We start from the raw sequence: 115343 nt of genomic DNA, 5'->3' as shown, positions 1-115343 counted from the left end.
GTGAGCTGGCACAGCAGGTTGAAAGCCCGGCGCTGATTATTGTCGGACGCGTGGTGGAGCTGCGCGATAAACTGAACTGGTTCTCGAATCACTAACGCATATTCCCCCTTCCCGGAGTAGTCCTTATGCGGACTACTCCCCTCTTACCGCTCCCGATAACATACCGCCCGCGAAATGGAATTTTTTCATTTATTCCCTCACGTTAGATCCAATTTTCGTTTTTTCAGACAAGGAATGCGTATGTTTAAACTGGCAAAAACCGCCGTTCTGGTAGGCATGTTATCGACTCTGACCGCCTGCACCGGTCACGTTCAAAATACCAAAAATAATTGCAGCTATGATTACCTGCTGCACCCGGCAATTTCCATTTCGAAGATCATCGGTGGCTGCGGCCCGGCCGCACAGCAGTAAGCGTTTTTCAGGCGTAAAAAAACCGGGAATGTCCCGGTTTTTTGTCTGGCTCAGCACGTTTTTTGTCGGGGAGCGCTCATGTTTACCCGACAAAACAGGGTTACGGTTTACCCACAAACCCAATCGCCTGGTACACCGCTTTAAGGGTTTCAGACGCGCGGGCACTGGCTTTTTCCGCGCCCTCTTTCATTACTTTCTGCAGGAAAGCTTCGTCGTTACGGTAGCGGTGATAACGCTCCTGCAGCTCGGTCAGCATGCCGGAAACGGCATCCGCCACTTCCCCTTTCAGGTGACCATACATCTTGCCTTCGAAGTGTTGTTCCAGCTCAGGAATGCTCTGCCCCGTCACACCGGAGAGGATATCCAGCAGGTTGGAGACGCCCGCTTTGTTCTGCACGTCGTAACGCACAACAGGTGGCTCATCGGAGTCGGTCACCGCACGCTTGAGCTTTTTAACGACCGATTTCGGGTCTTCCAGCAGGCCGATAACGTTGTTGCGGTTATCGTCAGACTTGGACATCTTCTTGGTTGGCTCCAGCAGCGACATCACGCGTGCGCCGGATTTTGGAATGAACGGCTCAGGCACTTTGAACACGTCGCCATACAGCGCGTTAAAGCGCTGGGCGATATCGCGGCTCAGTTCCAGATGCTGTTTCTGATCTTCGCCAACCGGCACCTGGTTGGTCTGGTACAGCAGAATGTCTGCTGCCATCAGTACCGGGTAATCAAACAGACCGGCGTTGATGTTTTCTGAGTAGCGCGCGGATTTATCCTTGAACTGCGTCATGCGGCTCAGTTCGCCGAAGTAGGTGTAGCAGTTCAGCGCCCAGCCCAGCTGCGCATGCTCTGGCACGTGAGACTGAACGAAAATGGTGCTCTTCTCAGGATCAATTCCGCAGGCCAGATACAGCGCCAGGGTGTCCAGGGTGGCTTTACGCAGCTTCTCAGGATCCTGACGTGCAGTAATAGCATGCAGATCCACGATGCAGTAAATGCAATGGTAATCATCCTGCATGCTGACCCACTGACGTAACGCACCCATGTAGTTACCAATGGTCAATTCACCTGACGGCTGTGCGCCACTAAAAACGATGGGCTTAGTCATTATTCAATTCCTGATTATCACTGTGCGAAAGCCCGAGTGCGGGCAACAAATCTTTGAAGTGGTCGAACACGACGTCCGGCTCACTCAGCGTGATGGCCTCACCGTAGTTGTAGCCATAGGTTAATCCCACTGAAGGACAACCCGCCGCTCTGGCAGCCAGAATATCATTGCGGGAATCACCGACAAAGAGCAGCTCCGCAGGCGTTAAGGATAATTTTCCTGCCACCAGCAGTAACGGTTCCGGATGCGGCTTTTTGTTCTGCACATCATCACCGCCAACAATGACGGAAAAATACTTTGCGATGTCCAGCGCTTCCAGCAGAGGGGCGACAAAAGGTGTCGGTTTGTTTGTCACCAGCCCCAGCGGAATGCCGTTAGCATGAAGCGCACTCAGCGTTTCTGCGACATCCGGGAACAGGAAGCTGCCCTCTTCGACCGTCTCTTCATAGAAACGATTGAACAATTTACGCAGGATACGCAGCTGTTCTTCCTGCGGGATATCCGCATGATCCACGCTCGGTTTACCCTGTGCAGAACGCTGGGACACACGCTCCTGGCGGGCCCATGTCAACGCGCGCTCCATCAGGACATCGGCGCCATTGCCAATCCACGTGATGACACGCTCTTCGCCCGCAACGGGCAGTTCAAGAGCATACAGCGCCTGGTCTACGGCGCTGGTTAAGCCCGGCGCGCTGTCGACCAGCGTGCCGTCGAGGTCAAATGCGATACCCCGGGTTGCCTGCAATTTATCCATGACTTACCTTCGCCAGTTCACGGCGCATTTCATCAATGACTTTTTTGTAATCCGGTTGGTCGAAAATCGCTGAACCTGCAACGAACATATCCGCGCCCGCTGCCGCAATTTCACCAATGTTATTCACTTTTACCCCACCGTCGACTTCCAGACGAATGTCGTAACCTGACTCATCAATACGACGGCGCACTTCACGCAGTTTATCCAGCGTATGAGGGATAAACGACTGACCGCCAAAGCCCGGGTTAACGGACATCAGCAAAATGACATCCAGCTTATCCATCACATGGTCGAGATAGCTCAGCGGCGTAGCCGGGTTGAAAACCAGACCCGCTTTACAGCCATTCTCTTTGATGAGTTGCAGCGTGCGATCCACATGTTCAGACGCTTCAGGGTGGAAGGTGATGATACTGGCTCCCGCAGCGGCAAAATCAGGCACGATACGGTCAACAGGTTTCACCATCAGATGAACGTCAATCGGCGCGGTAATACCGTAGTTACGCAGCGCTTTAAGCACCATCGGGCCAATGGTCAGATTAGGAACGTAGTGGTTATCCATAACGTCGAAATGGACGACATCCGCGCCCGCCGCGAGTGCTTTTGCAGTGTCTTCACCCAGGCGGGCAAAATCGGCCGACAGAATTGAGGGAGCAATCAAAAACTGTTTCATCCGCATCTCCTTGAAATGTGTTTACCGGCGGGCAAAACGGCTCAGGGGCGATAAAGAGCCAGGAGTTCGTCCACCTTTTTACGTGTGCCGCCGTTGCTGCTTATGCTACGCCGCACTTTGACCTGAAAATGCTTCGCGGCTTTGTACCATTCGCGCGTATCAGGGGTATCGTGATTCGAAATTAACACCGGAATTCTTTTGCTGACCAGCTTTTCCGCCATCTCCGCCAGACGGGCCTGCTCGGCCGGACTGAAGCTGTTGGTGTGATAAGCGGTGAAATTTGCCGTCGCAGACAGCGGTGCGTAAGGCGGGTCGCAATAGACCACCGAGTTTACGCCTGCCAGCTCCATGCACTCTTCATAGGAGAGGCAGTGGAATTCGGCATTCTGCGCTTTTTTAGCAAAGTGATACAACTCATCCTGTGGGAAATACGGACGCTTATAACGGCCAAACGGCACGTTAAACTCACCACGAAGATTATACCGACACAGGCCGTTATAGCCGTGTCGATTGAGATAGAGGAACAACAGCGCCCGGCGGAACGGATCCTGACTCTGATTAAACTCAGTGCGGAACTGGTAGTAAACGTCCGGATTATTGTGCTCGGGTGTAAACAGCTTCCGAGCCTCTTCCACGTACTCGTCGGTCCGCAGTTTGACGATGTTGTAGAGGCTAATGAGGTCGCTGTTGATATCCGCCAGGATATAACGAGAAAAATCGGTATTCAGGAATACCGATCCAGCGCCCACAAAGGGCTCGATAAGACACTCGCCTTTCGGCAGGTGCTTTTTAATATCATCGAGCAGGGGGTATTTCCCCCCTGCCCATTTCAGAAAAGCGCGATTTTTTTTCATGCTGACTAACTGATTACACCTTCTCCGGCTGTGGAGAAAGCTCCGACAGCATCCTGCGCTTTAAACATTACTTCAGATCAGCCTGAACCTGATGAATTGGCTTAGCCCATGGGTTTTTCGCCTGAACGTCGGCTGGCAGCGTTGCGACAGCACGTTTCGCTTCATCTTTTGAAGCATAAACGCCACTTACCAGCACGTACCACGGCTGACCATTACGGGTCGTCTGATAAACCACATAGTTTTTCAGATTTGTTTTCTTCGCCCAACCGTTGAGGTTGTCATAGTTAGACGAACTGCTCAGCTGCAGCGTGTAATTGCTGGACGGGGCTGACTTCAGCGAACCGACGTTACCTGCAGTCTTGCCTGCTGCGGCGCTGGTTGTTGCCGTGGCTGCAGGTGCAGTTGCAGTAGGTGCAGTTGCAGCTGGTGCCGAAGTGGCAGTTGGTGCCGTGGTGGTCGCCGTTGCTTTCGGTGCTGTCTGCGTAACCGGTGCTTTTGCCGGTTCGCTCACCGTGGCCGTTTCAGTACGTTTTGTCTGAGCTGGCGCTTTCACTTCAGGCGCTTTGACGACTGCCTGAGGTTTGGTTTCACGCTTAGGTTCAATCACAGCCTGCTTACGTTCAGGACGGGTCGCAGGTTGCGTCTGGCGCGGTTTGGTTTCGGTTGCAGCCGTTTGCGGCTGAGCGTTACCACCGCGGATCGGCGCAACGGTCGCAGGTTCAGTTGGCAGCGTAGAGTTAACCACGGCATTGTCCACCTGCGCCTGATTTTGCGGCTGCGTCAGGGCATTGTTCAGGTCGCCCTGAACTTCTACACGCTGCTGGCCTTCCGGCGTGGCAGGTGCCTGACCCTGTGCGGGGGTAGAAGAAACTGGCGGCAGAGAAACATCCTGCGGCTGTGTTGTATTTCCGGCAGTCTGCTCGGCGGAGGTGGTACCCGGCGCTGGCTGTGCACCATTCGCCTGATCGGTCGCATCGTTACCAGAGAGGCTGATGCTCTTCTCAGTGGATGCCGCTTGCTCACCGGAAGGGGTCGAAGGCGCTTTTAACGCAGAACCAATACCGACAATCAGCAGCACGAGCACCAGAACGCCGAGTCCCATCATGATGTACTGGCGGGAGGCGGGTTTCTGCGCAGCGGCTTTTTTACGTTTACGTGGGCGACGCTCTACAGGCTCTTCGTCCATTGAATCTTCTTCGGACTCATAACCCTCTTCTTCTTCTCGCTCATCACGCGCGTTGCGGCTACGCGAAGGGCGACGATCGTCTGCATCCAGATCAACATCGTCAAAGTTGATCTGCGGCTCGTTATCACGTTCTGAAGATTGACGAGAACGACCAGTACGACGATCGCTGGGATCGGGTTTCAGCTCGTCTTCTGGTTTGAATTCATCCATTTAACACCCCACTCAAAGGCTTATGCCAACGACTTTGCATTTCGCCTGAAGCTAAACGACCACCTGTAACAGTGGCCTGACCTTTCTAGTTGTTACGCCTGCTGACAGTCAGCAATAGCGCCAAGAACCACATCATGCGGCACTCCGCCGCGTACTTCACTCTTCCCTATTGCAAGCGGGAGTACAAGACGCATCTCACCTGCCAATACTTTTTTATCGCGCATCATGTGGGGTAAATACGCTTGTGCCGACATCTCTTTCGGCCCGGTTACCGGCAAGCCCGCACGCTCAAGCAGCGTGATGATGCGTGCCGTCTCTTCCGGTTTAAACTGCCCCAGACGTTCAGAAGTGCGGGCAGCCATTACCATTCCGGCAGCGACTGCTTCACCGTGAAGCCAGTTACCGTAACCCATTTCGGCTTCAATCGCGTGACCAAACGTATGCCCAAGATTCAGTAAAGCACGTAAGCCCGTTTCACGCTCGTCTGCAGCGACAACTTCCGCTTTCAGCTCACAACAACGACGAATGCAGTAAGCCAGTTTCGCCTCATCCAGGCGCAGCAACGCATCCATATTCTCTTCCAGCCAGTCAAAGAACTCGCCATCCAGAATAATGCCGTATTTGATCACTTCAGCCAGGCCAGAAGCCAGCTCGCGTTTCGGTAGGGTTTTCAGACAGTCGAGATCCACCACCACCGATGCCGGCTGGTAGAACGCGCCAATCATATTTTTACCGAGCGGATGGTTAACGGCCGTTTTGCCGCCGACAGAAGAGTCGACCTGAGACAGTAACGTGGTAGGGATTTGAATAAAACGCACACCACGTTGATAACTTGCAGCCGCAAAGCCCGTCAGATCGCCCACAACACCGCCGCCCAGGGCAAGCAGTGTTGTATCGCGACCATGCGGTTTTTGCAGCAATGCGGTAAAGACGGTATCCAGTACCGCCAGGCTTTTATACTGCTCGCCATCGGGCAGAATCACACTGTCGACTTTAACGCCCGCCTGTTCAAGCAGGTGGCGAACGCGGTCGAGATAAAGCGGAGCCAGCGTCTCATTGGTGACCAGCATCGCCTGATCACCCGCTTTCAGTGGTAAAAAGGAAGCTGGGTCGTTAAACAAACCAGCCGCGATGGTGATTGGGTAACTACGTTCCCCGAGAGTAACTGTAATCCTCTCCATGACGCGACATCCACCTTTAATGCTTTTACCCGCAGGCGATTGTATATAAAGCCAGAATCAGTTGCTTTCCAGCATATGAATAATCTGGTTTGCAACCACTTTAGCGCTCTGATCGTCAGTACGAATGGTCACATCAGCAATCTCTTCGTACAGCGGATTGCGTTCATCGGCCAACGCTTCCAGAACTTCGCGTGGTGGCGTTTCAACCTGCAGCAACGGGCGCTTTTTATCGCGCTGCGTACGTGCCAGCTGTTTTTCGATGGTCGTCTCGAGATAGACCACTACGCCACGGGCGGAGAGACGGTTGCGGGTTTCGCGAGATTTGACAGAGCCACCGCCTGTTGCCAGAACAATGCCCTGCTTTTCCGTGAGTTCGTTGATCACTTTTTCTTCTCGGTCACGGAAACCTTCTTCGCCTTCTACGTCGAAAACCCAGCCCACATCAGCTCCGGTTCGTTTCTCAATCTCTTGATCAGAATCGTAAAATTCCATATTGAGTTGTTGAGCTAACTGACGCCCAATAGTGCTTTTGCCGGCACCCATAGGCCCAACCAGAAAGATATTGCGTTTCTCTGCCATTTTATCGGTACTACTAAGACTATTCGTTAATGGTAATCCCCGCTTCGCAGACACCCGGCGTAGCAGGACATGAACTGAAACCTCATATGCAATAGAGCGAGAGTCAGACTAAAAATTATCTCAATACTCCGGCTTGTTTGGCAACTGATTAAATCACCGCACCAGACGCATAAGGCAATAAGACGTAAGTCCAACTCAAATCGGTACTCCTTGTATGCTAATTCATGCCCCACGTCAAACATCTGCAACAATCTGAATGCAAAATCATTGGGAGGATCGTGACTCTTCAGCGAATACCGACCAGTCGTGGTGTAATAAACACCACTAACTCCCGTCGTTCCTTGTCCTTTCCGTCATGGCGAAAAAGCTGTCCAAGCCACGGGATGTTGCCCAGCCCGGGCACGCGATCGCTTCCGGTTTTATTCTTTTGCGAAAAAATTCCGCCCAGCGCCAGCGTTTCTCCATTTTTTACTTCCACCTGGGTTTCAATTTCTTGTTTATCGATGGCGAGCGTTTCACCATCGGCCTGCTGCAGCACCTGTCCTGGCATATTTTCACTGATGTGCAGCTTCAGGCGTACGCGACCGCCGGGCAGCACCACCGGCGTCACCTCCATGCCTAACACCGCCTCTTTGAATTCCACGGAGGTCGCCCCGCTGTCACCGCTGGAGACCTGATATGGGATCTCACTGCCCTGCTTAATACTGGCCGGTTGCATATGCGAGGCCAGCAGTCGTGGGCTGGCGATGATATCGACCTGCTGCTTTTGCTCCAGCGCCGACAACTCCAGATCCAGCAGCCTGCCGTTAATCCGCCCAATGTTAAAACCCACATGGGTGGTGGCGTTTGCCACGGACAGATCGCTGCCAAGCGTTGTGAGTTGCCCGACCTTGCCCGCCTCCGTTGCGTCGGCGAGATTCCACTTCACCCCCAGCTCACGCAGGCTTTTTTCATTGATGGTCACGATATGCGCCGCCAGTTCCACCTGCTCGACAGGGATATCCATCTGCGTCGCCCAGTGCTGCAGCGTATCAAGCACCGCCTGGTTATCCCGTATCAGCAGACGGTTCGTGCGCTTGTCGACAGACAAACTCCCCTTTGGACTGAGCAGTTTTTCCGCCGCTTTTTGCAGCTCCCCGGCGTCAGCGTAAGAAAAAGGTATGCTGTGCGAGACCAGCGGCGCATCAAGCTGTCGGCGTGTCCGCTCCTGCTCTTTGCGTTCCAGCTGTTCACGCTGCCAGGCTGCGGTGTGAACATAAAAAATGCCCCCTTCTTCATGCAGAACAAGCCCGGCGCTGGTGACGACCGTCTGTAGCGCCTGTCGCCAGGGGACGCGTGTCAGATTGAGCGACAGCGTGCCGCTGACATCTGGCGACACCACCAGATTACGGTTCTCCTGTGCAACCAGCGCCTGTAGCACCTGCACCACCGGTACCTCATCCACCACCAGCGTGACCGGCTTTGGCGCGGCGGCCCACAGCGGATGACTGAACGCCATCAGCCACAGCGTTATCCTTATGTTCATTCCTTTTCGTTCCTTCTCGTTGCCACGTCCATTGTCTGGGTTCACATCCATCCCCCACATCGACGACCAGTTCCCTTTCATTGAGGGCCGTTACCCGCCAGCCCACCGGGAGATGCTGTTGCGGTGTCAGGCGATGCCAGCGCTTTTGCCCGTCCTGTAAAATGCCAGTGTCCTGAGTGCCGCCCACCATCCCGTGGTAATGCCACTGCGCCAGTTGCCCTACCGCACAAGGGTCATCCGGCGGGCGAAAAGGATCCCGCATCCCGGTCACTAACAGGGCGCAACACACCAGCAGGCAACGCGCGCTATTTCGCATGCTGCTCCTCCAGCTCCACCCGCAGGCGTAATGCCGAACCCTGTGCAGAGAGAGCAAAGGCGGCAACCTGAACATCCCGCTGCGCCAGCCGGCTGAAAACAGTCGGGATGGCCTGCCATTCAGCATCCAGCGTCAGTTCCCCTCCGTGTTGCAACGGCTTCCAGTGAACCAGTCTTGTGCCCGCCCCCTGAAACTCGAGTGGCGAAAAAGGCGTCATTACCGTGGCTTCACGGGGTGCGTGACGCCGCGGCACCTGACTGGCGGCGGGCCATAGCGAGACATTAGCCTGTGCGGCCTCGCTGACCTGCCGCTGAAGTTCAGCCACCTGCTTTGCAACCGGTCGAAGCACCATGCCCCATGTCGTACTCCCCAGAAAGAGAACGCTCAGACACCAGCACAGCACCCGCCATCGGGGGCTGCTTTCGCACCAGCGTTCGAACAAGGTTTCCACGCATTAGCCCTCGCTTCGCAGATGAAAGGTGAACATCCAGCGCCCCAGGTCATCCTGCTGTAATTCCCCCGTAGGCCCGGGGGTAAACCCCGCCATCTTTCCGAGCCCATCCCGCAGAGCAGAGAGCGCGGGGAGTGTTGCGGCATATCCGGTTAACATCAGTGAAGGGGGCTGATAGCGCAGTTCGGTCAGCCAGACCTGGGATGGCATCATCCCGGCAAAGGACTCCAGCACCGGCTGCCAGGCGCGTCGTTGAGGCGCTGGCACAGGCGTTGGCGTCTCTGTGCCTGACCTTGTACGAGACACCAGCGCCTGCTGCACGGACTGCATGCCCGCCAGTTGAATATGCAACGCACGCGTCATCACGAGAGGATTCATCCGCAGGCTGAAAACCCCCATCAGTATCAGCAGCCACGTAGCGACAAACAGTACGCCCCAGAATCGCAGGCAGCGCACACGTCGCTGCCGCCGCCACGGCAGAAAGTTCGTCATGCTCATTCCGGCACCTCACTCATGGCCAGCGCCAGCGCGACGGTATAATCAGCGCCGCACGCCGGCAGAGGAGCATGGCAACGAACCAGCGCGTCCCAGGGGTCTCGCTGGCTATCAAAAAGGGCAATGTCCTGCGGCGTGAGGGCCAGCAGTGCCGCGAGATCGGCCACGTTTTCCGCTTCCGTGGTAAAACGCCGTCCCCACTGATGGCGCATCGCCCACAGCCACTGATGCCCATCCCGCCAGGCGACACACTGCGCCGGCGCTACCGCAGGGAGAAGGTTCGCCAGCGCACTGGCATCCGGGGTGATCGTCACGAGCCGTAAACGCAACATCTTTGCCAGCGTCAGCAGGGGGTTAATCTCGTTGTTTTGTGCCGCGGTGACATGGAATGTATTGCTGAACGTATCCTGCGCATAATCAAAACAGAGCGTGTCAGCAGCCATCTCCAGTTCACGCGCGAGCGTCGCCCCCAGCCAGGAGAGCTGTTCGCTGTCGCGCAGCGCCACGCCCGGACGGGGAAGCGATCGTTGCAGCGTGCGTGCCGCCGGAAATGAGAGAAACACCCGGTGGGAGTGGGGCAACGTTTTCCGCCAGTCGCGCAGGGCGTCAACCAATTGTTCAGGCTGGCAAATTTTGCCATCCCGGATAATCCCGTCGGCCAGCGTGATAGCCCACCAGCGGCACAAACGCCAGCCCGACCGCTCCCGGGCCAGCGCCACTATCTGCACCCTATCCTGTTGAATATGAACGCCTGTTTGCCATGTTTTGAAAGCCATGCTTCACGATCTCCTTATCGCCCGTCAGGTGACGGCTATATCAATGAATCAGGCTTGCCTTTATACTACCGCGCGATTGTTTAGAAACTGCCCAAGTGAAACCAAATGGGAAATCTCCGGTGAAGTTCGTAAAGTATTTATTAATCCTTGCAGTCTGTTGCATTCTGCTGGGAGCAGGCTCGATTTATGGTTTGTACAAATATATTGAGCCGCAGCTGCCTGATGTCGCTACGCTTCGCGATGTGCGACTCCAGATCCCGATGCAGGTCTACAGCGCCGATGGCGAGTTAATGGCGCAGTACGGCGAAAAGCGTCGTATCCCGCTGACCTTAAATCAAATTCCGCCCGTGATGGTCAAAGCCTTTATCGCTACCGAGGACAGCCGTTTTTACGAGCACCACGGTGTCGATCCGGTGGGGATTTTCCGTGCTGCAAGTATTGCGCTGTTCTCCGGTCATGCCTCTCAGGGGGCAAGTACCATTACACAGCAGCTGGCGCGTAACTTCTTCCTTAGCCCAGAAAAGACCCTGACCCGTAAGATCAAAGAGGTGTTCCTTGCGATCCGTATTGAGCAGTTGTTGAGCAAAGACGAGATCCTTGAGCTGTACCTCAATAAAATCTACCTCGGCTACCGCGCCTACGGTGTTGGTGCGGCCGCGCAGGTGTACTTTGGTAAACCTGTCGAGCAACTGACGTTAAGCGAAATGGCGACCATTGCCGGTCTGCCTAAAGCGCCATCGACCTTCAACCCGCTCTACTCGCTTGAACGCGCTACGGCGCGTCGTAACGTCGTCCTGTCACGTATGCTGAGCGAAGGCTATATCAGCCAGAGCGAGTACGAACAGGCGCGCAACGATGTCATCGATGCCAACTACCATGCGCCGGAGATTGCCTTCTCTGCCCCTTATCTCACCGAAATGGTGCGTCAGGAGATGGTGAGCCGCTACGGCGATAAAGCCTACGAAGATGGCTACCGCGTTTACACCACCGTGACCCGCAACGTTCAGCAGGCGGCTCAGGAAGCGGTGCGTAACAACGTGATGGATTACGACATGCGCCACGGTTATCGCGGCCCGTCGAATGTGCTGTGGAAAGTCGGCGAAAGCGCCTGGGACAGCAAAAAAATCACCAGTACGCTGAAAGCGCTGCCCACCTATGGCCCGCTCCTTCCCGCCGTGGTGACTCAGGCCGATCCGCAGGAAGCGGTGGCAACGCTGGCGGATGGAACGTCTGTCTCCCTGCGTATGGACGGGATCCGTTGGGCTCGCCCGTACCGCTCAGACACCCTGCAAGGCCCGACACCGCGTAAAGTGACGGATGTCGTCCAGACCGGACAGCAAATCTGGGTACGCAAGGTGGGCGACAGCTGGTGGCTGGCGCAGGTGCCAGACGTTAACTCGGCCCTGGTGTCCATCAATCCGCAGAACGGTGCCGTGCTGGCCCTGGTCGGTGGGTTCGATTTCAACCAGAGCAAATTTAACCGCGCCACCCAGGCGTTGCGTCAGGTTGGCTCCAACATCAAGCCGTTCCTCTACACCGCAGCCATGGATAAGGGCCTGACCCTCGCCAGTATCCTGAACGACGTGCCTATCTCCCGCTGGGATGCCGGTGCCGGTTCTGACTGGCAGCCGAAGAACTCACCGGCGGAATATTCAGGCCCTATTCGTCTTCGTCAGGGTCTTGGGCAGTCGAAAAACGTGGTGATGGTGCGCGCAATGCGTGCGATGGGTGTCGACTATGCCGCGGAATATCTGCAACGCTTCGGTTTCCCGGCTCAGAACATCGTGCGCACCGAATCGCTGGCGTTAGGCTCTGCGTCCTTTACGCCGCTTCAGGTGGCGCGGGGGTACTCGGTGATGGCTAACGGCGGCTTCCTGATTGACCCGTACTTCATCAGTAAAATCGAGAACGACCAGGGTGGCGTGCTGTTTGAAGCGAAGCCGAAAATTGCCTGCCCTGACTGCGATATTCCGGTCATTTACGGCAATACGCCAAAATCTGAGGTGATTGAAAACAAGGACATGGAAGACGTTGCCGTGTCTCAGGAGCAGACGAACCCTGTGTTGCCGCAGCCGCAGCTGGAACAGGCTAACCAGTCGCTGGTGGCGCAGAGCGGGGCGCAGGAGTATGCACCGCATGTCATCAACACGCCGCTGTCGTTCCTGATAAAGAGCGCGCTGAACACCAACATCTTCGGCGAACCTGGCTGGCAAGGGACCGGCTGGCGGGCAGGACGTGATTTACAGCGCCATGATATCGGCGGTAAAACGGGGACAACAAACAGCTCGAAAGATGCGTGGTTCTCCGGTTACGGCCCGGGCGTGGTGACGTCAGTCTGGATCGGTTTTGACGATCATCGCCGTGATTTAGGCCGCACCACGGCTTCAGGCGCGATTAAAGATCAGATTTCTGGCTACGAAGGCGGCGCGAAGAGTGCGCAACCGGCCTGGGATGCCTATATGAAATCCGTGCTGGAAGGCGTTCCGGAGCAGCCGCTGACACCACCACCGGGCGTGGTTACCGTCAATATCGACCGCAGCACCGGGCAGCTCGCCAATGGCGGCAATAGCCGTGCAGAGTATTTCATCGAGGGCACGCAGCCGACCACACAGGCGGTGCATGAGGTGGGTACAGAAATCATTGATAACGGCGAAACGCACGAGTTGTTCTAACGGGCAACGTAAAAACGGCAACCTCAGGTTGCCGTTTTTTTTGTTCTCTCATACGTTGCGGACATCAGGCTGTTATAACCGCCCCTGCCCCTTCAGCCATTCGCGTACCAGGAACAGCGCGCTCACGTTGCGGGCCTCGTTAAAGTCAGGGTCTTCAAGCAGGTCCATCATATGGGCCAACGGCCAGCGAACCTGTGGCAGTGGCTCCGGCTCGTCCCCTTCCAGCGATTCTGGATAGAGATCCTCAGCAACCACAATGTTCATTTTGCTGGAAAAATAGGAGGGTGCCATGCTCAGTTTTTTCAGGAACGTCAGTTCGTTCGCGCCAAAACCGACCTCTTCTTTCAGCTCGCGATTGGCCGCCTCAAAGACCGTTTCACCCGGATCGATGAGCCCTTTCGAGAACCCAAGTTCGTAAGATTCGGTTCCCACGGCATACTCGCGGATTAAGATCAGATGGTCGTCGACGACAGGAACAATCATCACCGCTTCGCGCGAAGAAGGGCGCATACGTTCGTAAACGCGACGCACACCGTTGCTGAACTCCAGATCCACACTTTCGACATTAAACAGGCGCGATTTTGCGACTGTTTCAACATTCAGAATGGTGGGTTTTTGTAGTGGTTTGCTCATCGTGATGGGGTCTTAGCAGTGGGAACTGGCTTTATTGTGCGATACGCCGCACGGTTTCGGCAATGTCAATTGTTCTGTATTTACATTTATGCAACGTAACAGGAATCAATCCTCAATTCAAAACAAATGTCAAGAAGTTGAAATGTTTCCAGGAATTTGCTGATATCGCGCCATAACAGGCTTTGCTATCATCATCGGTCACTGGGATGCGCTTCAGAATGCTCAAGTTCGACTCCATACTTGCCGATAGCCAACCACAGACTCTCATTCAATGTTAAAGGTGCTACTGACTACACCTGTAAGAAGATAAGTAAGATGGGGAAAGCATGAGCACCATTTTGATTGTTCTCGCTGCTATGCTGGCCGGCGCATTGGTTGCAGGGTGGGTATACAGGCGTCGCGTAAGGCGTCGTTACCGGCTGCCCTTTTTAAACGCCTTTGCCGGTGCGACGACGCGTAAACTGACGCAAGAAGAGCGCGATGCAGTAGAAAACTATCTCGAAACACTGAACCGTTCTCAGTTAACACCTGGGCCGACGGGGGCAACTGCTGCGCCGGTGGCGCTCAAGTTAAATGCGCAAAGTGACACAGTGCTCAGTGTGACGCGCTCCATCACCCGCTATGGCATCACCACAGACGATCCCAATAAATGGCGCTATTACCTGGATTCGGTTGAAGTGCATCTGCCCCCGTCCTGGGAGCAGTACATTAATGACGAAAACAGCGTAGAGCTGATCCATACCGATTCGTTGCCGCTGGTTATCTCACTCAACGGCCATACGTTGAATGAATATCTTCAGGAAGCCCCGCGTTTTGCGCTGGAACGCGCAAGCTCAACGCAGGCCTCCATTCGTGGCGAAGAGACAGAGCAGATCGAGCTGCTGAACATTCGCCAGGAGACGCATGAAGAGTACGCCCTGAGCCGCCCTGACGGGATTCGCGAAGCGATTCTGATCGTGGCCGCGTTCCTGCTCTTTTTCATCTGCCTGCTGACGCCGGATGTGTTTGTCCCATGGCTGGCTGGCGGTGCGGTGCTGTTGCTGGCAGCCGGGCTGTGGGGGCTCTTTGCCCCGCCGGCAAAAACCTCGCTACGTGAGATCCACTGCCTGCGCGGTACTCCTAAGCGCTGGGGTCTGTTCGGTGAGAGTGACCAGGAGCACCTCAATAATATCTCGCTTGGTATTATCGATCTTATCTACCCGCGCCACTGGCAGCCGTGGATTGCCCAGGATTTAGGGCAGAAAACCGATATCGATATCTACCTTGACCGCCATGTGGTGCGCCAGGGGCGCTTTTTATCCCTGCATGATGAAGTAAAAAATTTCCCGCTTCAGCACTGGTTACGCAGTGCGGTCATTGCCGGGGGGGCAGCGCTGGTGTTTATCATGCTTCTGCTGTTTGTCCCGCTGGATATGCCCATTAAATTTACCCTGTCATGGATAAAAGGGGCGCAAACCATTGAGGCAACCAGCGTCAACCAACTGGACGAGGCTGGCGTGCGGGTCGGTGATACGCTGCGCCTGAAGGGCACCGGGATGTGTAACATTCATACGCCTGGCGCATGGAATACGCGTCAGAGCTCGCCGTTCATGCCGTTCGATTGCTCGCAAATTATCTGGAATGACGCGCCTCCGCTGCCGCTGCCTGAATCTGAGGTTGTCAATAAAGCTACGTCGCTTACCCAGACGGTCAACCGCCAGCTGCACCCAAAACCCGATGACGACTCACGCGTGAGCCCTGCCCTGCGCTCGGCCATTCAGAAATCGGGGATGGTGCTTCTGGACGACTTTGGTGACATCGTTCTGAAAACACAGGATTTGTGTTCCGCTCAGGACGAATGCGTACGTCTCAAAAACGCCCTTGTGAACCTGGGTAACAGTAAAGACTGGGATTCGCTGGTGAAACGCGCGGAAGCGGGCCGGCTGGATGGCGTTAACGTGCTGCTGCGTCCGGTCAGCGCCGAGTCGCTGGATAATCTGGTCGCCACGTCAACCGCACCCTTCGTGATGCGCGAAACCACCCGCGCGGCGCAGGCGCTGAACAGCCCGGCACCGGGCGGCTTTGTGATCGTCAGTGATGAAGGGAGCGACCTGGTCGATCAGCCATACCCGCAGGTCGCACTTTATGACTACCCGGCTCAGGAACAGTGGGGCCAGTTCCAGCGCCTGGCGCAGATGTTGATGCAGACGCCGTTTAGCGCAGAAGGGATTGTGACGAGTATCTTTACCGATGCCAACGGCACGCGCCACATCGGCCTGCACCGCATGCCGGACAGCGCAGGCCTGTGGCGCTACATCGGCACCTCGCTGCTGATGATTGCGATGCTGGTATGCATTTGCTGGAACGGTTTTATGGCGCTGCGTCGCTATCAGCGCTCTCGTACCAGGCTTGCCGACATCCAGCAGTATTACGAAAATTGCCTTAACCCTAAGCTGATCCCCTCCTCTGAGAGCCTGATCTGATAACGTCGATGCGCGACAAGATGTGCTACCCTGTCGCGCACGTTTCTTCAGGCTGGAGTTCCCCCTTATGCATCTTGATATCGCCTGGCAGGAGGTTGATACCGTTCTGCTGGATATGGACGGCACGCTGCTCGATCTCGCCTTTGATAACTATTTCTGGCAAAAGCTGGTTCCGGAAACCTATGGTGAACAGCAGGGGATCTCCCCGGCAGAAGCGAAGGAATTCATTCGCTCGCAATATAGCGCGGTGCAGCATACGCTAAACTGGTACTGTCTTGACTACTGGAGCGAGCGCCTCGGTTTGGATATTTGTGCCATGACCACCGCCCAGGGCCCGCGCGCCGTACTGCGTGAGGATACCGTGCCTTTTCTGGATGCGCTGAAAGCGAGCGGCAAGCGCCGTATCTTGCTGACCAACGCCCATCCTCACAATCTGGCCGTGAAGCTGGAGCATACGGGTCTTGCTTCGCACCTTGATTTATTACTTTCCACCCACACATTTGGTTATCCGAAAGAGGATCAGCGGTTGTGGCATGCGGTGGCGGAAGAGACCGGTTTGCAGCCGGAACGCACGCTGTTTATTGATGACAGCGAGCCTATTCTGGATTCCGCGGCCAGGTTTGGCATTCGCTATTGTCTGGGCGTTACCAATCCTGACTCTGGCCTGGCTGAAAAAAGCTATCTGCGCCATCCGGGGCTGAACGACTATCGCCAGATGATCCCCTCACTGACCGTGAAGGAGAGGCCATGAAAGAAAAACCCTCTGAAGGGGTAAGACTGGATAAATGGCTGTGGGCGGCCCGTTTTTATAAAACGCGCGCCCTTGCCCGCGACATGATCGACGGCGGTAAAGTGCATTACAACGGCCAGCGCAGCAAACCGAGCAAGCTGGTCGAACTGAATGCCACCTTAACGCTGCGTCAGGGCAACGATGAACGTACCGTGGTGATTAAAGCCATTACTGAACAACGACGGCCCGCAACCGAAGCCGTCCTGCTGTATGAAGAGACGGCTGAGAGCATTGAAAAACGCGAGAAGACCGCGCTGGCGCGCAAAATGAATGCGCTGACAATGCCCCACCCGGACCGGCGTCCGGATAAAAAAGAGCGCCGCGATCTGATGAAATTTAAACACGGTGAGACCGAGTAACCCTCACCTGCACGAGAGACTATTATGGCCCAACACGACCAATTACACCGCTATCTGTTTGAACAATTCGCCGTGCGCGGCGAGCTGGTCACCGTATCCGAAACCTGGAAACAGATTCTGGAAAACCACAACTACCCGCTGCCGGTGAAAACCCTGTTGGGCGAACTGCTGGTTGCCACCAGCCTGCTGACTGCCACCCTGAAATTTGCCGGGGATATCACCGTGCAGTTGCAGGGTGATGGCCCTATGACCCTGGCGGTCATCAACGGTAATAACCAGCAGCAGATGCGCGGCGTGGCGCGCGTACAGGGCGATGTTCCTGAAAACGCGGACCTTAAAACGCTGGTGGGTAATGGCTATCTGGTCATCACCATCTCCCCGGAGGAAGGTGAGCGCTATCAGGGCGTGGTTGGCCTCGAAGGCGATACGCTGGCGGCCTGCCTGGAAGATTACTTCATGCGTTCAGAACAGCTGCCGACGCGTCTGTTCATCCGCACCGGTGAAGTAGACGGTCAGCCTGCTGCTGGCGGTATGCTGCTGCAGGTTCTGCCTGCGCAGGACGCGCAGACCAACGACTTCGAGCACCTCGCGACCCTGACGGAAACCGTCAAAGCAGAAGAGCTGTTCACCCTGTCGGCGACCGATGTCCTGTGGCGTCTTTATCACGAAGAAGAAGTGACGGTTTACGACCCACAGTCGGTGGAATTTAAGTGCACCTGTTCACGTGAACGCTGCGCTGGTGCGCTGAAGACGCTGCCGGATGAAGAGATCGACAGCATCATGGCGGAAGACGGCGAAATCGATATGCACTGTGACTACTGCGGTACGCACTACGTGTTCAATTCGATGGATATTGCTGAGATCCGCAACAACGCCTCCCCGGCGGATCCTCAGGTCCACTAAGCAAAGCCTGCCCTCACCTTGCCCTCTCCCTTTTGCGAGAGGGCAAAGTGCAAAAAAGCCCTCTCTGGCTGAATCGTTTTTAACACTGTAACTCTTACGTAATTTTCTTACGTGTATGCGATTACATTCACATTCCTTCCGATAAAATCACCAGCCATTAACCTTTTCGGAACATTTTCCCCAACCAAAAAGCGATTCCTGCGATAATCCGCCTGCCCTGTGACTGGAGTCGCAGCGTTTTCCGTTAGTAAGGGTTTTGTCCAGATGCGTAAATCTATGAGCCCCGTCGCGGTTAACAACCTCACAAAAACCCTACAATTTCAGACAGTACATATTGGCTAAGGAGCAGTGATATGCGTGTTACTGGTTTAACCCCGCAAGATCTCAAGGCTTATGGTATTCACGACGTCCAGGAAATCGTCTACAACCCCGATTACGATACGCTGTATCAGGAAGAGCTCAATCCAGCACTGGAAGGATACGAGCGAGGTGTGTTGACTAACCTTGGTGCTATCGCCGTCGATACCGGTATCTTTACCGGTCGTTCGCCGAAAGATAAATACATCGTCCGAGACGAGACCACCCGCGACACACTGTGGTGGGCTGATAAAGGCAAAGGGAAGAACGATAACAAACCGCTCTCTCCGGAAACCTGGCAGCATCTGAAAGGGCTCGTTACCCATCAACTTTCCGGCAAGCGTCTGTTTATCGTTGATGCTTTCTGCGGCGCTAACGCCGACACCCGTCTTTCCGTGCGGTTTATCACTGAAGTGGCCTGGCAGGCGCATTTCGTGAAAAACATGTTTATTCGTCCTGACGACAAAGAGCTGCAGGATTTCACCCCTGACTTCATCGTGATGAACGGGGCGAAATGCACGAACCCACAGTGGAAAGAGCAGGGTCTTAACTCCGAGAACTTCATCGCCTTCAACCTGACCGAGCGTATTCAACTGATCGGCGGTACCTGGTACGGCGGCGAAATGAAGAAAGGGATGTTCTCGGTGATGAACTATCTGCTGCCGCTGCGCGGTATCGCCTCCATGCATTGTTCGGCAAACGTCGGTGAAAAAGGGGATGTGGCGGTGTTCTTCGGCCTGTCCGGCACCGGTAAAACCACCCTTTCTACCGATCCGAAACGTCGTCTGATTGGCGATGACGAGCACGGCTGGGATGATGACGGCGTGTTTAACTTCGAAGGGGGCTGCTACGCGAAGACCATTCGCCTGTCTGAAGAAGCGGAGCCAGATATCTTCCATGCCATCCGCCGCGATGCGCTGCTGGAAAACGTCACCGTACGTGCCGATGGAACGATCGACTTCGACGATGCTTCGAAAACCGAAAACACCCGCGTGTCTTACCCTATCTACCACATCGACAACATCGTGAAGCCGGTGTCAAAAGCGGGCCACGCGACGAAGGTGATTTTCCTGACGGCAGATGCGTTCGGCGTGTTGCCTCCGGTATCCCGCCTGACCGCCAGCCAGACGCAGTACCACTTCCTGTCTGGTTTTACCGCCAAACTGGCCGGTACCGAGCGCGGCGTGACGGAGCCAACGCCAACCTTCTCCGCCTGCTTCGGCGCAGCGTTCCTGTCGCTGCACCCGACGCAGTACGCGGAAGTGCTGGTCAAACGCATGCAGGCGTCCGGTGCGCAGGCGTACCTGGTGAATACCGGCTGGAACGGCACCGGCAAACGTATCTCCATCAAAGATACCCGCGCCATTATCGACGCCATTCTGGATGGTTCACTCGATAACGCCGAAACCTTCACGCTGCCGATGTTTGATCTGGCAATCCCGACGGCGCTGCCGGGCGTAGAGACCCGTATTCTCGACCCACGCAATACCTACGGTTCACCGGAGCAGTGGCGTGAGAAAGCAGAATCGCTGGCGAAACTGTTTATTGAGAACTTCGAGAAGTATACCGATACCCCGACAGGTGAAGCGCTGGTGAGTGCGGGTCCGAAGCTGTAACAGCTGACCCGACCTGCAAAAAAAAAGGGTGGCTTTTGCCACCCTTTTTTAACTCTCTCTCACCTGCCCGCGCGTCACCGGCACCGGTAACCATGCGCGAATGCTTAAACCGCCCCGCTCACTGGTCCCAATCTCCAGCAAGCCGTTATGGTTATCCACAATACGCTGCACAATCGCCAGGCCTAAGCCGGTTCCGCTGGTACTGCGCGCGCTATCGCCCCGCACAAACGGCTGGAACAGATGCTTACGCTGCTCTGGCTTAATGCCCGGACCGTCATCTTCGACCTGGAACCAGGCGCGGTTGAGCTCAGACCCGCTGCTGACTTTAATCCAGCCATTGCCATAACGGGCCGCGTTAACCACCATATTGGCCACCGCACGTTTAATGGAAAGCGGGTGCATCCGCACCTGAATTTCTCCGGCCTGCAGGTCGGTATCGATTTCCCGCTCGTAGCCGCTTTCCGCCGCGACCACTTCACCGAGTACCGCATTCAGATCGGCCATCTCCATCGGCATCTCCTGCCCGGTACGCAGGTAGTCAATGAACTGCTCGATGATGGCGTTACACTCTTCGATGTCCTTGTTAATGGACTCCGCAAGATAACCATCCTCTTCGCCCATCATCTCCGTCGCCAGACGGATACGCGTGAGCGGCGTGCGCAGGTCATGACTCACGCCCGCCATCAGCAGCGTACGGTCGTCTGCCAGCTGCTTCACGCCGGCCGCCATATGGTTAAAGGCCCGCGTCACGGAACGCACTTCTGAGGCGCCGTACTCACGCAGTGGCGGAGGAATAATCCCTTTACCGACCTGCAGCGCAGCGTGCTCCAGGTCGACCAACGGTCGGTTCTGTATACGAATAAACAGCCACGCGCCGCCTATCGCCAGCAGCATAATGGCAAGGGTGTAGCGGAACAGCGGTGAGAAGTCACCCTGGTGAATTTCGGTCAGCGGGACGCGCACCCAGATATTGGGTGACAGCCAGGTTTTCAGCCAGACGACCGGCGAGCTTTTGTTGACCTCAACGCGCACTTCCGTCGGGCCACCTAACTGCTGCGCCATCTGCTGGCTGAGGAACTCATAATGCTGCGCCCAGCGCAGGCCAGCGTCTTCTGCCGCTTCGTTGGAGTAAAGCGAAATACCCAGCTCACGGTAGATTTCACGGCGAAACGCCGGGGGAACAACTAACTGCGTGCCGTCCTCCAGTTGCAGTTTATCGGTCATCAGCATTCGCACTTCGTATGCCAGAACCTTATTGAACTGCTGGAGGCTCGGCAGGATCGCAAAGTTCAGCACCACCAGATAGGTTGTCACCAGGCTGACGAACAGCAGGGTGACAATCAGTAACAGCGTACGGGCAAATGAGCTTCGCGGAGAGAAGCGCATTCGCCTCATGCTTTAGCGCCGTCCGGGACAAACACGTAGCCCAGACCCCATACGGTCTGAATATAACGAGGATGCGCCGGATCTTCTTCCACCATGCGGCGCAGACGGGAGATCTGCACGTCAATGGAACGTTCCATTGCGGAGTATTCACGGCCGCGCGCCAGGTTCATCAGCTTGTCACGTGAAAGCGGCTCACGCGGGTGGCTGACCAGCGCTTTCAGCACCGCGAACTCACCGCTGGTGAGCGGCATAGGTTCATCTTCACGGAACATCTCACGGGTACCGAGATTCAGCTTGAACTTACCAAACGCAATCACCGCTTCTTCCTGCGACGGTGCGCCAGGCAGTTCGTTCGCCTGACGGCGCAGCACGGCGCGAATACGGGCCAGTAGTTCACGCGGGTTGAACGGTTTTGGAATGTAGTCGTCAGCGCCGATTTCCAGACCAACGATGCGGTCAACCTCTTCCCCTTTCGCCGTCACCATAATGATCGGCATAGGGTTGCTCTGGCTACGCAGACGGCGGCAGATGGAAAGCCCGTCTTCACCAGGCAGCATCAGGTCGAGTACCATAAGATGGAATGATTCGCGGGTCAGCAGACGGTCCATCTGCTCAGCGTTGGCCACGCTACGAACCTGGAAGCCCTGCTCGGTCAGATAACGCTCAAGCAGCGCACGCAGGCGCATGTCGTCATCCACGACCAGAATTTTGTAGTTCTCTTGCATTGTGTGTACTCCCAAAGGTTCGGATAGTCTAATAACAGCGTATTCTAAAAAAGTGCACGTGTTCGACCAGCTAATTCTGGTATAAATTCTAGTCGAAATTGTTACAAAGCATATTTAACAGCAGCTTATCTGCACATTTCATCACATAAATCATTATTAACGTTGTCTGTTAGACTACGTGATACGTAATGTGCGCAAAGAATGCAATGATGTCGAGTCTTAAGGTCACCCCATGAAAACGCCCCTGATCACCCGCGAAGGGTATGAGAAACTCAAAAAAGAGATGGATTACCTGTGGCGCGAAGAGCGTCCTGAAGTGACCAAAAAAGTGACCTGGGCCGCAAGCCTGGGCGATCGCAGTGAAAATGCTGACTACCAGTACAACAAAAAACGGTTACGTGAAATCGACCGCCGGGTCCGCTATCTGACCAAATGCCTTGAGAACCTCAAAATAGTGGATTACTCCCCACAGCAGGAAGGCAAAGTGTTTTTCGGCGCGTGGGTCGAGATTGAGAACGACGATGGCGACACCCTGCGTTTTCGTATCGTCGGCTATGACGAAATTTTTGGTCGTAAGGATTACATCTCTATCGACTCACCAATGGCCCGTGCGCTGCTGAAAAAGGAAGTGGGCGATTTGGCCGTCGTGCAGACCCCTGGCGGCGAAGCCAGCTGGTACGTCAACGAAATTACGTACGTTAAATAGTCCGAGAGCGCCCTCCGCGGCTGGCATTTTGCCGTGTCAGCCCGTATAACTATCCCCTGATTTTTTCGACTCAACAGATGATAAAGCCATGATGAAAGATTCGCTCTGCCGCATTATTGCGGGTGAACTTCAGGCCAGAGCCGAACAGGTAGAAGCTGCCGTTCGCCTGCTTGATGAAGGGAACACCGTGCCGTTTATTGCACGTTATCGTAAGGAAGTCACCGGCGGTCTGGATGACACGCAGCTGCGTAACCTGGAGACCCGTCTCGGTTACCTGCGTGAACTGGAAGACCGTCGTCAGGCGATCCTCAAATCCATCGGCGAACAGGGAAAACTGACCAGCGAGCTGGAAACCGCAATCAACGGCACCCTGAGCAAAACCGAACTCGAAGACCTTTATCTGCCGTACAAACCGAAGCGCCGCACCCGTGGACAGATTGCCATTGAGGCAGGCCTGGAGCCGCTGGCCGAACTGCTGTGGAACGAACCGTCCCACGACCCGGAAACCGAAGCCGCGAAGTTTATCGATGCCGATAAAGGGGTCGCAGACACCAAAGCCGCACTCGACGGCGCGCGCTATATTCTGATGGAGCGTTTCTCCGAAGATGCCGCCCTGCTCGCGAAAGTGCGTGACTATCTGTGGAAAAACGCCCACATCGTCTCTACCGTGGTCAGCGGGAAAGAGGAAGAAGGCGCCAAGTTCCGCGATTATTTCGATCATCACGAACCCATCTCTACCACCCCTTCACACCGCGCGCTGGCGATGTTCCGCGGCCGCAACGAAGGCGTGCTCCAGCTCTCCCTGAATGCCGATCCACAGTTTGACGAGCCACCAAAAGAGAGCCACTGCGAGCAGATCATTATCGACCACCTCGGCCTTCGCCTGAACAACGCGCCGGCAGACAGCTGGCGCAAAGGCGTGGTGAGCTGGACGTGGCGCATCAAGGTGCTAATGCACCTCGAAACCGAACTGATGGGCACCGTGCGTGAACGCGCCGAAGACGAAGCAATCAACGTCTTCGCCCGTAACCTGCACGACCTGCTGATGGCCGCACCTGCCGGCCTGCGCGCCACCATGGGTCTCGATCCGGGTCTGCGTACCGGCGTAAAAGTGGCCGTGGTTGACGGTACCGGCAAGCTGGTGGCTACCGACACCATTTATCCGCATACCGGCCAGGCGGCGAAGGCTGCCGTCGTGGTTGCGGCGCTGTGCGAGAAATACAACGTGGAGCTGGTAGCCATCGGCAACGGTACGGCCTCCCGTGAAACCGAGCGTTTCTACCTCGACGTGCAGAAACAGTTCCCGAAAGTCACCGCACAGAAAGTGATTGTCAGCGAGGCGGGCGCTTCCGTCTATTCGGCGTCTGAACTGGCCGCCCTGGAGTTCCCGGACCTGGACGTTTCCCTGCGCGGTGCGGTTTCTATCGCCCGTCGTCTGCAGGATCCGCTGGCGGAGCTGGTTAAGATCGACCCGAAATCCATCGGCGTCGGCCAGTATCAGCATGACGTGAGCCAGACTCAGCTGGCCCGTAAGCTGGATGCGGTCGTGGAAGACTGCGTAAACGCCGTCGGCGTTGACCTGAACACGGCCTCTGTTCCCCTGCTGACCCGCGTGGCGGGCTTAACCCGCATGATGGCGCAAAACATCGTTGCCTGGCGTGATGAAAACGGCCAGTTCCAGAACCGCCAGCAGTTGCTGAAGGTGAGCCGTCTGGGGCCAAAAGCGTTTGAGCAGTGTGCGGGCTTCCTGCGCATCAACCACGGCGATAACCCGCTGGATGCCTCAACCGTTCACCCGGAAGCGTACCCGGTAGTGGAACGCATTCTGGCCGCAACCCAGCAGGCGCTGAAAGACCTGATGGGCGACAGCAGCGCGCTGCGCAACCTGAAGGCGGTCGATTTTACCGACGAACAGTTCGGGGTGCCGACGGTCACGGACATCATCAAAGAGCTGGAAAAACCGGGCCGCGATCCGCGTCCTGAGTTTAAAACCGCGACCTTCGCCGACGGCGTTGAAACCATGAATGATCTGCTTCCGGGCATGGTACTCGAAGGGGCGGTCACTAACGTCACCAACTTTGGCGCGTTTGTCGATATCGGCGTGCACCAGGACGGTCTGGTCCACATCTCTTCCCTTGCCGATAAATTCGTTGAAGATCCGCATACCGTGGTCAAAGCGGGCGACATTGTGAAGGTGAAGGTGATGGAAGTGGATCTGCAGCGTAAGCGTATCGCCCTGACGATGCGTCTGGACGAGCAGCCAGGTGAAACCAACGCGCGCCGCGGCAGTAACGGCGGCGGTCGCGAGCAGCAGCGCCCGGCGGCAAAAGCGGCGAAGCCACGCGGACGTGACGCCCAGCCTGCGGGCAACAGCGCCATGATGGATGCACTGGCGGCAGCAATGGGTAAGAAACGCTAACCGCATAAAAAAGGCCCGGTGATACGTCACTCATCGGGCCGTTATCCCGCCGAAATTAATTGTAAAATATGAAACCGGTTGTATATCTATATTTCAACTATCAGTGATCACACTATTAACAAATAAGCCGTTCCTCTCCCTGCCGCAGAATCAGTAAATATTGAGCAAGGTCAAACAGGCCGTAAATTAATACCGCAAACAACATTCCGTCACAGTTTTATTATTGCTGATAAAAACTATTCTCATTATCATCCCATAGTAGATATTTTAACCTCTCGTGGAATCAGGCATTATGCAATTCACTCCAGACAGTGCATGGAAAATTACCGGTTTTACCCACGAAATTAGCCCAGCCTATCGACAAAAGCTGCTGTCGCTGGGCATGCTGCCCGGCTCGTCATTTCAGGTCGTGCGCGTCGCCCCGTTAGGTGATCCGGTGCATATCGAAACCCGACGCGTAAATCTGGTATTGCGTAAAAAAGATCTCGCATTAATAGAAGTCGAAGCCTTATCCCGATAACAAGCCAGCGGTTTCAGTGAGTCCAGAAAAATGAAAAAATTAACTATTGGCTTAATTGGCAATCCTAACTCCGGCAAGACAACGCTATTTAACCAGCTCACGGGTGCGCGCCAGCGCGTCGGTAACTGGGCTGGCGTAACGGTTGAACGTAAAGAAGGCCTGTTCTCAACAACAGATCACCAGGTCACGCTGGTTGACCTGCCCGGCACGTACTCCTTAACCACGATCTCCTCGCAAACTTCGCTCGATGAGCAGATTGCCTGCCACTATATTCTTAGCGGCGACGCGGATCTGCTCATCAACGTGGTTGATGCCTCAAACCTTGAGCGTAACCTCTACCTGACGCTGCAGCTGCTGGAGCTGGGCATTCCCTGCATCGTGGCGCTCAACATGCTCGACATTGCAGAGAAACAGAAACTGCGTATCGACGTCGATGCCCTCTCCGCACGGCTGGGGTGCCCGGTCGTTCCGCTGGTGTCGACGCGCGCCCGCGGTATTGATGCCCTGAAACTGGCTATCGATCGCCACGCGGGAAATCGTAACGTTGAGCTGGTGCACTACGCCCAGCCGCTCCTGCGCGAAGCGGATCTGCTGGCGCAAGAGATGGACAAAAGCATGCCCGCGAAACAGCGCCTGTGGCTCGGCCTGCAAATGCTGGAAGGGGATATCTACAGCCGCGCCTATGCTGGTCATGCGGCAGATAAACTGGACGTGGTCCTCGCCCGTCTGAGCGACGAGCTGGATGACCCGGCCCTGCATATCGCTGATGCTCGCTATCAGGCCATCGCCGCGATTTGCGACGTGGTCAGTAACGCCCTGACGGCGGAACCGAGCCGCTTCACCGCGGCCGTGGATAAGGTTGTGCTTAACCGCTTCCTCGGTTTGCCGGTCTTCTTGCTGGTGATGTACCTGATGTTCTTGCTCGCCATTAACATTGGTGGCGCACTCCAGCCGATTTTCGATGCCGGTTCCGTTGCTATCTTTGTTCATGGCATTCAGTGGGTGGGTTACACCCTGCATTTCCCGGAATGGCTGACCATCTTCCTTGCCCAGGGGATTGGCGGTGGTATCAACACCGTACTGCCTCTGGTGCCGCAAATCGGCATGATGTATCTGTTCCTCTCCTTCCTTGAGGATTCCGGTTACATGGCGCGCGCCGCCTTCGTCATGGATCGCCTGATGCAGGCGCTCGGTCTGCCAGGCAAATCCTTCGTGCCGCTGATCGTGGGCTTCGGCTGTAACGTGCCCTCGGTTATGGGTGCCCGTACGCTGGATGCGCCGCGTGAACGTCTGATGACCATTATGATGGCACCGTTTATGTCCTGCGGTGCGCGACTGGCTATCTTCGCGGTCTTTGCCGCGGCCTTCTTTGGGCAGCAGGGGGCGCTGGCGGTCTTCTCGCTGTACGTGCTGGGTATCGTCATGGCCATTCTCACGGGGCTGATGCTGAAACACACCATCATGCGCGGCGAAGCGTCGCCGTTCGTTATGGAACTGCCGGTCTACCACGTCCCCCATCTTAAAAGCCTGGTGATCCAGACCTGGCAGCGCCTGAAAGGCTTCGTCCTGCGTGCCGGTAAAGTGATTGTTATCGTGAGTATTTTCCTGAGCGCGCTGAACAGCTTCACCCTGAGCGGACAGGCTGCGGATAACATCAACGACTCCGCCCTCGCCTCCGTCAGCCGCGTCATAACCCCGGTCTTCAAACCGATCGGCGTCCATGACGATAACTGGCAGGCGACCGTCGGTCTGTTCACCGGTGCGATGGCGAAAGAGGTGGTCGTCGGGACCCTGAATACGCTTTACACCGCGGAGAACATCCAGGAGCAAGCGTTCAATCCGGCAGAGTTTCATCTCGGTAACGAACTGCTGGGTGCCGTCGAAGAGACATGGCAGAGCCTGAAAGACACCTTCAGTCTGAGCGTGCTGGCGAACCCTATCGAGGCCAGTAAAGGTGACGGCGAAATGGCAACGGGTGCCATGGGCGTGATGAGCGAGAAATTTGGTAGCGCCTCTGCGGCCTACAGCTACCTCATCTTTGTTCTGCTCTATATTCCGTGCATCTCCGTCATGGGCGCGATTGCCCGCGAGTCCAGCCGTGGCTGGATGGGCTTCTCCATTCTGTGGGGGCTCAACATCGCTTACTCGCTGGCGACGCTCTTTTATCAGACCGTTAACTTTAGCCAGCACCCGCGGTATAGCCTGGTGTGCATCCTGGCGGTTGTGCTGTTTAACGTGCTCGTTCTCGGCCTGCTACGCCGGGCACGCAGCCGGGTTGATATCAACCTGCTGGCAAACCGCAAAACGGCTGCCACCTGCTGCAACAGCCCGGCGGGCGACTGTCACTAAGGGGTAAGCCATGGCATCGTTGATTCAGGTACGTGACCTGCTGGCGTTACAAGGGCGAATGGAGGCGAAACAGCTAAGCCTCACCCTGCATACGCCGCAGCCGATGATCGATGCCATGCTGGAAAGACTGGAAGCCATGGGAAAAGCGGTGCGTATTCAGGAAGAGGCGGAGGGCTGCCTGTCCGGCAGTTGTAAAAGCTGCCCGGAAGGAAAAGCCTGCCTCAGAGAGTGGTGGGCACTGCGCGCATAAAGCCGGGCATCGCTGCCCGGCATTATCGTATTACTTATAGACGTCCGCCGTTGCGCGCACGTTTTTGGTCTGTTTTTCTGCACTGGTGACGACGTAGTACTTCCCACCCAGCTCATCCGCTTTCTTAGACAGCTCTTTTTTGGCGTCCATCGGCGCGGTCGTGTCAGACGTAGAAATCTCACCAACTTTGGTCAGATTCATCCCGGCAACTTTATCTTTTTCCAGCTCTTGTGCCGCAAAGGCGCCAAATGAAAGTGACCCAATAACCAGAGAAGTGACGATACCTGTAACAAGTTTCATAGCCTGACTCTCCATAGGATTGTTGTTTTGATTATCGTAGGCAGAACAACCGCAACGACATCTGGAGTATGGTTGCGGTGTGAAACTTTTTCCAGGCTGGATAGAAAATAATCAGTCTAAACGTTGACTTAACGCAACGAGCGCTGAACAAAACTCCGCCGGATGAGAGATAAACGGCGCATGCGCGGCTTTGTTTATCACCAGAGACTCACTTTGTGGCCAGAGTGAATCCAGCACTGGAACCACTTTGCGCGGCACCAGCCCGTCGAGGTAGCCGTAGATACGCAGGTGCGGCATCGCCAGCGCGGCCAGCGGCTCACGCAAATCGACGGTTTTGAGGATCTCAAGCCCCCCGTTAAGCACCTCAACGTCCGGCATCGGCAGGGAAAGCACGGTCTGCTTCAGCGCTCTGGCATCCTGACGCGCGGTGTCGGTTCCCATTGTCTGCAGGGCCAGGAAACGCTCAACGGTCCGCTGGAAGTCTTCGCTCAACTGTTTCTGGAACCCGGCAAGCACATCCGGTTTTATGCCCGGCCAGTCGTCCTTTGCACTAAAGCACGGTGACGAGGCTACCGTGACCAGCGCACGCACGCGCTCGGGATGGGTCAACGCAATATGGCTCGCCACCAGCCCGCCCAGGCTCCAGCCCAGCCAGATGGCGTGTTGCGGCGCAGCGTCCAGCACCTGCTGCGCCATCTCCTCGACCGACATTGCCCCAAAGCCGCGGCTGCGGCCAAAGCCCGGTAAATCCACCAGATGCAGGGTAAATTGCGAGGCGAGTTCCCCGGTTATGCAATTCCATACTTCGGCATTCAGGCCCCATCCGTGCAGCAGCACAAGATGGCAATTTCCCGTCCCTACGGTCTGCCACCACAGCGTCTTCATCAGTTACTGTTCTCTTTTTTCACATGGAGGTTGCACATGTTAACAGTGCCTGGCTTGTGCTGGCTATGCCGGATGCCGCTTGCCCTCAGCGCATGGGGCGTCTGCTCCGTTTGCACCCGCTCGCTGAAAAGGCAGGCGATGACGTGTCCGCAGTGTGGGCTAAATGCCACCGGGCGAGACGTTCCCTGCGGCCGCTGCCTGAAAAAAGCGCCGCCGTGGTGTGCCCTGGTGGCTGTGGATGATTATGTTGCGCCGTTAAGCGGCCTTATACATGCGCTGAAGTTTGCCGGCCAGAGTGTGCTGGCGCGTCCCCTCGCCCGCCTGTTACTGCTGGCCGTTTTACAGGCGCGACGCACCCGCGGCCTGCCGAACATCGACATGGTGGTCAACGTGCCTTTATACCGTCGCCGACACTGGCGACGCGGCTACAACCAAAGTGACCTGCTTTGCCGCCCGCTCGCGCGATGGCTCGGTTGCCGTTACGACGCACGTGCGCTCAAACGCGTCCATAATACGGCCATCCAGCATCAGCTCACGGCCCGGCTTCGCAAAAGGAACCTCAAAAATGCCTTTCGTCTTGAATTCCCGGTCAAAGGCCTCCATATCGCGATTGTGGATGATGTCGTCACCACAGGCAGTACCGTTGCTGAACTTTCCCGACTGCTTTTGCAAAGCGGCGCCGCGTCGGTTCAGGTATGGTGTCTGTGCCGTACCTTGTAGCCCTTCTTCAATGGGCGTATGATTATACCCAGGTAATTTAGTCAACTATTAGGCCAAAGCTATGATCCGTATTTCCGATTCTGCACAAGCGCACTTTGCCAAACTGCTGGCAAATCAGGAAGAAGGGACGCAGATCCGCGTGTTTGTGATCAATCCAGGCACTCCGAATGCAGAATGTGGTGTCTCTTATTGTCCTCCGGACGCAGTGGAAGCGACTGACACTGCCCTTAAATTTGAACAGCTCACGGCTTACGTTGATGAGCTGAGCGCACCGTATCTTGAAGATGCGGAGATCGACTTCGTCACCGATCAGCTGGGTTCTCAGCTGACCCTGAAAGCGCCAAACGCCAAAATGCGTAAAGTGTCTGACGATGCCCCACTGATGGAGCGCGTCGAGTACCTGCTGCAGTCTCAGATCAACCCACAGCTGGCGGGCCACGGCGGTCGTGTTTCCCTGATGGAAATCACTGAAGACGGCCTGGCGATCCTGCAATTCGGTGGCGGTTGTAACGGTTGTTCAATGGTTGATGTCACGCTGAAAGAAGGGATCGAGAAGCAGCTGCTGAACGAATTCCCGGAACTGAAAGGTGTGCGCGATCTGACCGAACACCAGCGCGGCGAGCACTCTTACTACTAAGCGTCCGCCTGCTTTTGCCCGGTGGCGCTATGCTTACCGGGCCTGTTTTCCCCTCCCTGCCTTGCCTCCCCATATGTTGACCTGCGTCTCATAATTCAAATTTAGCCCCCCAGGGTGATTCTCAACCACGACATGTTACCCGTATCATTCTCGTGGGCACTAAGCACCTTCATAACAGCCGACTAAACTTAATAGTTTCCAAGGCAACAGTATTAGTGCCGTTAACACTCTGTTCCCAGTTGGGACAATCGGAATTTGTCGTTGAAACAATGACGTTACCCATAACAATTCAAAGGCCAGGTAAATCATGCCATTAGTCATCGTTGCTATCGGTGTTGTGTTATTACTGCTCTTGATGATCCGTTTCAAAATGAACGGGTTTATCGCTCTGGTTCTGGTGGCACTTGCAGTCGGTCTGATGCAAGGGATGCCGCTGGTGAAAGTCATCAGCTCCATTAAAGCCGGTGTCGGCGGCACGCTCGGTAGCCTGGCACTGATCATGGGCTTCGGCGCTATGCTCGGCAAAATGCTGGCAGACTGTGGGGGCGCCCAGCGTATTGCCACCACGCTGATTGCCAAATTTGGTAAGAAGAATATCCAGTGGGCGGTTGTGTTAACCGGGTTTACCGTCGGTTTCGCACTGTTCTATGAAGTGGGCTTCGTGCTGATGCTGCCACTGGTGTTCACCATCGCAGCGGCAGCGAACATTCCACTGCTGTATGTCGGTGTACCGATGGCCGCCGCGCTGTCCGTTACGCACGGTTTCCTGCCACCACACCCGGGTCCAACCGCGATCGCCACCATCTTCCATGCCGATATGGGTAAAACCCTGCTGTTCGGTACGATTCTGGCAATCCCGACGGTGATCCTGGCCGGCCCGGTTTATGCCCGCTTCCTGAAAGGGATTGATAAGCCTATCCCGGAAGGTCTGTACAGCGCGAAAACCTTCACGGAAGAAGAGATGCCTGGTTTTGGCGTCAGCGTCTGGACCTCTCTGGTGCCGGTCATCCTGATGGCGATGCGTGCCGTGGCGGAAATGATCCTGCCAAAAGGCCACCCGTTCCTGTCCGTTGCCGAGTTCCTGGGCGACCCGGTGATGGCGACGCTGATTGCGGTGCTGATTGCGATGTTCACCTTCGGCCTGAACCGTGGTCGTTCAATGGATCAGATTAACGATACGCTGACCTCTTCCATCAAAATCATTGCCATGATGCTGCTGATTATCGGTGGTGGCGGTGCGTTCAAGCAGGTGCTGGTCGACAGCGGCGTGGATAAATACATCGCGGCCATGATGCATGAAACCAATGTGTCACCGCTGCTGATGGCGTGGTCTATCGCTGCGGTGCTGCGTATCGCGCTCGGCTCTGCAACCGTTGCAGCAATCACCGCCGGTGGTATCGTTGCACCGCTGATTGCGACGACGGGCGTGAGCCCTGAGCTGATGGTTATCGCGGTAGGTTCCGGTAGCGTGATTTTCTCTCACGTGAACGATCCGGGCTTCTGGCTGTTCAAGGAATATTTCAACCTGACTATCGGTGAAACCATCAAGTCCTGGTCTGCACTGGAAACCATTATTTCGGTGTGTGGTCTGGTCGGGGTTCTGCTGTTGAACATGGTTATCTGATATCAAAAAGCCGGGTAGCTTGCGCTTACCCGGCTTTCTTCTCTCTGCGAGACTACCGCGTTTTACCCACCGCTTTTCTGCGCTTATCCAAATCCTTAATCAGCCTGTTCACCCCGTCATCGGCAAACATCTTCTCAAGCGTGATGGACAATTTGCGACGCCAGTTCTTGTACTGATAGCTGGTGCCCGGAATGTTTACCGGCTCCGCCATATCAATCCAGTCTTCCGGCTGCAGACCCAGCAGGGCACTGTTGCTGTCGGCAATATAGCGCTGCAATCCGCGGTTGAGCGTAGGCGTCATCGACATCAGTGATGCCTTATGCCCGGCGCGTTTCGGCAGGCAGCCATGCTTGTGTAACGCATCAAGCAACCCTTGCTTCGCCAGCTCGCGATCCTGATACAGCCCACGTAAGACCTCTTCATCCGGATACAGACCCAGCGTTTTACCGAGTGTCAGATCGCCGCTTTCCCAATAGCCACGAAGCGTAGGAAGGTCATGCGTCGTCGCGACTGCCATTGACTGTTCAGGGTACGCTTTCGGCGCGCGGAAGGTTTTCTCATGGTCGTTTTCAAAATAGAGCACTTTATAGGAGTAAACACCGCTGTCGCGGAGCTTACTGACAATCTCAACCGGCACGGTACCGAGATCTTCGCCGATCACCATGCACTGATGACGTTTACTCTCCAGCGCCAGGATCGAGAGCAGATCGTCAACCGGATACTGTACATACGCGCCGTGGTCAGCCGTTTCACCATAAGGGATCCACCACAGACGCAGGACGGACATCACGTGGTCAATTCGCAGCGCGCCGCAGTTTTGCATGTTGGCGCGCAGCAGGTCGATAAACGGCTCGTAAGCCCGCGCAGCCATGACGTGCGGATCCATCGGCGGCAAACCCCAGTTCTGGCCGAGGGGACCAAGAATATCCGGCGGTGCGCCCACGGAGGCCTTCAGGCAATAAAGCTCACGGTCACACCAGGTTTCCGCCCCGCCTTCCGCCACGCCAACGGCCAGATCGCGGTACAGGCCAATCGGCATTTTATAGCCCTGGCTCACCTGCCAGCAGGCGGCAAACTGGCTGTAAGCCAGCCACTGCAGCCAGAGGAAGAAATCCACCTCGTCAGCATATTTTTTGCAGAACGCCTGCACTTCGGGCGTATCGACAGATTGATACGCTTCCGGCCATACCGGCCAGCCCCAGCGCATTTCGTCCTCTTTTACCTGATAAGCGTGCAAGGCATCGAACGCCGCCTGCCAGTAAAGGCTCTCGCCTTCCTGGGCCACAAACTGGCGGAAAGCCGACATCTGCTCGTCATCACGCTGCGAAAAACCTTTCCACGCCAGACGTAACGCGGCCATTTTCAGTGCGGTGACGGTGGCATAGTCTACCCAGTCCGTCTCGCGCGCCTGCTTCAGCGCCTGCTGAGTGGTCGTGAGGTTCCACCACGCCTGCGCCTCTTTGCTGCTTTTGAAATCGTCTAAGGCATTCACGTCAATGTAAATCACGTTCAGCCAGCGACGGGATGACGGGCTGTACGGACTGGCACTTTCCGGGTTCGCCGGATAGAGCGCATGAATGGGGTTGAGGCCGATAAACGCACCGCCACGCTCGCCCACATCCGCCAGCATCTTTTTCAGGTCGCCAAAATCGCCGATACCCCAGTTGCTGTCAGAGCGCAGCGTGTAGAGCTGTACGCAGGCCCCCCACAGCTTTTTACCCTCGAGCAACGCCTGCGGCTCATAGCAGCGTTTTGGCGCAACAATCACCCGACAATGAAAACGCTGGTCGTCCTGCGTGAGGGTTAACGTGTGATAGCCCTCCGGCAGTTTTGCCGGAAGGTTAAGCGCTTTGCCACCGGTGGCGTGGCCTTTGTGCTGTTGCCCCTCTTCGGTCGTGAGCAGCCAGCTAAATTCGCCGCGCCCGTTTACCGTAAGCGGCATCTTTTTACCGGCGGTAAACACCTTCACGTTCGGCACCGGCGCAACCGACGCTTTCGCGTCGGTCTTGTGCATGGCATCCAGCAAACGTCTTTTGGTGTCGGCGCCAATAGACTGTGGTTTGCCGTGAGCATTAATGTAACTGAGGCTGATCCCCGCCGCCTGCGCGGCACTGTCCAGACGTTTACTCTCCATCGCGCTTCCTTAGCGTTTTGCCTGCCAGATACGAGCCTGATAATCACGGATTGAGCGGTCAGAACTGAACATCCCGCAGCGGGCGGTGTTCAGAATGCAAGCCCGGGTCCACGCTTCCTGGTCGCGATACAGCACGTCGACCTGTTTTTGCGCGTCCACATAGGCCGTAAAATCCGCCATGACCAGATACGGGTCACCGCCGTGTTTGTCCATGCTGTGCAGCATCTGGTCAAAGGCATGTTTATCGCCGTCACTGTACTTGCCGCTTTCCAGCTCTTTCAGAACCGCATCAAGAACTTTGTCTTTCTTACGCCATTTCACCGGGTCGTAACCTTTGGCCTTGAGGGCTTTCACTTCTTCGACGGTATGGCCGAAGATAAAGATGTTCTCTTCCCCCACCTTTTCGGCGATCTCGACGTTCGCGCCGTCGAGCGTACCGACGGTCAGCGCACCGTTCAGCGCCAGCTTCATGTTGCCGGTACCGGAAGCTTCTTTCCCTGCCGTGGAGATCTGCTCGGAGATATCCGCCGCCGGGATCAGCATCTCAGCTGCAGAGACGCAGTAGTCCGGCAGGAACACCACCTTCAGCTTGTCACCCACTTTCGGATCGTTATTGATGGCCGCGGCCACTTTATTAATGGCGAGGATAATGTTTTTCGCCAGGTAGTAGCCCGGTGCGGCTTTCGCCCCAAACAGGAACACGCGCGGTACGCGGTCAGCCTGCGGGTTCTCGCGGATCTCTTTATACAGCGCCAGAATGTGCAGCAGGTTCAGGTGCTGGCGTTTGTACTCATGCAGACGTTTGATCTGAATATCGAAAATGGCGTTCGGGTTGATCTCAATGCCGGTACGCGCTTTGACAAAATGCGCCAGACGCACTTTGTTTTCGAGCTTAATGGCGCGGTACTGCTCGCAGAATGCCGCGTCGTCGGCATACTTTTCCAGATTGATAAGCTGGTCCAGATCGTTGGCCCACTCTTTCTTCAGGGTTTTGTCCAGCAGGCTGGCCAGCAGCGGGTTGCACTGCTTAATCCAGCGACGCGGCGTGATGCCGTTGGTCACGTTATGGAATTTGGTCGGCCACAGCTGGTGGTATTCCGGGAACAGGTCTTTCACCACCAGATCCGAGTGCAGCGCCGCCACACCGTTCACCGCAAAACCGCTCACCACGCACATGTTCGCCATGCGCACCTGTTTGTCATGTACCACAGCCAGCTTCGCCCACACCGCTTTGTCGCCCGGCCAGGTTTTATCCACTTGCTTTTTAAACGCGTCGTTAATCTTGTTGATGATCTGCATATGACGCGGCAGCAGGGCTTTCACCAGCTTCTCATCCCAGCACTCCAGCGCTTCAGGCATCAGGGTGTGGTTGGTGTAGGCAAACGTACGGCTGGTGATCGCCCACGCGTCATCCCAGCTCAGCTGGCGCTCGTCAATCAGCACGCGCAGCAGTTCAGGAATCGCAATCGTCGGGTGCGTATCGTTAAGCTGGATCACTTCGAAGTCCGGCAGCTGCGCCAGCTTGCGGCCCGCCAGGTGATGACGACGCAGAATATCCGCAATGGAACAGGCACACTGGAAGTACTGCTGCATCAGACGCAGTTTCTTGCCCGCCAGATGGTTGTCGTTCGGGTAAAGGACTTTGGTCAGTTTCTCGGCGTCAATCCCCTGCTGCTCGGCACGCAGGAAATCGCCGTCGTTGAATTTGGTCAGGTTGAAGGGATGAGCGTGCTTTGCCTGCCACAGACGCAGCGGTTGCGCCACGCCGTTACGGTAGCCCAGCACCGGCAGATCCCAGGCTTCGCCGGTCAGGGTAAACGCAGGCTCCCACAGCCCCTGCTTCGTGACTTTACCACCAATGCCCACCTGCACATCAAGCTGTGCATTGTGGCGGAACCAGGGGTAAGTATTGCGGTGCCAGTCATCCGGTGCTTCCATCTGATGACCATCAGCAAACGACTGACGGAACAGGCCGTACTGGTAGTTCAGACCGTAGCCAATGGCCGACTGACCGACGGTGGCCATCGAGTCAAGGAAACAGGCCGCCAGACGTCCCAGACCACCGTTACCCAGCGCCGGGTCAATCTCTTCTTCCAGCAGGTCAGTCAGGTTAATGTCATGCTCTTTCAGCACATCACCCACCTCCTGATACCAGCCGAGGTTCAGCAGGTTGTTACCTGTCAGACGGCCAATCAGGAACTCCATTGAGATGTAGTTAACGTGGCGCTGGTCTTTCGTCGGTTTTGCCAACGGTTGAGCATCCAGCTGCTCCGCGAGCGCACCGCTCACTGCCTGCCACCACTGGTGAGGCGTCATCTCGTTTGCAGCGTGAAGACCAAAACGCTGCCACTGACGCGTCAGGGCAGCCTGGAATTGAGCTTTGTTAAAGGTAGGCTGTGACATAGGGAATTGGCATCCTGTAGAGAGAAAACACATGTTGGCGCTAGTGTGCCAGGCTCATTTCGCCTCTTCCTCATCCCGCAGGGGATTAGGCAGGGAGGAGTAGCGGGGATGAGCATAAAAGTGTGATCAAGGCCACTCTGAGAGCATAGTGTGAGTGTGCCAGGAAGAAAAAAAGATAACCGGGGAGAATGTCAAAAAAATGAAATACAGTTTCGGATGAAATTAATCCGCGCCGAAATGATTACTTACGCAGAATAATATTTCTGCAATGGGGCCTTACCTAAGGGGATTATTAATCTCACTCAACTTTACCCGAACTTTATTAAATTTGACGTCACTATACCTTTCTGAAACCAGTTTCAGCGTAACCGTGTGACACTGGGACAAGCCAGCGCTGACGCGGTGTTAAAGCCATTCTGGAAAAGTTCCGGTACTCGCCTGAATGTTTTGTGACAGAGTGCAAATTCAGAGCCACAAAACCCAGACATAACTTGCAATAGTTCTCTTTCTGGCCGACCTTATAGCTATTAATTACGAAGCGCAAAAAAAATAAATTCTCTCGTTCCCCACAGTGAAGTGAAAACTATGTTGATTCCGTCTAAATTAAGTCGCCCGGTTCGTCTTGACCATACAGTGGTCCGCGAGCGTCTGCTGGCTAAACTTTCCGGCGCGCATAATTTCCGACTGGCGCTGGTTACGAGCCCTGCAGGTTATGGAAAAACAACGCTCATTTCGCAATGGGCCGCAGGTAAGAGCGACCTTGGCTGGTACTCCCTTGATGAGGGCGATAACCAGCAAGAGCGTTTTGCCAGCTATCTGATTGCTGCCATTCAGCAGGCAACCAACGGACACTGCGTCGCCAGTGAGGTCATGGTGCAAAAGCGCCAGTACGCCAGTCTGTCTTCCCTTTTCTCACAGCTGTTTATCGAACTGGCCGAATGGCATCGCCCGCTGTACGTGGTGATTGATGATTATCATCTCATCACTAACCCGGTTATCCATGAATCGATGCGTTTCTTCCTGCGTCATCAGCCGGAAAACCTGACCCTGGTCGTGCTGTCGCGTAACCTGCCGCAACTGGGCATCGCCAACCTGCGCGTGCGCGATCAGCTGCTGGAAGTCGGCAGCCAGCAGCTGGCCTTTACCCATCAGGAAGCCAAACAGTTCTTTGACTGTCGACTGAACTCGCCAATTGAGGCCTCCGAAAGCAGCCGCCTGTGTGATGATGTCGCCGGCTGGGCGACGGCGCTGCAGCTGATTGCCCTCTCTGCCCGGCAAAATAACAGCCCGACGCACCAGTCTGCGCGTCGCCTGGCGGGGATTAACGCGAGCCATCTTTCTGATTATCTCGTCGACGAGGTGTTGAACAGCGTTGATCCGTCGACCCGAAATTTCCTGCTCAAAAGTTCTCTGCTGCGTTCCATGAACGACGCGCTGATCGTGCGCGTGACCGGCTGTGAAAACGGTCAGCTGCAGCTGGAAGAGATTGAGCGCCAGGGCCTGTTCCTGACCCGAATGGACGATCCCGGCGAGTGGTTCAGCTATCACCCACTGTTCGGCAGCTTCCTGCGCCAGCGCTGTCAGTGGGAGCTTGCGACGGAACTGCCGGAAATCCATCGCGCCGCCGCCGAAAGCTGGATGGCGCAAGGTTTCCCGAGCGAGGCGATTCACCACGCGCTTGCCGCCGGTGATGCCGGCATGCTGCGCGATATCCTCCTTAACCACGCATGGGGCTTGTTTAACCACAGCGAGCTGACGCTGCTTGAAGAGTCACTGAAAGCCCTGCCGTGGGAGAGCCTGCTGGAGAATCCGCGCCTGGTGCTGCTGCAGGCCTGGCTGATGCAGAGCCAGCATCGCTACAGTGAAGTAAATACCCTGCTGGCACGTGCCGAGCAGGAGATGGAAAGCGATATGGATGCCACCCTGCACGGCGAATTCAACGCCCTGCGAGCGCAGGTGGCGATTAACGACGGTGACCCGGAAGAGGCAGAGCGCCTGGCGATGGTTGCGCTGGATGAACTGCCGCTGGCCAATTTCTACAGCCGTATTGTTGCCACCTCGGTACACGGTGAAGTTCTGCACTGCAAAGGCGAGCTGACGCGCTCCCTTTCGCTCATGCAACAAACTGAACAGATGGCCCGCCGCCACGATGTCTGGCATTACGCGCTGTGGAGCCTGATCCAGCAAAGTGAAATTTTGTTTGCGCAGGGGTTCCTGCAGGCCGCCTGGGAAAATCAGGAAAAGGCCTTCCAGCTGATTCGTGAGCAGCATCTGGAACAGCTGCCGATGCACGAGTTCCTGCTGCGCATTCGTGCACAGCTCCTTTGGGCATGGTCGCGTCTGGATGAAGCGGAAAGCTGCGCCCGTCAGGGTGTGGACGTTCTCTCCAGCTTCCAGCCACAGCAGCAATTGCAGTGTCTGGCGCTGCTGGTTCAGTGCTCGCTGGCGCGTGGCGATCTCGATAACGCCCGCAACCACCTTAACCGTCTGGAAAACCTGCTCGGTAACGGTCAGTACCACAGCGACTGGGTGTCCAACGCCGATAAGGTGCGGGTGATTTACTGGCAGATGACCGGCGACAAAAAATCCGCCGCCAACTGGTTACGTCAGACCCCTAAACCGGAATTTGCCAACAACCACTTCCTGCAGAGCCAGTGGCGCAACATTGCCCGCGTCCAGATCCTGCTCGGTGAATTAGAACCTGCCGAAATCGTGCTGGAAGAGCTTAATGAAAACGCCCGCAGCTTGCGGCTAATGAGCGATCTCAACCGCAACCTGCTTCTGCTGAACCAGCTTTACTGGCAGGCGGGCCGCAAAAACGATGCCCAGCGCGTCCTGCTGGAAGCGCTGCAGCTGGCGAACCGCACCGGGTTTATCAGCCACTTTGTCATTGAAGGTGAAGTGATGGCCCAGCAGCTGCGACAATTGATTCAACTCAATACGCTGCCAGAGCTGGATCAGCATCGTGCCCAGCGTATTCTGCGCGAGATTAACCAACACCATCGCCATAAGTTTGCGCACTTTGATGAGAACTTCGTTGAACGTCTGCTGAACCATCCGGAAGTACCGGAACTGATCCGCACCAGCCCGCTCACTCAGCGCGAATGGCAGGTGCTGGGGCTGATCTACTCAGGCTACAGCAACGAGCAGATCGCCGGTGAACTGGCGGTGGCGGCGACCACCATCAAAACCCATATCCGCAATCTCTATCAGAAGCTGGGCGTCGCCCATCGTCAGGATGCGGTGCAGCATGCACAGCAGCTGCTGAAGATGATGGGGTACGGCGTGTAATTCCGGTGCGCGTGGGTGCCCTCACCCGGCCTGTTTTGCACAAACTAAAAACGGCAACCTTCGGTTGCCGTTTTGCTTTTACGTCAGCACAGTTCCAGCTGCAGATTATTATCCTTAATCACCTGCATCACGCCTGCCGGCGGCATCACGTCGGTATAAACCGCATCAACCATGCTGATGCTGCCCATATTCACCATCGCGTTACGGCCAAACTTGGAGTGGTCCACCACGAGCATAACGTGGCGTGAATTCTCAATAATCGCGCGCTTGGTGCGGACTTCATGATAATCAAACTCCAGCAGGGAGCCATCGCTGTCGATACCGCTGATCCCGAGAATGCCGAAATCGAGACGGAACTGAGAGATAAAGTCGAGCGTCGCTTCACCGATGATGCCGCCGTCGCGGCTGCGTAACTCGCCGCCCGCAAGAATGATGCGGAAATCGTCTTTCTGCATCAGGGTATTCGCGACATTCAGGTTATTGGTCACGACGCGCAGGTTTTCATGATCCAGCAGCGCATGGGCGACCGCTTCCGGCGTGGTGCCGATATCAATAAACAGCGTCGCCCCGTTAGGGATCTGGCTGGCGACTTTCCGCGCAATGCGCTCTTTCTCCGCCGTTTGCGTGGCTTTACGGTCATGCCATGAGGTATTGACCGAGCTGGACGGCAGCGCCGCCCCGCCGTGGTGGCGCAGAATACGGTTTTGATCGGCAAGGTCGTTCAGGTCACGACGAATGGTCTGCGGGCTGACGGCAAACTGCTCGACCAGCTCTTCGGTGCTGACATATCCCTGTTTTTTAACCAGTTCGATAATGGCGTCATGACGTTGTGTTTGTTTCATCAATTATCCCTGAGAATTATGTTCGTTTTCGCGCATGGAGCGTATCGGCAAACGCCATCGCCAGCCCAACGGCCAGCCCGGTGACGTGTGCACCATTGGCGATAGACATACCAAACAGATCAAACCATCCGGCAATTAGCCATATTAACGCAAAGGTTATTAACCCGCGTTGCAGATAGATGCCACTTTCAGGATCGCGCTCACCTCTGAGCCAGACATAGCCCATCAGGGCATACACAACACCTGATAATCCGCCAAACCACGGGCCGCTGAATTTGTGCTGCACATAGCCACTCAACAGGGCACTGATGACGGTGATCACAATCAGCTTCCCGCTGCCAAGACGCTTCTCGACGGCACCGCCAAGGTACCACCACCACAGCAGGTTAAAGAGAATATGCATCACCGAGAAGTGCATCAGCGCGTGGGTAAAATAGCGCCAGACGTCAACGTCCAGTGAAGGGTCATAGGGCCATGCCAGGGCGATCATGACGCTCTGGTCGCCGATCACGTTCATCATAATGAACACGATAATGCAGGCCGCCATCAGCAGCAGCGTAAACGGACCCGCGCGTTCGCGCACGGTGGCAAAGAAGGGAAAACGACGATAGTGCAGCCCGCTGCCCGTCTGGCCTGATTGCCAGCTTGCGGCCAGATAGCGCGGGTCGCCAGGGTTCTCAAGGAATCGCGCCAGCTCCTCATTTACCCTCGCGGCCTGGCTCTCGTCGGCCAGCCACACATCGGTCTGATGATGTTGCTGGATGGTCAGAATAACGCCCTGCGTCGCCATATAGTCGACAAACGCCTGGGCGACGCGCGGGTTGGTAAAAGAGGTGATCATCAACATGGGCAGCCGTCGCTTATTTCCACACAAAAGGGGACAGTATAGCGGTATCAGCGCTCAAACGCGTATTCAACTTCTGCCGGGAAATGACGATGCCAGGCATCGAAGCCGCCATCGACGCTGTAAACCGCATCGTAGCCCTGCTGAAGCAGGTACTGCGCTGCACCTTTACTGCTGTTGCCGTGGTAGCACATGACCATCACCGGCGTGTCGAAGTCGTTATCGCGCATAAACGCGGCCAGGGAGTCGTTGGTCAGGTGGAACGCGCCTGGCGTGTGGCCCATCGCAAAGCTCTGTGGATCGCGGATGTCCACCAGCACAGCCGTTCCCTGGTGCATTTTCTGATGGGCTTCTTCTACGTTAATACATTCAAACTGATCCATGGTGCTCTCATCTTATATTCAGGTGTGGTGCGCTTCCTCTCACCCCCACTCTCTCCTGAAGTGAGAAGGATGGGCGAGGGCATCAAGCGGCACTATTTTACCCCGTAGTGTACGTCCTGGCGGCGGGTAAACGCCATTATGTTATCCATATCACTCTAAATTGTTTTTTTGATGTTACCAAAAGCGCGTTCCTTTGCTATTATGAGCGATATCGAACATTTCTGAGCTTTAACGAAAGTGCGTGAGGGTGTTATGGAAACCAAAGATCTGATTGTGATAGGCGGTGGCATCAACGGTGCCGGGATTGCGGCCGATGCTGCAGGACGCGGTTTATCCGTGCTGATGCTGGAAGCTAACGATCTCGCCTGCGCGACCTCGTCCGCCAGCTCCAAACTGATCCACGGTGGCCTGCGCTACCTGGAACACTACGAATTCCGCCTGGTCAGCGAAGCCCTGGCCGAACGTGAAGTGCTGCTGAAAATGGCCCCGCATCTGGCGATTCCGATGCGCTTTCGCCTGCCCCACCGCCCGCATCTGCGTCCGGCGTGGATGATTCGAATCGGTCTGTTTATGTACGATCATCTGGGCAAACGTACCAGCCTGCCAGGATCGACCGGTTTGCGTTTTGGCTCAGAATCGGTCCTTAAACCTGAAATCGTGCGCGGATTCGAATATTCCGACTGCTGGGTAGACGATGCGCGTCTGGTCCTTGCCAATGCGCAGATGGTGGTGAAAAAGGGCGGCGAGGTGAAAACCCGCACCCGCGCCACGGCTGCCCGTCGTGAAAACGGCCTGTGGATTGTTGAAGCGGAAGACGTGGATACCGGCGAGAAGTTCAGCTGGAAAGCGCGCGGCCTGGTAAACGCCACCGGTCCGTGGGTGAAACAGTTCTTTGATGAGGGAATGCACCTGCCTTCGCCGTATGGCATCCGCCTGATCAAAGGCAGCCACATTGTCGTGCCACGCGTGCATACCCAGAAGCAGGCCTATATCCTGCAAAACGAAGATAAACGTATCGTGTTTGTGATCCCGTGGATGGATGAGTTCTCCATCATCGGCACCACCGACGTGGAGTACAAAGGCGATCCGAAAAATGTCGAGATCGACGAAAGTGAAGTCAGCTACCTGCTGAAAGTGTATAACGCGCACTTCAAAAAACAGCTGGCACGCGATGACGTGGTCTGGACCTACTCCGGCGTGCGTCCGCTGTGTGATGACGAATCGGACTCACCGCAGGCCATCACCCGCGACTATACGCTGGATATTCATGACGTGGACGGCCAGGCACCGCTGCTGTCGGTCTTTGGCGGCAAGCTCACTACCTATCGTAAGCTGGCAGAACACGCGCTGGAAAAACTGGTGCCGTACTACAAAGGCATTGGCCCGGCCTGGACTAAAGGTGCCGTATTGCCTGGCGGCGATATCGGGGATAACCGCGATGATTATGCCGCGAAACTGCGCCGTCGCTACCCGTTCATCACCGAAGGGATGGCGCGTCACTACGCCCGTACCTACGGCAGTAATACGGAATGGATCCTGGGTGAAGCCAAAACGCTTGCCGACCTGGGTGAACATTTCGGTCACGAACTCTACGAAGCCGAACTGCGCTATCTGGTTGAGAACGAGTGGGTGCGCCGCCTGGATGATGCCATCTGGCGTCGTACCAAAGAAGGGATGTGGCTGGATGCCGAGCAGCAGTCGCGCGTGGCTCAGTGGCTGGCGCAGAACGCGGGAAAGCGTGAGCTGTCATTAGCATCGTGATGTAAAAAAGCCCGGTGGCGTTACGCTTCCCGGGCCTGCAGATCGCATAAGCCGGGTCAGGCGAAGCCGCCACCCGGCTCTGTTTTTTTATAACCGCACGGGATCGATATGCCAGATAGTTTCAGCATATTCTTTGATAGTACGGTCTGATGAGAAATAGCCCATATTGGCGATGTTATGCATCGCGGCGCTGGTCCACTTCTCCTGCTGACGGTACAACTCGTCCACGTTGTCCTGGCAGTCGACATAGCTGCGGTAATCCGCCAGCACCTGATAGTGGTCACCAAAGTTAATCAGTGAATCGACCAGATCGCGATAGCGGCTCGGCTCTTCAGGGTTAAACACGCCGGTGGCGATTTGCGTCAACACCTGGCGCAGCTCTTCATCTTCTTCATAGTACTCGCGCGGCGAGTAGCCCTTCCTGCGAAGCGCCTCCACCTCCTCCGTCGTGTTACCGAAGATAAAGATATTCTCTGCCCCCACATGTTCCAGCATCTCAACGTTCGCGCCATCCAGCGTACCGATGGTCAGTGCGCCATTCAGGGCAAACTTCATATTACTGGTGCCGGAGGCTTCCGTACCGGCCGTGGAAATCTGCTCAGACAGGTCCGCCGCCGGAATGATCAGCTGCGCCAGACTCACACTGTAGTTCGGGACAAAGACCACCTTCAGCTTGTCACCGATATCCGGATCGTTGTTGACCACCTTCGCCACATCATTGATGAGATGAATAATGTGCTTCGCCATGTAGTATGCCGACGCCGCCTTACCGGCAAAGATTTTCACCCGTGGCACCCAGTCAGCCGTTGGGTCGGCTTTGATGCGATTGTAGTGCGTGATGACGTGCAGCACGTTCATAAGCTGTCGCTTGTACTCATGGATACGCTTGATTTGCACATCAAACAACGCTTTCGGGTTGGCCACCACGTTCAGGTGCAGCGCAAGATACACCGACAGCCGCTTCTTGTTCAGAAGCTTGGCTTCACGCACGGCTTTGTTCACCGCCGGGAAATCCAGGTGCTGTTCAAGCTCGCCCAGCTGACTCAAATCGGTACGCCAGGTGCGGCCAATATGTTCGTCCAGGACGTCGGAGAGCGGCTGGTTAGCCAGCGCCAGCCAGCGACGCGGGGTAACACCGTTCGTCACGTTGCAAAAACGCGTCGGGAAGATCTTCGCGAAATCAGCAAACAGCGACTGCACCATCAGGTTCGAGTGCAGTCCGGAAACCCCGTTCACCTTGTGGCTGATCACCACCGCCAGCCAGGCCATACGCACGCGGCGACCGTTGGATTCATCAATGATTGAAGCCCGGCTCAGCAGGCCAGTATCGTTCGGATACTGCTCCTGCAGCGTCTTCAGGAAGTAGTCGTTAATCTCAAAGATAATCTGCAGATGGCGCGGCAAAATTTTACCGAGCATGTCGACCGGCCAGGTTTCCAGCGCTTCGCTCATCAGGGTGTGGTTGGTGTACGAGAAGACCTGGCAGGTCACTTCAAACGCATCATCCCAGCTGAACTTGTGCTCGTCGATCAGCAGACGCATAAGCTCGGGGATCGAAAGCACCGGGTGGGTGTCGTTGAGGTGAATCGCGGTTTTTTCCGCCAGGTTACTGTAGGTTTTGTGCAGCTGATAGTGACGGCTCAGGATGTCCTGAATCGTCGCGGACACAAGGAAATACTCCTGACGCAGTCGCAGTTCGCGTCCGGAATAGGTCGAGTCGTCCGGATAAAGCACGCGGGAGACGTTTTCAGAGTGGTTTTTATCTTCCACCGCCGCAAAATAGTCGCCCTGGTTGAATTTACCGAGGTTGATTTCGCTACTGGCCTGGGCGCTCCACAGGCGCAGGGTGTTGGTGGCATCGGTGTCGTAGCCGGGGATAATCTGGTCATAGGCCACGGCCAGGATCTCTTCCGTCTCAACCCAGCGGGATTTTTTCCCTTCCTGCTGAATACGGCCACCAAAGCGCACTTTGTAGCGCGTGTTGTGTCGTTTGAATTCCCACGGGTTACCGTACTCAAGCCAGTAGTCCGGAGACTCTTTCTGTCGGCCTTCCACGATGTTCTGCTTGAACATGCCGTAGTCGTAGCGAATCCCGTAGCCGCGGCCCGGCAGGGCCAGCGTCGCCAGCGAGTCCAGGAAACAGGCGGCCAGGCGCCCCAGGCCGCCGTTACCGAGGCCCGGGTCGTTCTCTTCGTCAATCAGCTCTTCTAAATCTAACCCCATCTCTTCCAGTGCGGTTTTGACGTCGTCATAGATACCGAGCGACAACAGCGCATTGGACAGCGTGCGGCCAATCAAAAATTCCATCGACAGGTAATAAACCTGACGCGTTTCCTGCGAGAGCTGGGCGCGGTTAGAGCGCAGCCAGCGTTCCACTAAGCGGTCACGCACGGCAAACAGCGTGGCGTTCAGCCACTCGTGTTTGTTGGCGATGACCGGGTCTTTCCCGATGGTGAACATCAGCTTATAGGCGATAGAGTGCTTTAACGCCTCAACGCTGAGCGTGGGTGAAGAATAGCTAAAAGGAGCATTCATATCAGTAACTTCGCCTCGTTACATCAAGCGTTGATAAAGGTCGCGGTATGACTGCGCCGCAACGTGCCAGCCAAAGTCCAGAGACATCGCCTGACGTTGAACGTAACGCCACAGAGATGGACGGGACCACAAGACGAAAGCACGCCGAATCGCCCGCAGCAGCGACCAGGCATTACTGTCCTCAAAGACAAACCCGCTGGCGATACCGTCCGCAAGGTTTTCCAGAGAACTGTCCGATACGGTATCCGCCAGCCCGCCGGTACGACGTACCAGCGGCAGCGTGCCGTATTTCAGGCCATAGAGCTGCGTCAGGCCACACGGTTCGAAACGGCTCGGCACCAGAATGACGTCAGCACCGCCCATAATCCGGTGCGAAAACGCTTCGTGATAGCCAATCTGCACCCCTACCTGCCCGGGGTGTTCCGCCGCTGCCGCAAGGAAACCTTCCTGCAGCACCGGGTCGCCGGCACCGAGCAGCGCCAGTTGTCCCCCCTGCTCCAGTAAGCCCGGCAGCGCCTCCAGCACTAAATCCAGCCCTTTCTGGCTGGTCAGACGGCTGACGACGGCGAACAGCGGCACTTTATCGTTCACCTTCAGCCCCATCGCAATCTGCAGCTGGCGTTTGTTTTCCGCTTTGTCTTCCACGGAATCGCGGCCATAGCGTGCCGCCAGCAGAAGATCGGTCTCCGGATTCCAGATCTGCTCATCAACGCCGTTGAGGATCCCCGACAGGCGGCCCTCACGATGGCGCTGTCGCAGCAGCCCTTCCAGACCGTTACCAAACTCCGGCTGGGTAATTTCCCGGGCGTAGGTCGGGCTCACGGCCGTAATGTGATCGGCGTAGTAGATGCCGGCTTTCAGGAACGAAATCTGCCCGTTAAACTCCAGCCCGTGCATGTTATAGAACGACCATGGCAGATCGATGTCATTCATGTGATGGGCATAGTACATGCCCTGATACGCCAGGTTGTGAACGGTAAAGACCGATTTCGCCGGGTGGCCGCGCGCCGCCAGATACGCCGGTGCAAGCCCGGCGTGCCAGTCGTGAGCGTGTACCACATTCGGGCGCCAGAACGGATCCAGCCCGGTTGCCATTTCAGCACCGACCCAGCCGAGCAGTGCGAAACGCAGCACGTTGTCGGTATAGGCGAACAGGTTCGTATCGTGATACGGGCTACCCGGTCGATCGTATAAATGCGGCGCATCAATCAGGTAAATGCCTACGCCATTGTAATGTCCAAACAGCAGGGTGATGCGTCCGGCGAAGGTTTCACGACGAGTGACCACCTTTGCATCTGGAATACCACGCCGGATATCCGGAAAAGCGGGCAACAGAACTCGGGTATCTACACCCCCGGCGATTTGCGCCGCAGGCAATGCGCCAAGAACATCCGCCAGACCGCCCGTTTTTAACAACGGGAACATCTCAGAACATACATGTAAAACCTGCATTATCGCTCCTGTTTGACCTGCAGCTTCCGCAACATTTCCCGTGTTACTAACACGATCCCCTCTTCCGAACGGTAGAAACGACGCGCGTCTTCTTCCGCATTTTCACCAATCACCATGCCTTCAGGTATGACGCAGGCACGGTCGATAACGCAACGGCGCAGACGGCATGAGCGTCCGACCCAGACATCCGGCAGCAGCACCGCCGAATCGATATTACAGAATGAGTTCACGCGCACGCGGGGGAACAGCACCGACTGCACCACCACCGACCCCGAGATAATGCATCCGCCGGACACCAGCGAGTTCAGCGTCATGCCGTGACTGCCGGAGCGGTCCTGAACGAATTTCGCCGGCGGCAGCGATTCCATGTGGGTACGGATTGGCCAGTTCTGGTCGTACATATCCAGTTCAGGCGTCACCGACGCGAGATCGAGGTTTGCCTTCCAGTAGGCCTCCAGCGTTCCGACGTCGCGCCAGTAAGGTTCAGCATTCGGATCAGACTGCACGCAGGACAACGGGAAGGGATGTGCATACGCCATGCCAGCTTTGGTAATTTTCGGAATGATATCTTTGCCGAAGTCGTGGCTGGAGTTTTCGTCTTTGTCGTCTTCTTCCAGCAGCGCGTAAAGATAATCGGCATCAAAGACATAGATCCCCATGCTGGCGAGCGATTTGGTATCGTCCCCTGGCATTGTCGGTGGGTTCGCCGGTTTTTCGACAAAATCGATAATCTTGTCGTCGGCATCGACGTGCATCACCCCAAATGCCGTTGCCTCAGCAACAGGCACGGGCAGGCATGCCACGGTGCAACGCGCCCCTTTTTCGACGTGGTCGATCAGCATGTGGGAGTAGTCTTGCTTGTAGATATGATCGCCCGCGAGGATCACGATGTATTCCGCGTTATAACGGCGAATAATGTCGAGGTTTTGCGTCACCGCATCCGCCGTCCCGCGATACCAGTTCTCACCGTGAACGCGCTGCTGGGCAGGCAGAAGATCGACAAACTCATTCATCTCTTCACTGAAGAATGACCAGCCGCGCTGGATGTGCTGCACCAGAGTATGCGACTGATACTGCGTAATGACGCCAATGCGGCGAATGCCTGAGTTCAGGCAGTTGGAGAGCGCAAAGTCGATAATACGGAACTTACCACCAAAGTGGACGGCAGGTTTGGCGCGTTTGATGGTCAAATCTTTCAGACGAGTACCACGCCCGCCTGCGAGTATCAGGGCAACAGTTTTTAATGGTAGCTGGCGTGCCAACATTAAGGGATCGTTCTTCTCTAATCTAACCATGACTAACTCCTTTTTTATCATCTTTGGAATACGCACACTCCGTGCGCAGGCCCGTGCCAGACAGCCATTACTACCGGATTATCCGCTCCGGCAAATGGGGGAACAGCGCGCCATTCCCCGCCAGGTAAAACAATCTCAGCGACGTCATCCGTCGCGTTCAGCGTGACCAGCCACCTCTCCGAAAGCAGGATTTGCAGGCGTGGTACGCCGTGTTGCCACTCTTGCGCGCTTAAGGGTTGCGCGTCTTGATTCAGCCAGCGGACATTACCGTCGCCCTCTTCCCACCAGCGATCGGCGGTGAGCGCGGGAATTTGCTGGCGAAGATGGATCAGCGCAGCGGTAAAGTGAATCAACCCGCTGTTCGCTTCACCCCAGTCGAGCCAGGTCAACGTGTTGTCCTGGCAATACGCATTGTTGTTACCATGCTGACTGTGACCATGTTCATCGCCTGCCAGCAGCATCGGCGTGCCCTGCGACAATAACAGCGTTGTCAGCAGCGCATGCACGCTGGCGCGTCGCCGCTCGATAACATCAAGGCTTCCGCCTAACCCTTCTATACCATGATTGAAGCTATGGTTATTGTTAGTGCCATCGCGATTCTCCTCGCCGTTCGCTTCATTGTGTTTCTGATTGAAACAAACGCAGTCCCGGAGCGTAAAACCGTCGTGCGCCGTCAGCAGGTTGATCGTCGCAGACGGTCGTTTGCCATCGCGCTTAAAAAGATCGCTGGACCCGGCAAAGCGTCCGGCGAACTCCCCCAGCGACAGATTCCGTTCCAGCCAGAAGCGGCGCGCGGCATCGCGATAGTGATCGTTCCACTCGGCAAACAGGGGCGGGAAATTCCCGACCTGATAACCCCCTTCACCGATGTCCCACGGCTCGGCAATGAGCTTCACCTGTGACAGCACCGGACAATTTTTGATCGCTTCAAACAGCGGCGCCTGCTGGCTGAAGGCCGGCGTACGCCCCATAACGGGTGCCAGATCAAAACGAAAACCGTCGACGTGGAACGTGTCCACCCAGTACTTCAGGCATTCATACGCGAAATGCATGACCGCCGGGTGGCTGAGATTGAGCGTGTTACCGCAACCGGTCCAGTTGAAGTAATCGCCATCGTCCCTGATCCAATAATAGCTACGGTTATCAATTCCGCGCATGGAGAGCGTCGGTCCATCGAGATCGCTTTCCGCACTGTGGTTCAGTACCACGTCCAGAATGACCTCAATACCTGCCGCATGAAGCGCCTTTACCGCATCACGAAACTCGTCCCGCGCCTTGTCCGGATGAGTGGCATAGCGGGGTTCGAGCGCAAACATCGCCAGCGGGTTGTAGCCCCAGTAGTTACTGAGCCCCAGCCGCTGCAGACGAGGTTCACTGGCAAAATGCGCGACGGGCAACAGCTCCAGGGCCGTGATCCCGAGGTGCTTGAGGTAGGCAATCATGGTCGGATGACCGAGCGCCTTGTAGGTGCCGCGCATCTCTTTCGGGATTGACGGATGCAGATACGTCAGCCCTTTAACATGCGCCTCGTAGATAACGGTGTTGCCCCACGGCGTGCGCGGCGGGGCATCGTCTTCCCAGTCGTAGAGATCGTTCACCACCACGCTTTTAGGCGCCACGGGGGCGCTGTCGCGGTGGTCGGGTTCACCGTAGCCGACATGGAAAATAGGGTCGTCTTTAAACTCGCCATCCACGCGGTGCGCACACGGATCGATCAGCAGCTTCGCCGGGTTAAACCAGTGCCCCTGCGCAGGTGCCCACGGGCCGTGTACGCGATAGCCGTAGTGCATTCCTGGCCGTCCCCCGGCCAGGTAGCCGTGCCAGGTATCTCCTGTGCGAGACGGCAGGTCGTAACGATGTTCATTACCCTCGCCGTCAAATACGCACAGTTCAACCCGCTCCGCATGGGCAGAAAAGAGCGTGAAATTCACCCCCTTTCCATCAAAACGTGCCCCGAGCGGTTCGGGTTTACCTGCCGTAAGCTGGGTCATTCCCCCTCCCGGATCAGCCAGATGGTGCTGAGCGGCGGTAGCGTAAGGCTCAGGGAATTCGGTCGCCCGTGGCTTTCAATGGCATCGCTTTGCACCAGACCACCGTTACCGGCATTGCTGCCGTGGTAGTGCGTGGAATCGGTATTCAGGATTTCACGCCACTTGCCGGCCTGGTTAATCCCGAAGCGATAATGATGGCGCGGTACAGGGGTAAAGTTGCTGGCGACGATAATTTCGTTGCCGGCTTTATCCCGTCGCACAAAGACAAACACCGAGCGCTCATGGTCATCCACCACCAGCCACTCGAAACCGTACGGGTCAAAATCAAGCTCATGCAGGGCTTTGTGGTGACGGTAGGTCAGGTTAAGGTCCCGCACCAGACGCTGTACGCCGTGGTGCCAGTTGTCGCCCCCTTCCAGCAGATGCCAGTCGAGGCTGGTGTCGTGGTTCCACTCGCGCCCCTGGGCGAACTCATTGCCCATAAACAGCAGTTTTTTACCCGGGAAGGCGAACATCCAGCCGTAGTAGGCGCGCAGGTTGGCGAACTTCTGCCATGCATCGCCCGGCATGCGGTCGAGAATGGATTTTTTGCCATGCACCACTTCGTCATGCGACAGCGGCAGCATGAAGTTCTCGGTGTAGTTGTAGAGCAGCCCGAAGGTGAGTTTGTCATGGTGATACTGGCGGTAGACGGGATCCAGCTTCATGTAGTCGAGCGTGTCGTGCATCCACCCCAGGTTCCATTTGTACCAGAACCCCAGTCCGCCGGTTGACGGTGGACGGGAGACGCCAGGGAAGTCGGTGGACTCTTCCGCCATCGTCACCGCACCGTCTACCTGCTCGCCGATAATACGGTTGGTGTTGCGCAGAAACTCAATCGCTTCCAGGTTTTCACGGCCGCCATACTCGTTCGGGATCCACTCGCCTTCTTTGCGGCTGTAGTCGCGGTAGATCATCGACGCCACGGCATCAACGCGCAGGGCATCAATGCCAAAGCGCTCAATCCAGTACAGCGCATTGCCCACGAGGTAGTTTGCCACTTCACGACGACCGTAGTTGTAGATCAGCGTGTTCCAGTCCTGGTGATAGCCTTCGCGCGGGTCGCTGTGCTCGTACAGCTTAGTGCCGTCAAACTCTGAAAGACTAAAATCATCGGACGGGAAATGGCCCGGCACCCAGTCGAGGATCACGTTTAACCCGGCGGCGTGCGCGGCATTGATAAAATAGCGGAAGTCATCGCGCGTGCCGAAGCGACGCGTCGGGGCATACATCCCGGTCGGCTGATAACCCCAGCTTCCGTCGAACGGGTGTTCATTAATTGGCAGCAGCTCAAGGTGGGTAAAGCCCATCCATTTCGCGTACGGAACCAGCTGGTCGGCAAGCTCCCGGTAGCTGAGCCAGAAGTTGTTATCGGTATGGCGACGCCAGGAACCGAGATGCACTTCGTAGACGGAGATTGGCGCATCAAAGCGGTTGGCCTGCTTGCGTTCTTCACTCTGGACAACTTTTTCCGGCAGGCCGCAAATCATTGACGCGGTTTCCGGACGCATCTGTGCTTCGAAGGCGTACGGGTCGGACTTAATACGCAGCTTGCCGTGCGCATCGATCATCTCGAATTTATACAGCTGGCCGTTGTGCGCGCCGGGGATAAACAGCTCCCAGATACCGCTTTCGCGGCGCAGACGCATCGGGTGACGACGGCCATCCCAGTAGTTGAACTGGCCAACAACGGAGACTCGCTGGGCGTTAGGCGCCCACACGGCAAACCGCGTGCCGGTGATGCCATCCATCGTATCGGCATGGGCACCCAGCGTTTCATAAGGTCGCAGGTGGGTACCCTCAGACAGCAGCCACGCGTCCATCTCCTGTAAAAGAGGCCCAAAGCTGTAGGGATCATCGATGAGATTTTGCTGACCATGCCAGATAACGGCAAGCTGATAACGAAAAGGGTTTTTACGACGGGGCATTACGCCCGAAAAGAAGCCACGAGAATCGAGGCATTCCAGATTGCCGACCTTGCGGCCGGTTTTGGGTTCGATAACCCACACTTCTGTGGCATCCGGTAACAGTGCCCGGACTTCCAGCCCGGCCTCGGTACGGTGCATCCCCAGTACGGAAAAGGGGTCGGCAAAATGACCCGCAATAAGCGCATTAATCACGTCTCTATCCACACGATCGGACATGGTATTCATCCTGTTTTTTATGTCGTCCTTTTTTAGCGCCTGGGACGACTTTAATGTGACCTGAACGGGCATCCTCTCAGCCCCGTCCTAACCTCAGGTAAGAAATAACTCTTCCTTAAAGCATAGCCAACGCTCTAAATGACTCCTGATAAAAAATAAGACATATGCGTTTTACTCCATGTAGTACGCGGAAAAGGGGGTGAAAATCACCCCCGGGGTTTAACAAATTATTACGCCAGCTGGCGCAGCATGCGACGCAGCGGCTCGGCTGCGCCCCACAGAAGCTGGTCGCCGACGGTGAATGCAGAAAGGAACTCCGGCCCCATGTTCAGCTTACGCAGACGACCAACCGGGGTGGTCAGCGTGCCGGTGACGGCAGCCGGGGTCAATTCACGCATGGTGATGTCGCGATCGTTTGGAACCACTTTCGCCCACGGGTTGTGTGCAGCCAGCAGCTCTTCCACGGTCGGAATCGACACATCTTTTTTCAGTTTAATCGTGAAGGCCTGGCTGTGGCAGCGCAGCGCGCCGATACGTACGCACAGACCGTCAACTGGAATGGTGTTCGCGGTATTGAGTATTTTGTTGGTCTCAGCCTGACCTTTCCACTCTTCGCGGGTCTGGCCGTTATCCAGCTGTTTGTCGATCCACGGGATCAGACCACCGGCCAGCGGTACACCAAAGTTATCCACCGGCAGCTCGCCGCTGCGGGTCAGCTCGGTGACTTTACGCTCGATATCGAGAATAGCGGAGGCCGGGTTTGCCAGCTCGGTTGCAACGCTGTGGTGCAACTGGCCCATCTGCGTCAGCAGCTCGCGCATATGACGCGCACCGCCGCCGGACGCGGCCTGGTAAGTCGCCACGGAGACCCACTCCACCAGGTCCTGCGCGAACAGGCCGCCGAGGGACATCAGCATCAGGCTGACGGTGCAGTTACCGCCGACAAAGGTTTTTACGCCGTTGTTCAGGCCGTCGGTGATGACGTCCTGGTTGACCGGGTCGAGAATGATGATGGCATCGTCTTTCATGCGCAGTGAAGACGCCGCATCAATCCAGTAACCCTGCCAGCCGCTTTCACGCAGCTTTGGATAAATTTCGTTGGTATAATCGCCGCCCTGGCAAGTGACAATAATGTCGAGTGCCTTCAGCGCTTCCAGATCGAAAGCATCCTGCAACGTACCGGTGCTGCCGCCAAAAGAAGGTGCAGCCTGGCCGAGCTGGGAAGTGGAGAAGAAGACCGGGCGGATGGCGTCAAAATCGCGCTCTTCAACCATGCGTTGCATGAGAACAGAGCCGACCATACCGCGCCAGCCGATAAAACCAACGTTTTTCATAGCATTTTTTTCCTGCAGAGGGTGTGTGCTGATTGTGCAAACCAGTATTCAACTGGGATATGCTTCACATTACAAAATGCTGCCAAAGTCGCAAGCGAAATTAATCGATGATGGCCCGCCAATCAGAAATAGCGCTAATCATCATAATAACCATAGAGAGTTTCAGGGATAATTTTAATGAGTGAAATCATATCCGCGGCGGTTTTATTGATCCTGATAATGGATCCTCTGGGCAACCTGCCTATCTTCATGTCGGTGCTGAAGCACACCGAACCCAAACGCCGTCGGGCGATCATGATCCGCGAGCTGCTTATCGCGCTGCTGGTGATGTTCATCTTCCTGTTTGCCGGTGAGAAAATCCTCGCCTTCCTGAATCTGCGTGCCGAAACGGTTTCGATTTCCGGTGGGATTATCCTGTTCCTGATAGCGATTAAGATGATTTTCCCGAGTGCCGAAGGCAGCAGCAGCGGCCTGCCCGCGGGGGAAGAGCCGTTTATTGTGCCGCTGGCGATTCCCCTTGTCGCCGGACCGACGATTCTGGCAACGCTGATGCTGCTGTCGCATCAGTACCCTAATCAGATGAGCCATCTGGTGATTGCCTTGCTGATTGCCTGGGGCGGGACGTTTATCATTTTGCTGCAGTCGTCGTTGTTCCTGCGCCTGCTGGGTGAGAAAGGCGTAAACGCACTGGAGCGCCTGATGGGGTTAATTCTGGTGATGATGGCGACGCAGATGTTCCTGGACGGGATCCGCGCGTGGATGAAGGGCTAGGTAAAAACAAAAAAGGACAACTCACGTTGTCCTTTTGCTTTTAGCCGGGTTTAACTCAGCAACGTAAACGCAATCATCCCGACAATGGCACCCGTCGTGCCGAGGATGGTTTCCATCAGCGTCCAGGTTTTCAGGGTTTGCGCTTCGGTCGCACCGGTAAATTTACCGAACAGCCAGAAGCCGGCGTCGTTGACGTGTGACACCACAATCGAACCGCCCGCAATACAGATTGAGAGCGCGGCCATCTGGGCACCGGAGTAGTTAAGCTGTTCAATCACCGGCATCACCAGACCCACGGCGGTTAAACATGCCACCGTCGCAGAGCCCTGGATGATACGCACCGCCGCAGCCAGTACGAAACAGGTCACCGCAATGGGCAGCCCCATGCCGGTCAGGGCTTCGCCCAGCGCCGGACCCACGCCGGAATCCACCAGCACCTGTTTGAACACGCCACCGGCACCGATCACCAGCAGAATGATACCCGCCGGCTGCAGCGCATGGCCGCAGATTTCCATCACTTTGTCTTTTGGCATGCCCTGACGCATCGCCAGGCCGTACATCGCCACCAGACACGCCACCAGGATCGCCGTGAACGGGTGGCCGATAAACTCAAACCATTCGTACGCGGTAGACCCTACCGGCACGAAACGCGCGGCGATGGTTTTCAGCCCCACCAGCACCAGCGGCAGCAGGATCAGCGCCAGGCTGAAGCCGAAGGACGGCATTTTGCCTTCGCCAAGGTGTGGCTCGGTGACGTCATCCGGAATGTGAAGCTCAACGTAACGGCTGATGAAGTTGCCCCACAGCGGGCCGGCAATAATCATTCCCGGGATCGCTGCACACAGACCAATCAGGATCATCCAGCCAAAATCGGCGTGCATCTGAGAAGCCAACAGCATCGGCGCAGGCCCAGGCAGCAGGAAGGCCGCCGCTGCCGCCACGCCCGCAAACAGCGGAATCACCAGCTTCACGAGGTTAGTGCCGGTATGGCGCGCCATCGAGAACGCCACGCTAATCAGCAGCACCACGGCCACTTCGAAGAACAGCGGCAGCGCACAAATCAGACCGGCGAGGCCAATCGCGTAGTGCGCACGGCTGTGTCCGAAGGATTTGAGCATTTTGACGGCAATCTGGTCGACTGCGCCCGTCTCATGCAGGATCTTGCCAAACATCGCGCCCAGCGCGACCACAATGGCCAGGAAACCCAGCGTGCCTCCCATCCCTTTTTCCATCGTCGCTGCGATCTTATCGAGCGGCATACCGGAAAAGAGACCTGCACCAATAGACACCACCATTAAGGCAACGAAAGCATGCATACGCGCTTTCATCACTAAAAACAGCAGCAGCAATACGGAACCAACTGCTGTTAAAACTAGCGTTAATGTACTCAAAACTTACTGCCTTTTATTAATGACCTCGATGGTGCTGGCAACAACACCCTCCAGTGACTGATCGATATCAACCACTAAGACGTCTTTCTCATCGTCACCCGGCTCCTGCAACGCTTCGAACTGCGTCACCAGCATCTGGGTTTTGAAGAAGTGGCCTTTACGCGCCTTCAGACGGCTCTCAATCACCTCGAAATCGCCTTTCAGGTAGATGAAAGAGAGGTTCGGGTTGCCGTCACGCAGCAGGTCGCGGTAGGTTTTTTTCAGCGCGGAGCAGACGATCAGGGAGACCTTGTTGGTACGCTGCATCGCGAACGCGGCGTCATTCAGCGCCTGCAACCACGGTTTGCGGTCGTCATCGTTCAGCGGCTCGCCGGAGGCCATTTTCATGATATTGCTGCGCGGATGGAGGAAGTCGCCATCAAGAAACGCCGCATGAAGTTGATGCGCCACTTCGCTGGCCACGGCAGATTTACCGCTACCGGAAACGCCCATCAGGACGTAAACGTGGTGATCATGATTAGTCGTGCTCAAAGGGTGTCCCTCAGTCAATTGTTACGGGTAACAGTTATCGGTAACATTGTCCTGCCGGGGCAAAAGAGAAGCAATATCCAAACGTGCGCGAAGTGAATAAGTGTGACCCACTTCAAATTTGTCAGCTTAAATAGATCCACCCGGTGACAAGGTGAAACCTAAATCTAACATTTTCGGCGTCACCGTCTCGCCACGTATGCGCGCCAGCAGGCGTTCTGCGCCAATACGGCCCATACGTTCACGCGGTGTCAGGACGCTCGCCAGACGGGGTTCCATCACCTGGCCGATGTCGTGGCCGTGGAAACCGGCAATCGCCATGTCTTCGGGGATCTTCAGCCCCAGACGCTGGCATTCGAACGCTGCACCGACCGCAAGGTCATCGTTGGTACAGAAAATACCGTCCAGTTGCGGATACTCGCGTCGTGCCTGACGCATCAGCTCAATACCCGACGTATAGGATGAGGACTGCTCAACCATCACGCTGTACGGTGTTAAACCGGCGTCGAGCATTGCCTGCTCGTATCCCTTCTGTTTGATGATAGTACGTTCATCCAGACGTGCACCCAGGTAGGCAATATGGCGATGGCCGCGGGCAATGATAGCCGCCGTCATCTGGCGCGCCGCTTCGAAGTTATCAAAGCCCACCGCAATATCGAGACACGGCGACTGGCTGTCCATCAGCTCCACCACCGGAATGCCTGCCACTTCAATCATTTTTAGCGTACGGGGGGTGTGAGTACGTTCGGTTAAAATCAGGCCGTCGATGTTCCAGGAGAGCATGGACTCAAGACGTTCTTCTTCCAGTTCCGGCTTGTACCCATAGTGAGCGAGCATGGTCTGATAGCCAAAGGCATCGGTCACGCTTTCAATGCCGCGCAACACCTCGGCAAAAACCTGGTTGGTTAAGGAAGGCAGGAGGACGCCAACCGCGCGGCTGGTCGCATTCGAAAGAATATCGGGGGCGCGGTTAGGGATATACCCCAGTTCATCGAGGGCAGCGGCAATCTTGCCACGCAACGCCACGGAAACCTGTTCCGGGTTACGTAAAAACCGGCTGACCGTCATTTTGGTCACACCGACGCGATCGGCTACATCCTGAAGTACGGGGCGTTTCTTTTTCATCGTCCTGAGAAATCGTAAGTGATAGATTTGCTCAGTTTATCACGGACAAAGCCCATCCTTCCCCTGTCAAAGGGAAGGATGGGCATTTATTTATGATTTATTACACCGGTGGCAGATCAAACAGCAGAATTTCGCTTTCACTGTCGGCATGCACGGACAGTGCCTGCTCATCCCAGATTGCCAGACCATCCGCCGTGGTAGCTTTCGTGCCGTTAATAGACACCTCGCCTTTCACCACCTGGATCCAGACGCGGCGGTTAGCGGCAATCTGATGGACAGACTGTTCGTCTTTTGCCAGCGCCCAGCGGTACAGTTCCATATCCTGATGCACTTTCAGCGAACCGTCACGCGCATCCGGAGAGAGCACCAGCTGTTTGCCCTGTTTAGCATCAAAGCGGCGCTGTTCGTAGCGCGGGGTGATGCCGGTTTCTTCCGGAATGATCCAGATTTGATACAGGTGCAGTTTTTCCGTTTTGCTTGGGTTGTATTCAGAGTGACGCACCCCGGTACCCGCACTCATAATCTGGAACTCGCCCGCCGGAACCTGCTCTTTGTTGCCCATGCTGTCCTGGTGCTCAACCGCCCCTTCCAGCACATACGTCAGGATTTCCATGTCTTTGTGCGGGTGGGTACCGAAGCCCTGGCCTGCATCAATCACGTCATCGTTAATGACGCGCAGTGCGGAGAAGCCCATAAAGTTCGGGTCGTAGTAGTCAGCAAACGAGAATGAATGCCATGAGTCCAGCCAGCCATGATTCGCGTGACCACGTTCGTTTGCTTTGCGTAAGTAGATCATTGTTTCACCCTCAGTTCGTTTCGATGGAGTAAGTGTGGACGCAAACGGCCTGGGATCATAGAGGGTGAAAATTGACTCCTCTGTTCAAAAATTTAGAACAAGCAAAGAGGAGTCATAATTTCTTATCTGGCGAGGGTTATCGTGGCAGGAGAGGCCTGTTCGAAGGCCCGTTCAAGGAGTTCGAGATTGGTCATAACTTCAGATTCCTTGACGTAATTGGGCGCACCGATAGTCAGGGTCTCATACAGCGCATCGTAAACGCGGCCATAGTCACCCGCTTCGGGTTTCACGTCCTCTTTAACGGTGATGCCCTCTGCGTTGACGTACTCCAGCACGCCCACGGAGTCATCCGCCGCAAACCCCGGGTCGCCGGGCATAATGTTCGCCTTCAGGCTGGTCTCCTGCTGGTCGATACCGTACTTGATAAACGAGCCTCTGGTGCCATGCACAATAAATTTCGGGTAGTCAATTTTCACCAGATGGCTGGTTTTGACGATGGCTTTCAGGTCGCCGTAAAACAGCTGGGCTTCGAAGGTGTCATCCGGATTGGCTTTGTTGCGCAGGCTGCGGATGTCGTACGCCATGTGGTCCGGTCGGCCAAACAGAGAGATGATTTGATCGAGCGTATGCACGCCCAGACCATAGAATGAGCCATCCTGCGGCAGGCCGGGATGCGTTTCGGCCACCGGGCGGTAGTAATCAAAGTGGCTTTCAATCTCGACGATGTCACCCAGTTTACCGCTCTCAATCACTTTTTTTGCCGTCAGGAAGCAGCTGTCAAAGCGGCGGTTTTGGTACGGCGTGACGGTCAGCCCTTTGCGCTTCGCCAGGTCAAACAACGTTTTCGCCTCTGCCATTGTCGGGGTAAACGGCTTTTCCACCAGCACGTTTTTGCCCGCCTCAAGCGCGCGTTTTGCGTACTCGAAATGGCTGTCAGCGTGGGTACAGACAATCACCAGTTTGACCTGCGGATCGTTGAAGACCTCATCAAGATCGCAGGTGAATTGAATATGGGAGTACTGGGGAGACTGCTCTTCCGGCTTCGCGCGACGCCGGTAGATATGGGCAACGTGCCAGCTGTCTTTGCGGTTGAGAACATACGGAAGGTGGTAACGCGTGGTGCTTTTGCCAAATCCAATAAATGCGCAATGTAATGTCATGGCTCAGTCCTTTTTAAGGTTACTGAGTGCAACCATAGCGCAAGTTTTGCCCTCACCCCAGCCCTCTTGCACGGGGAGCGGGCGAAAAAAGACAAAAAAAAGCCAGCGAAAAGCTGGCTAAAGTAATACTGGAAGCAATGTGAGCAATGTCGTGCTTTCAGGTTCCCGTAGGGGTCTTCCTGAACGCAGAGCAATAATAATCATTCTCATTCGCACTTGTCCAATCTTTTTTGCAAAAATTAGCAGTTGACTCAAATTTTAATCTCACTGATGTTGGAATGGACGTTTAACTGATTGAGGATGAAGGAATGAGTGAGATTGTGATACGCCATATCGAAGCCCGCGATGCAGAAGCGCTACGTGACATTATGTCGCATCCTGGGGTGTATCACGACACGCTACAACTTCCCCATCCCTCAATGGATATGTGGCATGACCGGGTCGCGACGAAACCGGGAAGACGGCATCTCGTCGCCTGTCTTGACCAGCGAGTGGTTGGCCATATGGCACTCGATGTGATGGAAAATCCCCGCCGCAGCCACGTTGCAACGTTCGGCATTAGCGTGGCCGCTGATGTACAGGGACGCGGTGTGGGTCATGCGCTCATGCGCGAAATGGTCAATCTCTGCGACAACTGGTTGCGCATTGAACGCATTGAGCTCACGGTTTTTGCGGATAACCCTGCGGCACTTGCGCTGTATAAGAAGTTTGGGTTTGAAATCGAAGGGACCGGCAGGAACTTCGCCCTGCGTAACGGCGACTATGTGGACGCGTATTACATGGCGCGGCTGAAGTGATAAATTGCCCGGTAGCGCGACGCTTATCGGGCAATAAAATCAGAACCCCGCCGTCAAATCATCCACCGAACGCGGATCCGAGGCCCCAAACAGCGTGCCGTCCGGGCCGACCATAATGCTCTGGGTGCTGCCCATTGCCTCTTTCAGCGCCACCTTCTGTCCGCGCTGCTCCAGCAGCTTGATGGTATCCGGGCTAAAGCCCTTCTCAACACGCAGCTCATCCGGCAGCCACTGGTGGTGGAAGCGCGGCGCGTTGGTCGCTTCGGCGACGTTCATCCCGAAATCGATACTGTTCACCACCATCTGCAGCACCGTGGTGATAATACGGCTGCCGCAAGGGCTGCCTGTCACCAGCCAGGTTTTACCGTCTTTGACCACGATGGTAGGCGACATGGACGACAGCGGACGCTTCTTCGGCCCGACCGCATTTGCATCCCCACCCACCAGCCCGTAGACGTTCGGCACGCCCGGTTTGGCCGAGAAGTCATCCATCTCGTTATTGAGCAGAATCCCGCTGTTGCCTGCCACGATGCCTGTACCAAAGGTGGTGTTGAGGGTATAGGTCACCGCCACCGCGTTACCGTCTTTATCCACCACCGAGAAGTGGGTGGTCTGGTTGCTCTCATACGGTGCCAGCTTGCCCGGGCGGATCTCGCTCGACGGTTTGGCCTTGTTGATGTCAATCTCATCAGCAATCGATTTGGCATAGGCTTTATTGGTCAGCGCCTGCCACGGCACCTTCACGAAGTCCGGGTCGCCCAGGTATTCTGAACGGTCGGCGTAGGCGCGTTTTTCCGCCTCTGCCATCACCTGCATGGCATCCGCACTGCCGAAGCCGAACTTGTGCATATCGAAGTTTTCAAGAATGTTGAGGATCTGCACGATGTGAATGCCGCCGGAAGACGGAGGCGGCATCGAGAAAACGTCATAGCCGCGATAGCTTCCGTGAATCGGCTCACGCTCGACGGCCTTGTACTCCGCGAGATCCGCTTTGGTGATAAGCCCACCGTTCTTTTGCATCTCTTCGGCAATCTGGTCGGCAATCGCCCCTTTGTAGAACGCATCCGGGCCGTGCTCCGCGATCAGCTCCAGACTTTTCGCCAGGTTCTTTTGCACCAGCTTATCGCCCTTCTTCAGCGGTTCGCCGTCTTTCCAGAAGATAGCCTTGCTGTTTTCGTGATTCGGAATCACTTCGCTGCCATAGGTTTTAAGATCGTCAGCCAGGGCGTCATTCACCACAAAACCTTCGCGGGCGAGCTTAATCGCAGGCTGTACCACTTTGTTGAGCGGCAGGGTGCCATATTTTTCCAGCGCCAGGGAGAAGCCTGCGACGGTGCCCGGCGTACCGGAGGCGAGATGCGAGGTCAGGGATTTTTTGCTGTCCGGGTTGCCTTGATCGTCAAGGAACATATCGCGGGAAGCCTGTCCGGGGGCCATCTCACGGAAGTCGATGGCGGTGGTTTTGCCGTCTTTGGTCCGCAGCATCATAAAGCCGCCGCCGCCCAGGTTCCCCGCCTGCGGATGCGTCACCGCCAGCGCATAGCCCACCGCGACTGCCGCATCCACCGCATTACCGCCCTGACGGAGAATATCGACGCCCACTTTCGTTGCCAGCGCATCCACCGACGCCACCATACCCTGCGTTGCCCGCACGGGATGAAAAACATCTTCCTCCACGCCGTACGAGACTGGCGGAGCCGCTGGCGGGTTGGCCGCCACGCTAAATGTGCCGCCTGCCATCAGCGCGGCGATCGCTATCCAGCGCAAAAACGTTGGTTTCATCATTATTGTTCTCCAGGTGAAGAGGGCCATATTCCCCGCTTAAGCCTGGTTCACAACTCCTAAAAAATCATCGTCATGGTGAAATCAGGGTAAACTTAAGAGAAGCCTCAAAAGAAGGAGATGACAATGAAACGCTTACTGATTCTTACGGCGCTGCTTCCGTTTGCCGCGCTCGCACAGCCACTCAATACGATGAACAACCCGAACCAGCAGGGCTACGTCATTCCAAGCCAGCAGCGTATGCAAACGGAGATGATGAGCCAGCAGCAACAGCAGAAAGGGATGCTAAACCAGCAGTTGAAAACGCAGACCCAGATGCAGCAGCAAAGCCTGCAAAACCAGATGAACACCAACACCCAGCGCATACAGCAGGGTCAGGTGCGTGAGCAGCCGCTGCCTAACCCGAACGGCGGAATGCTGGGCGGCATGACCTCGTCGGGCAGCGGACAGCAGCATATGCTGCCGTCCCAGTCACCGTCGAATGGCGGGATGCTTAATTCTTCGCAGAACTAAAGTTCGGGCCGATCACGTCAATCGCATCGGTGCAGATGCTGTCCACCCCCCAGCGCAGCAGCTCCGCCGCGCGCTGAGGTTTGTTGACGGTATAGACCAGAATATGCAGCCCTGCCTCTTTCAACACGTTTACCCGTGCCTCATCCAGCAGCGCGTGGTTCAGGTGAATCGACACACACCCTAAACGGCTGGTCAGCTCACGCCAGTCATCACGCCACGTGTCGAGTAGCAGTCCGCGCGGCAACGCCGGAACGGACGCCTGCGCCGCCTCCAGGGCATCAATGTCAAACGACGACAGCAGGGGTGGCGTCATGCCCTCCCACAGCTCACGCGCGGCCAGCGCAATGACTTTACCTGTGAGCGGCCCGGTGCCGGTGGTTGGTTTGATTTCGATATTGGCCATCATGCCATGCAGGCGACAGCGGTCGGCCACTTCCGCCAGCAGAGGCAGCGGCTCGCCTTTGAACGCGCTGCTGTACCAGCTTCCGGCGTCGACGTTCAGCAGATCGCGCCACGGCAGGTCTCCCGCTACGCCCCAGCCATTGCTGGTGCGTTCGAGGTTGTCATCATGCAGAAGGAAAATCTCGCCGTCTTTCGATAGCTTGGCGTCGAACTCGATCATCGTGTGACCGTAATGCGCGCCCATATCGATAGCCGCCAGCGTGTTTTCCGGCGCCAGTTTACCGCCGCCCCGGTGGGCGACGATGTGGGGATAAGGCCAGTTACTCATATACGTTGTCCTGTTTCACCGTCGAATACGTGCAGGTGATTTTCCGGCAGATGCAGCCACAGTGTGCTGCCTGCTTTAGGGCGCTCCTGATGGGCCAGACGCACCACCATTTTTTGTTCACCCCAACGTCCGTGCGCCAGGTTGTCAGCCCCCAGCATCTCCAGCGTGTCCATGACCAGCGGCACGCCGCCTTCCGCCTGTGAGGTTAACCCAATATGTTCCGGGCGGATACCGAGCGTCATCTTACGCCCGGCATAGCCACGATAGTACCCGTTTACGGGCAGCGCCATCCCACTTTCCAGCTCAAAGTGCGTACCGGCGCTGCTGATCCGTCCTTCCAGCAGGTTCATCGCCGGGCTGCCAATAAAGCTCGCCACAAAGCGGGAGGCCGGTTTCTCGTATACCTCTACCGGGGTGCCAATCTGCTCGGCGACGCCTTTGTTCATCACCATCACGCGCTGAGCGAGGGTCATCGCTTCCACCTGATCGTGCGTCACATACAGGGAGGTGGTTTTCAGACGACGGTGCAGTTGCTGCAGCTCAAGGCGCATCTGCACGCGCAGCTTGGCATCAAGGTTTGAGAGCGGCTCGTCGAACAGGAACACCGCAGGGTCACGCACAATGGCGCGCCCCATCGCCACGCGCTGGCGCTGTCCGCCGGACAGTTCACGCGGACGGCGCTTGAGCAGGCCATCCAGCTCCAGAATACGCGCCGCCTCTTTCACGCGCTCATCGATATGGCTTTTGCCCATCCCGCGGATTTTCAGCCCCCATGCCATGTTCTCTTCCACGCTCATGTGCGGATAAAGGGCGTAGTTCTGAAACACCATCGCGATGCCCCGGTCCTTCGGCTCCATCTCGGTCACGCGCTGGCGATCGATCCATATATCGCCGCTGGTCACACGTTCAAGCCCGGCAACCATACGCAGCAGCGTCGATTTGCCGCAGCCTGACGGGCCAACCATCACGATAAACTCCCCGTCCGCCACGTCGAGCGTTAACGGCTGAATGACCTGGGTTTTGTTGTCCCAGCTTTTGGTCACTGCCTGTAATTTTAAACCTGCCATCTTATTTCTCACTGTCCACTAAACCACGCACGAACGCACGTTGCATGGCTAAAACGATAACGACCGGGGGGATAAGGGTGAGCAGCATCGCCGCCATCACCTGATTCCAGAGCGTGGTGCCTTCACCGGTGGCGATCATGCCTTTGATGCCCGCCACGGCGGTGCCAAGATTGACGTCCTGAATAATCAGCAGCGGCCACAGATACTGGTTCCAGCCGTAGATAAAGGTGATGACAAACAGCGCCGCAAGGTTGGTTTTCGACAGCGGCAGCACGATGTCACGGAAGAAGCGCATCGGCGAGGCACCGTCAATACGCGCGGCCTCAATCAGCTCGTCCGGCAGGGTCATAAAGAACTGGCGGAACAGGAAGGTGGCGGTGGCCGAGGCCATCAGCGGCAGGGTTAAACCTGCGTAGCTGTCCAGCATCTTCAGGTTGGCGATCACTTCCACCGTCGGGAAGATACGCACTTCGACCGGCAGCATCAGGGTGATGAAGATCATCCAGAAGAACAGGTTACGCAGGGGAAAGCGGAACCAGACGATGGCGAAGGCCGAGAGCATCGACACCGTGATTTTGCCCACCGTAATACCGAACGCCATGATGAAGCTGTTCAGCATCATCAGCCAGAATGGCGCGCTGTTAGCGCCCACGCCCTGGGTCCAGATGGTTTTCATGTTTTCGAAAAGATGCCCGCCTGGGATCAACGTCATCGGCGTATCAAACACCGCTTTGGTGTCCAGCGTGGCGGCAACGAAGGCCACATACAGCGGGAACAGAATGACGATGATGCCCAAAATCAGCATGGTGTGGCTGAACATCGTCAGCCCGCGACGGTTCTCGATCATTGGTAGCGCACCTTACTTTCGACATAACGGAACTGCACTACCGTGAGAAGGATGACGAGGAACATCAACACGACCGACTGGGCGGCGGATGCCGAGAGATCCAGACCGGCAAAGCCTTCGCGATAGATCTTATAGATAAGCGTCGTCGTGGCCTGCACCGGGCCACCGGCCGTGGCGGCGTCGATCACCGGGAAGGTGTCGAAGAAGGCGTAAACCAGGTTGACCACCAGCAGGAAGAAACTCACCGGGGCAATCAGCGGCAGTGACAGCCTAAAGAAACGACGGACCGGCCCTGCACCATCAATCGCCGCGGCTTCAACCAGCGAGCGCGGAATAGACTGCAGCGCAGCAAAGAAGAACAGGAAGTTGTAGCTGATCTGTTTCCACACCGACGCGAAGACCACCAGGAACATCGCCTGACCGCTGTTCTGGGCGTGGTTCCAGTCGTAGCCGAACTCCGCCAGGAAATGGGTAATCAGCCCGCGCCCTGGGTTAAACAGGAAGATCCACAGCACGGCGGCGACGGCAGGCGCCACGGCGTAAGGTAGCAGCATCAGCGTCTGATACAGACGGCTGCCGCGCACCACGTAATCCACCAGCGCCGCGAAAAAGAGCGATGCGACAAGGCCGCTAACAGTGACCATCGCGCTGAACTTCATGGTCGTCCAGAAGGCGTCGAGGTAATAGCTGTCATGGAACAGCGCGGTAAAGTTGTCCAGCCCGACAAACTGGCTGGAAAGCCCAAACGGATCGACGCTTTGTACCGAGTACCAGAGCGCCTCGCCCGCAGGCCAGATAAAGAAGATAACGGTGATGACCAGCTGCGGCGCGACCAGCAAATACGGCAGCCAGCGCGAACGGAACACCGGACGGGATGAGGACATAGTTTAGCTCAGCGTAGGTAGCCCTCACCCCAGCCCTTCCCGAAGGGAGAGGGACAGGATGAGGGTAAAATGATTAAGACTTTGTTGATTGCTCAAAGCGGCGCAGCAGCTGATTACCGCGCTCTACCGCAGAATCCAGCGCCTGCTGTGGGGTTTTCTTCCCGGTCCACACGCTTTCCAGCTCTTCATCTACGATGGTACGGATCTGCGGCATGTTCCCCAGACGCAGGCCTTTGGTGAACGGCAATGGCGGCTTGTTGAGCATCTGACGCGTCGCGATATCCGCGCCCGGGTTTTTGCTGTAGAAGCCCTGCTCGCGGGTCAGGTCATACGCGGCCGTGGTGATAGGCAGGTAGCCGGTTTTCTGATGCCATTCGGCGGCATTCTCTGGCTTCGCCAGGAAGTCGAGGAACTCGGCCACGCCCTTGTAGGTGCCCTTGTCTTTGCCCTGCATGACCCACAGGCTCGCCCCACCGATGATGGCGTTCTGCGGTGCACCTTTCACGTCAGCGTCGTAAGGCATCATGCCTACGCCGTAGTTGAATTTTGCGTAATGACGGATATCCGCCAGAGAGCCGGAAGAGGCGGTCGTAATCGCGCAGTCACCGTTGTAGAACTTCTCGGTGGATTCGTCTTTACGCCCGAAGTAGCTGAAATCGCCCTTCTTGTTGAGATCGGCAAGCAGAGCGATGTGCTTCACCTGCTCTGGCTTGTTGAACTCCAGTACCGCGTCGGTGCCGTCGAAGCCGTTGTTTTTGGTGGCCACCGGCAAGCCGTGCCAGGCGCTGAAGTTTTCAATCTGGATCCAGCCCTGCCAGCCGCTGGCGTAGCCGCACTTCATCCCCGCCGCTTTCAGCTTAGCGGTGTACGCCGCCAGATCCTGCCAGGTTTTTGGCGGTTGTTCCGGATCTAAACCGGCTTTCTTGAAGGCGTCTTTGTTGTAGTACAGCACCGGCGTGGAGCTGTTAAACGGCTGAGACAGCAGATGACCGGTTTTGGAATCGGTGTAGTAACCCGCCACGGTCGGCACGAATTGCGATTCGTCGAAGTTGATACCTGCGTCTTTAAACACTTCGTAGACCGGTTTAATGGCTTTAGAGGCCATCATGGTCGCAGTACCGACTTCGTAAACCTGAAGCAGCGCAGGTGCATTACCGGTACGGAAAGCGGCAATGCCCGCGCTCAGGCTCTGCTCGTAGTTACCTTTGTACACCGGCACAATTTTGTAATCCGGATGGGTGTCGTTGAAACGCTGCGCCAGGGAGTCAACTTCTTTACCCAACTCCCCTTCCATGGAATGCCAGAACGGAATGGTGGTGACAGCCATTGCGTTCGCCGCAAAAGTCAGCCCCATTGCCAGACCCAAAGCTGTGTGTCGTAACGATGTCATTGTCATCTCTCTTATTGTGCCGGATGCGCGATATCACGCGTTTTTATGCTCGCGAGGTAACATGACATGCTCGAATGACAGAAAAATAACTGTTTCTTTACAGTGAGATGACAACAAAACGTCAGGCGGATGATGGTTGTGTGAAGGCGGTTGGGGTAAGTTCGGTGCGGTCTGGTGCCCTGCATGAAAAAAGGCAACTGACGTTGCCTTTTTGCTTTTGCTTTTATCTAGCCGCCGAGATAGGCGCTTCGCACCGCTTCGTTTGCCAGCAGCGCGTCGCCTGTATCGGAGAGCACCACGTGGCCGTTTTCCAGCACGTAGCCGCGGTCGGCGAGCTTCAGCGCCTGGTTGGCGTTCTGCTCGACGAGGAAGATGGTCATCCCCTCTTTACGCAGCTGTTCGATGGTGTCGAAGATTTGCTGAATGATGATCGGCGCAAGACCGAGCGACGGTTCATCCAGCAGCAGCAAACGCGGCTGGCTCATCAGCGCGCGGCCAATCGCCAGCATCTGCTGTTCACCACCAGACATCGTGCCGGCCCGCTGAATACGGCGCTCCCACAAACGTGGAAACAGCTCATAGACCCATTTGATGCGGGACTGGTACTGGTCGCGGTCAGCAAAGAAGCCGCCCATCGCGAGGTTCTCTTCCACCGTCATTCGTGAGAAGACGCGACGCCCTTCCGGGACAATCGCTACCGCTTCACGCATGATTCTGGCGGTTTGCCAGTCGGTAATATCTTTGCCATCAAAGACAATCCGCCCGCTGGTGGCGCGCGGGTCGCCGCACAGGGTGCCGAGCAGCGTGGTTTTACCCGCACCGTTCGCGCCAATCAGGGTGACGATTTCGCCCTGATTGATATGCAGGCTGACGTCGTGCAGCGCCTGTATCTTGCCGTAGTGAGCATTAACCTTGTCGAACGTTAACATCGCTTTTTCCATCTTATGCCTCACCCAGGTATGCACGGATCACGTCCGGGTTGTTGCGGATCTCTTCCGGCGTCCCGTTTGCCAGCGGCGTGCCCTGGTTTACCACGTAGATACGGTCAGAAATGCCCATCACCAGCTTCATATCATGCTCAATCAGCAGGATGGTGGTGTCATGATGATCGCGCAGTTCGGCAATCAACTCGTCCAGCTCTTTGGTCTCTTTCGGGTTAAGCCCTGCCGCCGGTTCATCGAGCATCAGGATTTCTGGCTGCGTCACCATGCAGCGCACGATCTCCAGACGGCGCTGGTCACCGTAGGCCAGGTTGCTGGCCTGACGGTTCGCATGCTGCAGCAGGCCGATACGGTCGAGCCAGGTGGCGGCGCGGTCGAGCGCTTCATCCTGAGCACGGCGGAAGGCCGGGGTTTTCAGCAGGCCAGAGAAAAGGCCGGTTTTGAGCTGCAGGTGTTGCGCCACCAGCAGGTTCTCTATCACCGTCATCTCGCGGAACAGACGCACGTGCTGGAAGGTACGCACCACCCCCATGCGGGCAATCTGCTGGCCCGGAAGCCCTTCCAGATGCTGGTCGCGCAGCTTGATGGTGCCACCCGTCGGCTTGTAGAAACCGGTCAGGCAGTTAAAGACCGTGGTTTTCCCCGCGCCGTTAGGGCCAATCAGGGAGACAATCTCTTTCTTGTGCAGATCCAGATTCACGTTGTTGACGGCCAGCAGGCCGCCAAAACGCATCATCAGGCCGTTAACGGATAATAATGGCTGGCTCATGCCTGCTCTCCTTTCGCTTGCCCGTTTTTCAGCTTCAGCTGTGGACGGGTCATCGGCAGCAAGCCCTGCGGACGCCAGATCATCATCAGCACCATCAAACCACCCAGCATAAGCATGCTGTATTCGTTAAAGTCACGCATCAGCTCACGGGAGACCACCAGCAGAATGGCCGCCAGGATAACGGCAAACTGCGAGCCCATACCGCCGAGCACCACAATCGCCAGCACAAAGGCAGATTCAGCAAAGGTAAACGATTCGGGGCTGACAAAGCCCTGACGCGCGGCAAACAGCGTACCGGCAAAACCGGCAAACGCGGCGCTGATGGTAAACGCGGTCAGCTTGATGCGGGTCGGGTTGAGGCCCAGTGAACGGCAGGCGATTTCATCTTCACGCAGCGCTTCCCACGCACGGCCCAGCGGCATACGCAGCAGACGGTTAATCACAAACAGGGTAAGCACCACCAGCAGCAGCGCCACCAGGTAGAGCCAAATCACCCGGTCGGACGGATCGTACTTCACGCCAAAGAAGTTGCTGAAAGTATCCCAGCCCCCTTCGCGAGCCGTACGGCTGAACTCCAGACCAAAGAAGGTCGGTTTCGGGATCTGGCTGATCCCGTTCGGGCCGCCGGTCACTTCGGTGTTGTTAAGCAGCAGGATACGCACGATTTCGCCGAAGCCTAAAGTCACAATCGCCAGATAGTCACCGCGCAGGCGTAAGACCGGGAAGCCCAGCAGGAAGCCCGCCGCGGCGGAGACCAGGCCCGCCAGCGGCAGACAGGTCCAGAAGCCGAGACCGTAATAGTGGTTCAGCAGCGCGAAGGTATAGGCCCCGATGGCGTAGAAACCACCGTAGCCCAGCACCAGCAGGCCAGACAGCCCCACCACTACGTTCAGGCCCAGACCGAGGATCACGTAGATCATGGTCAGGGTCGCGATATCGACCGTACCGCGAGAGACCACAAACGGCCACGCCACCGCAGCCACCAGCAGCGCCACGAAGAACAGCTTCTGCTTAACGGTTGAGCCGTCGAGAGCCGGCAGAACGAATTTCGGACCGGAGACACTTTTCAGCGTCTTCTGGAACACAGGACGCAGCATCTGGAACAGAAACACAACCGCGGTGCCAATGAATATCCACTGCCAGCGAATGTCGGCGGCGGTATCCACCACCAGTTTTGTGCCGTCCAGCTCTAACTGGACGCCCATAAAGACGCCTGCCAGCACGAAGAACATGGCGGCTGAGAGGAGCGCCATTGCGAAATGCATCGGTTTCATACTTTCTCTACCTCCGGACGACCCAGAATACCGGTAGGCATTACCAGCAGAACCAGAATCAGCAGGGCAAACGACACCACATCTTTATATTCCGTACTCAGATACGCGGAGGAGAGCGCTTCGGCCACGCCCAGGATCAGGCCGCCAATCATCGCGCCAGGAATACTGCCGATACCGCCCAGGACCGCCGCGGTGAAAGCTTTCATCCCGGCCATAAAGCCGATGTACGGGTTGATAACGCCGTAGAACTGCCCCAGCAGGACACCCGCGACCGCCGCCATCGCTGCCCCAATCACAAAGGTCAGGGCGATAACGCGGTCGGTGTTGATGCCAAGCAGGCTCGCCATCTTCAGATCTTCAGCGCAGGCACGGCAGGCGCGTCCCATACGCGAGTAGCGGATAAAGACCGTCAGGGCGAGCATTGCAACGAAGGTCACCACCCAGATCACCAGCTGCATGGTGGTGATAGAGGCAGAGAAGTTCTCGCTGGCACCGACCACCCACTGACCGTTGAACAGGCTTGGCAGCGCCACGTCGCGCGAGCCTTCCGTCAGGCTGACGTAGTTTTGCAGGAAGATCGACATCCCGATGGCGGAGATCAGCGCAATCAGGCGTTTGGAGCTACGCACCGGCCGGTACGCCACGCGTTCAATGCTCCAGCCATAGGCGCTGGCAATCACAATCGCGCCGACAAACCCGGCGGCGACCAGCAGCCAGCTGCTGTCGATACCCATCATCATCAGGGCGGCGATAATCATAAAGGAGACATAGCTACCGATCATGTAGACCTCGCCGTGGGCGAAGTTAATCATGCCGATAATGCCGTAAACCATCGTGTAGCCGATGGCGATCAGCGCGTAGGTGCTTCCCAGCGTGACGCCGTTAAACATCTGCTGCAGGAAATAGAGAAACTGCTCGGACATATGCAAACCTTTTTATACCCGCCCGGCGGTCCGGGCGGTGGGATAATTATTTGGCGACCGAGGACGAACCGTCGGCGTGCCACTTAAAGACACCAAACTCAAATCCCTTCAGATCGCCTTTCTCATCCCAGTTCAGCGGCCCAATCACGGTGTTCGCCCCGTGTGCTTTTAAATCTTTCACCAGATCCAGCGGTTCTTTGCTGCCGGTGCGATCCAGCGCGGTTGCCAGAGACTGCACCGCCGCGTAGGTGATCCAGACGTACGGACCACTTGGATCTTTCTTCTGCGCCTTGAGCGCGTCTACGATAGCCTTGTTCGCAGGATCCTGGTCATAGCGTTTTGGCATCGTCACCAGCATGCCTTCGCCTGCGTCCCCGGCGATGTTCGACAGGGAGGCGTTACCGACGCCTTCTGGCCCCATAAACTGGGTTTTCAGCCCGACCGAACGCGCCTGACGCAGCATCTGACCCATTTCCGGGTAGTAGCCGCCGTAGTAAACAAAATCGATATTCTCTTTTTGCAGACGGGCGATCAGCGCGGAGAAATCTTTCTCGCCAGCGGTGATGCCATCAAAGAAGACGATATTCGCGCCGCCTTTTTTCAGCCCGTCCTGAACGGAACGCGCCAGGCCTTCGCCGTACTGCTGTTTGTCATGAATAATGGCGATGCGCGTCGGCTTGACGGTGTCGAGGATGTATCGGGCGGCGGTTGGTCCCTGAGACGAGTCCAGACCGGCAGTACGCATGATGTGCTGATAACCGCGCTGAGTCAGTTCAGGGTTGGTTGCGCCCGGGGTAATCATCAGAATGCCTTCGTCTTCGTAGATATCAGACGCAGGCTGGGTGGACGACGAGCACAGGTGGCCAATCACGTACTGGATGCCATCGTTCACGATTTTGTTAGCGACCGCGACGGCCTGTTTGGGATCGCAGGCGTCGTCATATTCCACGCCAACCAGCTTGTCGCCTTTGATGCCGCCTTTGGCGTTGATGTCTTTGATTGCCTGGCGAGCACCGTTGAACTCCATGTCCCCCCACTGGGCAACAGGACCGGACATCGCACCCACTACAGCAACCTTAATATCTTCCGCCATGGCTGCATGCGAAATCGCCAATGCAACCATCCCCGCGAGTAACGTCTTCGCGTTCCTTTTCATCTCTGAATCCCCATTCGTGATGTCGTGTATATATTTTGTTTTATTATGGTTAAAAAGCATTCTGTACTTTTAATGCACAACGCTATTTTTACCAGCGCCTTTAATGGTTTAGCGCAGTTTTTTCATAAAAACCAGACTAAAATCTCTATTTTTCAGGCGATTAAGCAAAGATAATATTCTGAAACAAGGCAGAGATAAACAAATAAAATTGCAGTTTGCAGCATAAAATAACGGTACAAAGCGCCGAATAATTCACTGCCATTCAGGTTAAAATTCTGCTTATTTTTCGATCCATGTGTTTTCAAACTGCCCTTCGCGCTGCCAAAAAACTAATCACCTGGTGAGCCGGGATAAAAAGAGGAAGCCGCTGAGGGAATAAATTGAGTACACTGCCCCTACTCAATTTGATTTGGACAAGCAGCTAATGAAACTGACTATCGTGCGTCTGGTGACCTTTAGCGACCAGGATCATATCGACCTGGGCAAGATCTGGCCGGAATATTCCCCTTCGTCGCTCCGTGTCGATGAGACACACCGCATCTACGCCGCGCGCTTTAACGAGCGTCTGCTCGCCGCGGTTCGCGTGACGCTGAGCGGCACCGAAGGGGCGCTGGACTCACTGCGCGTACGTGACGTGACCCGTCGTCGCGGTGTGGGGCAGTATTTAATTGAAGAGATAATCCGTGAAAACCCGAACGTTACCTCCTGGTGGATGGCCGACGTGGGCGTGGAAGACCGCGGCGTGATGGCGGCGTTTATGCAGGCGTTAGGGTTTACGGCGCAGGAAAACGGGTGGGAGAAACGTCAGGTTTGCTGAATGCCGCCTGATGCCCTCCCCCCGCCCCTCTCCCACAGGAGAGGGAGCAAATACTAAAACGGCAACCGAAAGGTTGCCGTTTGCTTTTATTTGGCGTCGGTCGCCGTTCCGTTAGCATGCCAGTCAAACACGCCGAACTCGAAGCCTTTCAGATCGCCCTTCGCATCCCAGGAAAGCGGACCCATCACGGTATCGACAGAGTGGGCTTTCAGCCAGGTGGCAATCTCAGCCGGATCGGCTGACTGGTTCAGACCCGCCTGCAGAGACTGCAGCGCAGCGTAGGTGGTCCAGACAAACGCGCCGCTTGGATCCTGTTTCTTCGCCTTGATGGCATCTACGATCGGTTTGTTCGCAGGCACCTGGTCGTAGTTCTTAGGTTTGGTCACCAGCAGGCCTTCAGCAGACTCACCGGCGATGTTAGACAGGGAAACGTTCGCAACCCCTTCCGGACCCATAAACTGGGTTTTCAGGCCGGCCGCACGTGCCTGACGCAGGATCTGGCCCATTTCAGGGTGATAGCCACCGTAGTAAACGAAATCAATGTTCTCTTTCTTCAGACGCGCCACCAGAGTGGAGAAGTCTTTCTCACCGGCGGTGATACCGTCGAAGAAGACCACATTGGCATTGCCTTTCTTCAGACCATCCTGCACGGCACGCGCCAGACCTTCACCATACTGCTGTTTGTCGTGAACAATCGCGATACGCTTCGGCTTCACGTTGTCCAGAATGTATTTTGCCGCGGTTGGGCCCTGGTCTGAATCCAGACCGGTGGTACGCAGGGTCAGCTTATAGCCACGTGCGGTCAGCTCCGGCGCCGTTGCAGCCGGGGTGATCATCAGAATGCCTTCGTCTTCGTAGATATCAGACGCGGGCTGCGTGGAAGAGGAGCACAGGTGACCGATAACGTATTTGATTCCGTCGTTCACCACTTTGTTCGCCACGGCAACCGCTTGTTTCGGGTCACAGGCATCATCATATTTTACGATCTGCAGTTTTTCGCCCTTGATGCCGCCCTTAGCATTAATGTCTGCAACCGCCTGTTCTGCGCCGGTAAATTCCTGGTCGCCGTACTGTGCTACCGGACCGGACATCGCGCCCACGACAGCCACTTTAATATCGGCCTGTGCCATCGTGCTGAATGCCAACGCAATACATCCTGCCAGTAACGCTTTACCCTTCATATTCATCCTGAGATTCCCCATTATTATGGTTATTACGATTGTCGTGATGTTGTTGTGTAGCGCTTTATTTCAGTTATAGGTATGACAGTCGCGCTTTTTCAGCATACTCTGCTAAAACATACCCCATTTTTATGATTTTGGAATAGCTAATTTGAAATGAATATATGATAAGCCCGGCAGGGATCACCGCCGGGCCAGGGCTTTAACGTGTCAGCGACGCGGAGATAATATCCAGCGCTTTACGGAACTGAACTTCGGGGATGGTAAGCGGATAGAGGAAACGGATAACGTTGCCGTACACGCCGCAGCTCAGCAGCAATAGACCTTCCTGCAACGCACGCTCCTGGACCTGACGCGTGAATTCCGGCGACGGCAGTCCGGTTTGCGGGTCGTTAAACTCCACCGCCACCATTGAGCCCTGGGCACGGATATCGGCAATAAACGGACAGTCGCCCTTCGCTTTGTTCAGCACTTCCACCAGATGATGGCCAAGATGCGCCGCGCGCGTGCAGAGATCCTCTTCATCAATCACATCCAGCACGGCATGGGCTGCGGCAATCGCCAGCGGGTTGCCGGCGTAAGTCCCGCCCAGCCCGCCAGGTGCGGGGGCATCCATCACTTCCGCCCGGCCAGAGACCGCCGAGAGCGGCATCCCGCCGGCCAGGCTTTTCGCCATGGTGATCAAATCCGGCTTCACGCAATGGTGTTCCATCGAGAACAGCTTGCCGGTTCGCGCAAAGCCACTTTGCACTTCGTCGGCAATCAGCAAAATTCCGTGCGTATCGCACAGTTCGCGCAGGGCTTGCATAAAATCGGCGGGGGCAATGTTGAATCCCCCCTCCCCCTGAACCGGTTCCAGGATAATGGCCGCCACCTGGTCCGGCGCAATGTCGGCTTTGAAGATGCGTTCGAGGCTTTTTAACGCTTCTGCCGTGCTGACGCCGTACAGATCATTTGGATAGTGTGCGTGATAAACCGATCCTGGAAACGGACCGAAACCGAGTTTGTACGGCGCCACTTTCCCCGTCAACGCCATCGTCATAAAGGTACGGCCGTGGAAGGCACCGCCAAAGGCGATCAGGCCAGGACGACGGGTATACGCGCGGGCAATTTTTACCGCGTTTTCGACCGCCTCTGCTCCCGTAGAGAAGAAAGCCGTTTTGGCAGGCCCATCAACGGGTACACGTTGGTTGATACGCTCGGCAAGCGCCACATAGCCTTCGTACGGGACAATCTGATATGCCGTATGGGTAAATGCGTGGAGTTGTTTTTCGATGGCGGCAATAACTTTTGGATGCCGATGGCCGGTATTCAGCACCGCAATCCCGGCGGCGAAGTCGATATACTCGTTACCCTCGACGTCCCACACCGTGGCATTTTCGGCTTTATCGGCGTAGAAGTTACACATCACGCCGATACCGCGCGGCGTCGCCTGCAAACGCCGGTCATTCAGTTCACTGTTTTTCACCCTGTCCCCCTGAGAAAGTCACCTGCTTAGCGCATCTGTAAGTGTTTGCCAGGGGGAGGGAATTCGCCAGAGCGGGAGATAAAAAAACAAAACCCCCGAATTTGCATTCGAGGGTTATCGGGGACATCGCGGAAATTACGCTTCGATAGCGGCGCGAAGTTTTTTCATGGCGTTCTTTTCAAGCTGACGCACACGTTCAGCGGAGACGCCGTAGCGGTCGGCCAGCTCCTGCAGCGTGGACTTGTTGTCTTCGTCCAGCCAGCGGGCGCGGATAATATCCTGGCTACGTTCGTCGAGGCCTTCCATTGCTGAAGTCAGCTTGTTCGCGGCCTGATCTTCCCAGTTATCCTCTTCAATGCCGTCAGCAAAGTTAGAGGTTTTATCCTGCAGATACAGAACCGGTGCCATTGGCTGGCTGTCAGAGCCGTCGTCGTCGGAGGACATATCGAAGGTCATGTCCTGCGCGGCCATACGGGATTCCATCTCACGCACGTCTTTGCTGGATACGCCCAGCTCGCGCGCCACCATTTCAACTTCATCCTGATTGAACCAGCCCAGACGCTGCTTGGTTTTACGCAGGTTGAAGAACAGTTTACGTTGCGCTTTTGTCGTGGCGACTTTCACGATACGCCAGTTGCGCAGCACGTATTCATGAATTTCTGCTTTGATCCAGTGCACGGCGAAGGAGACCAGTCGCACACCCACTTCCGGGTTGAAGCGACGTACAGCCTTCATCAGACCGATGTTACCTTCCTGAATCAAGTCCGCCTGCGGCAGGCCATAGCCCGCATAATTACGAGCAATGTGAACAACAAAGCGCAGGTGAGACAGGATCAGCTTTTTCGCTGCTTCCAGATCGCCCTGGTAATGCAGCTTTTCAGCAAGCTCCTTTTCTTCCTCGGCCGTTAACATCGGCCAGGTGTTCGCAGCCCGGATATAAGATTCCAGGTTACCAACAGGGGCTAAAGCTAAAGTTTGCATTTCTTTGGTCATTCATTCCTCTCAATGTTTCTTCTGGTCCAGGCTGTCCCCATCAGGCAACAACCATGCCAAAGCGTTTGAGCCACGAGATTAGCATTCACTCTTTTATCAGACAGTGATTTTATCCACAAGTTCCAGGTGCAACGGTGAATAAATTACGCACAAATTGTGACATGGAGATGATAACAGGGGAAGAGACAACAGGGACGCTTTCCCTGCAGAGCGAACATCTCGGTGCAGGGAAAGATTATATCACGCTTTTATTAGTCGGGAGTAAAGTGACGTAAATGTTGCACGGTTGCCAGCCATGCTGCCACCCAGCCGATCATTGAGCACACCAGCAACAGTAACAGGCACTCATCGAACCCTAAGCCACTGATATCAAACTTCGTTCCGAAAACCTGCGCCACCTCGGTTACGGCAGAGGACAGCCGCATCACCAAAATTTCTGACAATATCAGTGAAAGAAATGCGCCGGAAAAACCGAGCAATGCGCCGCCGTACAGGAACGGACGCAGGATGAAGCCATCCGTCGCACCAATCAGTTTCTGCACGTTGATGGTGTCGCGACGCGCGAAAATGCTCAGGCGCACGCTGTTACCGATGACAAGGAAGACCGCCGCCACCATCAGCACACCAATCATCGCCGCCACGCGCCCTACCAGCCCGGTCAGCGCAGCAAGACGCGCAAACCAGCTGTCATCCATGCGCACTTCATCAATCCCGTTGATACGGGTGATGCGGTCACGCAGGGTGTTGAGCGAATCGGTCCCCTGGAAATCGAGTTTCGGGATCACCACCGCCACGGCCGGGAGGGGGTTCTCTTCAAGCATGTCCAGCGCACCGCCAAAGCCTGACCAGTTACGGAACTCGCCCAAGGCTTCTTCACGAGAGAGATAATTCACTTTCTCTACGCCCTGTTCGGCCTGGATTTGCCCCACAACCTGCGCCGCCGCGTTATCGTCGAGCGCCTTATCCAGATAGACCGTGATCTGCGGAGAAGGATAGTACTGCGACGCCGCCTGGTTAACGTTTTTATAGACCATGTAGCAGACGCTTGGCAGCGTCAGGGAGATGGCAATCACCATCACCGTCAGGAACGTCGCCAGCGGTTTGCTTTTCAGGTCCTGCAACGCACCGTGGAACGCATAACGCACCTGCTCGTTGAACACGTTGGTTTTGCGGGAGTTCGGCTTAGGCGCCGCTTTCGCACGCTTTGGCGCATTACGATTGCCGTCACCGCCGCCCTGCGGCTTACGGAAGCGGTCAAACCGGTTTCCGAACTGCCGAATCTGGTTTATTGCATCACGCTTATTCACCGAGGCCTCCGTGCAAATGACCGTCGCTCAGGGTCAGCATGCGGTACGAACGACGGGAAATCAGCCCGATGTCGTGCGTTGCCATCAATACCGTCACCCCAACGCGGTTAAATTCCTCAAACAGACGCAAAATCCCTTCTGACAGGGCGTCGTCCAGGTTACCGGTCGGTTCATCCGCCAGCAGTACCGCAGGTTTGTTCACCACCGCACGGGCAATCCCCACACGCTGCTGTTCACCGCCAGACAGCTGGATCGGGAAGTTCTTCGCTTTGTCCAGCAGCCCGACTTTATCCAGCGCCGCAGAGACGCGACGACGGATATCATCATAGCTGGCACCGGCAATAATCAGCGGAATGGCCACGTTATCGAAAACGGTGCGATCCATCAGCAGGTGGTGGTCCTGGAAAATCATGCCAATCTGACGACGCAGGAACGGCACCTCACGGTTTTTCAGACGGCTAATATCATGGCCGCTGAACCAGATTTTCCCGGCGCTCGGCCGCTCGATCCCACAGATAAGCTTGAGCAGGGTACTTTTCCCCGCGCCGGAATGGCCGGTCAGGAATGCCATCTCGCCTGGCTGCAGGTGGAATGTCACCCCCTGCAGCGCTTGTCTCCCACCGAGATAGGCCTTGCTGACGTGTTCAAAGCGAATCATTGTTAGTCCTCTCGGGCAAATAGTGCCTCAATAAAGTCGTCCGCTTTAAACGGACGTAAATCCTCAATACGCTCGCCCACACCGATGTAACGGATAGGAATATTGAACTGATCGGCCACGGAGAAGATCACCCCGCCTTTCGCGGTGCCGTCCAGTTTGGTCAGCGTGATCCCGGTCAGCCCTACCGCTTCATGGAACAGCTTCGCCTGGCTGATGGCGTTCTGTCCGGTGCTGGCATCAATGGTCAGCATAATTTCATGCGGTGCCTCTTCGTCCAGCTTCTTCATGACACGGACGATTTTCTTCAACTCTTCCATCAGGTGCGCTTTGTTCTGCAAACGCCCTGCGGTATCGGCAATCAGCACATCCACGTTACGCGACTTCGCCGCCTGGATAGCGTCAAAGATAACGGAGGCGGAATCCGCACCGGTATGCTGCGCAATCACCGGGATGTTGTTACGCTGGCCCCAGACCTGCAGCTGCTCAACCGCCGCCGCACGGAAGGTATCACCTGCCGCCAGCATTACCGATTTGCCCTGCTGCTCAAACTGTCGCGCCAGCTTGCCGATGGTGGTGGTTTTCCCCACACCGTTCACGCCAACCATCAGAATAACAAATGGCGTTTTGCCTTCAATATTAAGCGGTTCGTCAACTTTTGCGAGGATTTCGCCCATCTCGTCTTTCAGCAGACCGTACAGCGCTTCGGCGTCACGCAGCTCCTTGCGGCTCGCCCCTTCGGTCAGACTGGCGATGATCTTACGGGTTGTTTCCACCCCAACGTCGGCGATCAGCAGTTGCTCTTCCAGCTCTTCAAAGAGATCGTCGTCGATCTTCTTGCCGCGGAACAGACTGATAAATCCGGAACCTAAGTTTTCTTTGGTTTTGAGCAGGCTACGCTTCAGGCGGGCGAAGAAACCTTCTTTGGTGGGTTTTTCCTGCTCCTGAGCAACCTCTTCACCCTGCTCTGGTTGCGCTTCCACCGGCACGACGATAACCGCTTCTTCCGCCGCGTCTGCCGCCAGCGCCTGGGCTTCCAGCTCTTCGTCGGTAAGCGCTGGCTCGTCTTGTGCTTCTTCTTCCACCGCCTCAACAATTTCGACGGTTTCTGCCTCGGCCTGCCACTCCTGCGCTGAAACCTCTTCGGTTTTCACCTCTTCCGGCAGTGGCAACGTTTCATGCTCGATAATCGCCTGCGGCGTATCGATAACGTCTTCTACCACAACGGGTTCTGGCTTCTCGCTTTCCTGAACCTGTTCGGTAACTTCCACCACCTCTTCAGCAAAGGCTTCGGTCTCTTCTTTGCTGTGCGCGTGCTCTTCCGCGTCGACAACGGCGGCAGTTTCTACCGGCGTTTCAGGCTGAGACTGCTCTTCAACGGCTTGTTGTTCTTCGGTTTTCTGCTCTGTTTCTTGCTCTTTTTCACCGAAGCCCAGCCAGGAAAAGAAGCCACGTTTTTTTTGTTTTGCCATCTGCGACTACACTCCTCGCGGCGCTATATACATGGAAGCTAAAAAAATGATGAAATAGTCTAACACTTTACTTAATTGACATCACCGCCCGCAATCGCAGGCCAATTGTTAACAGAGCTTTCCAGAGATGAAGAAACCCAACCGCGCCCCAGCCGGTCAAATTCGTATTATCGGCGGCCAGTGGCGAGGCCGGAAATTACCGGTGCCGGATAGCCCCGGACTACGCCCAACCACGGACCGCGTACGCGAAACGCTGTTTAACTGGCTGGCCCCCTCAATGGTGGATGCCCACTGCCTGGACTGCTTCGCGGGCAGCGGCGCGCTGGGTCTGGAGGCGCTGTCGCGCTATGCCGCCAGCGCCACGCTGCTGGAAATGGAGCGCGGCGTTGCGCAGACGTTGCAGCAAAATCTGGCAACGCTGAAAGCGACCAACGCCAAAGTAGTGAATACCAACACACTGAGCTTCCTCGCGCAAAAGGGCACGCCGCACAACGTGGTGTTTGTCGACCCGCCGTTCCGCAAGGGGCTGCTGGAAGAGACGTTATCCCTGCTGGAAAACAACGGCTGGCTGGCGGATGACGCGTTAATCTACGTCGAAAGCGAAGTCGAAAATGGTTTACCGCCGGTCCCGGTACACTGGGATCTGCACCGAGAAAAAGTGGCAGGTCAGGTCGCTTATCGTCTGTATCACCGTCAGGCACAAGGAGAATCCAATGCCAGTACTGATTAATGTGGGACGTTTGTTGATGCTGGGCGTCTGGGCATTTCTGCTCCTCAATCTGGTGCACCCGTTCCCGCGCCCGATGAACATCTTTGTGAACGTGGCCTTTATCTTTACCACCTTCATGCACGCCCTGCAGATGGTGATGCTGAAAAACGGCCTGCCAAAAGACGGTCCGCAGATGACCGGCTGGCAGCAGCTGCGCGTGTTTATTTTTGGCGTATTTGAACTGCTGGTGTGGATGAAGAAATTTAAGGCCCAGGCGAAGAAGTAAGGCGCCTCAAGCCTCAGCCTACCCCTCTCCCTGCGGGAGAGGGAACATTACCGATCTGGCGTAAACCCTTCAAACCGCGACCCTTTGTAACTCAGCATCCCTTTTTCTCCCACCGTCAGTTGATGGTACTGCTGCGCCTCCAGACGGTAGGTCATCTCCAGCCCGCCGGTTTCCGGCTTAAAGCTCGCTTCATAGCGCATGGTGGCTCCCGCCGGCGTAACCTGCTGCTGGCGCGAGCGTCGGTCATTGAGGGCTTTCTCGCGTTTATTGCTTACCACCACGCGTTTTTGCATCAACGGCGCGGCATCGTTGTCCGCCTTCTCACGGCGCTGCTGCACGAAACGAAAGGAGGCGGCAATGACGATAATCGCCACCACGATAACGAAAAAAAGCGGCATCTTGCTCATTCAAAAATCCCATCAGATTATACGGAATTCAGCATACCCTGCCTTCCCCGGCATTGCCAAACGCCTGCCCCCATCACTACACTGAAGAAGAAACTGATTATTCAGACTCAACAGTTACAGGGAGTTAATATGCTTTGGTCATTTATCGCTGTCTGTTTTTCCGCATGGCTTTACGTCGATGCATCCTATCGCGGCCCTGCCTGGCAGCGATGGTTGTTTAAACCCGTCACGCTGTTGTTACTCCTGCTGCTTGCCTGGCAAGCGCCCATGTTTAACGCCGTCAGCTATCTGGTTCTTGCCGGTCTGTGTGCGTCCCTGATTGGTGATGCCTTAACCCTGCTGCCGCGACAGCGCCTGCTGTATGCCGTTGGGGCATTTTTCCTGTCGCATCTGCTTTATACCATTTACTTCGCCAGCCAGATGACGCTCTCCTTCTTCTGGCCGCTGCCGCTGGTGCTGCTGGTCATTGGCGCGCTGCTGATCGCGGTGATCTGGACGCGTCTGGAAGAGATGCGCTTGCCTGTCTGCACGTTTATCGCCATGACGCTGGTGATGGTATGGCTGGCGGGTGAACTGTGGTTCTTCCGTCCGACGGCACCGGCAATGTCCGCGTTCTTTGGTGCCACGCTGCTGTTACTCGGGAATATCGTCTGGCTGGGCAGCCACTATCGTCGCCGCTTCCGTGCGGATAACGCGATTGCCGCCGCCTGCTACTTTGCCGGTCACTTCCTGATTGTGCGTTCACTGTATATCTAAATAAGCCTTGACTCTGGAGTCGACTCCAGAGTGTATGCTGCGGTTAATGAGAAAATTATCATTACCGGAGACTGCCATGTCGACTCCAGAAACACCTAAAAAAGTTCCACAATTCTCGGCACTTAAGCTCAGCCCCGTTCCCGCGAAGGACGACTGCTGCTGCGACGGCGCATGCGAAACGCAAAACACGCTGCCGCTCCCTGAAAGCGCAAACCGCTACAGCTGGGTGGTCAACGGTATGGACTGCGCGGCCTGCGCCCGTAAAGTCGAAAACGCGGTAAAACAGGTCCCCGGCGTCAGCCACGTCCAGGTGCTCTTCGCCACCGAGAAGCTGCTGGTCAGCGCCGATAATGACATCAGCACGCTGGTTGAAGCCGCCGTCAGTAAGGCCGGTTACAGCCTGCGCAGCGAAACCGCACCTGTCGAAAAGACGTCAGCCCTGCGAGAAAACCTGCCCATTATCACCCTTATCATCATGATGGCCCTGAGCTGGGGTCTGGAGCAATTTAACCACCCGTTCGGTAACCTGGCGTTCATCGCCACGACGCTTGTCGGACTGTTCCCGATTGCCCGTCAGGCCGTGCGGCTGATGAAAAGCGGAAGCTGGTTCGCCATCGAAACGCTGATGAGCGTGGCAGCGATCGGCGCGTTGTTTATTGGCGCGACGGCGGAAGCGGCCATGGTGCTGTTGCTGTTCTTAATTGGCGAGCGCCTTGAGGGCTGGGCGGCGAGTCGGGCACGGAAAGGGGTCAGCGCGCTGATGGCGCTGAAACCGGAAACCGCAACGCGGGTGACGGGCAGCGAACGCCAGACGGTGGCAATTAACACGCTGCGCCCGGGTGATGTGATTGAGGTCGCCGCCGGCGGGCGTCTGCCTGCGGACGGTGAACTGCTTACCGCCACGGCGAGTTTCGATGAAAGTGCCCTCACCGGCGAGTCGATTCCGGTTGAACGCTCAGCGGGCGAGAAAGTGCCTGCAGGCGCCACCAGCGTCGATCGTCTGGTGCAACTCACGGTCCTCTCCGGACCGGGTGAGAGCGCCATCGACCGCATCCTGAAGCTGATTGAAGAGGCTGAGGAGCGTCGCGCACCCGTTGAGCGCTTTATCGATCGCTTCAGCCGGATCTACACCCCCGCCATCATGCTGGTCGCTCTGCTGGTGACAATTATTCCACCGTTATTCCTGGGCGCAGCCTGGGAAGGCTGGGTTTATAAAGGTCTGACATTGCTGCTGATTGGTTGCCCGTGCGCGCTGGTGATCTCCACGCCGGCGGCCATTACCTCCGGTCTGGCGGCCGCGGCGCGTCGTGGAGCGCTGATTAAAGGCGGTGCGGCGCTGGAGCAACTGAGCCAGGTACAACATATCGCCTTCGATAAAACCGGTACGCTGACGGTGGGTAAACCGCAGGTCACGGGCATTTATCCTCAGGAGGGCAGTGAAAATACGCTGCTCACCCTGGCCGCTGCCGTCGAACAAGGCTCCACCCACCCGCTGGCACAGGCAATAGTCCGCGAGGCGCAGTCGCGTGGGCTGGACATCCCTGCCGCCACCGCACAGCGGGCGCTGGTCGGGTCCGGGATTGAAGCCGACGTTGAAGAGAATAACGTCCTGATCGTTGCCGCGAATACGTTTCCGGCGGCCGGGCTGAGTCAGCAAGTCCAGGCGCTGGAACAGGCCGGGCAAACCGTGGTGATGGTGGTGCAAAACGGCGTGGCGATAGGGATGCTGGCACTGCGTGACACCCTGCGTGACGATGCAAAAGACGCCGTCGCCGCGCTGCATCAACTGGGCGTGCAGGGGGTGATCCTCACCGGGGATAACCCGCGAGCCGCGGCAGCGATTGCCGGTGAGCTGGGGCTGGCGTTTAAAGCCGGGTTATTGCCTGCGGATAAAGTGCGCGCCGTAACGGAACTGAACAACCATGCACCGCTGGCAATGGTGGGTGACGGCATCAACGATGCCCCGGCGATGAAAGCCGCCACCATTGGCATTGCAATGGGCAGCGGCACCGACGTGGCGCTCGAAACCGCCGACGCGGCGCTCACCCACAACCGCCTGACCGGGCTGGCGCAGATGATTGCTCTGGCGCGCGCCACGCGGGCCAATATCCGTCAGAACATCGGGATTGCGCTGGGCCTGAAGGGAATTTTCCTGGTCACCACGCTGCTCGGTATAACCGGCCTGTGGCTGGCTGTGCTGGCGGATACCGGCGCGACGGTACTGGTGACGGCGAACGCGCTCCGCTTATTACGTCGACAATAACACGAGATGCCCTCTCCCACCGGGAGAGGGAGAAAACCTTTCTAAACCATCGTTTCAAAATTTCACGCTTTTGTGAGGCGCTTCACCTCCGCTTTTCCGGCCGTAGTCTAGTTTTTAAGCGTACAAAAATAAAACACTGTTTTAACGCTTATCTCACTACCCTGGAGTTGACCCGATGAAAACGACCCTCAAGCCGTTACTGGCCGCCCTGTGCCTCTCCGCTTTTGCCTGCTCTGTCGCTGCGCAAACCATCAAAGCCGCCGATGTGCACCCTGAAGGCTACCCGAACGTGGTGGCGGTTCAGCAAATGGGTGAAAAACTCAAACAACAAACCGACGGCAAGCTGGAGATCAAGGTCTTCCCCGGCGGCGTGCTGGGGGATGAAAAACAGATGATTGAGCAGGCGCAGATGGGGGCGATCGATATGATCCGCGTCTCGATGGCGCCGGTGGCGGCCATCCTGCCCGATATCGAAGTCTTCACGCTGCCCTACGTTTTCCGCGATGAAGACCACATGCACAAAGTGATCGACGGGGATATCGGCAAGCAAATTGGCGATAAGCTAACTGCCAACCCGAAATCACGACTGGTGTTCCTCGGCTGGATGGACTCCGGCACCCGCAACCTGATCACCAAAGATCCGATTGTTAAACCCGACGATCTGAAAGGGAAGAAAATCCGCGTACAGGGCAGTCCGGTGGCGCTGGCGACGCTGAAAGATATGGGTGCTAACGCGGTGGCAATGGGGGTGAGCGAAGTTTACAGCGGGATGCAAACCGGCGTGATTGACGGCGCGGAGAATAATCCACCGACCTATGTCGCGCATAACTATATGCCGGTCGCCAAAAACTACACCCTCAGCGGCCACTTTATCACCCCGGAAATGCTGCTCTATTCAAAAGTGAAGTGGGACAAACTCAGCGCCGACGAGCAGAAAAAGATCCTGACCCTGGCCCGTGAAGCCCAGTTTGAACAACGTAAGTTGTGGGAAGCCTATAACGCCCAGGCGCTGGAAAAAATGAAGGCTGGCGGGGTGCAGTTCCACGAGATCGACAAAACGGTATTTATCAAAGCCACAGAGCCGGTGCGCGCCCAGTATGGCGAAAAGCATCAGGATCTGATGAAAGCCATCGCTGACGTCAAGTAACCGGAGTAAGTATGTCCGAACTCTATCTGAAGTGGATGGACCGTCTCTACCTGCTGGCGATGGCCGTGGCGGGCATTTCGCTGCTGGTGATGACGATTGTGATCCCCATCGGCATTTTTTCGCGCTATGTGCTTAACCGCGGTGAATCCTGGCCGGAGCCGGTTGCCATCATCTGCATGGTGACCTTCACCTTTATCGGCGCGGCGGTCAGCTACCGTGCCGGTTCGCACATTGCGGTGAATATGCTCACCGACCGGCTGCCCGGGCCGTTAAAAACCGTCTGCGCACGGGCCGTTGATCTGCTGATGCTGCTGATCGCTGGCCTGATGTTCTGGTACAGCTACTGGCTGTGCGTCGAACTCTGGGAGCAACCGGTCGCCGAATTTCCGGTCCTGACCTCCGGCGAGAGCTATCTGCCGCTGCCGGTGGGCTCTGCCGTTCTGATCCTGTTTGTGATTGAGCGCCTGCTGTTTGGCTCGCAGGAAAACCGTCCCGTCGTGCTGATCGGCAACCACAGTTAAGGGGTGAACAATGGATGCATTCGTTTTGTTATTCACCCTCGCCATTTTGCTGGCGCTGGGGATGCCGGTGGCCTTTGCCGTCGGGCTAAGCGCCGTCGCGGGCGCGTTGTGGATAGATTTACCTCTCGAGGCGCTGATGATTCAGATAACCAGCGGGGTGAATAAATTCACGCTGCTGGCGATCCCCTTCTTTATTCTCGCGGGTGCGATTATGGCGGAAGGGGGGATTGCCCGACGGCTGGTCAATTTCGCCTACGTGTTTGTTGGCTTTATTCGCGGTGGGCTGTCGCTGGTGAATATTGTGGCCTCCACGTTCTTCGGCGCGATTTCCGGCTCGTCGGTGGCGGATACGGCCTCCATTGGCAGCGTAATGATCCCGGAGATGGAGAAGAAGGGCTATCCGCGCGATTATGCGGCGGCGGTGACCGCCAGCGGGTCGGTACAGGCGATTTTGATCCCGCCCAGCCACAACTCGGTAATTTATTCCCTCGCGGCAGGCGGGACGGTCTCTATCGCGACGCTGTTTATCGCGGGGGTGCTGCCAGGGCTGCTGCTCGGCGTAAGCCTGATGGCAATGTGTCTGGGCTTTGCCCGCAAACGTGGCTACCCGAAAGGGGAAAAAATTCCCTTTAAGCAGGCGCTGAAAATCACGCTGGACGCGCTGTGGGGGCTGATGACTGTAGTGATTATTCTCGGTGGGATACTGTCCGGGATATTTACCGCAACGGAATCCGCTGCTGTGGCCTGTCTGTGGGCGTTCTTTGTCACCATGTTTATCTACCGGGACTACAAATGGAACGAACTGCCGAAGCTGATGTGCAGGACGGTGAAAACCGTCACCATCGTGATGATACTGATTGGCTTTGCGGCGGCGTTTGGCGCGGTGATGACCTACATGCAGCTCCCGAGCCGTATCACCGAGTTCTTCACCTCGCTCTCCGATAACAAGTACGTGATCCTGATGTATCTCAACATCATGCTGCTGCTGATCGGCACGTTAATGGACATGGCACCGATCATCCTGATCCTGACGCCAGTGCTGTTGCCGGTGACCAATTCGCTGGGCATCGATCCGGTGCATTTTGGGATGATCATGATGGTGAACCTGGGGATCGGGCTGATTACGCCGCCGGTCGGTTCGGTGCTGTTTGTGGCGAGCGCGGTAAGTAAACAGAAAATCGAGCATGTGGTTCGCGCCATGCTGCCGTTTTACGGCATGCTGCTGGTAGTGCTGGCGATGGTGACGTACATCCCGGCCATCTCGCTGTGGCTGCCGCGCGTGTTAGGGATGCAGTAACGCCGTTTTCCGCCCTCTCCCGGTGGGAGAGGGTCGGGGTGAGGCCATCAGGCCGCAATTACCCCTTACGGATCACATACCGGTACGGCAGCGTTTCGGTCTGCTGTGCCACCAGCTCATGTTCCATAAAGGTACAAAAACCGGGAATGTCGCGGGTGGTGGCGGGGTCGTCGGCGATGATCAGCAGCGTCTCACCGGTCTGCATGTTGCGCACGGTTTTACGTACCATCATTACCGGCTCCGGGCAGCGAAGGCCCTGAGCATCAAGGGTGTGGTCTGGGCTGGAAAACAGATCGGTCATGTTCTTCTCGGTCAGGTAAAAACGGCTGTAGTTTACGCCCCATCGTCGGCAATGCAACCAGGTTAACGATTGCGTAAAAACTAACCATTGCAATGTCCGGTCAAAGCAGTATCATGCTGCGGTTTTTATTGGGTTCCCTCACCCCAACGTATAAAAAGGTTACAACATGATGCAGTTTTCTGATTCGCAGCGCGTTAAAGCGTTGTTCTGGCTTTCGCTTTTTCATTTGCTGGTGATTACCTCCAGCAACTATCTGGTGCAACTCCCGATCTCCATCTTTGGTTTTCATACCACATGGGGCGCGTTCAGTTTCCCGTTTATTTTTCTCGCCACTGATTTGACCGTGCGTATTTTCGGCGCACCGCTGGCTCGCCGCATTATTTTTGCGGTCATGCTGCCGGCGCTGTTCATTTCGTACGTGATCTCTTCCCTGTTTTATATGGGAAGCTGGCAGGGGTTCGAGGCGTTAACGCACTTCAACCTGTTTGTCGCCCGTATCGCCTCCGCCAGCTTTATGGCCTACGCGCTGGGGCAGATCCTCGACGTTCACGTGTTTAACCGCCTGCGTCAAAATCATCGCTGGTGGATGGCACCCACGGCGTCCACGCTGTTCGGCAACGTCAGCGACACGCTGGCCTTCTTCTTTATCGCATTCTGGCGTAGCCCGGACGCATTTATGGCCCAGCACTGGATGGAAATCGCCCTTGTAGACTACTGCTTCAAGGTGCTTATCAGCATTGTGTTCTTCCTGCCGATGTACGGCGTCCTGCTGAATATGCTGCTGAAAAGACTCGCAGATAAATCTGAAATCACAGCATTGCAGGCTGGTTAAGGGTTCGCTTTATCAGTTGTGATAAGATGAGCCAATCAGCCGTTATGGCCGTTTATCGAAAGGAAGAAGTTAATGCGCAATCTGGTTAAATATGTCGGGATTGGCCTGCTGGTTGTGGGCCTTGCAGCCTGTGATAATAGCGACACGAAAACGCCTGCTCAGGGCGCGTCTGCAGAGAGCAACGCCACCGGTCAGCCGGTGAGTCTGCTGGACGGTAAACTCAGTTTCTCTCTGCCAGCAGATATGACTGACCAGAGCGGCAAGCTGGGTACCCAGGCGAACAATATGCACGTTTACTCCGATGCAACCGGGCAGAAAGCCGTTATTGTGATTGTGGGCGACGACACCAGCGAAGACCTGGCCGTCATGACTAAACGTCTGGAAGATCAGCAGCGCAGCCGCGATCCGCAGCTGCAGGTCGTGACCAATAAATCTATCGAACTGAAAGGCCACACGCTGCAACAGCTGGACAGCATCATTTCAGCAAAAGGCCAGACCGCTTACTCTTCCGTGGTGCTTGGTAAGGTCGATAATAAACTGCTGACCCTGCAGATCACTCTGCCGGCGGAAAATCAGCAGAAAGCGCAGACAGCTGCTGAAAACATCATTAACACCATCGTGATCCAGTAATTCTTCACGATGATGACGTGGCCTCCGGTGCCTGCACCGGGGGCCATTTTTTTAGCCGCCATGTCAGCATCAATGCGATAACCACCAGACCCGCCGCGGCAAGATAGATTACCGGTACCCCTGCCCACGCTATCACCAGCCCTGCCAGCGGCCCGGTAATGCCCAGCGACATGTCCATAAACACCGTGTAGGTCGCCAGCGCCGACCCCTGGTTCTGCTGTGGCACGGCTTTTACCGCGACCACGCCGAGTGCCGGGAAGACCAGCGAAAAGCCTGCGCCGGCGAGGAAAACGCCCATTTTCGCCATCCACGGTGCGGTGGCAATCCCGGTCAACACCAGCCCGACAATCTCTACCGCAAAGCAGATCAACGCCACATTCAGTCCCCCCAGACGGTTGATACCGTTCGGGAAGAGCAAACGCGCGCCGACAAACGCACAGCTAAACAGCGTCAGGGCAAAGGCTGCGCCGTCCCAGCCTTTGGCGTCATAGAAGAGAGTGATGAACGTGGCGATCACGCCGAAGCCGGTGGTTGCCAGCGCCAGCGCCATACCATAAGGCCAGACGCGCCCCAGCACCGCCCTGAACGGCAGTGGCTTGCCTTTGCTGGCCTTCACCTTCGGGCGCGGCAGGGCAAACAGAATCGCGAGCAGCGCGACGACCATAATGGTGATAGCCAGCCCGGATAGCCCGCCATAGGCATAACAGATCACCCCCAGCGGTGCGCCCAGCGCCATTGCGCCGTAGGTGACGATACCGTTCCAGGAGATCACCCGGCCAATATGGGACGCACCCACCACACCCACGCCCCACAGCGTCGAACCGGTACCCGCCAGACTTTGCCCAATACCCAGAATCACACGCCCCAGACAGAGCAGCGCCAGGCTGACCAGCGGCCAGTGGCTGGTGGTGGCGGCCAGCAGGTAGCCCAGACCACTCAGAAAACAGCCGCAGAGCCCCACAATGACGATGCGCTTTGGCCCAAACAGATCCGCATAGCGCCCGGCATGCGGGCGGCTCAGGAGCGTGGCGAAATACTGCAGGCTGATGACCAGCCCCGCCCAGAATGCGCTAAAACCCATGACGTCATGGACATAGCCCGGCAACACCGCCAGCGGCAGGCCAATCGTCAGATAACTGGCGAAGTTAAAAATCACAACGGAAACAATGCGCAGATTGAGGCGCAATCCGCTCAGCGCCGGTTCGGCGGCATGCTCTGGCATGGGGTTTAACCTGAATTTTTACAACAGTGTTTCACTATTACCACGGCAGGATAAGAAAATCAGCACTGACTTTCAGATTATCGGCTCCAGACGAAGCGGCCACCGGGCACTACACTTAACGGGCTATCACATTAAGGAACCCGCATGATACCGAACCAGTCCGACAAAGCAGGACTTCACATCTTATTAAAACTCGCCTGCCTGGTGGTTATCCTTGCAGGTATCCATGCTGCCGCTGACATCATTGTCCAGCTCCTGCTGGCGCTCTTTTTTGCCATTGTGCTTAATCCGCTGGTGACCTGGTTTTTGCGCCGGGGCATCAGCCGTCCGGTGGCCATTACTATCGTGGTCATCGTGATGATGATTGCCCTGACGGCGCTTTTCGGCGTGCTCGCGGCGTCGCTCAGTGAATTCTCCACCATGCTCCCGCAGTACAACAAAGAGCTGACGCGTAAGATCGTTTCGCTTCAGGAGATGATGCCTTTTCTTAACCTGCATATCTCACCCGAGCGGATGTTACGCCGCATGGATTCAGAGAAGGTCATGACCTACGCCACCACCCTGATGACCGGCCTTTCCGGCGCGATGGCCAGCATCCTGCTGCTGGTGATGACGGTGGTGTTTATGCTGTTCGAGGTCCGCCATGTTCCTTATAAGCTGCGCTTTGCGCTGAATAACCCGCAAATTCATATTGCGGGTTTACACCGGGCCCTGAAGGGCGTGTCCAAATATCTGGCCCTGAAAACGCTGTTAAGCGTCTGGACCGGGGTGATTGTCTGGCTGGGACTGATGCTGATGGGCGTGCAGTTCGCGCTGATGTGGGGCGTACTGGCGTTTCTGCTGAACTACGTACCCAACATCGGCGCGGTGCTTTCCGCCGTGCCGCCGATGATTCAGGCGTTTCTGTTCAATGGCTTTTACGAGTGCATGCTGGTGGGGGCGCTGTTCCTGGTCGTGCATATGGTGCTGGGCAATATCCTTGAGCCGCGCATGATGGGCCACCGTCTCGGAATGTCGACGCTGGTGGTGTTCTTGTCATTGCTGATCTGGGGATGGCTGCTGGGGCCGGTCGGGATGTTACTGTCAGTACCGCTGACCAGCGTGTGTAAGATCTGGATGGAAACCACCAAAGGTGGCAGCAAACTGGCGATCCTGTTGGGTCCCGGGCGACCGAAAAGCCGCCTGCCGGGATAACGGGTCCCACAACGCGTAACTCTGCAACACACCGAAAATTACCGCGACGCTCACCGCGCGGTAATTTTCATTTTCGGTAAGGAGGATTTCGCGTTATTTATCTTGCCCTAATAAATGAATCGTCATGCAAATATTTATTTAACGCAAATTACATGACATATAATTCTCACCCTTTCGTTTCAATGCATTACACCTCCCCTCGCGTAAAATAAACACCCACTTTTATATCGACAAAAATTATCTTCATTAGCGATAATACCCCGCCAAAATATAATTTTTTAAAATTTCTGATTTAAATTGTTATTATTGATACGGAGTTGTTGATGAAAAAGATCATTAAATGGTTTGCTACTGTTGCTGTCGTCGGCGCACTGGCCGGTTGCGCGCGTACCGCCCCAATCGATCAGGTTCACGCTACTGTCAGTACAGGCCACACCGCTGAGCAGGTGAAAACCGCCATTCTGAAAGCAGGCCAGAAGCGCGACTGGATCATGAGCGAAGCGGGCCCGGGCGTAATTAAAGGCCGTCTGCAGGCACGCGACCATTCGGTCGAAATCCGTATTCCTTATTCTGCGACAAGCTATTCAATTAATTACGAAAGCAGTATGAACCTGAAAGCCGCCGACGGTAAAATCCACAAGAACTATAACCGCTGGGTTCATAACCTCGACCACGATATTCAGATGAACCTCTCTGCAGGTGCCGCGCTGTAATATTTTCCTCATGTCGGGCCGACATGGCCCGATAACGTTTTTCTCGGCCTCATAAGGTTACGCACGCATGTACGAAAAGGACACCCTCAACGCGCTGGACGCCATTACCGAAGCGCAACGCATCGCTTTTGCGCCGATGCTGTTTCAGACCGCGCGTTGTCTGCGTAATTCGGGCGTGCTTTCCTGGCTGGATAAAAAGGGGAAAACAGGGGCAAGTCTCGAGGAAATAACCGAAAACAGTACCCTGAGCAGTTATAGCGTAAGCGTATTGCTGGATATGGGATTAAGCGGACGGATCGTTACCTGTAAAGAAGGACGCTATTTCCTGGCAAAGGTGGGCCATTTCTTATTGCATGACACCATGACCCGCGTGAATATGGATTTCACGCAGGATGTTTGTTACCAGGGATTATTCCATCTGGCCGATGCCCTGCAGGAAGAAAAACCGGCGGGATTATCCGTGTTTGGTAACTGGCCAACCATCTATCCGGCATTATCACAATTACCCGCGCAGGCAAAAGAGAGCTGGTTCGCTTTTGATCATTACTATTCTGATGCCGCTTTCGACGCGGCGCTGCCATATATATTCGCAAGCTCGCCGACAAAATTGTACGATGTGGGCGGAAATACGGGTAAATGGGCGTTACGCTGCTGCCGCTATGACGACAATGTTGCCGTGACGATCCTTGACCTGCCACAGCAGATAACGCTGGCGCAGGAAAACATCGAAAAAGCAGGTTTATCTCATCGCATTGGCTTCCATGCTGTCGATATGCTTAGTCATGCGACATTGCCGGGTGAAGCCGATATCTGGTGGATGAGCCAGTTCCTGGATTGTTTCTCTCCGGACCAGATTGTCGCCATGTTGACTCGCGTTGCACAGGTTATGAAGCCCGGCGCGCGACTGTGCATCATGGAACTGTTCTGGGATGCCCAAAAATTTGAAGCCGCCTCATTCAGCCTGAATGCTACCTCGCTTTATTTCACCTGTATGGCGAACGGCAACAGCCGGTTTTACAGTGTAGAGAAATTTTATCACTACCTGGAGCGGGCCGGTTTCCACGTAGAACAGCGGCTGGACAACCTTGGGGTAGGTCATACCCTATTGATTTGTCAAAAAATTGAACAATAGAGCAGTTGAACTGCCCGGCAGGCTTGCCTGTCTTTTAATGATGGTTTTCCGCGGACGCGCGTAGATGAAATTTTCACTGAACATAATTGACTGGCAGGCAAGAGCGCCAGGCCTGAGCGATGCCGCAGAGTGGCAGGCGTGGTCACGCCAGCACCTTACCCTCGACCCGGCTGCGCCGTTGCCTAAGCTTACCGAACTGCCGATGATGACCGCGCGCCGCCTCAACTCGGGCAGTAAGCTGGCGGTAGACCTTGGACTCACCCTGCTTCGCCGCCACGCGATTGATGCCGTTGTCTATTCCAGCCGTCATGGCGAACTGGAGCGTAATTTCCGCATCCTGCACTCCCTGGCGACCGGTCAGGCCGTCTCGCCGACAGACTTTGCCATGTCCGTGCACAATTCGGCGGTGGGCAACCTGACGATCACTGCGCGACACCCCATCGTCTCGTCTTCTGTTTCTGCCGGGCTGGACACCTTCCAGCAGGCATTATGTGAAGTGTTGAGCCTGCTTCAGGCGGGCTATTCCCGCGTCTTGCTGGTCGATTTTGACGGTGCCCTGCCCGATTTTTATCATCCGGGTTTACCGCCGCAGATGCCTACCTGGCCCTACGCACTGGCCCTGGTGATTGAAGCCGGGAGCACACTGCAGTGCGAAACCCGCAGCGGCAGCACGGGTGAAGAACCTCCCCTGCCGCAGAGCCTGATGTTCCTGCAACGGTACCTCCGCGATGAACGACAGTTTGTGGTTTCAGGCGAACGTCTGCTGTGGCAATGGACACGCGAATGAGCCGCCTGACTGCCCGTATCAACTGGTTATGGCGTCTGATGATGACCGGCTTCTGCTTCGTGCTGTTTGGCACGGGCGGGCTGCTGCTGTCGCTGGTGTGGTTCAATCTGCTGTTGCTGGTTCAGCGCGACCGCGCCAGACGCCGTCGCCTGGCGCGTCGCAGTATCGCGGCCAGCTTCCGCTTTTTCTTACATGTCGCCCGTGGCACGGGGGTACTGGACTATCGCATTCACAATCTTGACGCCCTTCGCGGGGATCGCGGTTGTCTGGTGGTGGCCAATCACCCGACGCTGATTGATTACGTGATCCTGGCGTCCGTCATGCCCGAAACCGACTGTCTGGTGAAAAGTGCGTTGCTCCGCAACCCCTTTGTCAGCGGCGTCATTCGCGCAGCGGATTACCTGATTAACAGCGAAGCGGAAACGCTCCTCAGTGCAAGCCAGCAGCGTCTGGCCCAGGGCGACACGCTGTTAATCTTCCCGGAAGGCACACGAACCCGGTCGGGAGAGGCAATCTCCCTCCAGCGCGGCGCGGCAAATATTGCCGTGCGCTGCCACAGCGACCTGCGCATCGTGGTGATCCACTGCAGCGAACCTCTGCTGGATAAAAAAAGTCACTGGTACGACGTACCGCCCGTAAAACCTGTTTTCACCGTAGATGTTCGCGATCGCGTGAATATCGACGCTTTTTACGATGCAAAGACACAAGAACCGGCACTGGCGGCAAGGCAGTTAAACCGGCATCTGCAGCATCGATTAACATCAGGCCTTCAATCTTTGTCAGGAATTAATGATGCAAGCGCTTCATCTTGAAATTAAAAATCTCATCATCACCACGCTGAATCTGGACGAGCTCACCGCCGAGGATATCGATACCGATGCTGCGCTGTTTGGTGATGGACTGGGTCTCGACTCTATCGACGCCCTGGAACTTGGCCTGGCCGTGAAAAACCAGTATGGCGTGGTGCTGTCTGCCGAAAGCGAAGAGATGCGTCAGCACTTCTTTTCCGTCGCCACGCTGGCTTCTTTTATCAACGCTCAACGCGCCTGAGATGTGATCCGTTATGACTGAACAAGAAACCATTTATCAGGAAGTCTGCGAACTCCTGGCTACGCTGTTTGAACTCGACCCACAGGAAATCACGCCTGAGGCTCGCCTGTACGAAGATCTGGATCTGGACAGTATTGATGCAGTGGACATGATTGTTCACCTGCAGAAGAAAACGGGGACGAAAATCAAACCGGAAACCTTCAAATCTGTCCGTACCGTGCAGGATGTGGTTGACGCTGTCGCTCAGCTTTTGCGCGACGAGTAAACCACCGTGCCTGGAGGACGAGCGTTTCCGGCGATCCCACTCCTGACGGGAGTCGTGTTGCTGGCATGGCCATTCCTGATTGGATTGGGGCTGACGCACAACGGTCTGCACTGGCTGTTGCCGCTGATGGCCCTGGTGCTGGTGCTGCGTCTGCATCAGGCGCGGCGAAACGCAGGCCCGATGCGGTATGTGGTGCAGTGCATTGCGCTGGCAGGCCTGGCGCTCTGCGCGGCGAGCTATCTGCTGAAAGCGCATCAGTGGCTGCTGCTCTATCCGGTGGTGGTTAATCTCGTGATGCTGGCCGTGTTTGGCGGCTCACTGTGGACAACCATGCCGCTGGTTGAACGGCTGGCACGTCTGCGTGAACCGAATTTGCCTCCGGCGGGTGTGCGATATACCCGTAAGGTGACGCTGGTGTGGTGCGGTTTTTTCCTCGGTAACGGTGCGATAGCCCTGTTAACCGTGCTACACGGCGATATGCATGTCTGGACAGTGTGGAACGGTATGGTGGCTTATTTTCTGATGGGTACGCTGATGGCGACAGAGTGGCTGGTGCGTCAACGGGTGATGAAAAAAGAGAAGCTCGATGAATAAACCTCTCCCGCTGGGCCAGTGGTTAAATGCTCCACGCCCTGACGACACGCCGATCGCCTGGCTTGACGATCGCACCTGGACGCTGGGTGAGTTGCGCCACGATGTCACCTTGCTGGTAGAAGTATTGCGACAGCAGGAGGGTGAACGCTGGGCGCTGTGCTTTGAAAACAGCTACCTGTTTATTGTTGCGCTGCTGTCCTCACTGCATGCCGGTAAAACCCCGGTCATTCCAGGCCATAGCCGGGTCTCACTGCTCGACGAACAGCAGTCGCTGTTTAGCGGTGTCCTGAGCGATCAGACGCTGGATATTCAGGGAAAGGTCATTGTGGTGACCTCCTCCCCTCAGAGCGCGCGCCAATGGGCACCATTGCCCGTCATTGACGACGCGCGCTTTGTTGAACTCTTTACCTCGGGCTCCACGGGCACCCCGCGCCGGGTCATTAAGCACATCGCCAGCCTGGACCGTGAAGCGTGCCTGCTGGCGAACCGTTTTGGCGAACGCCTGGCGGGCTGCAGCATTGTGGCCTCGGTTGTGCCACAACATCTCTATGGCCTGACGTTCCGCATCATGTTGCCAATGGCGATGGGGCTTCCGCTGCACGCCGCCATGCTTTATTACGCTGAGCAGCTGGCGGCACTCCCTCACGACAGGCAGTACCTTTTTATCAGCAGTCCGGCATTCCTGAAACGGCTGGATACCGAGCTGACTGCCCCTCCCGTCGTGATGCTGATCTCCGCCGGGGGAATGCTGCCCTGGTGCGATGTCACGGAGACCCATGGCTGGCTTAACGTCTGGCCGGATGAAATCTACGGCAGCACCGAAACCGGGATCCTCGCCTGGCGGCATCGTCAGGCGGACAGCGTACCCTGGTTCGCCTTCCCCGGCGTGGTGTTCCAGAGTGAAGGGGAAATCTGCCGCGTGACCTCCCCGCTCATTCACGAAGCCGCAGGGTTAGAGCTGGACGATATCCTGCACTTCGACAGTAACGGTTTTTTTAGCATTGCCGGACGTCGTGGTCGGGTGGTCAAAATCGAAGAAAAGCGTATCTCACTGAACGAGATTGAACGTCGCCTGCTGGAGCTTGAGGGCATATGTGAAGCCGCAGCGTTACCGGTTACCCGCGGAGGTCGTCAGGGTATAGGTGTCCTGCTGGTTCTGGATGAGAAGACCCGTCAGCGCTGGCATCAGCAGGGCAAAAAAACGCAGGAACTGGCCTGGCGCCGCGCCCTGCGGCCCTGGCTTGAGCCGGTCGCCGTCCCCCGCTACTGGCGCATTATCGATGAGATGCCGGTAAACAGTATGAACAAGCGTGTCTATGCGCAGTTACAGGAGTTGTTTCATGAAAATTCATGAAATCGAACGCCACCAGGCACAGCCGCAGCACCTGGAAATCGTTTTGCATCTTGACCCCTCCCTGTTCTGGTTCCAGGGGCATTTTGCCGTACAGCCGTTGCTGCCAGGTGTGGCACAGATTGACTGGGTCATGCACTACGCCACCACGCTGCTGGCACCGGGTTACCGTTTTCACAGCATCCAAAATGTGAAATTCCAGGCCCCTCTGCTGCCGGATACCACGGTCACGCTGGTCCTTAACTGGCATGCCGAACGTCAGATACTGACCTTCAGCTACCAGCGCCATGCCGGTGACGATCGCCATACTGCCAGCAGCGGGAAGATTCGCCTGTGTCAGTAACCTTCCGCCCCTGCGTGCTGATCCCGTGCTACAACCATGGCGCGATGATGGCAAAAGTACTGTCGCGGCTGGCACCGTTCGGCTTGCCCTGTCTGGTGGTCGATGACGGAAGTGACGAGCAGACGCGCCGCATTCTGGAGCGTCTGGCCGCCGGGCAGCCCCAGGTTACGCTGGTACGTCTGGCGCAAAACGCAGGTAAAGGTGCCGCGGTCATTAAGGGGCTGGAAGAGTCTGCCCGCGCGGGCTATACCCACGCCGTACAGGTGGATGCCGACGGCCAGCATGCTATTGAGGATATCCCCAAAATGCTGGCTCTGGCTGAGCGTCACCCGGAGGCGCTGATTTCTGGCCAGCCCATTTACGATGATTCCATTCCGCGCTCCCGCCTCTACGGTCGCTGGATAACGCACGTCTGGGTATGGATTGAAACCCTGTCCCTGCAACTTAAAGACAGCATGTGCGGTTTTCGGGTCTACCCGGTCTCGCCCACGCTGCAGCTGGCCGCACGCGTGCCGCTTGGCAAACGTATGGACTTTGACACCGAAGTGATGGTCCGTCTCTACTGGCAGGGCAATACCAGCTATTTTCTGCCGACCCGCGTTACCTATCCGCCGGACGGGTTATCCCATTTCGACGCGCTCAAAGACAACGTGCGGATCTCGCTGATGCACACCCGGCTGTTCTTCGGCATGCTGCCCCGCATTCCCGCCCTGCTGTTGCGTCGTCGCCGCCAGCACTGGGCGCAGCAGGACGAGGTGAAGGGCCTGTGGGGAATGCGCCTGATGCTGCGCGTCTGGCAGCTGTTTGGCCGCCGGGCCTTTACCGTGCTGCTGTGGCCGGTTATCGGGGTGTACTGGCTTACGGCCCGACCGGCGCGACAGGCTTCACAGCAGTGGACAGCACGAGTGAAGCAGGTGCTGACGCAGCGGAACATGCCTGTTCCGCCACGCCTTAACAGCTTTTTCCATTTTATGCGCTTCGGTAACGCCATGCTGGATAAAGTCGCCAGCTGGCGCGGCGAACTGAAGTTTCATCGTGACGTGGTCTTTGCTCCCGGTGCGTATGACGTGCTGGATGCTGACGCATCGCAAGGTAAACTGCTGCTCGCATCGCATCTTGGCGATGTGGAAGCCTGCCGGGCACTGGCTCAGCTGGAAGGCAGCAAAGTCATCAACGCGCTGGTCTTTAGCGATAACGCGCAGCGCTTTAAACAGATCATGACCGAGATGGCACCCCAGGCCGGGGTTAACCTGATGCCCGTGACGGACATTGGCCCGGATACCGCTATCGCCATCAAAGAGAAGCTTGAGCGCGGTGAGTGGGTTGCCATTGTGGGCGATCGCATAGCGGTCACGCCACAGCGCGGCGGCGACTGGCGGGTGATATGGAGTTCGTTTATGGGACAGCCCGCCCCGTTCCCGCAAGGGCCGTTTATTCTCGCCTCCATTCTGCGCTGCCCGGTGGTGCTGATTTACGCCCTGCGTCAGCAGGATGCGCTCACGATACACTGCGAACCATTTGCCGACCCGCTGCTTCTGCCACGCGGGGAGCGCCAGCAGGCGCTGCAACAGGCCGTCGATCGCTATGCACAGCGGCTTGAGCATTACGCCTTAATGTCACCGCTCGACTGGTTTAATTTTTTCGATTTCTGGCACCTGCCGGATGCCAAAGAGAAGGAGTAAAGGGTGCTGACCGATCCCCGCTTTACGACCGAAGTAGAAATCACCGTTCCGTTCCACGATGTCGATATGATGGGCGTGGTCTGGCACGGCAACTATTTCCGCTACTTTGAGATTGCCCGCGAGGCGCTGCTCAACCAGTTTAACTACGGTTATCGCCAGATGAAGGCGTCAGGCTATGTCTGGCCGGTAGTCGATACCCGGGTGAAATACCGCGATGCGGTGACCTTTGAGCAGCGCATCCGTGTGCGCGCGCACATCGAAGAGTATGAAAACCGTCTGCGTATCGCCTATCAAATTTTCGACGCGCAAACCGGTAAACGCACCACCACCGGCTATACCATCCAGGTGGCCGTCGAAGAAGCCAGCCGTGAAATGTGCTTTGTCAGCCCGGCTATATTGTTTGAACGAATGGGAGTTACGCCATGAGATGGTTGCCTGTGCTGGCACTGATGATCAGCCCGCTGGTGAGCGCCGTGACGCTGGATGAGCTGCAGCAGCGGTTTACCGGGCAACCTGTCGTGCGCGCGCATTTCGAACAGGTCCGGACGATTAAGGATCTGCCACAGCCGCTGCGCTCGCAGGGCGAAATGTTGATCGCACGCGACAGCGGCCTGCTGTGGGATCAAAAAGCGCCTTTCCCCATGACGTTGTTGCTGGATGATAAACGGATGATCCAGACGATCAACGGCCAGCCTCCGCAGACCATTACCGCCGACAATAATCCGCAGATGTTCCAGTTCAACCACCTGCTGCGGGCGCTGTTCCAGGCCGACCGCAAGGTGCTGGAAGAGAACTTCCGCATCGATTTTCGCGATCTCGGCGAAGGCCGCTGGTCGCTGGTGCTGACCCCCACAACGACACCGCTGGACAAAATTTTCGCCACCCTCGATCTGGGCGGCGCGACCTACCTTGAGACGATTCGCCTCAACGATAAGCAGGGCGACCGTACCGATATCGTCCTTTCCCGCCACACACTGACGCCCGCCAGCCTGACCGATGACGAACGCCAACGCTTTGCCGCACCGTAAATCCCTGCGCCCGGCGCTGCTGTGGGCGACGGTATGCCTGATTCTGTTGGGCGTGTTGCTGTCGCTGCTGCCCGGCGCGCGTCTGAACAGCAGCGTACTGGCTATGCTGCCGAAGCAGACGCTCGGGGCAATCCCGCCGGCACTCAACGACGCGTTTATACAGCGTCTTGACCGCCAGCTTGTCTGGCTGGTCAGTCCCGGTAAAGAACCCGATCCGCGGGTGGCGCAGCAGTGGCTGGATCTGTTGAAAAACAGCCATTCGCTCAGGGAGGTTAAAGGCCCGATGGACGCCGCCGGGCAAAAGGCCTGGGGCGAGTTCTTCTGGCAGCATCGCAACGGCCTGATTGATTCGGCCACCCGGGCCCGCCTGCAAAACGGCGGTGAGGCGCAGGCGCAGTGGATTTTATCCCAGCTCTACTCGGCCTTTTCCGGCGTGAGTGGCAAAGAGTTGCAAAACGATCCTCTGATGCTGATGCGCGGCTCGCAGCTGGCGCTGGCGCAAAACAGCCAGAAGCTACGGCTGATGGACGGCTGGCTGGTTACCCAGGATGCCAGTGGAAATTACTGGTATATGCTGCACGGTGAGCTGGCGGGATCATCGTTTGATATGCAGCAAACCCATCAGCTGGTAACCACCCTTACCGCCCTGCAGGAGACGCTGAAAACGCGCTTTCCGCAGGCGCAGCTGCTCTCACGCGGTACCGTGTTTTACAGTGATTACGCCAGCCAGCAGGCAAAACGGGACATCTCCACGCTGGGCATCGTCACGATCCTTGGGGTTATCCTGCTGATCCTGGCAGTGTTTCGTTCCCTGAAACCCCTGCTGCTGTGTCTGATTTCCATTGCCACAGGTGCGCTGGCGGGCACGGTGGTGACGCTGCTGCTGTTTGGCGAATTGCATCTGATGACGCTGGTGATGAGCATGAGCATCATCGGAATTTCAGCGGATTACACGCTCTATTACCTCACCGAACGCATGGTGCACGGCGCAGAACATTCCCCGTGGCAAAGCCTGGCAAAAGTGCGTAATGCGCTGCTGCTGGCGCTCCTGACGACCGTTACCGCCTACCTGATTATGATGCTGGCCCCCTTCCCCGGGATCCGCCAGATGGCGGTGTTTGCCGCGGTGGGGCTGAGCGCCTCCTGCCTGACGGTGATTTTCTGGCATCCCTGGCTGTGCCGTGGTTTGCCGGTGCGTCCGGTTCCGTTTATGGTCCTGATGTTGCGCTGGCTGGCCGCCTGGCGACGCAATAAAAAACTCTCTGTGGGCCTGCCTGTGGTACTGGCGCTGGTCTCGGCTGCCGGGCTTGCCACCCTGAAGGTCAACGACGATATCGCCCAGCTACAGGCGCTGCCCAAAGACATTCTGGCGCAGGAGAAAACCATTACCGCCCTGACCGGGCAAGGTGTCGATCAGAAATGGTTTGTGGTGTATGGCGCATCGCCGCAGCAAACGCTGGAACGGCTGGAAGCCTTTACCCCGGCGTTAGTCCAGGCCCAAAAAGCGGGGGATATTACCCGCTGGCGTACCCTGCCCTTAAATTCGCTGGCGCGCCAGAAAAGCGATCTGCTGCTGTTGCAGCAGGCCGCGCCGGCCATAACGAACGCGCTGCGAAACGCGGGACTGAGCACCGTCACACCGAATCTGAACGCCATGCCCGTGAGCGTGGAGGCGTGGCTCGCCAGTCCGGCCAGCGAAGGCTGGCGTTTGCTGTGGCTGACCCTGCCTGACGGCGAAAGCGGTGTGTTAGTGCCGGTGGACAACGCCCGGAACAGCGCCGCACTCAGCGAAGTAGCCGCCCGTCATGCGGGCGTCGTCTGGGTCGATCGCAAGGCCAGTTTTGACAGCCTGTTTGCGCTCTACCGCACGCTGTTAACGGGACTCTTGTTTGTCGCGCTGGCGGTGATTGCCTGCGGGGCGATGGTACGCCTCGGCTGGCGAAAAGGGCTTATCAGTCTGGTCCCGTCCGTGCTGTCGCTCAGCTGCGGGCTGGCCGCGCTGGCCGTCACGGGGCATCCGGTAAATCTGTTTTCACTGCTGGCGCTGGTCCTGGTGCTCGGCATTGGCATTAACTACACGCTGTTTTTCGGCAACCCGCGCGGTACGCCGCTGACGTCGATGCTGGCCATCACGCTGGCGATGATGACCACGCTGCTGACGTTAGGCATGCTCGTGTTCAGCGCCACGCAGGCCATCAGCAGCTTCGGTATTGTGCTGGTGAGCGGCATTTTTACCGCCTTCCTGCTGGCGCCGCTGGCGATGCCTGTTAAGAAAGAGAGAAAACGAAAATGAATGCTTTTTACCGCGCAGCCGCGCTGGTCGCGACGCTGCTGCTGGCAGGCTGTAGCCATTCGACCGATACTGAAGGGACACGTCCGCAGGCCTGGCTTCAGCCAGGAACCCGAGTGACGCTGCCGCCGCCCGGTATTACCCCGGCGGTCAGTTCGCAGCAGCTGCTGACCGGAACCTTCAACGGACAAACGCAGTCCCTGCTGGTCATGCTCAACGCGGATGATCACAAAGTGACGCTTGCCGGGCTCTCTTCCGTCGGTATCCGTCTGTTCCTGGCGACTTACGACGACACCGGGATCCACACCGAACAGTCGATCGTCGTGCCGCAGCTGCCTCCCGCCAGCCAGGTACTGGCCGATGTGATGCTCAGCCACTGGCCACTCAGCGCCTGGCAGCCACAACTGCCAAAGGGCTGGACGCTTAAAGACAAGGGCGATCGGCGCGAGCTACGCAATGCCAGCGGCAAGCTGGTGACTGACATTGTCTACCTGCAACGCAAAGGCAAGCGCGTGCCAATCAGCATCGAGCAACACGTCTTTAACTACCACATCACCATTCAATATTTGGGTGACTGAGATGATTTACATTTCTGCTGTTGGCATGGTCAACTCGCTGGATGAGATTGCCGCTAACCTGACGGCGGGCGTAGCCCCTGGCATGCATTGTCGGTCCGGCTGGTTGCAGGATGCACCCGACGCCGTGCTGGGTGGCGTGGAAGGTGAATTGCCGTCCATTCCGGATACCCTGTCCGCGCACCGCACCCGCAATAACCAGCTGCTGCTGGCCGCGCTGGCACAGATTCAGTCCACCGTTGACGACGCGATTGCCCGGGTCGGCCGCGACCGCGTGGCCGTGGTTTTGGGTACCAGCACCTCCGGCCTCGATGAAGGGGATGAGCACGTACGATTAACGCTCAACGGCGAAGCCAGCACCCGGTGGCAGTATCCGCAACAGGAGCTGGGCGATCCGTCCCGCTTTCTGGCTAACTGGTTACAGCTCGAGGGCCCGGCATATACCCTCTCGACCGCCTGCTCCTCCAGCGCGCGGGCAATTATCAGCGGCCGGCGTCTGATTGATGCCGGGCTGGTGGATATTGCCATTGTGGGCGGCGCAGATACCCTGAGCCGGATGCCCGTCAATGGCTTTCACAGTCTGGAATCGCTTTCTCCAACGCTCTGCGAGCCGTTTGGCCGCGACCGTCGGGGTATCACCATTGGTGAAGCCGCTGCGCTGATGGTGTTGAGCCGTGAACCCGCCGGGGTCGCGCTGCTGGGAACAGGCGAGTCCAGCGATGCTTACCATATTTCGGCGCCGCATCCGCAGGGTGAAGGCGCCATTCGCGCCATTACCCAGGCGCTCAATGACGCGGGTCTGCAGCCGGAGGATATTGGCTATATCAACCTGCACGGCACCGCCACACCGCTCAATGACCAGATTGAATCACACGTGGTACACGACCTCTTTGGAGAAAACGTGCCCTGCAGTTCTACCAAACACCTTACCGGCCATACGCTGGGCGCTGCCGGTATCACCGAAGCGGCGTTGAGCTGGCTTATTCTGACGCGTGACCTGCCGTTACCCCCACAGGATTTCGCCCGCTACGCGCCGGACGAAACGCTGTCGCCGTGCGGCGTGCTGCACCAGAGCACCGCGCTGAAAAAACCGGTCATTTTATCTAACTCGTTCGCGTTTGGTGGCAACAACGCCAGCATCCTGCTGGGGAGAGTGTCATGAGCTACTTATCACCCGTCGACTATCTGCCGCACGATGCGCCAATGATGCTGCTGGGATCCGTTGAACGCGTCACCGACGATTCCGCCGTATGCCGTGTCGCGGTCAACGGCCAAAGCGTACTGGCGCCCTTTTTGAATGCCGAGGGCGATTTGCCAGGCTGGTACGCGCTCGAACTGATGGCGCAGACCGTTGGCGTCTGGTCAGGCTGGCATCGCCAGCAGAAAGGGCAAGATCATATTGCGTTGGGCATGGTGCTGGGTGCGCGCGAGTTGGTCTGCGCCAGTGGACGTTTCGCAAAAGACGCGACGCTGGACATTACCGTCAGACTGCTGATGCAGGATGAACGCTTCGGCAGTTTTGAATGTACGATCTCCTCAGGTGAGGAGACGCTGGCCACGGGCCGGGTCAATACCTTCCAGCCGAGCGCAGAAGAATTAACATCGCTTTTTAATCAGGGATCTCACGCATGAGTCGTTCCGTACTGGTCACCGGGGCCAGCAAAGGCATTGGTCGTGCCATCGCCTGCCAGCTTGCCGCTGATGGGTTTACCGTAGGCGTACATTACCACCGTGACGCCGCAGGCGCGCAGGCGACGCTGGATACCATCACACAGGCGGGCGGTCAGGGTCGCCTGCTCTCTTTCGATGCAGGTAACCGCGAACAGTGCCGTGACGTGCTGGAGCAGAATATCGAGGCCCACGGCGCATGGTATGGCGTGGTCAGTAATGCCGGTATCACCCGCGACGGTGCGTTTCCGGCCCTCAGCGAAGACGACTGGGACAGCGTCATTCATACCAACCTCGACAGTTTTTATAACGTTATTCAACCCTGCATTATGCCGATGATCGCCACCCGAAAAGGGGGGCGCATTATCACCTTATCCTCCGTGTCCGGCATGATGGGCAACCGCGGTCAGGTGAACTACAGCGCGGCAAAAGCGGGCATTATTGGCGCGACCAAAGCACTGGCGATTGAGCTGGCAAAACGCAACATCACCGTGAACTGCATTGCGCCGGGGCTGATTGATACCGGCATGATTGAAATGGAAGAGGCTGCGCTGAAAGAGGCAATGTCCATCATTCCCATGAAACGGATGGGCCAGGCCGAAGAGGTTGCAGGACTTGCCAGCTATCTGATGTCAGATATTGCAGGCTACGTTACCCGCCAGGTCATTTCCATTAACGGAGGAATGCTATGACGCGTCGCGTGGTGATTACCGGTATGGGCGGCGTTACCGCCTTCGGTGAGGACTGGCAATCCGTTTCCCGCAGGCTGCTGGCGTATGACAACGCGGTACGCAAAATGCCGGAGTGGCAGGTTTACGATGGCCTGCACACCCTGCTGGGCGCGCCGATTGATGATTTCACCCTGCCGGAACACTATACCCGCAAGCGTATTCGCGCCATGGGCCGCGTGTCGTTGATGTCGACCCGCGCCACCGAGCTGGCGCTGGAGCAGGCGGGGCTGATTGGCGAGGCGGTGCTCACGAATGGCCAAACCGGTATCGCCTATGGCTCCTCCACAGGCAGTACCGGGCCGGTCAGCGAATTCGCCACCATGCTCACCGAAAAACACACCCACAACATCACCGGTACGACCTATGTGCAGATGATGCCGCACACGACCGCGGTGAATACCGGCCTGTTCTTTGGCCTTCGGGGTCGCGTTATCCCGACGTCGAGTGCCTGTACGTCGGGCAGTCAGGCCATTGGCTACGCCTGGGAAGCCATTCGTCACGGTTATCAGACCGTGATGGTCGCAGGCGGAGCAGAGGAGCTTTGTCCGTCAGAGGCGGCGGTATTTGACACCTTATTCGCGACCAGCCAGCGCAACGATGCGCCGAAAACCACCCCTTCGCCATTTGATACGCAGCGTGATGGTCTGGTCATTGGGGAAGGCGCAGGCACCCTGATTCTGGAAGAGCTTGAGCATGCCAGAGCACGCGGTGCAACTATCTATGGCGAGATCGTTGGCTTCGCCACCAACTGTGATGCAGCCCATATCACCCAGCCACAACGTGACACCATGCAAATTTGTATGGAGCAGTCGCTGGCGTTAGCAGGGTTAAGCGCGCGGGACATGGGGTACATCTCCGCGCACGGTACCGCCACCGATCGCGGTGATATCGCCGAAAGCCAGGCCACCGCCGCCATCTTTGGCGACAACGTGCCAATTTCGTCGCTGAAGAGCTATTTTGGCCACACGTTAGGCGCCTGTGGGGCGCTGGAAGCCTGGATGAGTCTGCAGATGATGCGTGAGGGCTGGTTTGCCCCGACGCTCAATTTAAGACAACCGGATGAGCAATGTGGTGCTTTAGATTATATTATGGGTGAAGCCCGTCAGATTGACTGCGAGTATCTACAAAGCAATAACTTCGCATTTGGCGGCATCAACACGTCGATAATCATCAAACGCTGGGCGTAACTATGTACCAGTTTATACTGGGAAAGATCTCCACCCTGAGCGCAGACCCGCTGGCGTCGACGCTTGCACATATGGCACCTGCGGGTGCACGAAATGCATCCTGGCTGGCGGGGAGAACCCTGCTCGCCAAAACGCTTTCTCCTTCTCCGTTACCCGAGATCGTCTATGGTGAGCAAGGGAAGCCGGCCTTCGTGGATGCGCAGCCCTTCTGGTTTAACCTGAGTCACAGCGGCGATAATATCGCGCTGCTGCTGAGCGACGAAGGCGAAGTGGGGTGTGATATCGAAGTTATCCGCCCACGTGAAAACTGGCAGGCGCTGGCTAACGCCGTCTTCAGCGTGGCGGAACATGCGGAGCTGGAGCGCGAAGACCCGGAGACAAAGCTTTCTGCTTTCTGGGGGATCTGGACGCGTAAAGAGGCCATCGTGAAGCAGCGAGGCGGCAGCGCCTGGCAGATTGTCAGCATCGACAGCACGTCGCAGACGCATTCGGTAAGCCAGCTCCAGTTCGGCTCGCTCAGTCTTGCCGTCTGCACCTCAACGCCTTATACCCTTACCGCCGGGACGATTGCTCACCACGGGATGTCCGTGGCATAAAAATCACCAGCACGCCGAGAATAATCATCCCGACCCCCGCCAGCCCGTGCCAGGAAAAGTGTTCGTTCCAGCCGGGCAACAAAATGGCCGCGGCCCACACCAGAATGTAACTGAGGCTCAGCAAGGCATACGCTTTGCTGAGCGCCATGCGATGCAACGCCAGATACCAGCAGCCCATCGAGGCCACATACCCCATGAGTCCCAGCAGCAGCGCGCCAGTACCGGATGATAAGTGCCAGAGCGCGGAGACAAACGCATAAAGCTCGCTGACTGGCGGCAGAGCCTGCATGGCATAGCGCAGCAGCAGCTGCGCCGCGCTGACCAGCATTACGCTGCATAACGCCCAGAACGTTCCTCTCACAGGCTTCCTCCGAGGATAACAATGCCGATGATGATGAACCCGACGCCCAGCCAGTGATGCAACGCGACTTTTTCATGCCAGAATGCTTTCGCCGCCAGGGTCACCCAGACAAAATTGAGGCTCAGCATAGGGTAGGCAACGCCGACAGGCAGGCGCTGCAGGACCACCAGCCAGACCAGCATGCCGCAGCCCAGTGCCAGCAATGCCAGGCCCAGCCACAGCATAATATGCGCGCCACGCCGCCCGGCTTTCGCCGGACGGGTGGCCTGCTTCTGACACAGTTGCCCTGCGCAGGTCAGCAGGCTTGCCAGTATCAACCAGAGCCAGGTCGTCATTGCGGTAAATACTGCAGCCAGGCCAGACGGCCCTGAATATACAGGCTGTCCGGTTCTGGCAGATGAGCCCGCTTAATATCGTCGTGTTTTGACAGCAGGATCACCAGTGATACGCCCCCCTGCTGGCGATGCGTTGCCAGCCACTGCGCAAAATTATCTTTCTCGACAAACCGGTCTTTCACATCCGGGTACGCTAGCCCGTAGCTCAGCTCGCCGCTCTGACCAAACAGAATGATGTCATTACGCTTAAGCTCCCACGCCAGCCCGGAGGCCACACCAACATTGTTCGCCAGCACAAACCGGCTGCTCTGAAGCGGGTCACGGATGGTATCCACCAGCGACTGCGGCTGTTTGGAATCTACCACCAGGTTAGGAATGGCAAACCCAATCAGCAGCGCCACGCCAGCAGGACACAACGCCGCCAGCCACCAGCGCTGCGCGCTTTGCCGCACGGTAAACCAGCCGACAGCCGCCCAGACGAGAAACGCCAGCACCGCGCAGAAGACTTTATACAGCTCAACGGATGTCCAGACCGGATGCTTAGCAACCCCCCACGGTGAGACCACCAGCGCCGCCACCACGCCAATCACACCAAACGCCAGGTTAATCCCGCCGTTAATGCGTAACGCTCTGGCCCCTTTGTCCGCCGCGATGCAGGCATAGCGCGCCATCAGGATAGCCAGCGGAGCAAAACACGGCAGGATGTAGGTTGGCAGTTTGCCTTTGGCAATGCTGAAAAACAGCAGCGGCATCACGACCCATCCAAGCAGATAAAAGCCACCGCCCGTGTTGTATCTTTCGCGCCAGCCCAGCCGAAACGCGCCGGGCAACAGCGCCAGCCACGGCAGACTGCCGGCCAGCAAGAACGGCAGGTAGTACCAGAACGGCGCCTTGTGCTGAGCATCGCTCTGGGCAAAGCGCTGAATATGCTCAACCCAGAAGAAGTAGCGCCAGAAATCAGGCTCTCGATGCGCAATGGCCAGCGCCCAGGGCAGGACGATCAGCACACAGCTCACGATGGCCAGCCAGCCAAAGATCAGCACCTCTTTCCAGCGCTTCTGCGCAATCACCCACGGCAGCACACCTATCACCGGCACCGCCAGCGCCAGGAATCCTTTGGTCATCACCCCCATGCCGCAGGCAAGCCCGAGCAGCACGTAGCCACCCGCTTTTCCGGCCACGGTTTCAGCCTGTGAGGCCAGCCAGAAGCTGCACATAGCGGCCACCAGCCACAGGGTAATGATGGGATCCAGCACGGCGTACGTGCCAATGCCATACACCAGGAACAGGGTCAGGAAGATAAGGCCGGAGAAAATGGCAACGCGCTTATCCCGCCACAGGCGCCACGCCATCCAGAGCACCAGCAGAGCCGTCAACCCGGTTGAGAATATGGCGCCGGCGCGCACGGCAAAGTTAGTATGCCCAAACAGCAGTTGCCCGATACTGTTGATCCAGTAGCCCGCAATCGGCTTTTCAAAGTAACGCAGCCCCAGAAAATGCGGGACAATCCAGTCTCCAGACGCCAGCATTTCGCGGCTGATTTCCGCATAGCGCGTTTCATCAGGCTGCCACAGCAGGCGGATATCGATCGGAATGAGGTAGTAAACGATAAACAGTGCGAGAAGCGCTAAGCCATAACGGGCTGCTTTCATGATACCGGACTCACGGTTTGTTGATAGCCAAGCCAGCCTTCCCGGCCAGCCAGTTCATTACGCACAATTTTGCCCACGGGCAGGACGCTAAGATCCTCTGGCAGCAATTCGCTCAATGGACAAAACTGAATGCCCTCCTGAGCGGCCATCGTCAACAGTGCATCGAAATCATGCTGATACGCAATCCCTTCCACTTCCGCGTGGATGGTATAGACGGGCGTACCGGTGTCGCGATGAATGCAGTCCAGAATATAGCGATTGAACCCTCCGGCACTAACCTCGCGGCCAACCACTTCATCCCAGGTGGGAAGCGTGACCGGGATTTGCACCGTCCCCAGGCGATTCTCCCCGATGAGCGGCAAAAAAGGCCCTGTGCCGCGGCAATCGCTGTTGTAGCGAAACGCGAAGGGTTCTTTGGCTTTCACCACGCGTTGGTCGGCACGCCATCCCGCCACGGCGGAGCAGCGAATCGTCTGACCGGTAATGGCCTCCAGCTCCAGCATGCCGCGCTCAACTTCACGCGACAGGCGTGGAATATCCCAGACGCCAGCCCAGGCCTGCCAGGCATGGTGATCCCAGGCATGCAGTCCAACCTCATGGTGCTGCGCCGCGTCGCGGATAACGGCTTCGTTACCCGCGCCAATGCGCCTGCCGGGCCATGCGGTTCCGGCCAGCAAAATATCCCAGCCGTAGAGAGAGGCTGCGCGTGAGCGCAGCATTTTGAACAGAAATGCCGGTTTAACCAGACGCCATAAATGACGTCCCATATTGTCAGGCCCCACGCTGAAGAAAATGGATGAGCGCACGTTGTGCTTGCTCAGCAGTTCCAGCAGTTTGGGTACGCCGTCACGCGTCCCCCTGAAGGTGTCGACATCAATGCGTAAACCGACTTTTCTCATGAGACCTGTTCCGACAGCTCCACGGTGCGCAGGAAGAAATCGAGCGTTTCATCAATGGTCTGATCCATCTTCACCGTCGGTGTCCAGTTCAGGCAGCGTTTCGCATTACGAATGCTCGGTTTACGGTGCTCAACGTCCTGATAACCTTTACCGTAGTAGCTGCTGCTTTCCACTTCACGGAAACCGGCAAACGGCGGGAAGCGATCGCGCAGCGGATGACGTTCAAAGCTTGCCAGCAGCATCTCAGCCAGCTCGCGAATGCTCGCTTCGTTATCCGGGTTACCGATGTTGATGATCTCTCCGTTGCAGCGACCCTCTTTGTTTTCGATGATGCGGAACAGCGCCTCGATACCGTCGCTGATATCCGTAAAGCAGCGTTTTTGTTTACCGCCTTCGATAAGCTTGATGGGCGAGCCTTCCACCAGGTTCAGGATCAGCTGGGTGATGGCACGTGAGCTGCCGATACGCGCCGCGTTAAGGTTATCCAGACGTGGCCCCATCCAGTTAAACGGACGGAACAGCGTAAAGCGCAGACCCGCTTTCTCGCCGTAGGCCCAGATCACGCGGTCGAGCAGCTGCTTGGAGACGGAATAAATCCAGCGCTGTTTGTTGATCGGCCCGACGACCAGGTTAGAGGTATCTTCGTCGAAGTTTTTGTCAGTACACATGCCGTACACTTCAGAAGTGGACGGGAAAATGATGCGCTTGTCGTATTTCACACAGTCGCGGATGATCTTCAGGTTCTCTTCGAAGTCCAGCTCGAACACGCGCAGCGGGTTACGGGTGTACTCAATCGGCGTGGCAATCGCCACCAGCGGCAGCACCACGTCACATTTTTTAATGTGATATTCAATCCACTCGGAGTGAATGCTGATATCCCCTTCCACAAAGTGGAAACGCGGGTTGTCGAGGAAACGACTGATGGCATCAGCACCGATATCCAGACCATAAATTTCGTAGTTATCGTCTTTCAGCAGACGCTCGGTCAGGTGGTTGCCGATAAAGCCGTTGACGCCGAGGATCAGCACGCGGGTGCGGCGTTTGATGGCCACAACCGGTGCGCTGGTGATCAGTGCGCCAGTGACCAGCCCCAGAGACTGAGCCAGCTGCGCGCCCTGAACGTAAACGCCGTTATCGGTTTGCCCGGTAACGATCTCCAGCGCCTGCTCGCCGCAGCTGACAATCAGCGGGGAAGCCGAGACAACGGTGCCCGGTTTGGCGGCAGGAATGTCGTCGCGTACGCGGGATTTCCAGACGATAAATTTACTTACGCCTGCAAAGCTGTACGCCCCCGGCCAGGGGTCGGTAACGGCACGCACCAGGTTGTGCAACTGACGAGCCGGCTTGTTCCAGTCCAGGCGACCATCTTCTGGCTTGCGACGGCCAAAACAACTCGCCTTGCTCTCATCCTGCGCGATCTCGCTGAAGGTGTCGTTAAGGATCGCTGGCAACACATCACGTAGCAGGCTTTGCGCTACGGTGCAGAGCTTCTGATGAAGCTGCAGCGCAGTTTCATCCGCGTCGATAGCCACGCGCTGCTGCGCGATGATGGCACCGGCATCTGCGCGGTGCACCATACGGTGCAGAGTGACGCCGGTTTCCGTTTCGCCGTTCACCAGCACCCAGTTCAGCGGTGCGCGGCCACGGTAGGCGGGCAGCAAAGAGCCGTGAAGATTAAATGCCCCTTTTGCCGCCAGACTTAAAATCTCATCGCAAATCAGGTTGCGATAATAGAACGAGAATATGGCATCAGGCGCGAGCGCCCGGATGCGATCCACCCACAGCGGATGGTTGACATCGTCCGGGGCGTAAACCGGAATACCGCGCTCTGCGGCGATACGCGCCACCGAGCCAAAGAAGTTATTCTCTCCGGCCGTGTCCGGATGCGTGAAGATTGCAGCGATTTCATAGCCCGCTTCCAGCAGGGCCAGCGTGCCCGCACACCCCATATCGTGATAGGCAAAGACAACAGCTTTCATGGGTGAATTTCCTCTTGAGATGCTTTGTGTTCCTGGCGGACAACACGTTGAATAAAGTAGCGCGGACGTGCGCGAACATCGTTATAAATACGGCCAATGTATTCCCCGAGCAGGCCCATCCCGACAAACTGGGCGCCGATGAACATAAACAGCACGGCAAAGAGCATGAAGACCCCTTCCGCCGCCCACTGGGGACCGTAGATCAGGCGGAGTAACACCAACAGCACGGAGAGCGCAAAGCCGAACACGGCAATGATGCTGCCGAAAACGCTCAACAGGCGCAGCGGCGTGGTGGTCAGGCAGGTGATAAGGTCGTACATCAGGTTGATGAGACGCATAAAGCTGTACTTCGACTCCCCGTGCTCGCGCTCGGCGTGCAGTACCGGGATTTCCGTCGCCTTACGGGCAAAGGTGTTCGCGAGAATAGGAATAAACGTGCTGCGTTCATGGCAGTGCAACATGGCGTCGACAATATGGCGGCGGTAGGCGCGCAGCATGCAGCCATAATCGCCCATCGCTTTGCCGGTGGTCCGCTGGATCAAACGGTTG

110 protein-coding genes (2 of these 110 cut by a window edge) are annotated in these 115343 nt (G+C 56.5%); 51 read left to right on the top strand and 59 right to left on the bottom strand.

Going from position 1 to position 115343, the window contains the following annotated elements; translation table 11 throughout:
• Together cysG and AAIR21_RS13655 are read left to right on the top strand one after the other, a co-directional pair.
• Positions 1-95: the 3' portion of a siroheme synthase CysG gene (gene cysG, locus AAIR21_RS13660; RefSeq protein WP_020884584.1), read on the top strand. 1279 nt of this gene lie to the left of the window's left edge; the window shows 95 of its 1374 coding nt (coding positions 1280-1374); its start codon lies beyond the left edge, outside the window; it ends in the stop codon at positions 93-95.
• A 145-nt stretch (positions 96-240) separates the two neighbouring features.
• Positions 241-411 (top strand): YhfL family protein, encoded by a 171-nt coding sequence (locus AAIR21_RS13655; protein ID WP_032679101.1) that lies wholly within the window; start codon positions 241-243, stop codon positions 409-411.
• 100 nt (positions 412-511) lie between these two features.
• Here the strand turns inward: AAIR21_RS13655 and trpS are convergent, their stop codons facing one another.
• The 12 genes from trpS to AAIR21_RS13595 form a co-directional block, all read right to left on the bottom strand.
• Positions 512-1516 (bottom strand): tryptophan--tRNA ligase, encoded by a 1005-nt coding sequence (gene trpS, locus AAIR21_RS13650; RefSeq protein WP_014171943.1) that lies wholly within the window; start codon positions 1514-1516, stop codon positions 512-514.
• Entirely contained in the window at positions 1509-2270 is a 762-nt protein-coding gene (gene gph, locus AAIR21_RS13645; protein WP_020884582.1) for a phosphoglycolate phosphatase, read from the bottom strand. The genes trpS and gph overlap by 8 nt, the downstream gene beginning before the upstream one ends.
• The gene (gene rpe / locus AAIR21_RS13640; protein WP_014885523.1) at positions 2263-2940 is read right to left on the bottom strand and encodes a ribulose-phosphate 3-epimerase; all 678 of its coding nucleotides are present in this window, start codon (positions 2938-2940) and stop codon (positions 2263-2265) included. Before rpe ends, gph begins: the two co-directional genes overlap by 8 nt.
• Positions 2941-2981: 41 nt before the next feature.
• The gene (gene dam / locus AAIR21_RS13635) at positions 2982-3794 is read right to left on the bottom strand and encodes an adenine-specific DNA-methyltransferase (protein ID WP_014171946.1); all 813 of its coding nucleotides are present in this window, start codon (positions 3792-3794) and stop codon (positions 2982-2984) included.
• A gap of 67 nt (positions 3795-3861) precedes the next feature.
• Complete coding sequence (damX, locus tag AAIR21_RS13630; protein ID WP_121340458.1) at positions 3862-5190, bottom strand: cell division protein DamX; 1329 nt, start codon at positions 5188-5190, stop codon at positions 3862-3864.
• Positions 5191-5282: 92 nt separating this feature from the next.
• A complete protein-coding gene (gene aroB / locus AAIR21_RS13625) occupies positions 5283-6371 on the bottom strand; it encodes a 3-dehydroquinate synthase (protein WP_020884580.1) in 1089 nt (362 codons plus the stop codon).
• Positions 6372-6428: 57 nt separating this feature from the next.
• A complete protein-coding gene (gene aroK, locus AAIR21_RS13620; RefSeq protein WP_003861630.1) occupies positions 6429-6950 on the bottom strand; it encodes a shikimate kinase AroK in 522 nt (173 codons plus the stop codon).
• A 286-nt stretch (positions 6951-7236) separates the two neighbouring features.
• Positions 7237-8448, bottom strand: a complete 1212-nt coding sequence (gene hofQ, locus AAIR21_RS13615; protein WP_286079676.1) for a DNA uptake porin HofQ — start codon at positions 8446-8448, stop codon at positions 7237-7239.
• Positions 8387-8791 (bottom strand): HofP DNA utilization family protein, encoded by a 405-nt coding sequence (locus tag AAIR21_RS13610; RefSeq protein ID WP_183516897.1) that lies wholly within the window; start codon positions 8789-8791, stop codon positions 8387-8389. Before AAIR21_RS13610 ends, hofQ begins: the two co-directional genes overlap by 62 nt.
• Positions 8781-9242, bottom strand: a complete 462-nt coding sequence (locus AAIR21_RS13605; protein WP_183516896.1) for a HofO — start codon at positions 9240-9242, stop codon at positions 8781-8783. The genes AAIR21_RS13610 and AAIR21_RS13605 overlap by 11 nt, the downstream gene beginning before the upstream one ends.
• 3 nt (positions 9243-9245) lie before the next feature.
• The gene (locus AAIR21_RS13600) at positions 9246-9740 is read right to left on the bottom strand and encodes a PilN domain-containing protein (protein ID WP_020884577.1); all 495 of its coding nucleotides are present in this window, start codon (positions 9738-9740) and stop codon (positions 9246-9248) included.
• A complete protein-coding gene (locus tag AAIR21_RS13595) occupies positions 9737-10513 on the bottom strand; it encodes a DNA utilization protein HofM (RefSeq protein ID WP_183516895.1) in 777 nt (258 codons plus the stop codon). The genes AAIR21_RS13600 and AAIR21_RS13595 overlap by 4 nt, the downstream gene beginning before the upstream one ends.
• A gap of 119 nt (positions 10514-10632) precedes the next feature.
• Between AAIR21_RS13595 and mrcA the strand changes: the two genes are divergently transcribed.
• Complete coding sequence (gene mrcA, locus AAIR21_RS13590) at positions 10633-13185, top strand: peptidoglycan glycosyltransferase/peptidoglycan DD-transpeptidase MrcA (protein WP_020884575.1); 2553 nt, start codon at positions 10633-10635, stop codon at positions 13183-13185.
• 72 nt (positions 13186-13257) lie between these two features.
• On the opposite strand, the gene nudE is transcribed toward mrcA, so the two are convergent.
• On the bottom strand, positions 13258-13818 hold the full coding sequence (gene nudE / locus AAIR21_RS13585; RefSeq protein ID WP_014171956.1) for an ADP compounds hydrolase NudE: 561 nt from the start codon (positions 13816-13818) through the stop codon (positions 13258-13260).
• A gap of 326 nt (positions 13819-14144) precedes the next feature.
• On the opposite strand from nudE, the gene AAIR21_RS13580 reads away from it, so the two are divergent.
• The 5 genes from AAIR21_RS13580 to pckA all read left to right on the top strand — a co-directional run bounded on the left by AAIR21_RS13580 (position 14145) and on the right by pckA (position 20305).
• Entirely contained in the window at positions 14145-16280 is a 2136-nt protein-coding gene (locus AAIR21_RS13580) for an intracellular growth attenuator family protein (protein WP_032679110.1), read from the top strand.
• 67 nt (positions 16281-16347) lie between these two features.
• A complete protein-coding gene (gene yrfG, locus AAIR21_RS13575; RefSeq protein ID WP_183516894.1) occupies positions 16348-17031 on the top strand; it encodes a GMP/IMP nucleotidase in 684 nt (227 codons plus the stop codon).
• A complete protein-coding gene (hslR, locus tag AAIR21_RS13570) occupies positions 17028-17429 on the top strand; it encodes a ribosome-associated heat shock protein Hsp15 (protein WP_020884572.1) in 402 nt (133 codons plus the stop codon). Before yrfG ends, hslR begins: the two co-directional genes overlap by 4 nt.
• 24 nt (positions 17430-17453) lie before the next feature.
• The gene (gene hslO, locus AAIR21_RS13565; RefSeq protein ID WP_014171960.1) at positions 17454-18332 is read left to right on the top strand and encodes an Hsp33 family molecular chaperone HslO; all 879 of its coding nucleotides are present in this window, start codon (positions 17454-17456) and stop codon (positions 18330-18332) included.
• Between the two features lie 353 nt (positions 18333-18685).
• A complete protein-coding gene (gene pckA / locus AAIR21_RS13560; RefSeq protein WP_183516893.1) occupies positions 18686-20305 on the top strand; it encodes a phosphoenolpyruvate carboxykinase (ATP) in 1620 nt (539 codons plus the stop codon).
• A 48-nt stretch (positions 20306-20353) separates the two neighbouring features.
• On the opposite strand, the gene envZ is transcribed toward pckA, so the two are convergent.
• Positions 20354-21700 (bottom strand): two-component system sensor histidine kinase EnvZ, encoded by a 1347-nt coding sequence (gene envZ, locus AAIR21_RS13555; RefSeq protein ID WP_014171962.1) that lies wholly within the window; start codon positions 21698-21700, stop codon positions 20354-20356.
• A complete protein-coding gene (ompR, locus tag AAIR21_RS13550) occupies positions 21697-22416 on the bottom strand; it encodes an osmolarity response regulator transcription factor OmpR (protein WP_006177890.1) in 720 nt (239 codons plus the stop codon). The genes envZ and ompR overlap by 4 nt, the downstream gene beginning before the upstream one ends.
• A 232-nt stretch (positions 22417-22648) precedes the next feature.
• Here ompR and greB point away from each other — a divergent pair, with 232 nt between their 5' ends.
• The 5 genes from greB to feoC all read left to right on the top strand — a co-directional run bounded on the left by greB (position 22649) and on the right by feoC (position 28660).
• The gene (greB, locus tag AAIR21_RS13545; protein ID WP_014171964.1) at positions 22649-23122 is read left to right on the top strand and encodes a transcription elongation factor GreB; all 474 of its coding nucleotides are present in this window, start codon (positions 22649-22651) and stop codon (positions 23120-23122) included.
• Positions 23123-23210: 88 nt separating this feature from the next.
• Positions 23211-25541: a Tex family protein gene (locus AAIR21_RS13540; protein WP_025202857.1), complete on the top strand. Its 2331-nt coding sequence runs from the start codon at positions 23211-23213 to the stop codon at positions 25539-25541.
• 292 nt (positions 25542-25833) lie between these two features.
• On the top strand, positions 25834-26061 hold the full coding sequence (gene feoA, locus AAIR21_RS13535; protein ID WP_020884570.1) for a ferrous iron transporter A: 228 nt from the start codon (positions 25834-25836) through the stop codon (positions 26059-26061).
• A 30-nt stretch (positions 26062-26091) separates the two neighbouring features.
• On the top strand, positions 26092-28410 hold the full coding sequence (feoB, locus tag AAIR21_RS13530) for a Fe(2+) transporter permease subunit FeoB (RefSeq protein WP_014171967.1): 2319 nt from the start codon (positions 26092-26094) through the stop codon (positions 28408-28410).
• A gap of 10 nt (positions 28411-28420) precedes the next feature.
• Complete coding sequence (gene feoC / locus AAIR21_RS13525; RefSeq protein WP_014171968.1) at positions 28421-28660, top strand: [Fe-S]-dependent transcriptional repressor FeoC; 240 nt, start codon at positions 28421-28423, stop codon at positions 28658-28660.
• A 30-nt stretch (positions 28661-28690) separates the two neighbouring features.
• Here the strand turns inward: feoC and AAIR21_RS13520 are convergent, their stop codons facing one another.
• Both AAIR21_RS13520 and bioH read right to left on the bottom strand, forming a co-directional pair.
• Positions 28691-28960 carry a YdgH/BhsA/McbA-like domain containing protein gene (locus AAIR21_RS13520; RefSeq protein ID WP_025202855.1) on the bottom strand — a complete coding sequence of 90 codons (270 nt, stop codon included), beginning with the start codon at positions 28958-28960 and terminating at the stop codon, positions 28691-28693.
• 111 nt (positions 28961-29071) lie between these two features.
• Positions 29072-29845, bottom strand: a complete 774-nt coding sequence (gene bioH / locus AAIR21_RS13515) for a pimeloyl-ACP methyl ester esterase BioH (protein WP_183516892.1) — start codon at positions 29843-29845, stop codon at positions 29072-29074.
• Between the two features lie 36 nt (positions 29846-29881).
• Here bioH and gntX point away from each other — a divergent pair, with 36 nt between their 5' ends.
• From gntX to gntT, 3 genes are all read left to right on the top strand, one after another.
• Positions 29882-30565, top strand: coding sequence for a DNA utilization protein GntX (gene gntX, locus AAIR21_RS13510; protein ID WP_020884567.1), 684 nt, complete (start codon positions 29882-29884; stop codon positions 30563-30565).
• Between the two features lie 61 nt (positions 30566-30626).
• Complete coding sequence (gene nfuA, locus AAIR21_RS13505) at positions 30627-31202, top strand: Fe-S biogenesis protein NfuA (RefSeq protein WP_003861601.1); 576 nt, start codon at positions 30627-30629, stop codon at positions 31200-31202.
• Positions 31203-31509: 307 nt separating this feature from the next.
• The gene (gntT, locus tag AAIR21_RS13500) at positions 31510-32826 is read left to right on the top strand and encodes a gluconate transporter (RefSeq protein ID WP_014171973.1); all 1317 of its coding nucleotides are present in this window, start codon (positions 31510-31512) and stop codon (positions 32824-32826) included.
• Between the two features lie 52 nt (positions 32827-32878).
• Here the strand turns inward: gntT and malQ are convergent, their stop codons facing one another.
• On the bottom strand, positions 32879-34960 hold the full coding sequence (malQ, locus tag AAIR21_RS13495) for a 4-alpha-glucanotransferase (RefSeq protein ID WP_025202852.1): 2082 nt from the start codon (positions 34958-34960) through the stop codon (positions 32879-32881).
• A gap of 9 nt (positions 34961-34969) precedes the next feature.
• Positions 34970-37363: a maltodextrin phosphorylase gene (gene malP, locus AAIR21_RS13490; protein WP_183516891.1), complete on the bottom strand. Its 2394-nt coding sequence runs from the start codon at positions 37361-37363 to the stop codon at positions 34970-34972.
• Positions 37364-37948: 585 nt separating this feature from the next.
• Here malP and malT point away from each other — a divergent pair.
• The gene (gene malT / locus AAIR21_RS13485; protein WP_020884564.1) at positions 37949-40654 is read left to right on the top strand and encodes an HTH-type transcriptional regulator MalT; all 2706 of its coding nucleotides are present in this window, start codon (positions 37949-37951) and stop codon (positions 40652-40654) included.
• 83 nt (positions 40655-40737) lie between these two features.
• Here malT and AAIR21_RS13480 read toward each other — a convergent pair whose 3' ends face one another.
• Genes AAIR21_RS13480 through glpE form a run of 3 tightly spaced genes read right to left on the bottom strand, consistent with a single transcriptional unit; the run spans position 40738 to position 42723 of the window.
• Positions 40738-41496 carry a DeoR/GlpR family transcriptional regulator gene (locus tag AAIR21_RS13480; protein WP_008503060.1) on the bottom strand — a complete coding sequence of 253 codons (759 nt, stop codon included), beginning with the start codon at positions 41494-41496 and terminating at the stop codon, positions 40738-40740.
• 16 nt (positions 41497-41512) lie between these two features.
• Positions 41513-42343, bottom strand: a complete 831-nt coding sequence (gene glpG / locus AAIR21_RS13475; RefSeq protein WP_047954777.1) for a rhomboid family intramembrane serine protease GlpG — start codon at positions 42341-42343, stop codon at positions 41513-41515.
• A gap of 47 nt (positions 42344-42390) precedes the next feature.
• Positions 42391-42723, bottom strand: coding sequence for a thiosulfate sulfurtransferase GlpE (gene glpE, locus AAIR21_RS13470; RefSeq protein ID WP_041162890.1), 333 nt, complete (start codon positions 42721-42723; stop codon positions 42391-42393).
• A gap of 252 nt (positions 42724-42975) precedes the next feature.
• On the opposite strand from glpE, the gene glpD reads away from it, so the two are divergent.
• Positions 42976-44484 carry a glycerol-3-phosphate dehydrogenase gene (glpD, locus tag AAIR21_RS13465; protein ID WP_025202849.1) on the top strand — a complete coding sequence of 503 codons (1509 nt, stop codon included), beginning with the start codon at positions 42976-42978 and terminating at the stop codon, positions 44482-44484.
• An 87-nt stretch (positions 44485-44571) separates the two neighbouring features.
• Here glpD and glgP read toward each other — a convergent pair whose 3' ends face one another.
• The 6 genes from glgP to asd all read right to left on the bottom strand — a co-directional run bounded on the left by glgP (position 44572) and on the right by asd (position 55274).
• Positions 44572-47019 (bottom strand): glycogen phosphorylase, encoded by a 2448-nt coding sequence (gene glgP / locus AAIR21_RS13460; RefSeq protein WP_014171981.1) that lies wholly within the window; start codon positions 47017-47019, stop codon positions 44572-44574.
• 18 nt (positions 47020-47037) lie between these two features.
• Positions 47038-48471, bottom strand: a complete 1434-nt coding sequence (gene glgA, locus AAIR21_RS13455; protein ID WP_014171982.1) for a glycogen synthase GlgA — start codon at positions 48469-48471, stop codon at positions 47038-47040.
• Positions 48471-49766 (bottom strand): glucose-1-phosphate adenylyltransferase, encoded by a 1296-nt coding sequence (gene glgC, locus AAIR21_RS13450; RefSeq protein WP_020884559.1) that lies wholly within the window; start codon positions 49764-49766, stop codon positions 48471-48473. Before glgC ends, glgA begins: the two co-directional genes overlap by 1 nt.
• Positions 49767-49783: 17 nt before the next feature.
• Entirely contained in the window at positions 49784-51757 is a 1974-nt protein-coding gene (glgX, locus tag AAIR21_RS13445) for a glycogen debranching protein GlgX (RefSeq protein ID WP_183516890.1), read from the bottom strand.
• Positions 51754-53940: a 1,4-alpha-glucan branching enzyme gene (gene glgB, locus AAIR21_RS13440; protein WP_047954779.1), complete on the bottom strand. Its 2187-nt coding sequence runs from the start codon at positions 53938-53940 to the stop codon at positions 51754-51756. The genes glgX and glgB overlap by 4 nt, the downstream gene beginning before the upstream one ends.
• Before the next feature lie 230 nt (positions 53941-54170).
• Entirely contained in the window at positions 54171-55274 is a 1104-nt protein-coding gene (gene asd, locus AAIR21_RS13435) for an aspartate-semialdehyde dehydrogenase (RefSeq protein WP_014171986.1), read from the bottom strand.
• A gap of 177 nt (positions 55275-55451) precedes the next feature.
• Here asd and yhgN point away from each other — a divergent pair, with 177 nt between their 5' ends.
• A complete protein-coding gene (gene yhgN, locus AAIR21_RS13430) occupies positions 55452-56045 on the top strand; it encodes an NAAT family transporter YhgN (protein WP_003861574.1) in 594 nt (197 codons plus the stop codon).
• 50 nt (positions 56046-56095) lie between these two features.
• Here yhgN and gntU read toward each other — a convergent pair whose 3' ends face one another.
• The 5 genes from gntU to AAIR21_RS13405 form a co-directional block, all read right to left on the bottom strand.
• Complete coding sequence (gene gntU, locus AAIR21_RS13425) at positions 56096-57436, bottom strand: gluconate transporter (RefSeq protein ID WP_014171987.1); 1341 nt, start codon at positions 57434-57436, stop codon at positions 56096-56098.
• Between the two features lie 3 nt (positions 57437-57439).
• A complete protein-coding gene (gene gntK / locus AAIR21_RS13420) occupies positions 57440-57967 on the bottom strand; it encodes a gluconokinase (protein ID WP_020884556.1) in 528 nt (175 codons plus the stop codon).
• A 126-nt stretch (positions 57968-58093) separates the two neighbouring features.
• Complete coding sequence (gntR, locus tag AAIR21_RS13415; RefSeq protein ID WP_014171989.1) at positions 58094-59089, bottom strand: gluconate operon transcriptional repressor GntR; 996 nt, start codon at positions 59087-59089, stop codon at positions 58094-58096.
• A gap of 100 nt (positions 59090-59189) precedes the next feature.
• Positions 59190-59885 (bottom strand): pirin family protein, encoded by a 696-nt coding sequence (locus tag AAIR21_RS13410; RefSeq protein WP_014171990.1) that lies wholly within the window; start codon positions 59883-59885, stop codon positions 59190-59192.
• Positions 59886-60007: 122 nt separating this feature from the next.
• Entirely contained in the window at positions 60008-61045 is a 1038-nt protein-coding gene (locus AAIR21_RS13405; RefSeq protein ID WP_183516889.1) for an oxidoreductase, read from the bottom strand.
• A gap of 308 nt (positions 61046-61353) precedes the next feature.
• On the opposite strand from AAIR21_RS13405, the gene yhhY reads away from it, so the two are divergent.
• A complete protein-coding gene (gene yhhY / locus AAIR21_RS13400) occupies positions 61354-61842 on the top strand; it encodes an N-acetyltransferase (RefSeq protein ID WP_044866036.1) in 489 nt (162 codons plus the stop codon).
• Positions 61843-61881: 39 nt separating this feature from the next.
• Here yhhY and ggt read toward each other — a convergent pair whose 3' ends face one another.
• Entirely contained in the window at positions 61882-63624 is a 1743-nt protein-coding gene (gene ggt / locus AAIR21_RS13395; protein ID WP_410380044.1) for a gamma-glutamyltransferase, read from the bottom strand.
• A 126-nt stretch (positions 63625-63750) separates the two neighbouring features.
• Between ggt and AAIR21_RS13390 the strand changes: the two genes are divergently transcribed.
• Positions 63751-64137: a DUF2756 family protein gene (locus tag AAIR21_RS13390; RefSeq protein WP_020884553.1), complete on the top strand. Its 387-nt coding sequence runs from the start codon at positions 63751-63753 to the stop codon at positions 64135-64137.
• On the opposite strand, the gene ugpQ is transcribed toward AAIR21_RS13390, so the two are convergent.
• The 10 genes from ugpQ to livK all read right to left on the bottom strand — a co-directional run bounded on the left by ugpQ (position 64118) and on the right by livK (position 74118).
• On the bottom strand, positions 64118-64867 hold the full coding sequence (ugpQ, locus tag AAIR21_RS13385; protein ID WP_183516887.1) for a glycerophosphodiester phosphodiesterase: 750 nt from the start codon (positions 64865-64867) through the stop codon (positions 64118-64120). The two genes, AAIR21_RS13390 and ugpQ, sit on opposite strands and share 20 nt — an antisense overlap.
• On the bottom strand, positions 64864-65934 hold the full coding sequence (locus AAIR21_RS13380; protein ID WP_020884551.1) for a sn-glycerol-3-phosphate import ATP-binding protein UgpC: 1071 nt from the start codon (positions 65932-65934) through the stop codon (positions 64864-64866). Before AAIR21_RS13380 ends, ugpQ begins: the two co-directional genes overlap by 4 nt.
• A 1-nt stretch (position 65935) precedes the next feature.
• Positions 65936-66781, bottom strand: coding sequence for a sn-glycerol-3-phosphate ABC transporter permease UgpE (ugpE, locus tag AAIR21_RS13375; RefSeq protein ID WP_014171997.1), 846 nt, complete (start codon positions 66779-66781; stop codon positions 65936-65938).
• Positions 66778-67665 carry a sn-glycerol-3-phosphate ABC transporter permease UgpA gene (gene ugpA / locus AAIR21_RS13370; protein ID WP_183516886.1) on the bottom strand — a complete coding sequence of 296 codons (888 nt, stop codon included), beginning with the start codon at positions 67663-67665 and terminating at the stop codon, positions 66778-66780. Before ugpA ends, ugpE begins: the two co-directional genes overlap by 4 nt.
• 73 nt (positions 67666-67738) lie before the next feature.
• Positions 67739-69055: a sn-glycerol-3-phosphate ABC transporter substrate-binding protein UgpB gene (ugpB, locus tag AAIR21_RS13365; RefSeq protein WP_032679132.1), complete on the bottom strand. Its 1317-nt coding sequence runs from the start codon at positions 69053-69055 to the stop codon at positions 67739-67741.
• A gap of 227 nt (positions 69056-69282) precedes the next feature.
• Positions 69283-69996: a high-affinity branched-chain amino acid ABC transporter ATP-binding protein LivF gene (gene livF, locus AAIR21_RS13360; RefSeq protein WP_020884549.1), complete on the bottom strand. Its 714-nt coding sequence runs from the start codon at positions 69994-69996 to the stop codon at positions 69283-69285.
• A 1-nt stretch (position 69997) separates the two neighbouring features.
• Complete coding sequence (gene livG / locus AAIR21_RS13355; protein WP_014172002.1) at positions 69998-70765, bottom strand: high-affinity branched-chain amino acid ABC transporter ATP-binding protein LivG; 768 nt, start codon at positions 70763-70765, stop codon at positions 69998-70000.
• Positions 70762-72039, bottom strand: coding sequence for a branched chain amino acid ABC transporter permease LivM (livM, locus tag AAIR21_RS13350; RefSeq protein WP_014172003.1), 1278 nt, complete (start codon positions 72037-72039; stop codon positions 70762-70764). The genes livG and livM overlap by 4 nt, the downstream gene beginning before the upstream one ends.
• On the bottom strand, positions 72036-72962 hold the full coding sequence (gene livH, locus AAIR21_RS13345; RefSeq protein WP_020884547.1) for a high-affinity branched-chain amino acid ABC transporter permease LivH: 927 nt from the start codon (positions 72960-72962) through the stop codon (positions 72036-72038). The genes livM and livH overlap by 4 nt, the downstream gene beginning before the upstream one ends.
• Before the next feature lie 46 nt (positions 72963-73008).
• The gene (gene livK, locus AAIR21_RS13340; protein WP_049022901.1) at positions 73009-74118 is read right to left on the bottom strand and encodes a high-affinity branched-chain amino acid ABC transporter substrate-binding protein LivK; all 1110 of its coding nucleotides are present in this window, start codon (positions 74116-74118) and stop codon (positions 73009-73011) included.
• Between the two features lie 424 nt (positions 74119-74542).
• Between livK and panM the strand changes: the two genes are divergently transcribed.
• Positions 74543-74935 (top strand): aspartate 1-decarboxylase autocleavage activator PanM, encoded by a 393-nt coding sequence (gene panM, locus AAIR21_RS13335; protein ID WP_020884545.1) that lies wholly within the window; start codon positions 74543-74545, stop codon positions 74933-74935.
• A gap of 86 nt (positions 74936-75021) precedes the next feature.
• On the opposite strand, the gene livJ is transcribed toward panM, so the two are convergent.
• The 6 genes from livJ to ftsY form a co-directional block, all read right to left on the bottom strand.
• The gene (gene livJ / locus AAIR21_RS13330) at positions 75022-76122 is read right to left on the bottom strand and encodes a branched chain amino acid ABC transporter substrate-binding protein LivJ (protein WP_074148115.1); all 1101 of its coding nucleotides are present in this window, start codon (positions 76120-76122) and stop codon (positions 75022-75024) included.
• A 196-nt stretch (positions 76123-76318) separates the two neighbouring features.
• Positions 76319-77584: a 4-aminobutyrate--2-oxoglutarate transaminase gene (locus AAIR21_RS13325; protein WP_032679136.1), complete on the bottom strand. Its 1266-nt coding sequence runs from the start codon at positions 77582-77584 to the stop codon at positions 76319-76321.
• Between the two features lie 135 nt (positions 77585-77719).
• On the bottom strand, positions 77720-78577 hold the full coding sequence (gene rpoH, locus AAIR21_RS13320) for an RNA polymerase sigma factor RpoH (protein ID WP_014172011.1): 858 nt from the start codon (positions 78575-78577) through the stop codon (positions 77720-77722).
• Positions 78578-78828: 251 nt separating this feature from the next.
• Entirely contained in the window at positions 78829-79884 is a 1056-nt protein-coding gene (gene ftsX / locus AAIR21_RS13315) for a permease-like cell division protein FtsX (protein ID WP_014172012.1), read from the bottom strand.
• The gene (gene ftsE, locus AAIR21_RS13310; RefSeq protein WP_014172013.1) at positions 79877-80542 is read right to left on the bottom strand and encodes a cell division ATP-binding protein FtsE; all 666 of its coding nucleotides are present in this window, start codon (positions 80540-80542) and stop codon (positions 79877-79879) included. Before ftsE ends, ftsX begins: the two co-directional genes overlap by 8 nt.
• A gap of 2 nt (positions 80543-80544) precedes the next feature.
• Positions 80545-82011, bottom strand: a complete 1467-nt coding sequence (gene ftsY / locus AAIR21_RS13305) for a signal recognition particle-docking protein FtsY (RefSeq protein ID WP_151887733.1) — start codon at positions 82009-82011, stop codon at positions 80545-80547.
• A gap of 127 nt (positions 82012-82138) precedes the next feature.
• On the opposite strand from ftsY, the gene rsmD reads away from it, so the two are divergent.
• Together rsmD and AAIR21_RS13295 are read left to right on the top strand one after the other, a co-directional pair.
• A complete protein-coding gene (gene rsmD / locus AAIR21_RS13300) occupies positions 82139-82741 on the top strand; it encodes a 16S rRNA (guanine(966)-N(2))-methyltransferase (protein ID WP_020884541.1) in 603 nt (200 codons plus the stop codon).
• On the top strand, positions 82725-83006 hold the full coding sequence (locus tag AAIR21_RS13295; protein ID WP_014172016.1) for a DUF1145 family protein: 282 nt from the start codon (positions 82725-82727) through the stop codon (positions 83004-83006). Before rsmD ends, AAIR21_RS13295 begins: the two co-directional genes overlap by 17 nt.
• A gap of 47 nt (positions 83007-83053) precedes the next feature.
• Here the strand turns inward: AAIR21_RS13295 and AAIR21_RS13290 are convergent, their stop codons facing one another.
• Positions 83054-83413: a DUF2500 domain-containing protein gene (locus AAIR21_RS13290; RefSeq protein ID WP_014172017.1), complete on the bottom strand. Its 360-nt coding sequence runs from the start codon at positions 83411-83413 to the stop codon at positions 83054-83056.
• Positions 83414-83542: 129 nt separating this feature from the next.
• Here AAIR21_RS13290 and AAIR21_RS13285 point away from each other — a divergent pair, with 129 nt between their 5' ends.
• The 5 genes from AAIR21_RS13285 to AAIR21_RS13265 all read left to right on the top strand — a co-directional run bounded on the left by AAIR21_RS13285 (position 83543) and on the right by AAIR21_RS13265 (position 89397).
• Positions 83543-84169, top strand: coding sequence for a lysoplasmalogenase (locus AAIR21_RS13285; protein WP_014172018.1), 627 nt, complete (start codon positions 83543-83545; stop codon positions 84167-84169).
• Between the two features lie 76 nt (positions 84170-84245).
• Positions 84246-86432, top strand: coding sequence for a Zn(II)/Cd(II)/Pb(II) translocating P-type ATPase ZntA (gene zntA, locus AAIR21_RS13280; protein ID WP_183516885.1), 2187 nt, complete (start codon positions 84246-84248; stop codon positions 86430-86432).
• 175 nt (positions 86433-86607) lie between these two features.
• Entirely contained in the window at positions 86608-87579 is a 972-nt protein-coding gene (locus AAIR21_RS13275) for a TRAP transporter substrate-binding protein (RefSeq protein WP_014172022.1), read from the top strand.
• A gap of 11 nt (positions 87580-87590) precedes the next feature.
• Positions 87591-88100: a TRAP transporter small permease gene (locus AAIR21_RS13270; RefSeq protein ID WP_014172021.1), complete on the top strand. Its 510-nt coding sequence runs from the start codon at positions 87591-87593 to the stop codon at positions 88098-88100.
• A gap of 10 nt (positions 88101-88110) precedes the next feature.
• Positions 88111-89397 (top strand): TRAP transporter large permease, encoded by a 1287-nt coding sequence (locus tag AAIR21_RS13265; protein ID WP_014172020.1) that lies wholly within the window; start codon positions 88111-88113, stop codon positions 89395-89397.
• Between the two features lie 58 nt (positions 89398-89455).
• Here the strand turns inward: AAIR21_RS13265 and tusA are convergent, their stop codons facing one another.
• Positions 89456-89698: a sulfurtransferase TusA gene (gene tusA / locus AAIR21_RS13260; RefSeq protein ID WP_020884537.1), complete on the bottom strand. Its 243-nt coding sequence runs from the start codon at positions 89696-89698 to the stop codon at positions 89456-89458.
• 166 nt (positions 89699-89864) lie between these two features.
• Here tusA and AAIR21_RS13255 point away from each other — a divergent pair, with 166 nt between their 5' ends.
• Positions 89865-90530 carry a 7-cyano-7-deazaguanine/7-aminomethyl-7-deazaguanine transporter gene (locus tag AAIR21_RS13255; RefSeq protein WP_020884536.1) on the top strand — a complete coding sequence of 222 codons (666 nt, stop codon included), beginning with the start codon at positions 89865-89867 and terminating at the stop codon, positions 90528-90530.
• 72 nt (positions 90531-90602) lie between these two features.
• Entirely contained in the window at positions 90603-91160 is a 558-nt protein-coding gene (locus AAIR21_RS13250) for a DcrB family lipoprotein (protein ID WP_014172025.1), read from the top strand.
• A gap of 4 nt (positions 91161-91164) precedes the next feature.
• Here the strand turns inward: AAIR21_RS13250 and AAIR21_RS13245 are convergent, their stop codons facing one another.
• The gene (locus AAIR21_RS13245) at positions 91165-92382 is read right to left on the bottom strand and encodes an MFS transporter (RefSeq protein ID WP_183516884.1); all 1218 of its coding nucleotides are present in this window, start codon (positions 92380-92382) and stop codon (positions 91165-91167) included.
• A 144-nt stretch (positions 92383-92526) separates the two neighbouring features.
• Between AAIR21_RS13245 and AAIR21_RS13240 the strand changes: the two genes are divergently transcribed.
• The 20 genes from AAIR21_RS13240 to acpT all read left to right on the top strand — a co-directional run bounded on the left by AAIR21_RS13240 (position 92527) and on the right by acpT (position 109568).
• Positions 92527-93576: an AI-2E family transporter gene (locus AAIR21_RS13240; RefSeq protein WP_014172027.1), complete on the top strand. Its 1050-nt coding sequence runs from the start codon at positions 92527-92529 to the stop codon at positions 93574-93576.
• Between the two features lie 323 nt (positions 93577-93899).
• A complete protein-coding gene (locus tag AAIR21_RS13235) occupies positions 93900-94289 on the top strand; it encodes an LptM family lipoprotein (RefSeq protein WP_032679147.1) in 390 nt (129 codons plus the stop codon).
• Between the two features lie 67 nt (positions 94290-94356).
• On the top strand, positions 94357-95421 hold the full coding sequence (locus AAIR21_RS13230) for a methyltransferase (protein ID WP_014172029.1): 1065 nt from the start codon (positions 94357-94359) through the stop codon (positions 95419-95421).
• A gap of 64 nt (positions 95422-95485) precedes the next feature.
• On the top strand, positions 95486-96208 hold the full coding sequence (locus AAIR21_RS13225) for a beta-ketoacyl synthase chain length factor (RefSeq protein ID WP_040018231.1): 723 nt from the start codon (positions 95486-95488) through the stop codon (positions 96206-96208).
• Positions 96205-97020, top strand: coding sequence for a lysophospholipid acyltransferase family protein (locus AAIR21_RS13220; protein ID WP_025202835.1), 816 nt, complete (start codon positions 96205-96207; stop codon positions 97018-97020). The genes AAIR21_RS13225 and AAIR21_RS13220 overlap by 4 nt, the downstream gene beginning before the upstream one ends.
• Positions 97001-97258, top strand: coding sequence for a phosphopantetheine-binding protein (locus tag AAIR21_RS13215; protein ID WP_020884530.1), 258 nt, complete (start codon positions 97001-97003; stop codon positions 97256-97258). The genes AAIR21_RS13220 and AAIR21_RS13215 overlap by 20 nt, the downstream gene beginning before the upstream one ends.
• A gap of 13 nt (positions 97259-97271) precedes the next feature.
• Positions 97272-97523, top strand: a complete 252-nt coding sequence (locus AAIR21_RS13210) for an acyl carrier protein (RefSeq protein ID WP_014172033.1) — start codon at positions 97272-97274, stop codon at positions 97521-97523.
• 6 nt (positions 97524-97529) lie between these two features.
• The gene (locus AAIR21_RS13205; RefSeq protein ID WP_183516883.1) at positions 97530-98117 is read left to right on the top strand and encodes a hypothetical protein; all 588 of its coding nucleotides are present in this window, start codon (positions 97530-97532) and stop codon (positions 98115-98117) included.
• A complete protein-coding gene (locus tag AAIR21_RS13200) occupies positions 98110-99471 on the top strand; it encodes an acyl-CoA synthetase (RefSeq protein ID WP_183516882.1) in 1362 nt (453 codons plus the stop codon). Before AAIR21_RS13205 ends, AAIR21_RS13200 begins: the two co-directional genes overlap by 8 nt.
• Positions 99458-99811 (top strand): ApeI family dehydratase, encoded by a 354-nt coding sequence (locus AAIR21_RS13195; protein WP_020884527.1) that lies wholly within the window; start codon positions 99458-99460, stop codon positions 99809-99811. The genes AAIR21_RS13200 and AAIR21_RS13195 overlap by 14 nt, the downstream gene beginning before the upstream one ends.
• Entirely contained in the window at positions 99802-101493 is a 1692-nt protein-coding gene (locus AAIR21_RS13190) for a glycosyltransferase family 2 protein (protein ID WP_040018244.1), read from the top strand. The genes AAIR21_RS13195 and AAIR21_RS13190 overlap by 10 nt, the downstream gene beginning before the upstream one ends.
• Positions 101494-101496: 3 nt before the next feature.
• Complete coding sequence (locus tag AAIR21_RS13185; protein ID WP_014172038.1) at positions 101497-101919, top strand: acyl-CoA thioesterase; 423 nt, start codon at positions 101497-101499, stop codon at positions 101917-101919.
• Positions 101916-102521 carry an outer membrane lipoprotein carrier protein LolA gene (locus AAIR21_RS13180; protein WP_025202832.1) on the top strand — a complete coding sequence of 202 codons (606 nt, stop codon included), beginning with the start codon at positions 101916-101918 and terminating at the stop codon, positions 102519-102521. Before AAIR21_RS13185 ends, AAIR21_RS13180 begins: the two co-directional genes overlap by 4 nt.
• On the top strand, positions 102490-104814 hold the full coding sequence (locus AAIR21_RS13175) for an MMPL family transporter (protein WP_183516881.1): 2325 nt from the start codon (positions 102490-102492) through the stop codon (positions 104812-104814). The genes AAIR21_RS13180 and AAIR21_RS13175 overlap by 32 nt, the downstream gene beginning before the upstream one ends.
• Positions 104811-105389 (top strand): DUF3261 domain-containing protein, encoded by a 579-nt coding sequence (locus AAIR21_RS13170; RefSeq protein ID WP_014172042.1) that lies wholly within the window; start codon positions 104811-104813, stop codon positions 105387-105389. Before AAIR21_RS13175 ends, AAIR21_RS13170 begins: the two co-directional genes overlap by 4 nt.
• Before the next feature lies 1 nt (position 105390).
• On the top strand, positions 105391-106548 hold the full coding sequence (locus AAIR21_RS13165) for a beta-ketoacyl-[acyl-carrier-protein] synthase family protein (RefSeq protein WP_434681221.1): 1158 nt from the start codon (positions 105391-105393) through the stop codon (positions 106546-106548).
• Complete coding sequence (locus AAIR21_RS13160) at positions 106545-107018, top strand: ApeP family dehydratase (protein WP_025202828.1); 474 nt, start codon at positions 106545-106547, stop codon at positions 107016-107018. The genes AAIR21_RS13165 and AAIR21_RS13160 overlap by 4 nt, the downstream gene beginning before the upstream one ends.
• The gene (locus tag AAIR21_RS13155; protein WP_020884521.1) at positions 107015-107746 is read left to right on the top strand and encodes a 3-ketoacyl-ACP reductase FabG2; all 732 of its coding nucleotides are present in this window, start codon (positions 107015-107017) and stop codon (positions 107744-107746) included. The genes AAIR21_RS13160 and AAIR21_RS13155 overlap by 4 nt, the downstream gene beginning before the upstream one ends.
• Positions 107743-108972, top strand: a complete 1230-nt coding sequence (locus tag AAIR21_RS13150) for a beta-ketoacyl-ACP synthase (RefSeq protein WP_020884520.1) — start codon at positions 107743-107745, stop codon at positions 108970-108972. Before AAIR21_RS13155 ends, AAIR21_RS13150 begins: the two co-directional genes overlap by 4 nt.
• Positions 108973-108974: 2 nt before the next feature.
• Complete coding sequence (acpT, locus tag AAIR21_RS13145; RefSeq protein ID WP_025202827.1) at positions 108975-109568, top strand: 4'-phosphopantetheinyl transferase AcpT; 594 nt, start codon at positions 108975-108977, stop codon at positions 109566-109568.
• Here acpT and arnF read toward each other — a convergent pair.
• The 6 genes in view from arnF to arnC are tightly spaced (each overlapping or abutting the next) and all read right to left on the bottom strand, a layout consistent with a single transcriptional unit that may run on beyond the window.
• A complete protein-coding gene (arnF, locus tag AAIR21_RS13140) occupies positions 109525-109929 on the bottom strand; it encodes a 4-amino-4-deoxy-L-arabinose-phosphoundecaprenol flippase subunit ArnF (protein ID WP_025202826.1) in 405 nt (134 codons plus the stop codon). The genes acpT and arnF overlap by 44 nt on opposite strands.
• Entirely contained in the window at positions 109926-110264 is a 339-nt protein-coding gene (gene arnE, locus AAIR21_RS13135; protein WP_163304269.1) for a 4-amino-4-deoxy-L-arabinose-phosphoundecaprenol flippase subunit ArnE, read from the bottom strand. Before arnE ends, arnF begins: the two co-directional genes overlap by 4 nt.
• Entirely contained in the window at positions 110261-111916 is a 1656-nt protein-coding gene (arnT, locus tag AAIR21_RS13130; RefSeq protein WP_183516880.1) for a lipid IV(A) 4-amino-4-deoxy-L-arabinosyltransferase, read from the bottom strand. The genes arnE and arnT overlap by 4 nt, the downstream gene beginning before the upstream one ends.
• Positions 111913-112815, bottom strand: coding sequence for a 4-deoxy-4-formamido-L-arabinose-phosphoundecaprenol deformylase (gene arnD / locus AAIR21_RS13125; RefSeq protein WP_020884517.1), 903 nt, complete (start codon positions 112813-112815; stop codon positions 111913-111915). Before arnD ends, arnT begins: the two co-directional genes overlap by 4 nt.
• Positions 112812-114794 (bottom strand): bifunctional UDP-4-amino-4-deoxy-L-arabinose formyltransferase/UDP-glucuronic acid oxidase ArnA, encoded by a 1983-nt coding sequence (gene arnA / locus AAIR21_RS13120; RefSeq protein ID WP_183516879.1) that lies wholly within the window; start codon positions 114792-114794, stop codon positions 112812-112814. Before arnA ends, arnD begins: the two co-directional genes overlap by 4 nt.
• A protein-coding gene (arnC, locus tag AAIR21_RS13115; protein WP_020884516.1) for an undecaprenyl-phosphate 4-deoxy-4-formamido-L-arabinose transferase crosses the window boundary here: on the bottom strand, positions 114791-115343 show its 3' portion. The gene runs 431 nt beyond the window's last position; the window shows 553 of its 984 coding nt (coding positions 432-984); the start codon falls outside the window, past its right edge — the gene reads right to left on this strand; the stop codon is at positions 114791-114793. Before arnC ends, arnA begins: the two co-directional genes overlap by 4 nt.

The organism is Enterobacter sp. PTB (assembly GCF_051130085.1).
Classification (GTDB): domain Bacteria; phylum Pseudomonadota; class Gammaproteobacteria; order Enterobacterales; family Enterobacteriaceae; genus Enterobacter; species Enterobacter ludwigii.
The sequence above is the reverse complement of the archived record's forward strand: the minus strand, read 5'-3'. Positions and strand labels throughout refer to the sequence as shown.

Excerpts from the sequence above, each read along its gene's own strand:
- AAIR21_RS13655 (WP_032679101.1), top strand. The coding sequence starts at position 241 with ATGTTTAAACTGGCAAAAACCGCCGTTCTGGTAGGCATGTTATCGACT.
- trpS (WP_014171943.1), bottom strand. The coding sequence starts at position 1,516 with ATGACTAAGCCCATCGTTTTTAGTGGCGCACAGCCGTCAGGTGAATTG.
- gph (WP_020884582.1), bottom strand. The coding sequence starts at position 2,270 with ATGGATAAATTGCAGGCAACCCGGGGTATCGCATTTGACCTCGACGGC.
- rpe (WP_014885523.1), bottom strand. The coding sequence starts at position 2,940 with ATGAAACAGTTTTTGATTGCTCCCTCAATTCTGTCGGCCGATTTTGCC.
- dam (WP_014171946.1), bottom strand. The coding sequence starts at position 3,794 with ATGAAAAAAAATCGCGCTTTTCTGAAATGGGCAGGGGGGAAATACCCC.
- damX (WP_121340458.1), bottom strand. The coding sequence starts at position 5,190 with ATGGATGAATTCAAACCAGAAGACGAGCTGAAACCCGATCCCAGCGAT.
- aroB (WP_020884580.1), bottom strand. The coding sequence starts at position 6,371 with ATGGAGAGGATTACAGTTACTCTCGGGGAACGTAGTTACCCAATCACC.
- aroK (WP_003861630.1), bottom strand. The coding sequence starts at position 6,950 with ATGGCAGAGAAACGCAATATCTTTCTGGTTGGGCCTATGGGTGCCGGC.
- hofQ (WP_286079676.1), bottom strand. The coding sequence starts at position 8,448 with ATGGCGTTCAGTCATCCGCTGTGGGCCGCCGCGCCAAAGCCGGTCACG.
- AAIR21_RS13610 (WP_183516897.1), bottom strand. The coding sequence starts at position 8,791 with ATGCGAAATAGCGCGCGTTGCCTGCTGGTGTGTTGCGCCCTGTTAGTG.
- AAIR21_RS13600 (WP_020884577.1), bottom strand. The coding sequence starts at position 9,740 with ATGAGCATGACGAACTTTCTGCCGTGGCGGCGGCAGCGACGTGTGCGC.
- AAIR21_RS13595 (WP_183516895.1), bottom strand. The coding sequence starts at position 10,513 with ATGGCTTTCAAAACATGGCAAACAGGCGTTCATATTCAACAGGATAGG.
- nudE (WP_014171956.1), bottom strand. The coding sequence starts at position 13,818 with ATGAGCAAACCACTACAAAAACCCACCATTCTGAATGTTGAAACAGTC.
- AAIR21_RS13580 (WP_032679110.1), top strand. The coding sequence starts at position 14,145 with ATGAGCACCATTTTGATTGTTCTCGCTGCTATGCTGGCCGGCGCATTG.
- yrfG (WP_183516894.1), top strand. The coding sequence starts at position 16,348 with ATGCATCTTGATATCGCCTGGCAGGAGGTTGATACCGTTCTGCTGGAT.
- hslR (WP_020884572.1), top strand. The coding sequence starts at position 17,028 with ATGAAAGAAAAACCCTCTGAAGGGGTAAGACTGGATAAATGGCTGTGG.
- hslO (WP_014171960.1), top strand. The coding sequence starts at position 17,454 with ATGGCCCAACACGACCAATTACACCGCTATCTGTTTGAACAATTCGCC.
- pckA (WP_183516893.1), top strand. The coding sequence starts at position 18,686 with ATGCGTGTTACTGGTTTAACCCCGCAAGATCTCAAGGCTTATGGTATT.
- envZ (WP_014171962.1), bottom strand. The coding sequence starts at position 21,700 with ATGAGGCGAATGCGCTTCTCTCCGCGAAGCTCATTTGCCCGTACGCTG.
- ompR (WP_006177890.1), bottom strand. The coding sequence starts at position 22,416 with ATGCAAGAGAACTACAAAATTCTGGTCGTGGATGACGACATGCGCCTG.
- greB (WP_014171964.1), top strand. The coding sequence starts at position 22,649 with ATGAAAACGCCCCTGATCACCCGCGAAGGGTATGAGAAACTCAAAAAA.
- AAIR21_RS13540 (WP_025202857.1), top strand. The coding sequence starts at position 23,211 with ATGATGAAAGATTCGCTCTGCCGCATTATTGCGGGTGAACTTCAGGCC.
- feoA (WP_020884570.1), top strand. The coding sequence starts at position 25,834 with ATGCAATTCACTCCAGACAGTGCATGGAAAATTACCGGTTTTACCCAC.
- feoB (WP_014171967.1), top strand. The coding sequence starts at position 26,092 with ATGAAAAAATTAACTATTGGCTTAATTGGCAATCCTAACTCCGGCAAG.
- feoC (WP_014171968.1), top strand. The coding sequence starts at position 28,421 with ATGGCATCGTTGATTCAGGTACGTGACCTGCTGGCGTTACAAGGGCGA.
- AAIR21_RS13520 (WP_025202855.1), bottom strand. The coding sequence starts at position 28,960 with ATGAAACTTGTTACAGGTATCGTCACTTCTCTGGTTATTGGGTCACTT.
- bioH (WP_183516892.1), bottom strand. The coding sequence starts at position 29,845 with ATGAAGACGCTGTGGTGGCAGACCGTAGGGACGGGAAATTGCCATCTT.
- gntX (WP_020884567.1), top strand. The coding sequence starts at position 29,882 with ATGTTAACAGTGCCTGGCTTGTGCTGGCTATGCCGGATGCCGCTTGCC.
- nfuA (WP_003861601.1), top strand. The coding sequence starts at position 30,627 with ATGATCCGTATTTCCGATTCTGCACAAGCGCACTTTGCCAAACTGCTG.
- gntT (WP_014171973.1), top strand. The coding sequence starts at position 31,510 with ATGCCATTAGTCATCGTTGCTATCGGTGTTGTGTTATTACTGCTCTTG.
- malQ (WP_025202852.1), bottom strand. The coding sequence starts at position 34,960 with ATGGAGAGTAAACGTCTGGACAGTGCCGCGCAGGCGGCGGGGATCAGC.
- malP (WP_183516891.1), bottom strand. The coding sequence starts at position 37,363 with ATGTCACAGCCTACCTTTAACAAAGCTCAATTCCAGGCTGCCCTGACG.
- malT (WP_020884564.1), top strand. The coding sequence starts at position 37,949 with ATGTTGATTCCGTCTAAATTAAGTCGCCCGGTTCGTCTTGACCATACA.
- AAIR21_RS13480 (WP_008503060.1), bottom strand. The coding sequence starts at position 41,496 with ATGAAACAAACACAACGTCATGACGCCATTATCGAACTGGTTAAAAAA.
- glpG (WP_047954777.1), bottom strand. The coding sequence starts at position 42,343 with ATGTTGATGATCACCTCTTTTACCAACCCGCGCGTCGCCCAGGCGTTT.
- glpE (WP_041162890.1), bottom strand. The coding sequence starts at position 42,723 with ATGGATCAGTTTGAATGTATTAACGTAGAAGAAGCCCATCAGAAAATG.
- glpD (WP_025202849.1), top strand. The coding sequence starts at position 42,976 with ATGGAAACCAAAGATCTGATTGTGATAGGCGGTGGCATCAACGGTGCC.
- glgP (WP_014171981.1), bottom strand. The coding sequence starts at position 47,019 with ATGAATGCTCCTTTTAGCTATTCTTCACCCACGCTCAGCGTTGAGGCG.
- glgA (WP_014171982.1), bottom strand. The coding sequence starts at position 48,471 with ATGCAGGTTTTACATGTATGTTCTGAGATGTTCCCGTTGTTAAAAACG.
- glgC (WP_020884559.1), bottom strand. The coding sequence starts at position 49,766 with ATGGTTAGATTAGAGAAGAACGATCCCTTAATGTTGGCACGCCAGCTA.
- glgX (WP_183516890.1), bottom strand. The coding sequence starts at position 51,757 with ATGACCCAGCTTACGGCAGGTAAACCCGAACCGCTCGGGGCACGTTTT.
- glgB (WP_047954779.1), bottom strand. The coding sequence starts at position 53,940 with ATGTCCGATCGTGTGGATAGAGACGTGATTAATGCGCTTATTGCGGGT.
- asd (WP_014171986.1), bottom strand. The coding sequence starts at position 55,274 with ATGAAAAACGTTGGTTTTATCGGCTGGCGCGGTATGGTCGGCTCTGTT.
- yhgN (WP_003861574.1), top strand. The coding sequence starts at position 55,452 with ATGAGTGAAATCATATCCGCGGCGGTTTTATTGATCCTGATAATGGAT.
- gntR (WP_014171989.1), bottom strand. The coding sequence starts at position 59,089 with ATGAAAAAGAAACGCCCCGTACTTCAGGATGTAGCCGATCGCGTCGGT.
- AAIR21_RS13410 (WP_014171990.1), bottom strand. The coding sequence starts at position 59,885 with ATGATCTACTTACGCAAAGCAAACGAACGTGGTCACGCGAATCATGGC.
- AAIR21_RS13405 (WP_183516889.1), bottom strand. The coding sequence starts at position 61,045 with ATGACATTACATTGCGCATTTATTGGATTTGGCAAAAGCACCACGCGT.
- yhhY (WP_044866036.1), top strand. The coding sequence starts at position 61,354 with ATGAGTGAGATTGTGATACGCCATATCGAAGCCCGCGATGCAGAAGCG.
- ggt (WP_410380044.1), bottom strand. The coding sequence starts at position 63,624 with ATGAAACCAACGTTTTTGCGCTGGATAGCGATCGCCGCGCTGATGGCA.
- AAIR21_RS13390 (WP_020884553.1), top strand. The coding sequence starts at position 63,751 with ATGAAACGCTTACTGATTCTTACGGCGCTGCTTCCGTTTGCCGCGCTC.
- ugpQ (WP_183516887.1), bottom strand. The coding sequence starts at position 64,867 with ATGAGTAACTGGCCTTATCCCCACATCGTCGCCCACCGGGGCGGCGGT.
- AAIR21_RS13380 (WP_020884551.1), bottom strand. The coding sequence starts at position 65,934 with ATGGCAGGTTTAAAATTACAGGCAGTGACCAAAAGCTGGGACAACAAA.
- ugpE (WP_014171997.1), bottom strand. The coding sequence starts at position 66,781 with ATGATCGAGAACCGTCGCGGGCTGACGATGTTCAGCCACACCATGCTG.
- ugpA (WP_183516886.1), bottom strand. The coding sequence starts at position 67,665 with ATGTCCTCATCCCGTCCGGTGTTCCGTTCGCGCTGGCTGCCGTATTTG.
- ugpB (WP_032679132.1), bottom strand. The coding sequence starts at position 69,055 with ATGACATCGTTACGACACACAGCTTTGGGTCTGGCAATGGGGCTGACT.
- livF (WP_020884549.1), bottom strand. The coding sequence starts at position 69,996 with ATGGAAAAAGCGATGTTAACGTTCGACAAGGTTAATGCTCACTACGGC.
- livG (WP_014172002.1), bottom strand. The coding sequence starts at position 70,765 with ATGAGCCAGCCATTATTATCCGTTAACGGCCTGATGATGCGTTTTGGC.
- livM (WP_014172003.1), bottom strand. The coding sequence starts at position 72,039 with ATGAAACCGATGCATTTCGCAATGGCGCTCCTCTCAGCCGCCATGTTC.
- livH (WP_020884547.1), bottom strand. The coding sequence starts at position 72,962 with ATGTCCGAGCAGTTTCTCTATTTCCTGCAGCAGATGTTTAACGGCGTC.
- livK (WP_049022901.1), bottom strand. The coding sequence starts at position 74,118 with ATGAAAAGGAACGCGAAGACGTTACTCGCGGGGATGGTTGCATTGGCG.
- panM (WP_020884545.1), top strand. The coding sequence starts at position 74,543 with ATGAAACTGACTATCGTGCGTCTGGTGACCTTTAGCGACCAGGATCAT.
- livJ (WP_074148115.1), bottom strand. The coding sequence starts at position 76,122 with ATGAATATGAAGGGTAAAGCGTTACTGGCAGGATGTATTGCGTTGGCA.
- rpoH (WP_014172011.1), bottom strand. The coding sequence starts at position 78,577 with ATGACCAAAGAAATGCAAACTTTAGCTTTAGCCCCTGTTGGTAACCTG.
- ftsE (WP_014172013.1), bottom strand. The coding sequence starts at position 80,542 with ATGATTCGCTTTGAACACGTCAGCAAGGCCTATCTCGGTGGGAGACAA.
- ftsY (WP_151887733.1), bottom strand. The coding sequence starts at position 82,011 with ATGGCAAAACAAAAAAAACGTGGCTTCTTTTCCTGGCTGGGCTTCGGT.
- rsmD (WP_020884541.1), top strand. The coding sequence starts at position 82,139 with ATGAAGAAACCCAACCGCGCCCCAGCCGGTCAAATTCGTATTATCGGC.
- AAIR21_RS13295 (WP_014172016.1), top strand. The coding sequence starts at position 82,725 with ATGCCAGTACTGATTAATGTGGGACGTTTGTTGATGCTGGGCGTCTGG.
- AAIR21_RS13290 (WP_014172017.1), bottom strand. The coding sequence starts at position 83,413 with ATGAGCAAGATGCCGCTTTTTTTCGTTATCGTGGTGGCGATTATCGTC.
- AAIR21_RS13285 (WP_014172018.1), top strand. The coding sequence starts at position 83,543 with ATGCTTTGGTCATTTATCGCTGTCTGTTTTTCCGCATGGCTTTACGTC.
- zntA (WP_183516885.1), top strand. The coding sequence starts at position 84,246 with ATGTCGACTCCAGAAACACCTAAAAAAGTTCCACAATTCTCGGCACTT.
- AAIR21_RS13275 (WP_014172022.1), top strand. The coding sequence starts at position 86,608 with ATGAAAACGACCCTCAAGCCGTTACTGGCCGCCCTGTGCCTCTCCGCT.
- AAIR21_RS13270 (WP_014172021.1), top strand. The coding sequence starts at position 87,591 with ATGTCCGAACTCTATCTGAAGTGGATGGACCGTCTCTACCTGCTGGCG.
- AAIR21_RS13265 (WP_014172020.1), top strand. The coding sequence starts at position 88,111 with ATGGATGCATTCGTTTTGTTATTCACCCTCGCCATTTTGCTGGCGCTG.
- tusA (WP_020884537.1), bottom strand. The coding sequence starts at position 89,698 with ATGACCGATCTGTTTTCCAGCCCAGACCACACCCTTGATGCTCAGGGC.
- AAIR21_RS13255 (WP_020884536.1), top strand. The coding sequence starts at position 89,865 with ATGATGCAGTTTTCTGATTCGCAGCGCGTTAAAGCGTTGTTCTGGCTT.
- AAIR21_RS13250 (WP_014172025.1), top strand. The coding sequence starts at position 90,603 with ATGCGCAATCTGGTTAAATATGTCGGGATTGGCCTGCTGGTTGTGGGC.
- AAIR21_RS13245 (WP_183516884.1), bottom strand. The coding sequence starts at position 92,382 with ATGCCAGAGCATGCCGCCGAACCGGCGCTGAGCGGATTGCGCCTCAAT.
- AAIR21_RS13240 (WP_014172027.1), top strand. The coding sequence starts at position 92,527 with ATGATACCGAACCAGTCCGACAAAGCAGGACTTCACATCTTATTAAAA.
- AAIR21_RS13235 (WP_032679147.1), top strand. The coding sequence starts at position 93,900 with ATGAAAAAGATCATTAAATGGTTTGCTACTGTTGCTGTCGTCGGCGCA.
- AAIR21_RS13230 (WP_014172029.1), top strand. The coding sequence starts at position 94,357 with ATGTACGAAAAGGACACCCTCAACGCGCTGGACGCCATTACCGAAGCG.
- AAIR21_RS13225 (WP_040018231.1), top strand. The coding sequence starts at position 95,486 with ATGAAATTTTCACTGAACATAATTGACTGGCAGGCAAGAGCGCCAGGC.
- AAIR21_RS13220 (WP_025202835.1), top strand. The coding sequence starts at position 96,205 with ATGAGCCGCCTGACTGCCCGTATCAACTGGTTATGGCGTCTGATGATG.
- AAIR21_RS13215 (WP_020884530.1), top strand. The coding sequence starts at position 97,001 with ATGCAAGCGCTTCATCTTGAAATTAAAAATCTCATCATCACCACGCTG.
- AAIR21_RS13210 (WP_014172033.1), top strand. The coding sequence starts at position 97,272 with ATGACTGAACAAGAAACCATTTATCAGGAAGTCTGCGAACTCCTGGCT.
- AAIR21_RS13200 (WP_183516882.1), top strand. The coding sequence starts at position 98,110 with ATGAATAAACCTCTCCCGCTGGGCCAGTGGTTAAATGCTCCACGCCCT.
- AAIR21_RS13195 (WP_020884527.1), top strand. The coding sequence starts at position 99,458 with ATGAAAATTCATGAAATCGAACGCCACCAGGCACAGCCGCAGCACCTG.
- AAIR21_RS13180 (WP_025202832.1), top strand. The coding sequence starts at position 101,916 with ATGAGATGGTTGCCTGTGCTGGCACTGATGATCAGCCCGCTGGTGAGC.
- AAIR21_RS13175 (WP_183516881.1), top strand. The coding sequence starts at position 102,490 with ATGACGAACGCCAACGCTTTGCCGCACCGTAAATCCCTGCGCCCGGCG.
- AAIR21_RS13170 (WP_014172042.1), top strand. The coding sequence starts at position 104,811 with ATGAATGCTTTTTACCGCGCAGCCGCGCTGGTCGCGACGCTGCTGCTG.
- AAIR21_RS13165 (WP_434681221.1), top strand. The coding sequence starts at position 105,391 with ATGATTTACATTTCTGCTGTTGGCATGGTCAACTCGCTGGATGAGATT.
- AAIR21_RS13160 (WP_025202828.1), top strand. The coding sequence starts at position 106,545 with ATGAGCTACTTATCACCCGTCGACTATCTGCCGCACGATGCGCCAATG.
- AAIR21_RS13155 (WP_020884521.1), top strand. The coding sequence starts at position 107,015 with ATGAGTCGTTCCGTACTGGTCACCGGGGCCAGCAAAGGCATTGGTCGT.
- AAIR21_RS13150 (WP_020884520.1), top strand. The coding sequence starts at position 107,743 with ATGACGCGTCGCGTGGTGATTACCGGTATGGGCGGCGTTACCGCCTTC.
- acpT (WP_025202827.1), top strand. The coding sequence starts at position 108,975 with ATGTACCAGTTTATACTGGGAAAGATCTCCACCCTGAGCGCAGACCCG.
- arnE (WP_163304269.1), bottom strand. The coding sequence starts at position 110,264 with ATGACGACCTGGCTCTGGTTGATACTGGCAAGCCTGCTGACCTGCGCA.
- arnT (WP_183516880.1), bottom strand. The coding sequence starts at position 111,916 with ATGAAAGCAGCCCGTTATGGCTTAGCGCTTCTCGCACTGTTTATCGTT.
- arnD (WP_020884517.1), bottom strand. The coding sequence starts at position 112,815 with ATGAGAAAAGTCGGTTTACGCATTGATGTCGACACCTTCAGGGGGACG.
- arnA (WP_183516879.1), bottom strand. The coding sequence starts at position 114,794 with ATGAAAGCTGTTGTCTTTGCCTATCACGATATGGGGTGTGCGGGCACG.